Origin of the sequence: Priestia aryabhattai B8W22, from assembly GCF_000956595.1 — a bacterium.
Classification (GTDB): Bacteria; Bacillota; Bacilli; order Bacillales; family Bacillaceae_H; genus Priestia; species Priestia aryabhattai.
On sequence record NZ_JYOO01000001.1, the window covers coordinates 173,014 to 288,356 of the forward strand.

118 protein-coding genes, 1 tRNA gene, 3 pseudogenes and 2 riboswitches (2 of these 124 only partly in view) are annotated in these 115,343 nt (G+C 34.6%); of the genes and pseudogenes, 48 read left to right on the top strand and 74 right to left on the bottom strand.

Annotation, left to right across the window (positions count from 1 at the left end; all coding sequences use genetic code 11):
* From N178_RS00725 to N178_RS00740, 4 genes are all read left to right on the top strand, one after another.
* Nucleotides 1-917, top strand: the 3' portion of a protein-coding gene (locus N178_RS00725) for a citrate/2-methylcitrate synthase (RefSeq protein WP_045289640.1). It extends 193 nt beyond the left edge of the window; the window shows 917 of its 1,110 coding nt (coding positions 194-1,110); its start codon lies beyond the left edge, outside the window; it ends in the stop codon at nucleotides 915-917.
* Between the two features lie 114 nt (nucleotides 918-1,031).
* Complete coding sequence (locus tag N178_RS00730; RefSeq protein ID WP_045289642.1) at nucleotides 1,032-1,433, top strand: PaaI family thioesterase; 402 nt, start codon at nucleotides 1,032-1,034, stop codon at nucleotides 1,431-1,433.
* An 84-nt stretch (nucleotides 1,434-1,517) separates the two neighbouring features.
* Nucleotides 1,518-2,684, top strand: coding sequence for an MFS transporter (locus N178_RS00735; protein ID WP_045289643.1), 1,167 nt, complete (start codon nucleotides 1,518-1,520; stop codon nucleotides 2,682-2,684).
* A gap of 24 nt (nucleotides 2,685-2,708) precedes the next feature.
* Entirely contained in the window at nucleotides 2,709-4,016 is a 1,308-nt protein-coding gene (locus tag N178_RS00740) for a CitMHS family transporter (RefSeq protein WP_045289645.1), read from the top strand.
* 202 nt (nucleotides 4,017-4,218) lie between these two features.
* Here the strand turns inward: N178_RS00740 and N178_RS00745 are convergent, their stop codons facing one another.
* Together N178_RS00745 and N178_RS00750 are read right to left on the bottom strand one after the other, a co-directional pair.
* Nucleotides 4,219-4,653: a YfmQ family protein gene (locus N178_RS00745; RefSeq protein WP_045289647.1), complete on the bottom strand. Its 435-nt coding sequence runs from the start codon at nucleotides 4,651-4,653 to the stop codon at nucleotides 4,219-4,221.
* A 300-nt stretch (nucleotides 4,654-4,953) separates the two neighbouring features.
* Nucleotides 4,954-5,910, bottom strand: coding sequence for a carbon-nitrogen hydrolase family protein (locus N178_RS00750; RefSeq protein WP_045289650.1), 957 nt, complete (start codon nucleotides 5,908-5,910; stop codon nucleotides 4,954-4,956).
* Between the two features lie 159 nt (nucleotides 5,911-6,069).
* Between N178_RS00750 and N178_RS00755 the strand changes: the two genes are divergently transcribed.
* A complete protein-coding gene (locus tag N178_RS00755; protein WP_237758359.1) occupies nucleotides 6,070-7,443 on the top strand; it encodes an aminotransferase-like domain-containing protein in 1,374 nt (457 codons plus the stop codon).
* Between the two features lie 274 nt (nucleotides 7,444-7,717).
* On the opposite strand, the gene N178_RS00760 is transcribed toward N178_RS00755, so the two are convergent.
* Together N178_RS00760 and nhaC are read right to left on the bottom strand one after the other, a co-directional pair.
* On the bottom strand, nucleotides 7,718-7,879 hold the full coding sequence (locus N178_RS00760; RefSeq protein WP_237758360.1) for an IDEAL domain-containing protein: 162 nt from the start codon (nucleotides 7,877-7,879) through the stop codon (nucleotides 7,718-7,720).
* Nucleotides 7,880-8,422: 543 nt separating this feature from the next.
* Nucleotides 8,423-9,829: a Na+/H+ antiporter NhaC gene (nhaC, locus tag N178_RS00765; protein ID WP_045289653.1), complete on the bottom strand. Its 1,407-nt coding sequence runs from the start codon at nucleotides 9,827-9,829 to the stop codon at nucleotides 8,423-8,425.
* Nucleotides 9,830-10,767: 938 nt separating this feature from the next.
* Here nhaC and N178_RS00770 point away from each other — a divergent pair.
* Both N178_RS00770 and N178_RS00775 read left to right on the top strand, forming a co-directional pair.
* Nucleotides 10,768-11,214: a MarR family transcriptional regulator gene (locus N178_RS00770; protein ID WP_045289654.1), complete on the top strand. Its 447-nt coding sequence runs from the start codon at nucleotides 10,768-10,770 to the stop codon at nucleotides 11,212-11,214.
* Between the two features lie 100 nt (nucleotides 11,215-11,314).
* Nucleotides 11,315-12,514, top strand: a complete 1,200-nt coding sequence (locus N178_RS00775; RefSeq protein WP_045289656.1) for a tetracycline resistance MFS efflux pump — start codon at nucleotides 11,315-11,317, stop codon at nucleotides 12,512-12,514.
* A 294-nt stretch (nucleotides 12,515-12,808) separates the two neighbouring features.
* Here N178_RS00775 and N178_RS00780 read toward each other — a convergent pair whose 3' ends face one another.
* From N178_RS00780 to N178_RS00800, 6 genes and pseudogenes are all read right to left on the bottom strand, one after another.
* A complete protein-coding gene (locus N178_RS00780) occupies nucleotides 12,809-13,432 on the bottom strand; it encodes a LysE family translocator (RefSeq protein WP_045289659.1) in 624 nt (207 codons plus the stop codon).
* Nucleotides 13,433-13,807: 375 nt separating this feature from the next.
* Nucleotides 13,808-15,162: pseudogene (locus N178_RS00785) on the bottom strand (TrkH family potassium uptake protein).
* A gap of 447 nt (nucleotides 15,163-15,609) precedes the next feature.
* On the bottom strand, nucleotides 15,610-15,735 hold the full coding sequence (locus N178_RS27725; protein ID WP_255219823.1) for a hypothetical protein: 126 nt from the start codon (nucleotides 15,733-15,735) through the stop codon (nucleotides 15,610-15,612).
* A 34-nt stretch (nucleotides 15,736-15,769) separates the two neighbouring features.
* Nucleotides 15,770-16,042, bottom strand: a complete 273-nt coding sequence (locus tag N178_RS00790; RefSeq protein ID WP_045289662.1) for a GlsB/YeaQ/YmgE family stress response membrane protein — start codon at nucleotides 16,040-16,042, stop codon at nucleotides 15,770-15,772.
* 388 nt (nucleotides 16,043-16,430) lie between these two features.
* The gene (locus N178_RS00795; protein ID WP_045289664.1) at nucleotides 16,431-16,910 is read right to left on the bottom strand and encodes a site-2 protease family protein; all 480 of its coding nucleotides are present in this window, start codon (nucleotides 16,908-16,910) and stop codon (nucleotides 16,431-16,433) included.
* Between the two features lie 328 nt (nucleotides 16,911-17,238).
* Nucleotides 17,239-17,814 (bottom strand): MEDS domain-containing protein, encoded by a 576-nt coding sequence (locus tag N178_RS00800; protein WP_080890118.1) that lies wholly within the window; start codon nucleotides 17,812-17,814, stop codon nucleotides 17,239-17,241.
* 572 nt (nucleotides 17,815-18,386) lie between these two features.
* On the opposite strand from N178_RS00800, the gene N178_RS00805 reads away from it, so the two are divergent.
* A tRNA-Gln gene (locus tag N178_RS00805) sits at nucleotides 18,387-18,461 on the top strand.
* 10 nt (nucleotides 18,462-18,471) lie between these two features.
* Here N178_RS00805 and N178_RS00810 read toward each other — a convergent pair.
* From N178_RS00810 to N178_RS00820, 3 genes are all read right to left on the bottom strand, one after another.
* Nucleotides 18,472-18,765: a hypothetical protein gene (locus N178_RS00810; RefSeq protein WP_152640824.1), complete on the bottom strand. Its 294-nt coding sequence runs from the start codon at nucleotides 18,763-18,765 to the stop codon at nucleotides 18,472-18,474.
* Between the two features lie 1,072 nt (nucleotides 18,766-19,837).
* Nucleotides 19,838-20,824 carry a DUF3231 family protein gene (locus N178_RS00815; protein WP_237758361.1) on the bottom strand — a complete coding sequence of 329 codons (987 nt, stop codon included), beginning with the start codon at nucleotides 20,822-20,824 and terminating at the stop codon, nucleotides 19,838-19,840.
* A gap of 167 nt (nucleotides 20,825-20,991) precedes the next feature.
* Entirely contained in the window at nucleotides 20,992-21,993 is a 1,002-nt protein-coding gene (locus tag N178_RS00820) for a DUF3231 family protein (protein ID WP_045289671.1), read from the bottom strand.
* Between the two features lie 418 nt (nucleotides 21,994-22,411).
* On the opposite strand from N178_RS00820, the gene N178_RS00825 reads away from it, so the two are divergent.
* The 3 genes from N178_RS00825 to N178_RS00835 all read left to right on the top strand — a co-directional run bounded on the left by N178_RS00825 (nucleotide 22,412) and on the right by N178_RS00835 (nucleotide 25,312).
* On the top strand, nucleotides 22,412-23,524 hold the full coding sequence (locus N178_RS00825; protein WP_045289673.1) for a GerAB/ArcD/ProY family transporter: 1,113 nt from the start codon (nucleotides 22,412-22,414) through the stop codon (nucleotides 23,522-23,524).
* Between the two features lie 143 nt (nucleotides 23,525-23,667).
* Entirely contained in the window at nucleotides 23,668-23,850 is a 183-nt protein-coding gene (locus tag N178_RS00830) for a hypothetical protein (RefSeq protein ID WP_237758370.1), read from the top strand.
* A 168-nt stretch (nucleotides 23,851-24,018) separates the two neighbouring features.
* A riboswitch (ZMP/ZTP riboswitch) is annotated at nucleotides 24,019-24,097 on the top strand.
* A gap of 48 nt (nucleotides 24,098-24,145) precedes the next feature.
* Nucleotides 24,146-25,312 carry a phosphoribosylaminoimidazolecarboxamide formyltransferase gene (locus N178_RS00835; RefSeq protein WP_045289678.1) on the top strand — a complete coding sequence of 389 codons (1,167 nt, stop codon included), beginning with the start codon at nucleotides 24,146-24,148 and terminating at the stop codon, nucleotides 25,310-25,312.
* A gap of 130 nt (nucleotides 25,313-25,442) precedes the next feature.
* On the opposite strand, the gene N178_RS00840 is transcribed toward N178_RS00835, so the two are convergent.
* The gene (locus tag N178_RS00840; RefSeq protein WP_045289679.1) at nucleotides 25,443-26,021 is read right to left on the bottom strand and encodes a cysteine hydrolase family protein; all 579 of its coding nucleotides are present in this window, start codon (nucleotides 26,019-26,021) and stop codon (nucleotides 25,443-25,445) included.
* Between the two features lie 248 nt (nucleotides 26,022-26,269).
* Between N178_RS00840 and N178_RS00845 the strand changes: the two genes are divergently transcribed.
* Nucleotides 26,270-26,806, top strand: coding sequence for a cysteine hydrolase family protein (locus N178_RS00845; RefSeq protein WP_045289680.1), 537 nt, complete (start codon nucleotides 26,270-26,272; stop codon nucleotides 26,804-26,806).
* 144 nt (nucleotides 26,807-26,950) lie between these two features.
* A complete protein-coding gene (locus N178_RS00850) occupies nucleotides 26,951-27,208 on the top strand; it encodes a hypothetical protein (protein ID WP_045289682.1) in 258 nt (85 codons plus the stop codon).
* 488 nt (nucleotides 27,209-27,696) lie between these two features.
* On the opposite strand, the gene N178_RS00855 is transcribed toward N178_RS00850, so the two are convergent.
* From N178_RS00855 to N178_RS00885, 7 genes are all read right to left on the bottom strand, one after another.
* Nucleotides 27,697-28,257, bottom strand: coding sequence for a maltose acetyltransferase domain-containing protein (locus N178_RS00855; RefSeq protein ID WP_045289684.1), 561 nt, complete (start codon nucleotides 28,255-28,257; stop codon nucleotides 27,697-27,699).
* Between the two features lie 76 nt (nucleotides 28,258-28,333).
* Nucleotides 28,334-29,323, bottom strand: coding sequence for a carbohydrate kinase family protein (locus tag N178_RS00860; RefSeq protein ID WP_045289686.1), 990 nt, complete (start codon nucleotides 29,321-29,323; stop codon nucleotides 28,334-28,336).
* Between the two features lie 53 nt (nucleotides 29,324-29,376).
* Complete coding sequence (locus tag N178_RS00865) at nucleotides 29,377-30,837, bottom strand: glycoside hydrolase family 32 protein (protein WP_045289906.1); 1,461 nt, start codon at nucleotides 30,835-30,837, stop codon at nucleotides 29,377-29,379.
* 21 nt (nucleotides 30,838-30,858) lie between these two features.
* Nucleotides 30,859-32,100, bottom strand: a complete 1,242-nt coding sequence (locus N178_RS00870; RefSeq protein ID WP_045289688.1) for an MFS transporter — start codon at nucleotides 32,098-32,100, stop codon at nucleotides 30,859-30,861.
* A gap of 180 nt (nucleotides 32,101-32,280) precedes the next feature.
* Nucleotides 32,281-33,129, bottom strand: coding sequence for a carbohydrate ABC transporter permease (locus N178_RS00875; RefSeq protein WP_045289690.1), 849 nt, complete (start codon nucleotides 33,127-33,129; stop codon nucleotides 32,281-32,283).
* A complete protein-coding gene (locus N178_RS00880; RefSeq protein WP_045289692.1) occupies nucleotides 33,129-34,073 on the bottom strand; it encodes a carbohydrate ABC transporter permease in 945 nt (314 codons plus the stop codon). Before N178_RS00880 ends, N178_RS00875 begins: the two co-directional genes overlap by 1 nt.
* 21 nt (nucleotides 34,074-34,094) lie before the next feature.
* The gene (locus N178_RS00885; protein WP_045289694.1) at nucleotides 34,095-35,396 is read right to left on the bottom strand and encodes an ABC transporter substrate-binding protein; all 1,302 of its coding nucleotides are present in this window, start codon (nucleotides 35,394-35,396) and stop codon (nucleotides 34,095-34,097) included.
* A gap of 555 nt (nucleotides 35,397-35,951) precedes the next feature.
* Here N178_RS00885 and N178_RS00890 point away from each other — a divergent pair.
* The 3 genes from N178_RS00890 (at nucleotide 35,952) to N178_RS00895 (ending at nucleotide 38,538) form a co-directional block, all read left to right on the top strand.
* Nucleotides 35,952-36,926: a LacI family DNA-binding transcriptional regulator gene (locus N178_RS00890; RefSeq protein ID WP_045289696.1), complete on the top strand. Its 975-nt coding sequence runs from the start codon at nucleotides 35,952-35,954 to the stop codon at nucleotides 36,924-36,926.
* Between the two features lie 637 nt (nucleotides 36,927-37,563).
* Nucleotides 37,564-37,704 (top strand): hypothetical protein, encoded by a 141-nt coding sequence (locus N178_RS26845; protein ID WP_169746646.1) that lies wholly within the window; start codon nucleotides 37,564-37,566, stop codon nucleotides 37,702-37,704.
* Between the two features lie 423 nt (nucleotides 37,705-38,127).
* On the top strand, nucleotides 38,128-38,538 hold the full coding sequence (locus tag N178_RS00895) for a hypothetical protein (RefSeq protein ID WP_045289698.1): 411 nt from the start codon (nucleotides 38,128-38,130) through the stop codon (nucleotides 38,536-38,538).
* A gap of 43 nt (nucleotides 38,539-38,581) precedes the next feature.
* Here the strand turns inward: N178_RS00895 and N178_RS26510 are convergent, their stop codons facing one another.
* The 3 genes from N178_RS26510 to recA form a co-directional block, all read right to left on the bottom strand.
* Nucleotides 38,582-38,767 carry a hypothetical protein gene (locus N178_RS26510; RefSeq protein WP_045289700.1) on the bottom strand — a complete coding sequence of 62 codons (186 nt, stop codon included), beginning with the start codon at nucleotides 38,765-38,767 and terminating at the stop codon, nucleotides 38,582-38,584.
* A complete protein-coding gene (locus N178_RS25625) occupies nucleotides 38,733-38,858 on the bottom strand; it encodes a DUF3885 domain-containing protein (RefSeq protein ID WP_375156286.1) in 126 nt (41 codons plus the stop codon). The genes N178_RS26510 and N178_RS25625 overlap by 35 nt, the downstream gene beginning before the upstream one ends.
* Before the next feature lie 212 nt (nucleotides 38,859-39,070).
* On the bottom strand, nucleotides 39,071-40,105 hold the full coding sequence (recA, locus tag N178_RS00905; RefSeq protein WP_045289702.1) for a recombinase RecA: 1,035 nt from the start codon (nucleotides 40,103-40,105) through the stop codon (nucleotides 39,071-39,073).
* A gap of 490 nt (nucleotides 40,106-40,595) precedes the next feature.
* Here recA and N178_RS00910 point away from each other — a divergent pair, with 490 nt between their 5' ends.
* Nucleotides 40,596-40,946 carry an ASCH domain-containing protein gene (locus tag N178_RS00910; protein ID WP_045289705.1) on the top strand — a complete coding sequence of 117 codons (351 nt, stop codon included), beginning with the start codon at nucleotides 40,596-40,598 and terminating at the stop codon, nucleotides 40,944-40,946.
* Between the two features lie 18 nt (nucleotides 40,947-40,964).
* A complete protein-coding gene (locus N178_RS00915; protein WP_045289908.1) occupies nucleotides 40,965-41,399 on the top strand; it encodes a DUF2269 family protein in 435 nt (144 codons plus the stop codon).
* A 326-nt stretch (nucleotides 41,400-41,725) separates the two neighbouring features.
* Here the strand turns inward: N178_RS00915 and dhaK are convergent, their stop codons facing one another.
* Complete coding sequence (dhaK, locus tag N178_RS25630) at nucleotides 41,726-43,489, bottom strand: dihydroxyacetone kinase subunit DhaK (RefSeq protein WP_045289707.1); 1,764 nt, start codon at nucleotides 43,487-43,489, stop codon at nucleotides 41,726-41,728.
* A 1-nt stretch (nucleotide 43,490) separates the two neighbouring features.
* Nucleotides 43,491-44,624 (bottom strand): glycerol dehydrogenase, encoded by a 1,134-nt coding sequence (locus N178_RS00925; protein WP_045289710.1) that lies wholly within the window; start codon nucleotides 44,622-44,624, stop codon nucleotides 43,491-43,493.
* 312 nt (nucleotides 44,625-44,936) lie between these two features.
* Between N178_RS00925 and N178_RS00930 the strand changes: the two genes are divergently transcribed.
* Nucleotides 44,937-45,980 (top strand): PocR ligand-binding domain-containing protein, encoded by a 1,044-nt coding sequence (locus N178_RS00930; RefSeq protein ID WP_152640825.1) that lies wholly within the window; start codon nucleotides 44,937-44,939, stop codon nucleotides 45,978-45,980.
* A 138-nt stretch (nucleotides 45,981-46,118) separates the two neighbouring features.
* Here N178_RS00930 and N178_RS00935 read toward each other — a convergent pair whose 3' ends face one another.
* Together N178_RS00935 and N178_RS00940 are read right to left on the bottom strand one after the other, a co-directional pair.
* Nucleotides 46,119-46,925 (bottom strand): carbon-nitrogen family hydrolase, encoded by an 807-nt coding sequence (locus N178_RS00935; RefSeq protein WP_045289712.1) that lies wholly within the window; start codon nucleotides 46,923-46,925, stop codon nucleotides 46,119-46,121.
* 11 nt (nucleotides 46,926-46,936) lie between these two features.
* Nucleotides 46,937-47,596 (bottom strand): MBL fold metallo-hydrolase, encoded by a 660-nt coding sequence (locus N178_RS00940; protein WP_045289714.1) that lies wholly within the window; start codon nucleotides 47,594-47,596, stop codon nucleotides 46,937-46,939.
* Nucleotides 47,597-47,698: 102 nt separating this feature from the next.
* Between N178_RS00940 and N178_RS00945 the strand changes: the two genes are divergently transcribed.
* A complete protein-coding gene (locus tag N178_RS00945) occupies nucleotides 47,699-48,076 on the top strand; it encodes a winged helix-turn-helix transcriptional regulator (RefSeq protein WP_045289717.1) in 378 nt (125 codons plus the stop codon).
* Between the two features lie 166 nt (nucleotides 48,077-48,242).
* On the opposite strand, the gene N178_RS00950 is transcribed toward N178_RS00945, so the two are convergent.
* Complete coding sequence (locus N178_RS00950; RefSeq protein WP_152640826.1) at nucleotides 48,243-48,644, bottom strand: hypothetical protein; 402 nt, start codon at nucleotides 48,642-48,644, stop codon at nucleotides 48,243-48,245.
* A gap of 333 nt (nucleotides 48,645-48,977) precedes the next feature.
* Here N178_RS00950 and N178_RS00955 point away from each other — a divergent pair, with 333 nt between their 5' ends.
* Both N178_RS00955 and N178_RS00960 read left to right on the top strand, forming a co-directional pair.
* A complete protein-coding gene (locus tag N178_RS00955) occupies nucleotides 48,978-49,907 on the top strand; it encodes a DMT family transporter (protein WP_045289720.1) in 930 nt (309 codons plus the stop codon).
* 50 nt (nucleotides 49,908-49,957) lie between these two features.
* Nucleotides 49,958-50,518: a cysteine dioxygenase gene (locus N178_RS00960; RefSeq protein WP_045289722.1), complete on the top strand. Its 561-nt coding sequence runs from the start codon at nucleotides 49,958-49,960 to the stop codon at nucleotides 50,516-50,518.
* A gap of 198 nt (nucleotides 50,519-50,716) precedes the next feature.
* Here N178_RS00960 and N178_RS00965 read toward each other — a convergent pair whose 3' ends face one another.
* Nucleotides 50,717-51,151, bottom strand: a complete 435-nt coding sequence (locus N178_RS00965) for an ArsI/CadI family heavy metal resistance metalloenzyme (RefSeq protein WP_045289724.1) — start codon at nucleotides 51,149-51,151, stop codon at nucleotides 50,717-50,719.
* Between the two features lie 50 nt (nucleotides 51,152-51,201).
* Nucleotides 51,202-51,531 carry an ArsR/SmtB family transcription factor gene (locus N178_RS00970; RefSeq protein ID WP_045289726.1) on the bottom strand — a complete coding sequence of 110 codons (330 nt, stop codon included), beginning with the start codon at nucleotides 51,529-51,531 and terminating at the stop codon, nucleotides 51,202-51,204.
* A 404-nt stretch (nucleotides 51,532-51,935) separates the two neighbouring features.
* Between N178_RS00970 and N178_RS00980 the strand changes: the two genes are divergently transcribed.
* From N178_RS00980 to arsC, 3 genes are read left to right on the top strand one after another with little or no spacing between them, the layout of a single operon-like run.
* Entirely contained in the window at nucleotides 51,936-52,283 is a 348-nt protein-coding gene (locus N178_RS00980; RefSeq protein ID WP_014460639.1) for an ArsR/SmtB family transcription factor, read from the top strand.
* Nucleotides 52,284-52,301: 18 nt separating this feature from the next.
* On the top strand, nucleotides 52,302-53,600 hold the full coding sequence (locus tag N178_RS00985; protein ID WP_045289730.1) for an arsenical efflux pump membrane protein ArsB: 1,299 nt from the start codon (nucleotides 52,302-52,304) through the stop codon (nucleotides 53,598-53,600).
* A 24-nt stretch (nucleotides 53,601-53,624) separates the two neighbouring features.
* Nucleotides 53,625-54,047, top strand: coding sequence for an arsenate reductase (thioredoxin) (gene arsC / locus N178_RS00990; RefSeq protein ID WP_045289732.1), 423 nt, complete (start codon nucleotides 53,625-53,627; stop codon nucleotides 54,045-54,047).
* A gap of 173 nt (nucleotides 54,048-54,220) precedes the next feature.
* Here arsC and N178_RS00995 read toward each other — a convergent pair whose 3' ends face one another.
* Nucleotides 54,221-55,543, bottom strand: a complete 1,323-nt coding sequence (locus tag N178_RS00995; protein ID WP_045289734.1) for a DUF1565 domain-containing protein — start codon at nucleotides 55,541-55,543, stop codon at nucleotides 54,221-54,223.
* Between the two features lie 175 nt (nucleotides 55,544-55,718).
* On the opposite strand from N178_RS00995, the gene speG reads away from it, so the two are divergent.
* A complete protein-coding gene (gene speG, locus N178_RS01000; protein WP_013056444.1) occupies nucleotides 55,719-56,243 on the top strand; it encodes a spermidine N1-acetyltransferase in 525 nt (174 codons plus the stop codon).
* Between the two features lie 267 nt (nucleotides 56,244-56,510).
* Here the strand turns inward: speG and N178_RS01005 are convergent.
* The 6 genes and pseudogenes from N178_RS01005 to N178_RS01030 form a co-directional block, all read right to left on the bottom strand.
* Nucleotides 56,511-56,770: pseudogene (locus tag N178_RS01005) on the bottom strand (MBL fold metallo-hydrolase); the annotation flags it as partial.
* 194 nt (nucleotides 56,771-56,964) lie between these two features.
* Nucleotides 56,965-57,438, bottom strand: a complete 474-nt coding sequence (locus tag N178_RS01010; RefSeq protein WP_045289752.1) for a hypothetical protein — start codon at nucleotides 57,436-57,438, stop codon at nucleotides 56,965-56,967.
* A gap of 271 nt (nucleotides 57,439-57,709) precedes the next feature.
* Entirely contained in the window at nucleotides 57,710-58,474 is a 765-nt protein-coding gene (locus tag N178_RS01015) for a class I SAM-dependent methyltransferase (RefSeq protein WP_045289754.1), read from the bottom strand.
* Nucleotides 58,475-58,701: 227 nt separating this feature from the next.
* Nucleotides 58,702-59,520 (bottom strand): mechanosensitive ion channel family protein, encoded by an 819-nt coding sequence (locus tag N178_RS01020; RefSeq protein WP_045289756.1) that lies wholly within the window; start codon nucleotides 59,518-59,520, stop codon nucleotides 58,702-58,704.
* A gap of 232 nt (nucleotides 59,521-59,752) precedes the next feature.
* A complete protein-coding gene (locus N178_RS01025; protein ID WP_045289758.1) occupies nucleotides 59,753-60,781 on the bottom strand; it encodes a serine hydrolase domain-containing protein in 1,029 nt (342 codons plus the stop codon).
* 89 nt (nucleotides 60,782-60,870) lie between these two features.
* Complete coding sequence (locus N178_RS01030) at nucleotides 60,871-61,440, bottom strand: MarR family winged helix-turn-helix transcriptional regulator (protein ID WP_045289761.1); 570 nt, start codon at nucleotides 61,438-61,440, stop codon at nucleotides 60,871-60,873.
* Nucleotides 61,441-61,700: 260 nt separating this feature from the next.
* Here N178_RS01030 and lgt point away from each other — a divergent pair, with 260 nt between their 5' ends.
* The 3 genes from lgt (at nucleotide 61,701) to N178_RS01045 (ending at nucleotide 65,275) form a co-directional block, all read left to right on the top strand.
* Nucleotides 61,701-62,516 carry a prolipoprotein diacylglyceryl transferase gene (gene lgt, locus N178_RS01035; protein WP_045289762.1) on the top strand — a complete coding sequence of 272 codons (816 nt, stop codon included), beginning with the start codon at nucleotides 61,701-61,703 and terminating at the stop codon, nucleotides 62,514-62,516.
* A gap of 279 nt (nucleotides 62,517-62,795) precedes the next feature.
* On the top strand, nucleotides 62,796-63,842 hold the full coding sequence (locus N178_RS01040; RefSeq protein ID WP_080890122.1) for a YeiH family protein: 1,047 nt from the start codon (nucleotides 62,796-62,798) through the stop codon (nucleotides 63,840-63,842).
* Between the two features lie 473 nt (nucleotides 63,843-64,315).
* Complete coding sequence (locus tag N178_RS01045) at nucleotides 64,316-65,275, top strand: aldolase catalytic domain-containing protein (RefSeq protein ID WP_045289766.1); 960 nt, start codon at nucleotides 64,316-64,318, stop codon at nucleotides 65,273-65,275.
* Between the two features lie 145 nt (nucleotides 65,276-65,420).
* Here N178_RS01045 and N178_RS01050 read toward each other — a convergent pair whose 3' ends face one another.
* The 14 genes from N178_RS01050 to nikA form a co-directional block, all read right to left on the bottom strand.
* On the bottom strand, nucleotides 65,421-65,756 hold the full coding sequence (locus tag N178_RS01050) for a L,D-transpeptidase (RefSeq protein ID WP_045289767.1): 336 nt from the start codon (nucleotides 65,754-65,756) through the stop codon (nucleotides 65,421-65,423).
* Between the two features lie 119 nt (nucleotides 65,757-65,875).
* Nucleotides 65,876-67,138, bottom strand: coding sequence for a glycoside hydrolase family 18 protein (locus tag N178_RS01055; RefSeq protein ID WP_045289769.1), 1,263 nt, complete (start codon nucleotides 67,136-67,138; stop codon nucleotides 65,876-65,878).
* Nucleotides 67,139-67,653: 515 nt separating this feature from the next.
* Nucleotides 67,654-68,982 (bottom strand): MFS transporter, encoded by a 1,329-nt coding sequence (locus N178_RS01060; RefSeq protein WP_152640827.1) that lies wholly within the window; start codon nucleotides 68,980-68,982, stop codon nucleotides 67,654-67,656.
* Nucleotides 68,983-69,094: 112 nt separating this feature from the next.
* Nucleotides 69,095-70,483: an aminotransferase-like domain-containing protein gene (locus N178_RS01065; protein WP_045289773.1), complete on the bottom strand. Its 1,389-nt coding sequence runs from the start codon at nucleotides 70,481-70,483 to the stop codon at nucleotides 69,095-69,097.
* Between the two features lie 510 nt (nucleotides 70,484-70,993).
* A complete protein-coding gene (locus tag N178_RS01070; protein ID WP_045289775.1) occupies nucleotides 70,994-71,425 on the bottom strand; it encodes an ATP-binding protein in 432 nt (143 codons plus the stop codon).
* Between the two features lie 117 nt (nucleotides 71,426-71,542).
* On the bottom strand, nucleotides 71,543-72,232 hold the full coding sequence (locus N178_RS01075) for a Na-translocating system protein MpsC family protein (RefSeq protein WP_045289777.1): 690 nt from the start codon (nucleotides 72,230-72,232) through the stop codon (nucleotides 71,543-71,545).
* Between the two features lie 139 nt (nucleotides 72,233-72,371).
* The gene (locus N178_RS01080) at nucleotides 72,372-72,587 is read right to left on the bottom strand and encodes a hypothetical protein (RefSeq protein WP_045289779.1); all 216 of its coding nucleotides are present in this window, start codon (nucleotides 72,585-72,587) and stop codon (nucleotides 72,372-72,374) included.
* Nucleotides 72,588-72,764: 177 nt separating this feature from the next.
* Nucleotides 72,765-73,460, bottom strand: a complete 696-nt coding sequence (locus N178_RS01085) for a Na-translocating system protein MpsC family protein (protein WP_043981826.1) — start codon at nucleotides 73,458-73,460, stop codon at nucleotides 72,765-72,767.
* A 598-nt stretch (nucleotides 73,461-74,058) separates the two neighbouring features.
* Nucleotides 74,059-75,375 (bottom strand): MATE family efflux transporter, encoded by a 1,317-nt coding sequence (locus tag N178_RS01090; RefSeq protein WP_045289780.1) that lies wholly within the window; start codon nucleotides 75,373-75,375, stop codon nucleotides 74,059-74,061.
* A 101-nt stretch (nucleotides 75,376-75,476) separates the two neighbouring features.
* Nucleotides 75,477-76,298 (bottom strand): nickel import ATP-binding protein NikE, encoded by an 822-nt coding sequence (nikE, locus tag N178_RS01095; RefSeq protein ID WP_045289781.1) that lies wholly within the window; start codon nucleotides 76,296-76,298, stop codon nucleotides 75,477-75,479.
* 32 nt (nucleotides 76,299-76,330) lie between these two features.
* Nucleotides 76,331-77,158 carry a nickel import ATP-binding protein NikD gene (nikD, locus tag N178_RS01100; RefSeq protein WP_045289784.1) on the bottom strand — a complete coding sequence of 276 codons (828 nt, stop codon included), beginning with the start codon at nucleotides 77,156-77,158 and terminating at the stop codon, nucleotides 76,331-76,333.
* 16 nt (nucleotides 77,159-77,174) lie between these two features.
* Nucleotides 77,175-78,008, bottom strand: a complete 834-nt coding sequence (nikC, locus tag N178_RS01105; protein ID WP_045289786.1) for a nickel ABC transporter permease subunit NikC — start codon at nucleotides 78,006-78,008, stop codon at nucleotides 77,175-77,177.
* Nucleotides 78,005-78,949, bottom strand: a complete 945-nt coding sequence (nikB, locus tag N178_RS01110; protein ID WP_045289788.1) for a nickel ABC transporter permease subunit NikB — start codon at nucleotides 78,947-78,949, stop codon at nucleotides 78,005-78,007. Before nikB ends, nikC begins: the two co-directional genes overlap by 4 nt.
* 16 nt (nucleotides 78,950-78,965) lie before the next feature.
* Nucleotides 78,966-80,588, bottom strand: coding sequence for a nickel ABC transporter substrate-binding protein (nikA, locus tag N178_RS01115; RefSeq protein WP_045289790.1), 1,623 nt, complete (start codon nucleotides 80,586-80,588; stop codon nucleotides 78,966-78,968).
* A gap of 255 nt (nucleotides 80,589-80,843) precedes the next feature.
* Here nikA and N178_RS01120 point away from each other — a divergent pair.
* The 3 genes and pseudogenes from N178_RS01120 to N178_RS01125 form a co-directional block, all read left to right on the top strand.
* Nucleotides 80,844-81,053 (top strand): annotated as a pseudogene (locus N178_RS01120) (NADP-specific glutamate dehydrogenase); the annotation flags it as partial.
* An 85-nt stretch (nucleotides 81,054-81,138) separates the two neighbouring features.
* Nucleotides 81,139-81,375, top strand: a complete 237-nt coding sequence (locus tag N178_RS25635; protein WP_272946306.1) for a YesK family protein — start codon at nucleotides 81,139-81,141, stop codon at nucleotides 81,373-81,375.
* Nucleotides 81,376-81,762: 387 nt separating this feature from the next.
* Nucleotides 81,763-82,413: a DUF421 domain-containing protein gene (locus N178_RS01125; protein ID WP_045289795.1), complete on the top strand. Its 651-nt coding sequence runs from the start codon at nucleotides 81,763-81,765 to the stop codon at nucleotides 82,411-82,413.
* 191 nt (nucleotides 82,414-82,604) lie between these two features.
* Here N178_RS01125 and N178_RS01130 read toward each other — a convergent pair whose 3' ends face one another.
* Nucleotides 82,605-83,030 carry a CBS domain-containing protein gene (locus tag N178_RS01130; RefSeq protein ID WP_045289796.1) on the bottom strand — a complete coding sequence of 142 codons (426 nt, stop codon included), beginning with the start codon at nucleotides 83,028-83,030 and terminating at the stop codon, nucleotides 82,605-82,607.
* A 278-nt stretch (nucleotides 83,031-83,308) separates the two neighbouring features.
* On the opposite strand from N178_RS01130, the gene N178_RS01135 reads away from it, so the two are divergent.
* Nucleotides 83,309-84,154, top strand: coding sequence for a DMT family transporter (locus tag N178_RS01135; protein WP_045289798.1), 846 nt, complete (start codon nucleotides 83,309-83,311; stop codon nucleotides 84,152-84,154).
* A gap of 257 nt (nucleotides 84,155-84,411) precedes the next feature.
* Here N178_RS01135 and dapA read toward each other — a convergent pair whose 3' ends face one another.
* The 3 genes from dapA to N178_RS01150 form a co-directional block, all read right to left on the bottom strand.
* Complete coding sequence (gene dapA / locus N178_RS01140; protein WP_045289800.1) at nucleotides 84,412-85,299, bottom strand: 4-hydroxy-tetrahydrodipicolinate synthase; 888 nt, start codon at nucleotides 85,297-85,299, stop codon at nucleotides 84,412-84,414.
* 127 nt (nucleotides 85,300-85,426) lie between these two features.
* Nucleotides 85,427-85,605, bottom strand: a riboswitch (Lysine riboswitch).
* Between the two features lie 258 nt (nucleotides 85,606-85,863).
* Nucleotides 85,864-86,121, bottom strand: coding sequence for a hypothetical protein (locus N178_RS01145; RefSeq protein ID WP_028410040.1), 258 nt, complete (start codon nucleotides 86,119-86,121; stop codon nucleotides 85,864-85,866).
* 61 nt (nucleotides 86,122-86,182) lie between these two features.
* Complete coding sequence (locus N178_RS01150; RefSeq protein WP_045289804.1) at nucleotides 86,183-86,470, bottom strand: hypothetical protein; 288 nt, start codon at nucleotides 86,468-86,470, stop codon at nucleotides 86,183-86,185.
* A gap of 413 nt (nucleotides 86,471-86,883) precedes the next feature.
* On the opposite strand from N178_RS01150, the gene N178_RS01155 reads away from it, so the two are divergent.
* Nucleotides 86,884-87,063 carry an H-type small acid-soluble spore protein gene (locus N178_RS01155; protein ID WP_013056420.1) on the top strand — a complete coding sequence of 60 codons (180 nt, stop codon included), beginning with the start codon at nucleotides 86,884-86,886 and terminating at the stop codon, nucleotides 87,061-87,063.
* Nucleotides 87,064-87,179: 116 nt separating this feature from the next.
* Nucleotides 87,180-87,350: a hypothetical protein gene (locus N178_RS26850; protein WP_169746647.1), complete on the top strand. Its 171-nt coding sequence runs from the start codon at nucleotides 87,180-87,182 to the stop codon at nucleotides 87,348-87,350.
* Nucleotides 87,351-87,597: 247 nt separating this feature from the next.
* Here N178_RS26850 and N178_RS01160 read toward each other — a convergent pair whose 3' ends face one another.
* Nucleotides 87,598-87,915, bottom strand: a complete 318-nt coding sequence (locus N178_RS01160; RefSeq protein ID WP_028410038.1) for a DUF3243 domain-containing protein — start codon at nucleotides 87,913-87,915, stop codon at nucleotides 87,598-87,600.
* A 250-nt stretch (nucleotides 87,916-88,165) separates the two neighbouring features.
* Here N178_RS01160 and N178_RS01165 point away from each other — a divergent pair, with 250 nt between their 5' ends.
* Nucleotides 88,166-88,570, top strand: coding sequence for a hypothetical protein (locus N178_RS01165; RefSeq protein ID WP_045289806.1), 405 nt, complete (start codon nucleotides 88,166-88,168; stop codon nucleotides 88,568-88,570).
* Between the two features lie 223 nt (nucleotides 88,571-88,793).
* On the opposite strand, the gene N178_RS01170 is transcribed toward N178_RS01165, so the two are convergent.
* Complete coding sequence (locus tag N178_RS01170) at nucleotides 88,794-89,168, bottom strand: cupredoxin domain-containing protein (RefSeq protein ID WP_045289808.1); 375 nt, start codon at nucleotides 89,166-89,168, stop codon at nucleotides 88,794-88,796.
* A gap of 293 nt (nucleotides 89,169-89,461) precedes the next feature.
* Here N178_RS01170 and N178_RS01175 point away from each other — a divergent pair, with 293 nt between their 5' ends.
* Both N178_RS01175 and N178_RS01180 read left to right on the top strand, forming a co-directional pair.
* Nucleotides 89,462-90,892, top strand: coding sequence for a PQQ-dependent sugar dehydrogenase (locus N178_RS01175; RefSeq protein ID WP_045289809.1), 1,431 nt, complete (start codon nucleotides 89,462-89,464; stop codon nucleotides 90,890-90,892).
* A gap of 331 nt (nucleotides 90,893-91,223) precedes the next feature.
* Nucleotides 91,224-91,787: a hypothetical protein gene (locus N178_RS01180; RefSeq protein ID WP_045289811.1), complete on the top strand. Its 564-nt coding sequence runs from the start codon at nucleotides 91,224-91,226 to the stop codon at nucleotides 91,785-91,787.
* Nucleotides 91,788-91,852: 65 nt separating this feature from the next.
* Here the strand turns inward: N178_RS01180 and N178_RS01185 are convergent, their stop codons facing one another.
* Entirely contained in the window at nucleotides 91,853-93,400 is a 1,548-nt protein-coding gene (locus N178_RS01185) for an acetolactate synthase large subunit (protein WP_237758363.1), read from the bottom strand.
* Nucleotides 93,401-93,755: 355 nt separating this feature from the next.
* Between N178_RS01185 and N178_RS01190 the strand changes: the two genes are divergently transcribed.
* Nucleotides 93,756-94,400 carry a hypothetical protein gene (locus N178_RS01190; protein ID WP_045289813.1) on the top strand — a complete coding sequence of 215 codons (645 nt, stop codon included), beginning with the start codon at nucleotides 93,756-93,758 and terminating at the stop codon, nucleotides 94,398-94,400.
* 744 nt (nucleotides 94,401-95,144) lie between these two features.
* Complete coding sequence (locus N178_RS01195) at nucleotides 95,145-95,345, top strand: cold-shock protein (RefSeq protein WP_013056409.1); 201 nt, start codon at nucleotides 95,145-95,147, stop codon at nucleotides 95,343-95,345.
* Nucleotides 95,346-95,570: 225 nt separating this feature from the next.
* On the opposite strand, the gene cshA is transcribed toward N178_RS01195, so the two are convergent.
* Complete coding sequence (gene cshA / locus N178_RS01200; RefSeq protein ID WP_045289815.1) at nucleotides 95,571-96,971, bottom strand: degradosome RNA helicase CshA; 1,401 nt, start codon at nucleotides 96,969-96,971, stop codon at nucleotides 95,571-95,573.
* A 284-nt stretch (nucleotides 96,972-97,255) separates the two neighbouring features.
* On the opposite strand from cshA, the gene N178_RS01205 reads away from it, so the two are divergent.
* Nucleotides 97,256-97,459 carry a cold-shock protein gene (locus tag N178_RS01205; RefSeq protein WP_045289817.1) on the top strand — a complete coding sequence of 68 codons (204 nt, stop codon included), beginning with the start codon at nucleotides 97,256-97,258 and terminating at the stop codon, nucleotides 97,457-97,459.
* Between the two features lie 280 nt (nucleotides 97,460-97,739).
* Here N178_RS01205 and N178_RS01210 read toward each other — a convergent pair whose 3' ends face one another.
* The 3 genes from N178_RS01210 to N178_RS01230 form a co-directional block, all read right to left on the bottom strand.
* Nucleotides 97,740-97,943 carry a cold-shock protein gene (locus tag N178_RS01210; RefSeq protein WP_013056405.1) on the bottom strand — a complete coding sequence of 68 codons (204 nt, stop codon included), beginning with the start codon at nucleotides 97,941-97,943 and terminating at the stop codon, nucleotides 97,740-97,742.
* Nucleotides 97,944-98,695: 752 nt separating this feature from the next.
* Nucleotides 98,696-99,298 (bottom strand): hypothetical protein, encoded by a 603-nt coding sequence (locus N178_RS01220; RefSeq protein ID WP_375156333.1) that lies wholly within the window; start codon nucleotides 99,296-99,298, stop codon nucleotides 98,696-98,698.
* A gap of 1,006 nt (nucleotides 99,299-100,304) precedes the next feature.
* A complete protein-coding gene (locus N178_RS01230) occupies nucleotides 100,305-101,054 on the bottom strand; it encodes an SAM-dependent methyltransferase (RefSeq protein WP_045289824.1) in 750 nt (249 codons plus the stop codon).
* A 593-nt stretch (nucleotides 101,055-101,647) separates the two neighbouring features.
* Between N178_RS01230 and N178_RS26525 the strand changes: the two genes are divergently transcribed.
* Complete coding sequence (locus N178_RS26525; RefSeq protein WP_014460666.1) at nucleotides 101,648-101,794, top strand: BH0509 family protein; 147 nt, start codon at nucleotides 101,648-101,650, stop codon at nucleotides 101,792-101,794.
* 81 nt (nucleotides 101,795-101,875) lie between these two features.
* Here the strand turns inward: N178_RS26525 and N178_RS01235 are convergent, their stop codons facing one another.
* From N178_RS01235 to N178_RS01260, 6 genes are all read right to left on the bottom strand, one after another.
* A complete protein-coding gene (locus tag N178_RS01235) occupies nucleotides 101,876-102,394 on the bottom strand; it encodes a hypothetical protein (RefSeq protein WP_045289826.1) in 519 nt (172 codons plus the stop codon).
* Nucleotides 102,395-102,456: 62 nt separating this feature from the next.
* On the bottom strand, nucleotides 102,457-103,038 hold the full coding sequence (locus N178_RS01240) for a hypothetical protein (RefSeq protein WP_045289829.1): 582 nt from the start codon (nucleotides 103,036-103,038) through the stop codon (nucleotides 102,457-102,459).
* Nucleotides 102,995-103,594, bottom strand: coding sequence for a hypothetical protein (locus N178_RS01245; protein ID WP_045289831.1), 600 nt, complete (start codon nucleotides 103,592-103,594; stop codon nucleotides 102,995-102,997). Before N178_RS01245 ends, N178_RS01240 begins: the two co-directional genes overlap by 44 nt.
* A gap of 60 nt (nucleotides 103,595-103,654) precedes the next feature.
* Nucleotides 103,655-104,140: a hypothetical protein gene (locus tag N178_RS01250; protein WP_045289833.1), complete on the bottom strand. Its 486-nt coding sequence runs from the start codon at nucleotides 104,138-104,140 to the stop codon at nucleotides 103,655-103,657.
* 81 nt (nucleotides 104,141-104,221) lie between these two features.
* Nucleotides 104,222-104,698: a hypothetical protein gene (locus N178_RS01255; protein WP_080890124.1), complete on the bottom strand. Its 477-nt coding sequence runs from the start codon at nucleotides 104,696-104,698 to the stop codon at nucleotides 104,222-104,224.
* Between the two features lie 168 nt (nucleotides 104,699-104,866).
* The gene (locus tag N178_RS01260; RefSeq protein ID WP_045289837.1) at nucleotides 104,867-105,754 is read right to left on the bottom strand and encodes a LysR family transcriptional regulator; all 888 of its coding nucleotides are present in this window, start codon (nucleotides 105,752-105,754) and stop codon (nucleotides 104,867-104,869) included.
* 184 nt (nucleotides 105,755-105,938) lie between these two features.
* Here N178_RS01260 and N178_RS01265 point away from each other — a divergent pair, with 184 nt between their 5' ends.
* The 3 genes from N178_RS01265 (at nucleotide 105,939) to N178_RS01275 (ending at nucleotide 107,257) form a co-directional block, all read left to right on the top strand.
* Nucleotides 105,939-106,277 (top strand): DMT family transporter, encoded by a 339-nt coding sequence (locus N178_RS01265; protein ID WP_045289839.1) that lies wholly within the window; start codon nucleotides 105,939-105,941, stop codon nucleotides 106,275-106,277.
* Nucleotides 106,277-106,588, top strand: a complete 312-nt coding sequence (locus N178_RS01270) for a DMT family transporter (protein WP_045289840.1) — start codon at nucleotides 106,277-106,279, stop codon at nucleotides 106,586-106,588. Before N178_RS01265 ends, N178_RS01270 begins: the two co-directional genes overlap by 1 nt.
* A 171-nt stretch (nucleotides 106,589-106,759) precedes the next feature.
* A complete protein-coding gene (locus N178_RS01275; RefSeq protein WP_045289841.1) occupies nucleotides 106,760-107,257 on the top strand; it encodes a DinB family protein in 498 nt (165 codons plus the stop codon).
* 380 nt (nucleotides 107,258-107,637) lie between these two features.
* Here the strand turns inward: N178_RS01275 and N178_RS25640 are convergent, their stop codons facing one another.
* A complete protein-coding gene (locus N178_RS25640; RefSeq protein ID WP_080890125.1) occupies nucleotides 107,638-107,844 on the bottom strand; it encodes a DUF1272 domain-containing protein in 207 nt (68 codons plus the stop codon).
* 144 nt (nucleotides 107,845-107,988) lie between these two features.
* Here N178_RS25640 and N178_RS01280 point away from each other — a divergent pair, with 144 nt between their 5' ends.
* On the top strand, nucleotides 107,989-108,411 hold the full coding sequence (locus N178_RS01280; RefSeq protein WP_045289842.1) for an Lrp/AsnC family transcriptional regulator: 423 nt from the start codon (nucleotides 107,989-107,991) through the stop codon (nucleotides 108,409-108,411).
* 314 nt (nucleotides 108,412-108,725) lie between these two features.
* Complete coding sequence (locus tag N178_RS01285) at nucleotides 108,726-108,938, top strand: hypothetical protein (protein ID WP_045289843.1); 213 nt, start codon at nucleotides 108,726-108,728, stop codon at nucleotides 108,936-108,938.
* 300 nt (nucleotides 108,939-109,238) lie between these two features.
* Here N178_RS01285 and N178_RS01290 read toward each other — a convergent pair whose 3' ends face one another.
* The 4 genes from N178_RS01290 to N178_RS01310 all read right to left on the bottom strand — a co-directional run bounded on the left by N178_RS01290 (nucleotide 109,239) and on the right by N178_RS01310 (nucleotide 113,483).
* Nucleotides 109,239-110,000 (bottom strand): PAS domain S-box protein, encoded by a 762-nt coding sequence (locus N178_RS01290; RefSeq protein WP_045289845.1) that lies wholly within the window; start codon nucleotides 109,998-110,000, stop codon nucleotides 109,239-109,241.
* Between the two features lie 726 nt (nucleotides 110,001-110,726).
* Nucleotides 110,727-111,053: a YflT domain-containing protein gene (locus N178_RS01295; protein ID WP_045289847.1), complete on the bottom strand. Its 327-nt coding sequence runs from the start codon at nucleotides 111,051-111,053 to the stop codon at nucleotides 110,727-110,729.
* Nucleotides 111,054-111,794: 741 nt separating this feature from the next.
* The gene (locus tag N178_RS01305) at nucleotides 111,795-112,568 is read right to left on the bottom strand and encodes a TerC family protein (protein WP_045289849.1); all 774 of its coding nucleotides are present in this window, start codon (nucleotides 112,566-112,568) and stop codon (nucleotides 111,795-111,797) included.
* Nucleotides 112,569-112,859: 291 nt separating this feature from the next.
* Nucleotides 112,860-113,483: a TetR/AcrR family transcriptional regulator gene (locus N178_RS01310; RefSeq protein ID WP_045289851.1), complete on the bottom strand. Its 624-nt coding sequence runs from the start codon at nucleotides 113,481-113,483 to the stop codon at nucleotides 112,860-112,862.
* Nucleotides 113,484-113,619: 136 nt separating this feature from the next.
* Between N178_RS01310 and N178_RS01315 the strand changes: the two genes are divergently transcribed.
* Nucleotides 113,620-115,343: the 5' portion of an MMPL family transporter gene (locus N178_RS01315; protein WP_045289853.1), read on the top strand. 499 nt of this gene lie beyond the right edge of the window; only the first 1,724 of its 2,223 coding nucleotides appear in the window; it begins with the start codon at nucleotides 113,620-113,622; its stop codon lies off the right edge, out of view.

The following is a 115,343-nucleotide window of genomic DNA, read 5'->3' on the forward strand; positions in this document are numbered from 1 at the left end:
TAGTACAATATGGAACGTTACCTGAACCAATTACTAATTTATTAAGGTCTTTACCACACGATGTCCACCCTATGGATAAGCTTAGAACAATAGTATCTGCACTATCCCTATTTGATACTTTTACAAGAGATATGTCTAGAGAAGCAAATTATGATAAAGCTTTAAAAATACAATCAAAAATTTCTACAATTGTAGCAGCTATTCAAAGAATTAGTGAGGGAGAAAAAATACTTTTTCCTAAATCAGAATATACCTTTTCACAAAATTTTTTGTATATGTTAAAAGGTAAAGAGCCTCACCAAATAGCTGTAGAATCCTTAGATAAGGCTTTAATTTTGCATGCTGATCATGAATTAAATGCATCTACCTTTTCTGCAAGAGTTACAGTAGCTACTCTTGCAGATATTTATGCAGGAGTTGTGTCAGCTATTGGAACTTTAAGTGGCCCCCTTCACGGTGGAGCTAACGAGGCAGTAATGAGAATGCTTGAAGAAATAAACGATATTGAGAATGTTGAAACATACATCTCTGAGGCACTATTTACTAATAAGAAGATAATGGGCTTTGGGCATCGTGTCTATAAAACAGGGGATCCTCGAGCAAAACATCTCAAAGTAATGGCAAAAGAATTGACTGAATTGATGGGTCAAAGGAATCTTTATGATATATCAACTAGAATAGAAGATATTATAAAAAGCGAAAAAGGCTTATTACCTAATGTGGATTTTTATTCGGCTTCCGTATACCACAGCTTGGACATTCCAAAATATTTATTCACACCTATTTTTGCAATAAGCCGTACTTCAGGATGGATAGCCCATATCTTAGAACAATATGATAACAATCGTTTAATTCGTCCGCGTGCTAGTTATGTTGGATTACTGAAAACAGAATATACTCCTATAAATCAAAGATAATAACCCTCAAGAGATTTGCTCTTCTAATGAAACGGCAAATCCCTTGAGAAAATTGTTAAATTACCTTATTAGTACAAGATTCAATAATTTATTTTCAAAGTGAGTTGATTAATAATGGAACACAATAACAGAATGAATCCTTTTCGAAGATATCTAGGACTAAAAGATTTTAAATCAAGAGATGGTGTTTTTGAAGTAAGAATTGAGATATTTCCTGACCTTTTAAACTTTAGTGGTAACGTACATGGAGGCGTAATTGCTTCTCTTGTTGATATGTCCATTGGAAATGCTGTACATCCAGTTCTAAATGAAAACCAATACTCTACAACAGTAGAACTAAAAATCAACTACCTAAAACCATTAAATGGGAAAACAATTACAGCTAAGTCTTGTTTATTACATAAAGGAAAAACGTTACTAGTAGGTAAAGCAGATATTTTAAACGAGCATGATCAGTTAGTCGCTACCGGTACTGCTACTTTTATGATCTTAAATAAAGTAAACAAGACGCTATAAAAATTATTATGTATAAAAAGAATGTTTGAGTTTGCTATAAAAATATTTTTTCTCACTCTTTTTATATAAAGAGGAAGTGAATATATGCTTCTATATATCCTCGTTGCTTTATTTCTTATTTATCAAACCAGCGTTCGGGGAAATACCATTCTGGTAACTTTGTATGCAATAGATTTAAACGCAAGTGCATTTTATTTAAGTATGATTGTCGCTACAACCTCTCTATTTCCAATGTTATTTGCAGCGTATGCAGGGAGAATTTCTGATCGTATAGGGTTTCGTTTTCCTTTGACAGGTGGGATGATAGGGACTTGTATAGCTCTTTTGCTTCCTTATCTCTTTCCAGGTCAATTATTTATTTTAATCATTTCTCAATCTTTATTTGGCTTATGCCAAATCTTCACTATTGTTACGATGCAAAACTTAATAGGCGCTTTAAGTACTGCAGAAAACCGTTCGTTTTATTTTTCTACTCATAGTCTTGGTGTTGCAATTTCTAATTTTTTAGGCCCTTTAATAACGGGAGTTTCTATTGATCACCTTCATTTTAATCAAACATACTTACTTCTAGCTGTTATATCTATTATTCCAAGCCTTTTCTTTGTTTCCAAAAGGATTAAAATACCTAGCCCTATTATGTATCAGGAGAGACAGCAAAGTAATTTTATAAAATTGTTGGTTGCCCCTTCATTAAGAAAGACATTTATAACAAGTGGAGTTATTTTAACTGGTGTAGGAATCTATGAATTTTACTTTCCTATATATGCAAAAAGCATCAATCTTTCAGCTTCTATGATTGGTACTATCATTAGCTGTAATGCCATTGCTTATATTCTTTCAAGGTTATTAATGAACCCTTTATTAACAAAATTTAAGGGAGAAGTAATACTTGGAGGATGCCTTTCTGTATCAGCCATTGCTTTCTTTTTAATTCCTTTGTTTGATAGTCCGTTTTTACTCATTGTCATCTCATTTGTAATGGGGTTAGGGTTAGGATGTTGTCAACCTTTGTCTATAGTAATGGCGTATAGTCATTCTCCTGAGGGACGTACTGGTGAAGTTTTAGGAATTCGACTTACCATAAATAAATCAGTGCAGTTTTTAGTCCCAATTATATTTGGCTCCGTTGGATCTTTACTTGGTTTTTTCCCTGTATTTTGGTCAAATGCAGTTCTTTTCTTATTTAGTGGATATTCACTTTTTGAGAAAAAAAGTAAACCGTCTAATTCAAAGTATTTTTGGAATCGCTAACAAATTATAAGGAGGACTCGATTTATGCTATCTTTACTAGGGTTTGCAATGATTACAACGTTTATGTATCTAATTATGTCAAAAAAACTTACGCCAATGGTAGCCTTTATGCTCATTCCCATCATATTTGGAATAATAGGTGGTTTTGCTAAAGGTATAGGTCCTATGATGTTAGATGGAGTAAAAGATGTAGCCCCTACATCTATCATGATCCTATTTGCCATTCTATATTTTGGACTTATGATTGATACAGGATTGTTTGACCCTCTTATCGCCTTCATTTTGAAGGTAGTAAAAGGGGACCCGTTGAAAATAGTTGTAGGCACAGCCGTACTATCTATGATGGTTGCATTAGATGGAGATGGAACAACGACTTATATGATAACAGCCTCTGCGTTGCTTCCCTTATATAAAAAACTAAAAATGAATCCTCTAATACTTGCGGGTATTGCCATGTTATCAATGGGTGTAATGAATATGACTCCTTGGGGTGGAGCTTCAGCGATGGCCATGAGTTCCTTAGGACTCACCTCTTCCGAATTATTTTTTCCGTTAATTCCTGTAATGGGAATTGGACTACTATGGGTACTATTTGTCTCTTTTATCTTTGGGAGAAGAGAACGCAAACGTTTAGGAGTTATAGATTTTCAGGATACCTTTAAAGAGCTAGCAAGTGCTTCTGAAATAGTCCAAAGCACAGAACTACCAGAATACCGAAGACCTAAGCTATTATGGTTCAATTTTGTTTTAACGTTAGTTCTTTTAGTTTGCTTAATTATGGACTTTATTCCTTTAATGATTTTATTTATGGTTGCTTTCGCCATAGCATTATTGGTTAATTATCCTAATATAAAAGACCAACAAAAACGAATCTCTTCGCATGCAGCTAATGCTGTAGCTGTAGTTTCTATTATTATTGCAGCCGGTATCTTCATAGGAATCATGTCAGGAACACATATGATTGATGCAATGGCCAAAACGCTAGTAGCGATTATTCCAGATGTACTAGGGCCCTATCTACCTGTCATAGTGGCACTTTTAAGTGCTCCACTAACTTTTGTTATGTCCAATAATGCCTTTTATTTTGGTGTACTTCCTATTATTGCCCAAGCTGCGGAAGCCTATGGAATCAGCGCTGCTGAAATAGGACGTGCTTCTATTTTAGGACAACCTGTACATATAATAAGTCCTTTAATAGCTGCAGCACACTTATTAATGCGTATGGTAGAGATAGAATTTATTGATTTGCAACGCTTTCTAATGAAGTGGGCTTTTGGAACAACGGTAGTTATGATAATTGCATCCCTGATTCTAGGTGTTATTTCTATTTAATCCTTCGTTATAGAGGAGAAAATCTAGCATTTGTTTTCTCAACAGAAGTGGGCTTTTTAAACTAGGAGGTTAGACATTTTTCTTCTCAATTAATAAATTCTTGAACGTTAGAGATCACAAGGTTATAAAAATCCTTGCGTTATTTAATTTTAAAAGAGAATAAAAATAAACAGTTAGAAATTCCTAACTGTTTATTTTACTTTTAATTTATATGATGAGTGTTTGAAAGGGTATCTGACAACACCGTGTAAGCTTGTACTTTCTTTTTATATTGTTTTATTACATCTACATAATCTTTATAAATATATACAGACAGCTTGAAATCGTGTTTTCCTATCTTAGAATGAATAATGTAAGGAATTTCATCTGTTTCGGGGGTTAGAAAATAATGCTCGTTTCCTGAATGCACATAATACTTCTCTAAAAAAGTAGCCTGATTAAAAGCAGAAATAAATTTTTGTTTTTCTTCACCCTCTAATATTTCCCCATTTTTTTCAATCTTCGTATGAGCAGCATCCAATTTAGAATGTAGCTCGAATTTTCCTAGAAACCATTTAACCACTGGGGTTGGCATTGTTGTTATTAATAATTTTAAAGCACTAACCACGATTATTCCCAGTATTACGATCCAAGTCATTTTCTATCATCTCCACGTTGCGTTATGATTCTTTACCATATAGTATTGTCCATTTAAATTAGATTTTTAAAATCTAATTCCTAAAGAAAGAATCAAAATTTATAAGCCTTACTTTTATGATAAATAATATAAAAGAAAAAGAACCATCCAATTATGAGTTAATTTCCCCATCCAATTTTCATACACATTATAAGCTTGTAATTTAGCATTATAATTAGAAAAAAATCAAAGAACAGACTGCCGAAATCCTGTTCTTTGATTTAATATTAAACGTTTAAATAGTATTACTTTGAAGTATTGTTAGTTATTCCACTTTACGTTTTCTTTCTTCTCCTCGTTTACTACAAGTTGAAATACATCAGGTCTGGAGTAGTGTCCTACTACATCAAAATCAAACTGACTGTAGGCAATCTCACGTAAATCAAGATCTGTAAGTAACAATTCCTCTTTCCCGAAAACTGGCTCCTTGATATACTCACCTAAAGGACCAACAATAGCGCTTCCCCCTGGACACATTTCATCAGGAGAAGAGGCTAGATCGTCATAGCATGCCAAATCAGTGGGATACATATCTTTATTTACATATTGATTACAAGATAAAACAAAACATCTTCCTTCTACTGCAATATGACGAATTGTTGATTGCCATACATCTCGAGAATCTGCTGTAGGAGCAATATAAATCTGAACTCCTTTTGCATACATCGCTGCCCTTGCTAGTGGCATGTAATTCTCCCAACAAATTAATGCTCCTATCTTTCCATAAGGTGTATCAAAAACAGGAAGTGTACTTCCATCTCCCTCTCCCCAGATTAATCTTTCTGAACCTGTAGGTTTTAATTTACGATGTTTGCCAAGTAATGTTCCATCTGGTCCAAAGAATAGTACTGAACAATAGAGAGTCCCACCACTAAATTCGTTATCTCTTTCAATTATACCAATGACGAGATAAACACCGGCTTTACGTGCCGCCTCTCCTAATTTATCTGTAGTTTCGCTAGGAACTGGAACCGAATTTTCCCAATAGCGAAGCCAATCTTTTCTTCCTTCTGCAGAACGACTTCCAACTGTAGCTCCAAATGCTAGTCCCCTTGGATAAGCTGGGATAAAAGCTTCAGGAAATACCACGATATTAGCGCCCTTTTCTCCTGCTTCTAGAGTTAATGAAATAGCTTTTTCTGTACTTGCTTCTCGATCCATAATAACTGAAGCAGCTTGAATAACAGCTACTCGCACATTATGTTGGTGTGTAGTCATGATAAATCCTCCTCTTTCTAATAAATCCATTTAATATAAATCTTAAATATGATGATAAATAAAAAGAGGTTTTTTGTATGCATCCAATTGGATATATATTGACTAATCCAATTTAAAAAAATATAATCTGAATTAATTATTAACATGAGGTGAATAAAAATGGAGTGGAAAGTAGATCGTCAATCAAATAAGCCTTTGTATCAACAAGTCTTTGATTTCATTGAACAAAAGATTTCTTATGGTGAATTTCCACCAGGAACCTTGTTACCGTCGGAACGTAAATTAGCTGAACAATTAAATGTTAATCGCATGACCATTGTGCATGTCTATGATAAATTGAATGCAGTTGGTTTAGTGGAAAGAAAACGTGGGAGTGGTACACGTGTCAGCACCCATAAATGGGGGGTTTTATCTAAAAGATCTACAAACTGGAGAAGATATGTAGAAGGAAGTACATTTTTACCTACATATCCCTTAATTAAACGTATCCGTGAAGCAGCAAAACAGCTAGAAAATGGATTTGATTTAGCAAGTGGTGAATTATCGTCTGATTTATTCCCCTCTCAATTACTGCAATCTTCTCTAGTTGATGAATCCTTTCCCAATGATTTAAGTTATGAGCATCCACAAGGGCACTTGGGCCTACGTGAGACATTATCTGCTTATGTTAAGACTAATTACAATATCAAGACTACTAGTTCTTCTATTCTTATCACATCAGGTGCTCAACAGGCTTTGTATCTCATTACCCAATGTTTACTAAGTCCTGGTGACGCTGTTGCTATCGAATCTCCTTCTTACTGTTATTCACTTCCATTATTTCAATCAGCTGGGCTACGTATATTTGGCTTACCTGTTGGTTCTAATGGAATTAATCCTCAGGATATAGAAGATTTATATCATAAACATCAAATTCGTATGGTTTTTCTAAATCCAACATATCAGAATCCAACTGGAACTGTACTCATTAACACGCGTCGAAAAGAAGTAATAGAGATTGCGGAAAGATTAGGAATTCCAATTGTAGAAGATGATCCGTTTGGTTTGCTCTCCTTCAAAGAAGAAAAACATTCTCCCATTAAATCTTTCGATCACAATGGTAATGTATTATATATTGGTTCTCTTTCTAAAGTGGTTGCTTCTAGTCTGCGAATCGGTTGGCTAATTGGTCCACAATCGGTTATTAGTCGCTTAGCAGATGCCCGTCAACAAATGGATTTTGGACTAAGTATCTTCCCTCAGTTAATAGCAAATAAATTTTTACAATCAGCTGATTATACAACTCACCGTAAGGCTCTCACCCACGAATTACTGGATAGAAGAAATGCAATGATTTCTGCGTTACATGAAATCTTGGGTGAGAAAGTTAACTTTATTGCTCCGAATGGCGGACTTCATATTTGGTGCAAAATAAATCGGAAAATTAGCGATGAAAAGCTTGTAGGGGAAGGCATAAAAAATATATTTTATTTATGCCTGGAAGTGTATATGGCTTTCCAGATGGATATGTCCGTTTTACGTATGCTCGATTAGAGAAAGAACATATAAAGGATGCTGTATTACAATTCGCTGATATTTTATCTCGTATATGATTTTTAACTTAAATAAGTCCTAAAAATGCAAAAAAAGCATTCAAATTCACAACTGCTTTCCTTGTAATAAGTCTTAGTTAAATATTTAAAAGTGATCATGTAGCTTAATTCTTTATAAGAAAAAACCTTTACTAAAAAACAGTAAAGGTTTTTTTATGAGTTTCTTCTAATATAAAAATATCTCCTTGATCAAGCTATGGATTTAAGTTTCTCTGTTAAACGTAAAAATCTTTATTCTTTAAGGATTGATCAATTTCCTCAAGAATCTTACTTCTTTTGAAGTCATTCATCACCCGATCCAAAAACTGTTCAGCCAACATTTCATCATGTAAATTTGAATCCACTCGGTCCATTTCATTAAGTGCATTATTTTCCATAAAACGTCAACCCCTTTATCTTTTCTCTTTTGCAAACAGTATTCTCTTTTGCACTCTTTTTATGCAAGGTTGATAGATGAAGTGAAACATAGATTAACATGTAATATGCGTGGTTACTACCCTATATTCCTTTTAGATATTTTTCATATGTCTTCAATTAGATAAAAAAATATAACTACCTAATTAATACCAAATTGATTAAAAAAAAGGTGTACAAAAGTTCGTCTGTTCTTCAAAAAACGACATGTGCGTTAAAACTAAAAGGTAAACTTGTTATGATGCTCTATAAAATCACTATAAATTAATTTTTCACATAACGACAAAAAAGACACCCTCTATTGAGTGTCTTCTAAATATAAATTTATTGTTTCAGAAGTGAAATCCCATATAAATAAAAAATTATATATTTAATTTTAGATAAATCTTTATGGAATTCTCTGAACAGCTTACGTATTAATTCCATCTACAATTTAAAGAGCCTTTGATGGGCTATTGCGCTAGCTCATGAAGCTAACGCCTCAAGGGAATAAAACCTCTAGGTTTCTAAGAGATTTTCTTAGCATCAGAACTATTACCTTTAATATACCAAATAAATTTCCCTGTATAGCCATAAATAATAGCAAGTGCGATGGAAACAAAGCTTAACCACATGAATGGAACGTAGGAGAAGGTAGAGATACCTAAAATTCCCGCCATAAAAATTCCATTATCAGACCAGGGAATCATCCCAGATGTTAATGTCCCACCCACTTCAGAATTTCGAGCCAATACTCTTCGGTCAATGTGTAATTTATCATAGCTTTCTGCCATAATTTTAGGAGTTAAAATTAATGAAACGTACATAGCACAACCAAATACATTTGCTAAAAAAGCAACGATTAAAGTAGATAAGGTCACGTTCCCTGCTGATGTTAGGCGATGTTGAAACTTAGAAACAATTACTTTTAATACTCCTAAATGCTCCAACAATCCTCCAAATCCTAACCCAAAAATAATTACGACCACTGACCCCAGCATTCCTTCGATTCCTCCCCGGTTTAGGAGAGTATCTATGAAGTCGATCCCAGTATTAATTGAGAAACCTTCATAAGCAGTACCAAGAGCATCAGCAATATTCATGCCTTGGAACACAAAAGCCCAAATCACTCCAAGGAAGGCCCCCATAACAATCGTAGGCATAGAGGGTTTTTTTAATGCAAGCATAAGAATTACAAATACGGCAGGTATCAGCATCCAAACATGAATATCAAAGGTTTTAAGTAATGAAGTCTTTAGAAACTCTACTTTTTCTAAGTCTGTATTTTTACCTCCATACATAAACCCTGTGACAGTAAAAAGAATAGCCGTGATAACGTATGCAGGAATATCTAAATATAACATGGCACGTACGTGTGCAATAACATCCACTTTAGACATTGATGCTGCAAGCACCGTACTGTCAGATAGTGGAGATAACTTATCTCCAAAATATGCACCGGAAAGAACAGCACCAGCTACAAGTGGAAGAGGAATACCAAGTCCCTCTCCGATTGCTATCATAGCAATTCCAGCAGTTCCAACAGTTCCCCATGATGTGCCTGTAGCTAAAGAGGTAAGTGAGCAAATAACGAGTGTGGCTAATAAAAAAATACTTGGATGGATAAACTCTAACCCATAATAAATAAGTGTTGGTACAACTCCTCCTGCAATCCAAGTTCCAATAAGAGCACCGACCGAAACGAGAATCAATATAGCTTCAAGACCATTCGAGATGCCACTGGTAATAGCTCCTTGTAATTCTTGGTATCGGTGTCCCAAACGTAATCCAAGTAAAATGACAAGGAACCATGAAATAAACAACGCCAGCTGTATAGGTAAGTCAAAAGTTACAGTAAAAGAAAAGACAATGCCTAAAAATAATCCCAATGTGCAAATAATCTCTAACATAGATGGTAATCGTACATTTTTCATAGTAGTTCCCCCTTAAATAAAGCGTTTTCATAATTTTGCTGTAAAAAATATACTTATTTCTTTAGCTTTCTTCCCCTAACCTTCTTGGAATCCAGTTTTTTGTCTAACATGCATACCAATTTAGAAAGGCTCACTTCTCTTGTTCATGCTTCTCGAATGTGTAATGATAGCCTGATGTATTTTTTCTTCCTTCCTCCATGCATGCCTTATCCTTTGTTCAAACATGAGGTAGTGTAGACATGTGTGTATTTTGGGAAATACTTAATTGTTTCATCGCGTTTATTCTTTAAAATAAAATGATACCGTTTTCAAAAGATGTTAATTAAAATCTCTCTACATATATTCTCTAGAAATTTAAAGAATTCAGGCTCTATTTCAAGATGCAACTTCATTATATTGTATCTCTTTCTTTTGTAGAGAGGAAATACATTGAATATAATCAAAGAAAAATAGAAAATTATACTTCTAAGTTTTATGTACTCCTTTCGCGTACTTAAGTTATATTATATTTATAACACGAAGATAAATCAAGTAATTTATTATTCATTTCGCGTACAATGCATTTGATTTTGATATAGAGTTAATTTATACAAACAGGAAATAAGCCGAAAAATTTATCCAAAAAATAATTGATAATATTGATTAGGATATGTATATATTCAAACAAAAGTAAAGGTAACAAATCTAAAGAATTATAATTCTTAAATCTGTTCTTCTCACCTTCCAAAAAATCCAATATGTTAAGTAGATCGTAAAGTATTTTATAAAAATAATTGATTTAAGTATTTACTCTAACTGACGATAAATACATAGTTTCACTTCTCATTAATAATAATATTCGTTACGTATTCTCAATGAATACTATAGTGCTTGGGCATGTTTTGTTGTGAAAGAAACAAAAAATCGTTATACTGTATACAAATTAGGGAGGAGTTATTATGGATAAAAGACAGCAGTTAATGAGTGAACTTATGGATTTATGTAATGAGATAATCTGGCGTAATAAACCGGAAGTAGAATTGGCTTTAAAGGACTATAAGTTGAGTGAAATAGAATTAATCGAAAATATTGCTCTAATCCCAAATGCAAATGTAACAAAGCTTGCAGCTGCGAGCTACATGACTCGAGGTGCTATAAGCAAGATTACCAAGAAGCTAATAGCTAAAAATATGATTGAGAGTTATCAAAGTGTTGAAAATAAAAAGGAAATATATTTTCGACTAACAACCCATGGACAAAAAATAAATGATATCCATAAAGAATTACACCAATCTTTTCTTAAACGCGATGCAGAAGTATTCAGGCACATGACCGATGAAGAATTTGACACTATTTTTCGTTTCATTGGTCGATATAGACATCATCTGAAAAATATCACTGAGTAAGTGGTGTTTTTTTATATTGTTTTATTGTTGACGAGGAAATAATAAAGGAGTAAACTTATATTTGTTTCCTAGGAAACAATAAACTTAAAGGAGAACGATCATGGATACTTCAATAAATAAACATGCCCTAACGTTTGGGTTTATCACTGTCTTCTTAACGGGTCTTGGATTGACTATAGTTAGCCCTGTTTTACCTTTTTTAGTAAAGACTTATACTAGTAGGCTTAGCAGTCAGGCTACTGCAGTGACATTGCTTACCTCTATATATGCTCTTTCTGTCTTCTTGGCTGCACCAGTCTTAGGTGCGTTAAGCGACAGATATGGTCGGCGTCCAATATTAATTGTTAGTCTAATCGGCTCTGCCCTTGGTTATTTTATTTTTGGACTTGGAGGTGCACTTTGGATTCTCTTCCTTGGTCGTCTCATTGAAGGTTTGACAGGTGGCGAAATTTCAGCCATTTTTGCTTACTTTGCAGATATCACACCTTCAAATGAACGCACTAAGTACTTTGGTTGGATTAGTGCTGTTGTTGGGGTTGGCACTGCTCTGGGCCCTATCATTGGAGGTGTACTTGCAACTTTCGGAAACAGTGTTCCTATGTATGCTGGCACGGTTATTACATTGCTTAATGCCATATATGGCTATTTTTTTATGCCTGAGAGTCTTGAGAAGTCCAGACGCTCTTCCTGTATCTCTGTTAGACATCTTAATCCATTTATACAATTATCAAAGGTTTTTTCCTTTAAATCTGTTAAATGGCTGCTAATTGCTGGGTTTCTAACTTGGATTCCTAATGGATCATTACAAGCTATCTTTTCTCAGTTTTCAATAGATACATTTGCATGGCAGCCTATATTTATTGGTCTGACATTTTCTATAATAGGTGTACTGGACATCTTTTCCCAAGCAATTATTATGCGACGACTACTCAAATCTTTGACGGATAAAAAAATTGCTCTATTAGGCATGATAAGTCAAATTATTGGTTTTATCCTTATTGCGATTTCAGCTCTTACAGCCTTTTATCTAGTCTTTATTGTTGGGATGATTTTCTTCGGACTTGGTGATTCAATCTTTGGGCCATCATTTAATGGGATGCTTTCAAAATCTGTTCGTGACAGCGAACAAGGTCATATATTAGGAGGAGCTCAAAGTATTCAATCTCTATCCCGATTTATTGGACCAATTATTGGTGGACAGTTGTATTCTATAGTTAGTCATACTACTCCAGCCATTATGGGTGTGGTATTGATTGGTGTATCTGCTCTCTTCTTGTCAAAGCAGCATCAATATATTTAATAAAAACCAACTTTCAAAAATGACGCCAATCAGTTTACATTGAGAAAAAGCCCACTTTTCATTGAGAATTTTTGGGTAAAATAAAAATATGATTTAAAAAAATTGTTTTTTACAACAACTTTTTTAAATCATATTAATTACCTTATTGCACCATTTTAAAAACCATTATATGTTACTTTTTTAGTAGAATGCGTTATGTATTTTTAGTTACCATAAAACACATTCATTATGGCAACTAAAGGTGTATAGAGCACACACTTTATATACCCTATTAATAGTTGAAATTACAACTACCTAAGTATGAGCTTTCTCTAGAGCGAGTTTTATACCAAATCCTATTAATATAGTCCCTGTTATTCCCTCTATAACCTTTTGTATCTTAGGCTTCTTCATAAAAGCACTAATCTGGTTAAGTAAATAGATATAAAATAAATACCACATGACAGTTAATACAATATAAGTTATTCCCAGTATAAGAAACGGCATAAAAGTATGGCTTCCAGGATTCACAAACTGTGGTAGGAAGGTTAAGAAAAAAACAGCTATTTTTGGATTTAGTAGATTGGTGAGGAAACCTTGTTTAAAAGAAGACCTATTTTTATACTTATTTTCGACAACTGTTTTAGCTGTTTCTTGATTTCTCAATGTCCATAATGACTTGATACCTAAATAAATTAAGTACACTGCACCAATATATTTGAAGATAGAAAATAACAGAGCTGATTTCGCAACAATCGCCGAAAGCCCTACAATAGCAGTTAATGTATGAATAGATAATGCGCAACAAATCCCAATCATTGTTTTAAAACCTCCCCGTTTCCCAACAGTAAGAGTATTTTTTGTCATGACAACAGTATCTGAACCAGGTAAAATAATTAGAAATATACATGTAATCACGAACAAATAAAAGTTTTCCATCTTATTATCGCCCCTCGATTAAAATAGTTCTGTATCTACAATTCTTATATTGTATTATAGGTTAATCATTTTATTAATTGAAGATAAACACTATAATATTTCTTATTTGCTTTTTTCAACTAATGGACTCTTTTTTATGAATTCAAAGAAACATTATGTTAACTAAAGATGTATATCTTATACAGTTTAAAAACAGAAAAAACACCTCCAAGTTATTATTAGGTACTAAATACCCGTTTTTTAACTTAAAGGTGTTTTTTAGTAACATTGTTTACATGCTTCTCTAATTCTTCTAATCGTTTTTTAGTATTTAACATGGAAGAAGATATTCATGATTGGATTACTTGCGCCTATAAGAGTGAATATGTTGGTTTTTTAACCAATTAGAATCTTTTCTTCTGCATACCGAATTTTAGATTGTTTATTTGAACGAATCGCAAGCACAAAACCAATGGTAAGAGGTCCTACCCTGCCAATAAACATCATAATAGTAATGAGAATACGTCCGACAGGACTTAAGTCGCCTGTAAAGTTAGCACTTAATCCAACTGTTCCAGAAGCAGAAAATGTTTCAAATAAAAGTGTAGACATATCTACACCTTTTTCTGTGATTGTGAGTAGAAAGAAAATAATAGAAACAAAAATAATCCCAGAAGTAGCAATAGAAAAAGCTCTATAAACAAGCGATTTCGGAATTCGGCGTCGAAAAACATTAATCTCTTCTTTATTTGTCAGTACTGTCCATAAAGCAAACAATATTAAGACAAACGTAGTTATTTTAATTCCACCGCCTGTTGAACCTGGGGCTGCTCCAATAAACATAAGACCCATCATATACACTTTTGAAGGTAATGTGAGCGCCCCGATATCCAAAGTATTAAAACCAGCAGTACGAGGAACTACACCTTGAAAGTAAGATGCCCACCATTTATCACTCATGCTTAATTCACCCAAAGTATGAGGGTTATGATATTCCAAGGCAAAAATAATGAGGGTGCTCACCACATTTAGTGCAAGGGTCGAAATTAATACAATTTTAGTGTGAAGAGAAAACTTCCTTATGTTTCGTTTCTGAAAAATATCTGCAATGACAAAAAAGCCAGTTCCTCCTATTATGAAAAGTAACGAAATCATAATATTTACGGTTGGATCTCCTACCCACTTACTTAAATTATCTGGTTCCAAACCAAACCCTGCATTGTTAAAAGCAGATATAGAATGAAATATTCCATAATAGATAGCCTTTCCCCAGCTCATTTCTTGAGCCCAACGGATAGCTAGGATAAGGGCTCCAATGCCTTCCACAGCCAATGTAATTAGTACAACACGTCGGACTAATGCAATAACGCCTTGTAGCGAAAAAGCATTTAGAGATTCCTTAAGTATTAACCTTTGTTGCAATCCAATTTTTTTACCAGTACAATAAACATGAGTATACCGATAGTCATGAATCCCCAGCCACCAACTTGGATGAGCACAAGCAGAATGAGCTGTCCAAATAAAGTAAATGTAGTACCAGTATCCACCACAGCTAGTCCTGTTACACATACAGCAGAAGTGGCTTCAAAGAGAGCATCAATAAAGCTTAAATGATGCCTATCACTTGTAGCAGCAGGGATCATTAATAAACCGGTTCCCACCAATATTAATCCTAAAAACCCTAAGAACAAGATACTTGCAGGTTCGAGATGCTTCACTTTATGTTTTTTACGTGGTTTAGAAATTAGCATATTACATTTCCCTTCAGAATGTTTTGAGTAAAAGTTTATTATATAATATACCCATTTACTTCAAAAGATGGTCATTACTTTTATTGCCCTTATAGTTTCCGAGAAAGCCGTTTATGTTAACTAAGCATATCATAGTCATCTAAAAAAACAGAAAAACCTATCTTTTCTCAGTCAAAAGAGGTAGGTTTTTTCTGTTGCAGAATTTAGTTGTATGAGTCAATGTTTGGGACATCTTGTGTAGTTTGCTCCAGGTAGAAAAAATTCATGTAGGAAAAACAAAAAATTAGCGCTTTCTTATATTTACTATCTTAGCAACCTTATCTAAATATTTTCCATAATAATAAGCGACCCTATATACCGTAAACAAAGTTACCAAGGTCGCTTATACTATATTTTGATTTATTATTTTTTTGTCTGTTTCTTTATAATGAAATATCTGTAATCTCATTAATCTTCTGACAGAATTTCGCTATCATTATTAATTTGATCGAACAAATAAGTAAGATAAGAATCTAGTTCAAATTGATTACCTTCAACAAAATCATATAGCATAGAATTATTTTCTTCTCTCATTTTTAGTCACTCCAATTTTAAGTTTTTTCAATCTTTATACATGATGACCATGATTCTTTTTTTGACCCATTTTTCTTAAAAGCAAGCTTACAATTAATACTAAAATGATTGATCCAATAATTGCTGGAATGATTGCAAAACCGCCAATGACTGGTCCCCAACTTCCCAAGATAAGGCCGCCTAACCAAGAACCAATAAAGCCAGCGATAATATTACCAATAATACCTCCAGGAACGTCGCGTCCTGTAATTAAACCGGCGAGCCACCCAATAATTCCACCTACAATTAGCATCCATAGAATCTCCATTACTATTTTCCTCCTTTTAAATTGTTTAGTTAACTTTACCCCTCACTAAAACTCATTAATCTTGTTATTTTTTTCCTGATTGGAGCTTTTCTCGTATATAAAAGGACACCCTCTCATTTCTCGACTGTTTCATGAAAAAGATAAACGATTAGGACAGCTCTCAGCATACAAAAAACCAGCACCTCCTATATAACCATCTACGCCTTACCTGCTGCAGTAAGAGCTCCTTGTTATTTTTTGAGTGGACAGGCAAGCTTACTGCAGTAGCTACATCAAAGTATCTAAAGAATTACGACTTGATTACTAATCAATATCTATTTTAGTACCGTTGCCGCGTTAATACACATTGTGGACGTACAGTTTTAATTAGCCATTTTTCTTTCCTTTGTTAATCCGGATTACATGTTATCTTTCCATATCTCAATGCATCATAGATAGCTCGCCCATCACTTAAACTCGTTTCTGAATATTCAAAGGGTAAGAGCGAGAAAACAATATAATAAATAGAGAAATAAACAAATTGGTAAGAAAAGAGGTTCTTTGAGAAAACACCCAACATAATTAAACCATACACAAGAAGGATAGACGCTAAATTAGCTATGGTACCTCCAGCATAAACACAAGCATGAGTAAACCGGTTATCATACTTTAATTTTTCGTAAATACAAAAAGAGTGCAAAAAATAAATAGATTTTATTTTAATTTTCTTCCACCTAAAAATCGTTCTCCCTTGTCCAATGGTAAAATCGACCTTTCCTCCTAAAACAATAGCCATAAGTGAGTGCCCCAGTTGGTGAATAACAGACACAATTGGAATGACAATCAAAAAAGAAAATAATAATTTTGGCATATCACTCCATCCAAACATACCTGTCTCCCTTTCCTCTTAAAATAATCTTACATTTGATATTCCACATTTTCGCCTATCAAAACCGGTAATTTTATGAGGGCTGTATAAGAGAATGATACTTTTCTATGCTTTGTATTTATGATTTCCATTAGGTTAACTAAATAATTAAACCGGACTTTCTTTACAATAAAAAGAGCTACCTCGAAATAGAAAAACTAACCAGAAGAGACATAAGAAAACGAGGAAAGAGCTTATGGTGGTAAATAAACTGAATGGATGAAAAGGACCCATTGATTTCTTTAAAAATAAAAAACGCTTAGTATGATTGCCTAAGCGTTTTTTATCTTTATTCCAAATCAGTTAATGGCCGGTATTGTTTAGAAGTAATTAAATCACCTTCAATGAGAACATAAGGATGTGTTTTCATCAGAATAGTTTTGAGATACTCTGGCATCCTCTCTCCTTTGTATGCACAAATTAATGGGAATGAGAGTTTATTCACCGCACTATCCACTATTTTTTCAAAATCTTCGATTAGATGTAAAGGATCTTCCATTGTGCTCCATTCTACATGTGCCCATGATCTGAAAGAAATTCTATTTTCTAAGTAGGGCTGAACGCTCTTATTAAAATAATTAAGAATGGCAGGAGGATGATAACTACCGCTTGAATAATAGAAATCAAAGTTGTTTATACGATGTATCATTTTCATTTGATCTGTGGTCAATAGTATTTTCAAATGGTCATGAATAAAAGGATAAAAACGGTCATTTTCAATAAGAAGAATGCAATCTCCAGCAAAAATCCCCTCTTGGATATAACTTACAACTTGTCGTATATAATTTTCTTGCTGGTCGTAGGAATACAGTATATGAATACTCTTTTTTTCTGCAAACAACTGATTCATTTTACTTTTCAACACATAATCCCTTCTTTCTTCTCGCTCTCTCATTATACTGGGATTATGTAAACAAAATATAGCGGTAATTTATTGAATTTTCAAAAAAGAGAAAACCGCATACAGAAGGTGCGCTTTTTATATACTTCTCTAAGCTCTGTCTCAAAGAGAAACCTTGTTAAATCAACGATGTATAAAAAGATGTATAAAGTAAAAAATCCTTCTTCCTGCGAACCCTTTTCTATCAAGGGTTAGTTAGAAGTTAACGGAAATACTTCATATCGGTAATCCCATAGTTCTAAAAAGTCTCCAATCATGTCAAGAAATGAAGAAAAGATAGCTATATTTTGTCTATTGCTTATGTAAAAATGAATGGGAAATATAAAGTTAATGCTAAATAGTTCAAGATTGTATCTTGTGAAATTCAGTATAATTTTTTTATTTTGAATGAAAATAGCTCATAGAGTAGATAATATTTATTGTGATTTAATGCTTTGAATCTTTTAGTTCATTATATTGAGGGAGTAGCCAAGTTGTTCATCAGGCTCAAGACCCAAAGGCCACAGGTTCAACTCCTGTTCCACAACCATTTTTATTGGGCTATCGCCAAGCGGTAAGGCAACGGATTTTGATTCCGTCATGCGTTGGTTCGAATCCAGCTAGCCCAGCCATCCGTCTATATTAATTAATCATATAGATTCTCCATATGTTCTTCTTTTTACTATCTATAAAATTACTCCATCTTTCTCCTTGGCAAATATAATCACTAAACGTAGCATTCTTCATTACAATATGACCTCCACATTCATCTGCCAATTGTTTAGCAGACTCTTTATCAACGGGAAATGCTAACGATTCATCATTAGTAAATTCGTAACTGGATACATCTTTCTTTTTTACGTTCTTATACGAATGACATACGTAATATAATTTACCTAACTTTATAAAATAGTATGGATACTCTCTGTTAGGCAATTTACCTCCCTCCATTTCTGCATCCTTCAATTGCTTTATAAGTCACTATTATTATCTTACTTGAACTTAAAAAGGTAAAATCCTTCTACGTCAAAGGTTTTCCTTTTTCATGTGTGCTGGAAAGTTCTATTATGGTAACTAAGGTTGTAAATCATATGCAGCATTCTTACCAGCCAAATTTATAAATATTTTAGCTAATTCAACCGGTTTTTCCCAATGCGCGTTATGTCCGGCGGAAATTCCAATGTATTCCCATTTTCTTATTTAGCTCTATTCGCAAATTTATTGATGGGCTCCAGAACAGGATGACTACTTTTTTGGGTGCAATTAATAAATACACGCGGAATTTGTCTCAGTTCTGCTTTATTCATTAATTTAATCTTTTGTTCAAATGCTTTAAAAGGATGATCTGTGTTATAGATAGATCCACTATGAGGTTTTGGAAGTCTGAATCCATCTCCTTTTGAATGAACAATCTCTTTCTTTTATTTTATGAATGATTCTGAATATAGATCATTAATTGATCGATTATCTTCAAGTATTAGAGCGTCAAAGAAGATGAGTTTGGAAATCCTATTCAGTAGTTGATCTGCAGCACCAATAATAAACCTACCACCGTAGCTGTGCTCTGCTAAGTAAATGTTGTTTAAATCCTCAAAGAGTATGATGTTTACTACGTCAGTAATATGGGTTTCTAAGTTAATATCAGGTGTTAAAAGATGATTTCGATCGCCTAATCCAGTTAAAGTTAATGAAAAAACTACATGTCCTTGTTTTATCAGTTCTTTTTCAACTTCTCTCCATGCTCAGGCTCCACCAAAAGCTCCATCACAAAGGACGAAAGTAGCCATATATTCACCTCACCTATTATTTCTTATAGCTACCTTATGTATTCATTTTAAAATAATGATAACCTGTTTAGTTCGATAAGAATTGGGGCCTATAATATACAGGTTAAAAACAGAAAAAAGCTACTGTCCCCAACAGTAGCTTTTTCTGTTCTTGTAAGGAGACTGGAGAATTACCATGATGATGCTTCTCGTCCCGACTACCGTTGACAATTGTGTACTCCCTACTTTGAAGATAAATCTTCTCTATCCGCAGCTTCGGGTGGTGTTTCCATCCATTCATTTTCTATCATGATATCGGCTGCATCATTAACAAATCCTGATATATCCTTTAAAAAATCTGCATACATTAGCGCTAAATCGCGTCTTCCGTTTACTGCTACTGAATTTCCGAAATTTCTTACTCTCATTGAAAACATATCCATTTTATGAAATACCATTAATTTATCGGAAAAAGGAGAAGATGTTGAAGTTGTCACTAAATGATCAATTAGTCCTGGGGAAGGCAAGTTATCATCGTGAAGTTTTTTTATATAACCTTCAATCGCTTTATAAGTAAGTTCTTCTCCTTTTATAAATAAATTTCGAATCTTTTTCGTTTTTGTAACTTGACTAAATGCCATTACTAAGGCTTTACTTGCCACGTTCGTCTCTAAATTATCGTATAAATGAGCAATTTCTAATGCATGTAAAGGTCGCACATCTCCAATAAAACCTTTTAAATAATTTTTGTGTGCTATCTTTACTTTTTTGGGTGTCGGAATAATAGGTGATTTAACAATAACTCCTTTATTTATGGAAATATCTTTGATATGTTCCTCCAATTTTATAGTTGATTCCATACAATGAAGGGAAAATTCCCTTATATCTTCTCTATACATTAATGGTATTCCTACACTATAAAGGCTAAGTCCCACTTTAGTTACATATCTTAAATAATGTACATAAAACTCGTCTTCAAATAATTTTGGAGCATCAAGATTAACATCTTCTTTTGTAAAGCCATGTGGAATAGGAATGTTCTCTTTTACGAAAGTATCTTTTATAGTACTCTGAAATTCTTTGCTCAAGTTTAATGCATTTTCCAATAACTTCTTTATATCTTGGTCTTCAACATGTCGGAGAAAATAACTTAGAATACATGTAGCCATGCTATTACCCATATATGTAGCCCAAAGTTTACCCATTTCCGCAGAATTTAATTTTTCCATATAAAATCTCCTAAATCGATTTTTTCTTAGATTTACCATTAAAAGAATATCTATTCTTCTATTCCCTAAACTATAGTTTTTTCAGAAAAAACCATTTAAATAAATCTCAACCTGTGCATTGGTAAAGTAAGATGCTCGATTAACGTCCTGATGTCTTTTTCTAAACTTTAATTATGAGGTAATTCCTTTCGATCATTTGCTTGAGGGGGTTTCTCTATCCATCCTCTTTCAATCATAATGTTTCCCCAACTTGTAGTAAGTTTTAAATCCCTTAGAATAGATGCTTCACAATGTGTTATTACATCTACCCTCATACTTACAGCCATAGCATTGGAGTAATATACCATTGCTAAATTAAACATAAAACCGGCATGAAATAACATTAATTTATCTGAGAAAGGAGCTATTTTCGAATTTGTAACTTGGGTGTCTAATAACCCTGGAGAATGAAGGTTGTCTTCATGTAATATCGAAGAAAAGATACCAATATGTTTGTTGCACAAATTTAAAGCATCACCCATAAATTTATATGCTTTTTTATCCTTAGTTACTTGCTGAAAACCAAGAATAATCCCCTTTGCTGCAATACTCTTTCTCAAATTAAAATATATATTTGAAGCCTCCATCGTATTTAAAGGCCTCTTCTTCCCTAATATGTCCATTGCATATCCTAAGTCCGTAATGATTTCACTATTTTGTGGCGTAGAATAATAAGGGTCTCTTTCATAAATTCCTTTAGATAAGAGAATATCAATTGATTTATTATAAACGTCCATTGCATCAATATTACATTGATAGTAATGGTTCCGTATATCTTTTCGAACTGAACCACTAAACGACATACCATGTCCTGATAATCCATGAATTGTCATATCATGTATGTACTGCAGCCAAAAGGAATCCGTAAATAAAGAAGGAGCTTGCAGGTTTACATCTTTATCTGTAAAGCCATTTGGTAGAGGAAAATCCTCGTTGTTTAAAATCTTCGTTAACACTTTAAGATGCTTTTCAGATAATCCTAAACAAAATTCAAAAAGGGAACGAATTTCGGAGTCTTTAACGGTTGCTAATACGTATTTGCTAATGCAAATCGCCATTGTTTCCCGAATATATTGTACCCACAGGCTTGTAATTTCTGAGGAAGTTAATCTACTGTCGTTTCTGCTCAAATTTGTTACCTCCAATAGGATATAAATGCTACAAATATATTATCCCGATATATTACATTTATGCATTATGGTAACAAATCGCATTCATAGTAAAGACCACACACTATTAAATCTCCCCCATAGATAGACATAAAAATCTAATGAATATCTAAAAAGCTGCACAATCCATAATAGAGACTCTTATGAAATTCCCTGTTGCTGAACAAGGGGGTTTTTCTGGTTGGTTCCTTTAAGAGTGTTTATGTTAACTAACGTTGTATATAGTATGCACTTCTCAACCCTTAAAAGTATTAAAAATAGAAAGTAGGATAGGATGAATAAATAGAATAAATAGGCTAAATGTATTTTAGCAGCACTCACTTAATAAACATATACATACTCATCCATGTAATCGATAAAGAGGAGGATACCTTAAACAATGGAGAAAGCCAAAGTTAGTGTTATTCAATTATTTGCCATGATGTTTATTTTCAACCTAGGAACCTCATTAATCGTAGCTTATGGAATAAACGCACAAAAAGATGCTTGGCTTGCTATCCTTTTAGGGATGTGCATGGGGATGGTTTTATTTTTCACCTATTACTCTTTATTCCGTCAATATCCAACTCTCCCTCTTACTGGATACGCAAGGAAGATATTTGGTAAATATTTAGGGTGGATTATTGGTTTGTTATACGTCCTAATTTTTTTGTATATGTCTGCTAGAAATGCACGTGACTTTGGCGATTTACTAGTCTCATCAACATTGACAGAGACCCCATTATTAGCTGTCAATTTATCACTGGTTCTTGTAATATGTTATGTTCTTTATTTAGGTATTGAAGTGTTAGGAAGAACAGCAGAAGTATTTATTGTTGTCTTGCTGTTCTTGGGGATAGCAGGAAACTTCTTTATTTTTATTTCAGGGAATGTTGATTTTCATAAGTTGCAGCCCTTTCTTGAAAATGGATGGAAACTACCTTTAAAGGTGGCTTTTCGAGACGTTTTCTTTTTTCCTTTTGGTGAAATGATTGCCTTTACAATGTTGCTCCCTCATTTAAACAGACCTAAATTAGTGAAAAGAGTATGGCTATCTGCCATCGTTTCAAGTGGTCTGATCTTAAGTTGGACAGCAAGCTTAAATATTGCCGTTCTTAGTGTTGATGTAACAAAAAGATCCGTCTTTCCGACGTTAGTAACCATTGGAAAGGTGAACCTTTTAGATTTTATAGAAAGACTCGATGCGGTTGTTGTGTTTACGATGTTGCTGACAGTGTTTTTTAAAGTCTCTATCTTTTTGTATGGGGCTGTCATCGGAATAGTGGATTTATTCAAGTTAAACAATCGTCAACAAATTCTTTTACCAACCGGGGGAATTGTCATCTTTTTATCCATGACCATGGCCTCCAGTTTTCCAGAACATTTAGAAGAAGGTCATGACGTTTTGCACTATTATTTCATTGGTTTTCATCTGCTTATACCCTTGTTAATGTTTTTAGTTTCCATGGTTCGTAATGGTTTCAGGAAAAAAATAGATCGAAACCAAATGTAATATAATAACGACTATGCTATATTTCAAAGCCATTGAATTTAAACAAATGCCAAGGGCTTTTTTGATTACCGAGAAGAAATATTATGGTAACTAGAAACAAAGGTATATGTTATTATATTCCAGGAGGCGAGAGAATTTTGAATATGGGCTTAGGAGTTATATTAATATTCGTTGCAATTATCTTTATTTTATGGGGGATATTCTCACGTAAGCAAAAGAATAGAATTGTAAGTAGTACATTATTGGCAGTAGGAACAGTTGCCTTATTTACAAGCATTCTATTGTTAACTGGAATATACGATCCATATGCTAACCATATTAAATAAAAACCAAATAGGCAGAAGCTTTTTATTTTAAAAAGGCTTCTGCCTATTTGATTTCCGATAAGCTCTGTTATATAAATTAGATTTGTATATGATATATAATAAAAAAAGTAAAATTTGGATAAAGGTATTGTTAAAATTAATTTTATTATGTAAAATTTTATTATAAAACAGACTATGTGTTACTGGCGTAAACATGGAGGACCATGAGGAAGCACATAGATAACGGCCGTACGCCTGGGCAAAGTATTTGAACATGAGTTCAAATACTTTTTTTATTTAGAAAGGAGATTTTTAAGTGAAAGAAATTGGTTTACGATATGGGATGAATCCAAATCAAAGTAAAGCTAAAGTTCAGAATGCTAAGAACACTCCTATTAAAATCTTAAATGGAGAAGCGAGTTATATTAACTTTCTAGATGCATTAAACGCTTTTCAACTGGTTCGGGAGCTTCGACAGGCTACTGATCAACCTGCAGCAGCTTCTTTTAAACATGTAAGTCCAGCAGGTGCAGCTGTGTACTCTCCACTAAATGAGACACTTACTGAATCCTATTTTGTTGAAGACCTAGAGCTGTCTCCTTTAGCCATTGCTTATGCAAGAGCGCGTGGGACAGATAGGATGTCTTCATTTGGAGATTGTGCTGCTTTTAGTGATGAAGTGGATATAACTGTAGCTAATCTCCTCAAAACAGAGGTTTCTGATATGATTGTTGCACCAAGCTACACTCAAGAAGCACTAGAGATTTTGAAACAGAAAAAGAAAGGAAAATATCTAATTTTAGAGATTGATCTAAATTATGTGCCTGATCTAATTGAAAAAAGAACGGTATTTGGCATTACTCTAGAACAACAAAGAAATGATGTACAGATTGGGAAAGAAATTTTTAATCATATTGTTACGACTCAATGTGATATCCCTGATCATGCAAAGAGGGATCTTCTTGTTGCTCTTATTACATTGAAATATACACAATCAAACTCTATTTGTTTTGCTTTAGATGGCCAAACGATTGGAATTGGTGCTGGACAACAGTCCCGTATTCATTGTACAAGGTTGGCAGCTGAAAAAGCTGATAACTGGTGGTTAAGACAACATCCAAGAGCTCTTAATATGAAGTTCAAAGAAGGTATTTCTCGTGTAGAAGTGAATAATGCAATTGATGGATGGCTGAATGATGATATTACTGAAGTAGAAAATGAACAATGGAAAAGGTGTTTTGAAGAGGTACCAGTTAGGCTAAGTAAGAGTGAAAAACAAGAATGGCTAAAAAGATTAAAAGACGTTTCTTATGCATCCGATGCTTTTTTACCGTTCCGTGATAATATCGATCGTGCAGCTCAAAGTGGCGTTAAGTATGTGGTTCAAACAGGAAATTCTTTACGAGATGAACAAGTTACACAGGCAGCAAATGAATATGGAATGATTATGGCGCATTCAGGCATACGTGTATTCCATCATTGAGCTATGAATTAAATATAATTAGCCCAAAAGAGCCAAGACCTTATAAGGGAACTGGCTCTTTTATGACCTTTCCAAAAATTTGTGTTTCGTTAACTAACTCTGTATATTGTATATAGTTAAAACAAAAGTATTAAGCCTTTATTTCTTCGGCTAAAGTTTGGATTAATTCTTTTGTGGTTAAAACCGTAGCAAACTCATTGTCTAAAGTAGCTAGTGACACATTATGTATTTGTTCAGCTGAATAATACGTATTGTCTGCCCCTTTTATTGCAAATGCAGCTGTTGCATCTGATACTAAGTACGTTTCAAATCCTAAATTACCACTCATTCGAGTAGTAGTTGAGACACAGTGTGGAGTTGTTAACCCTACTATTACAACCTTTTCTATTTGGTTTTCTTTTAAATATTTTTCGAGTCCAGTTCCTATAAATGCACTATTTACTTTCTTTTTAAAGATCGGTTCATTTTCAGCTGGGAATACAACATCTTTAAAATCTGAGCTTGGTTTACTAGAATGAAAAATCGAATGGTCGTTATCAGATAAGTGCTGAATATGTATAATTGGGTATTTCTTTTCTCTCCATGTCTTTAAAAGAACTTGAATATTGTCTTCAGCATTAAGGTTATTTCTTATCCCCCACTTTTCATCTTCAAAAGCCCTTTGAACATCGATAATAATTAAAGCCGTATTGCTGAAACCTTTTCTCATATGTAATTCTCCTCTACTCTTTTCTACATATTTTAACATTTATGTTAGATTGGTGAATTAAAAATAAGAATTTTATTTAAGTATATAAACTTCTTAGAATCATTATTATATGGGCTATTGGTGCGTACTATATGCACTTCGAAGAAGGATAGATTTCGTAAGTTCAAGCTATATAATATAGGATTTTAATTTGATATAATATTATTTTGAATTTTTTACCACAAAAATCAATAGGGGGATACAATCAAATGAGTAAAAAAACAGCTTTGTTGCTTATAGATGTTCAAAACATCATGTTTTCTTATGAAGGTGGATCTTTATGGAATGAACAGCAAGTGCTTCAAAATATTACTTCTCTAAGGGAAAAAGCGCATCAATCTAATGTACCAATTATCTATATCCAGCATACAGACCCTAGTTCGGATAGTATGCTTAGTGAAGGAAAAGTCACATGGGAAATCCATCAGGATGTTCGCCCCCTACCAACAGACACAGTTATTCAAAAATCTTCTTGGGACGCATTTTATCAAACAACTTTATATAAAAAACTTCAGGAACTTGAAATCGGAAAATTAGTCATTGCAGGTATGCAAACTGAGTTTTGTTTGGATACTACTTGTAGAAGAGCATATAGCTTAGGTTATAAAGAGAATATCTTAGTAAAAGATGCCCATAGCACATTTGATACGGCTGTGCTTTCAGCTTCTAAAATAGTAGAACATCATAATAATATGCTAGGTGGCAGATTCGTTACACTAAAACAAGTAAACGAAATTATATTTTAAGCTAATAAATAACTTATCACAGGAAAAAAACAGCCATTTAAAGGCTGTTTTTTGTTCTTGGAACTGTGATTATGGTAACTAGATTTGTAGATTATAAATATGAGATAATACAGTAGATTTTATAGATAAAGGGGATAAATTCAGATGACAAAAGCGATAAACCTTTGGTCATTCGTTTTCTCATTGCTAAGTGTCTGTCTGACTTTCATTACTTTTGCTCATCCATCATTATTAAGATTAAATTTTTATGTAGCAATTGTTGTATTTTTAGTTGGTATTATAGGTTTCTTTGGAGTGCATAATTTCAAATCAGCTGTGAGAAGTGTTTTAACCACTATACTTAGTGCCGTATTAATTGTACTTACTGGATGGATTATCTTTGTTGAAAATCTTTTCTCATAATTAGTATTTGACTTAGAAATATAAAGAATAGAAAAAAAGACATTTAAGATAAAAGGCTCTTAAAGGCTTCTTTGTGCCGATGAGCCGTTTTATGTTAACTACAAACGTATACTTTTCGGACAAGATATTTAAATCTATTATAGAGTGTTAAAGTAATTATTATCGTTAACAAAATAAAAAGCCACCCAGTATTTGCAGGACAGGTGGCTTTTTACTATTAAAATGCATGTGCAGAAACATAATAACATGTTTTCTCCATATATACTATTAGCAATTAATTTATCATTTAATGGTGAAAAAAAGATGAAAATTAGCCATATTAAAAGGGCATATCATAAGATATGTCCCTAAATAATGACCCAAATGATTATAATCTCTAATTTTCCCCATCCATATATCCAATTTAATCACCAATTAACTAATAAGTTAGAAATTCAAATTTCATTTAGAGTACTGTTTCTAAAATTTAGTGAAATATCCATATATCCTTAATTTCCAATTTTTTTAATGATTTTTGCGGGATTACCACCCACCACTACATTGTTGGGTACGTCTTTAGTCACTACTGAGCCAGATGCAATAACCACATTGTCTCCTATCGACACTCCTGGATTTATCACTGAACTCCCGCCAATCCATACGTTATCTCCAACAATAATTGGTTTTGCATATTCCTTTCCTGAATTCCGTTCATTTGGGTCAATTGGATGAGTTGCTGTATAGATATGTACACCGGGACCAAGTAAACAATTATCTCCAAATCTCACTTCACAAATATCTAGGATGACACAATCAAAGTTTGCAAAAAAGTTTTCGCCAACAAATATGTTATAGCCATAGTCAACTCTAATATTTGGTTCAACATATACGTTTTCCCCAGTAGAACCGAATAAACCTTTTAATAATTTAATACGCTTATTATCTTCACTCTCTAAAGTTTCATTATATATTCTAACCTGCCTTCTAGCATGTTCTCGATCCTTTCTTAATTGCGCGTCTGCAGGATTATACATTTCTCCGTCTAACATCTTTTCTTTTTCAGTCCTCATTATTTAAACCCTTTCTTCTAACCCTTTCTTATATCGTGAATTTCATACTAATTCCTAATTATAAATACATATTTTCTTATGCTAATCTGCCTCTTCGAGTAGCAATAAAATTCATTATATGTTGTTTTCCAGGTGCTGCGTGAATCGCTCCTTTTACTGAGGCAGTAAGTGCCCCACTTGCATTAGCAAAGGTAAGCAATTGTTGATGGTGTTCACTCACTTTTTGACATAGATTTTCGCTCGATATATCAATTGAAAGCAATTGATATAAAAAACCACCTATAAATGCATCACCTGCACCGGTTGTATCTGAAACAGTTACTTTAAATCCTTTATCCTCAAATTGGTCTCCATTTTTCAAATAAATAATAGCCCCATCTTTTCCTTTTGTATAAACTACTAATTTTACATTGCCAACAAAAAGAGAGTTAATAGCTTCTCTTTCTCCTTCAATATTGGTTATAAAAAATAATTCTTCATCCGATACTTTCACAATATCTGCTAAAGGTAAAAAGTCTAGAATTGTTCGACGACAGCTTTCTTTTTCAGGCCACAAGGGAAGACGAACATTGGGATCAAAACTGACAATCCCCCCTATTTTTTGAAAACCATCTATTACTTTGATATGAGTTTGTTTCATTGGACTTTCAACTAAATCTACAGAACAAAAATGAAGAAGGTCTCCCTTATTAAACCACTCTACTTTCACCTCGTTTGGTAAAAGTAATAAGTCAGCTGAATTCTTTCTATAAAAACTGAAATCTCTGTCTCCCAATTTGTCTACAGATACAAATGCCAAACCGGTCTCTCCTTCATCGCATCGAATAATATATGAAGTATCTACCCCATTTCCTTTAAGCACATCTACTAAATAATCACCAAAGCTATCATTAGCTATTTTCGTTAGCATAACAGAATTTCCCCCGTATTTTGCAATCGCAATTGCAACATTCATAGGAGCTCCCCCAGCCACACGTTCAAAACTAGTAACTTCTTTTAAAGACTTTTCTCTTTGAACAGGAATAAAATCAATTAATGTTTCACCAATACAAAAAACTCTTTTCAACATCTTCACCCCAAAACAATGAACAAGCGTTTGTACACTTGTTCATTCATAGTTTATTTCCAGATATCTTTTAACTTCCAATATGTTAATTCCTTAATCTTTACATCTTCAACATCTGCAAATACTTCAATGCCTAATCTATCTTCAGTTGGATAAATACGACTTGTCATAGTTGCTTGTCCTTCATTTGCAAATACTTCAATAGAGGATCGATCAAGGAATATGCGTAAGGAAAGCTCTTGATTTGCCCTAAGAATGGTGTTTCTTACACCATCTTCAACTTTACCAGACTCAGAACAATCGAGTTTTAGTGTTTGTTTGTCCAAGTGATACGTTAATACAGTCTCTTCCTGGTTAATTCCACGAATTCTTATTCCAAGCGACTGAGCGTTACAATTAGTTAAGTCAAACACAGCTTTTATTTCAAGTAAATCCTCGTTCGTTTCTACTAAATAACTATTAGAAATCACATTAGTAAGTATATTATGTTCAACCTCGCGCAATAAGTTTAATTCTTCCACAGGATTCATTAGAACTTTATCATTCTTTCCTAAGGTCACTTCACGTGGTAATGTAAGTGCTCCACACCATCCATCTTCTTTTGTTGGCATATCTGACTCCCACATATCCATCCAACCAATAGCAATTCGACGTCCTTTTTCATCTAATAACGTTTGAACTGCATAAAAGTCATGTCCATTATCTAACTCATTAAATGATCCGTGTATAAACTCGTTTGTTTCGTAATTATAATCTCCAATTAAATATCCCGTCTGGAATAGATTGTTGTATAAATCCCCATCTCTCTTAATACCTTGTGGAGAGATCATGAGAACGTATTTTCCATCTAATTCAAAGAAATCTGGACATTCCCACATGAATCCGAGTTTTTCGTTTCCTTGTGCCAATACACCTATATATGACCACTTACGTAAATCTGGAGAACGGTATAAAATTACTCTGCCTACATTGTCCTTGGTCGAATTCCCTACTACCATATACCAACTATCTTTGTGTTTCCATACTTTAGGGTCACGAAAATGATGAATACTATCCGTAGGTGGTTCAGGAATTACTGGATTTTCTGCAATCTTATGAAATGTGACACCATCCGTACTAACAGCAATATTTTGATTTTGATAAAAAATATCTTTTTCCTTATCAATATAATTGTGTCCGGTATAGATTAATGTCAATTCCCCATTATTATCTACAGCGCTTCCCGAGAAACACCCTTCACTATCACAAGCACCACCAGGAGCTAAAGCAATAGGCAAGTGTTCCCAATGAACAAGATCTTTACTTTTTACATGCCCCCAGTGCATCGGACCCCAGTTTTCATTGTAAGGGTGATGTTGATAAAATACATGATATTCTCCTTTATACTGTACCAAACCATTTGGATCATTAATCCAGTTGGCAGGTGCCATAATATGATAACCTAATCGATAACGGTTATTTACTCCTTCTTTTGCAGTATCCAATGCATCTTGCGCTTGTTGAAGTTTGTTTATTGTGAACATTCTAACATCTCCTTATATAACTTGTTTTATGTCCGTTATATTTCCTTCTAACCCTTTGCTTTTATTAGAACCTAATAAAGTGAACATTGAAATAATCGTAAAACAAAGGACCATTGTTCCGAGAATAAGATAAGTATGACGGAAGCCTATCATGTCGTATAATTTACCTGCAAGAGGAGATAACAAAGATGCACCTATTTGAGAGGCAGCTTGAAATCCAACTAAATACAAAACGGAAGATAGTCGTGTATCAAAGTTAGCTGCAAAATATTTAAAAATAGCAATCAACATAATGGGTAATTCTAATGCATGTATTAATTTCATTGAAGAAATACCGACGGGCCCTACTACAAGCCCCGAACCAATAATACGAAGTGCCATTAGAAGACCGGCTAATAGTAGTCCATTTTTGGCTCCAATTTTATTTACAATAAAAGGTGCAATAAACATCATTCCAGCCTCTAAAAATACTTGAAAAGAACTTAAATATCCAAACACCTGATTCCCTGTGGCTTCAGTGGCGAATAAAGATGTGTAGTAAATTGGAAATTGCTGATCGTACACACTATATACACACGTTACTCCAATCACATACATCATCAAAAACCAAAACTTTTTTAAAAGAAAAAGTTGTCCAACATCCTTTAATTTAACGGATTCAGCTTTTTCCAACTCAAAGTTTGTAACTTCTATTTTTACTGATAAAATAATTGCAACTAAGATAATTGCTGAAATAGATGCCACCCAAAAGTTGATATTTGGATTAATATTAAATAGCTGACCTGCAAAAAAAGTGGCTGACGCCCAACCTAACGAACCCCACATTCTAGACTTTCCGTATTCGAAATTGTATTTGCGACTAACTTTTTCAACATAGGTTTCAATGGCGCCAATACCTGCAGAAATACCAATACCTAAATAAATAGCTCCCACAGCTGCTCCCAAAATCGCATTATATTTTAATAGTGGTCCATATATATAAATATAAAATGGTCCTACAAATACAAGCAGTAAACTAATAAAAGATAATATATTTTTCTTTAGACCTATCTTGTCGGAGATATAACCATATACAGGCTGTATACACAATGCGAAGATAGCGTTTACAGAGAAAATCAAACCTGTGGCTGATCCACTTAAATTTAATTCTTGCTTTAACCAAATAGGAAATAAAGAGGCGCTAGAAGACCAAGTAAAAAAGAAAAAGAAAAAATAAGCACTTAACTTCCAATAGAGAACTTTTGAACTTTTCATGCTTGTTGCTCCTTTAACTAGATATAAAGAATCTTTGAAACAAAAACTGAAAGCACTTTCAAATTCATTTTATGTCAACCGGTTTCACAAGTCAATGCTTTTTATGTCAACCGGTTGACATTTGTTTTTTAAATTCCCTATACACACGTATTGTTTTCACAACAATAACCTGTTTTTTTCTTATTTAATACCTGTTCCCGAACCACCAATCCCTTCTAAAATATAACGCTGGGCCACTATATAGATAAGAATTAAGGGAATGGTGGATATTGTTAAAACAGCCATAACTTGATTTGCGTAAACCGGCTCCGTACTATTGATAGCTGTAATTGCTACTTGAATGGGAAATTTTGATTTGTCTGTTAAAACCATTAAAGGCCAGATATAATCATTCCAACTTCCGATAAAGGCTAAAGTTCCAACTGTAGCAACAGCCGGTTTAGACATTGGTAGCATAATTCTCAGGAATATTTGCCAAGTATTTGCTCCATCCAATTTGGCTGACTCAATAATTTCTGCTGGAATAGCCATAAAAAAGTTTCGGAATAGATAGATATTGAATGCCCCTGCTAAAGCAGGCAGAATTACAGCAAGACGAGTGTCTACTAATCCCAGTTTGTGAACTATAGTAAATTGTGAGATTAAGATTGTTTCCAGTGGTACGATTAGAAGAGCCAATAAAAGACCAAACAGAACTCTTTTTCCATTAAAATTCAATTTAGCAAACGCATAACCTGCCATCCCATTGATAATGACAGCACCTGCTGCTACACATAAACCGTAAAACAAGCTGTTTATTATATAACCAAGTAAATGAAAACGTGACAGAACTTGTTTATAGGATATAAACCAATCTGACGGATGAAAGGAAGGTAGGAAAGCCTTGATACTGTTCATATTATTATAAACTTCTGCTTCGGGTTTCATTGAGGATGCGATCATCCAAAACAATGGGAATATAAATAATACCGCCAGCAAAACTAAACAAATGTATTCTAGGATTGTTAAAGGCCCGAATTTTCGTCTCATTAGTCATCTTCCTCCTTTACTAATTTCCGTTGCGCTAACGTAACTAGCCCAATAATTGTTCCAAATAGAAGGGCAATGGAACTAGCATATCCAACCATTCGATCCGTAAAGCCAGTTTGATAAATGTAATATACAACCGTCATCGTGGAGTTTACTGGCCCCCCTTGTGTCATAACCATTGGTTGGACTAATAGTTTAAACGCACCAATTAATGTCGTAATAAATATAAAAATAGAGGTTGGCTTTAATAATGGTAACGTAATATAAATAAATCGTTGCCATTTATTCATTCCATCTAATTGTGCAGCTTCGTAGACGTCTCCAGGTATATTTTGCAAACCTGCTAGAAAAATTAACATTTGAAAGCCAGCTCCCTGCCATGCTGAAACAAAAACAATTGTAAACATAGCCTGTTTAGGGCTTGTTAAGAACGGTTGAGCTGAAACGCCAAAATAAGTGAGTACATTGTTGATAATTCCTTCATTTGGATTTAACAAGTAAAGCCAAAGAACTGAGATAACAACGAGCGACATTACCACAGGACTAAAGTAAGCTACTTTAAAAAATGTGTTAGCTTTACGTTGTTTGTTTAACAGGAGGGCCAGCCCAAGAGCTGCCCCTATCTGTAAAGGAATTACCCAAACGACAAATTTCAGTGTATTCACCAGGCTTTTCAAGAAAATAGGATCCTTAAATAAATTGATAAAGTTATCTAATCCTACGAATTTGCGCGTATCGGGTGTTAAAAGATAATAATCCGTAAATGCATAGTAGACAGACATAATAGCTGGGATAATAAGAAACAGCAACAAAAGTAATAATGCTGGTCCTAAAAATGTATAAGCTACTACATTTTCTTTCCATTTAATTTTATTTTTGATCTTTTTTTCAGTTCTCGGGAATGTGTAAACGGTCTTATCTCCTTTTAATCCGGTTTTAATCATAATGCCTCCCTCTAGCTGCTTTTATCGATTAGCCTTATCGATAGCTGCTTGCATTTCTGTAGCACGTGTATCTAAGACTTTTTTTATGTTTTTATTTTGATCATAGAAACTGATATCATCAATTGTTTGTTGGAAAGCACGTGTTACTTGTGGATATGCTGGTGTTACTGGTCGTGCGTGTCCTGATTCCTTTAATTGCTTCATAAACACATTCATTTGATTGGAAAATTCTTTTGTAAGTACTTTTTCGGACGAGTAACGAACTGGTAGTGCTGCAATTGTACGACTTAATTCTAAATTCGAATCTTTATTTGTCATCCAATCTACTAGTTTAGCAGACCATTCTTTATTTTCGGATTTCTGTGTCATTGCAAACTGCCAACTTCCTGAAGGTGAAACCAGTTTCTTTGTCTTTGGTGATACTGGATAAGGCATAACACCATAATCAACCTTTTGAAAATTTGTCTTCATATCCGTTACTGTCCATACACCACTAAACTTCATTGGGTATTTTTCTGTTTCAAAAGCTTGTTTGACCGGAGTACGGGTTGTATAACCTTCTTTTAACATCTTTTGAATAAAAGTCATAGCTTCAATACTAGGCTTTTTATTAAACACACCTTCTGCTTTAGTACCGTCTTTCGAGAGAATTTCTCCACCTGCAGACCATACAAATGGCGTTAGTGCATACGTTAACATTTCATCTTTTGATTGTAATTGCATATCAATAGCTGGTTTATTATATTTTTCTTTTAACGTTTTACATAGGGCCATGAACTGATCCCATGTCCAAGGGTTTTCAACTGTCGGTAACGTATTTAAATCAACGCCTGCCTCTTGTAGCATTTTTTTATTGTAGTAAATTCCCACGGACGATTCACTCGCACCAATCGCATACAATTTGTCTTTGTATGTTCCTTGTTGCTTGATACTTGGTAGTAAATCATCTTGATCTTTCACGTAATCATCTAGTGGAGCAATGATGCCAGATTTTGCATAAGCAGCTGTATTTGGACCATCCAACGTAATAACATCGGGTAATGTATCAGTTGTCAACGCTGCGTTTACTTTATCCTCATACCCGCCGCCGTTCCCACTTCGTGGAATAAATTCGATTTTAGCTTTAACATTTTTAGATGCATACTTCTTGTTAAAAGCATCTACTCGTTTTTTATACACCTTACCTTCTTCACTATCGTCTGATACGTGTACCCACATTGTAATCATTTGTTTACCGTCACTACTTACGCTTTTACCCTTACTACAACCTGCTACAGCAAAAATTAGTAATAAAGATATACCTAATAAAAACCATTTCTTCATACGTTCCAGTCCCCCTTATTTCTCCTTATTCACAACAAATATATAAAAGCGCTTTCAAGAAGTATTCTATGTCAACCGTTTACACATGTCAACGGGTTGACATGTTTTTTTTGAAATATCAAACTTTTCTTTCCTATCCTTAAAACGAAGGTATAATATATTAGAATATATGTATTATCAATATTTCACTCATAATAAAAGTTAAAGTTTGTTCGATATTAGGTAATAGTAATTACTCCCTACTTCTTGCACATGTTAGAGATATTTTCTACAATAAGTCCGTACCCAGTAAATTTTAATTAATTAAAACATTCCTCACAATAAAGTATTTCAAAATACAGAAATTTTATTAATCAAGAAATTATAAAGCTGTCAAAGGAGGAATCAATTTTAATTGTTATAGAGTATTTATCTAATGTTTAATAAGCTATTTCCCTAACCTAAATAAAAAAATTATTATGCAACTAAAAAATATAAAGGCTTACTTAAATAGTAAAGAAAAAAATCCTAATATAATATTTAAAAGTGGTATTTAGTAGGATAGGAGGAAATAGAATGAAACCTAATATTCATGACGTAGCAAAAGTTGCAGGAGTTTCATCAACAACCGTTTCACGTGTCTTAAATAATCGAGGTTACATAAGTGAAAAAACAAAGGATAAAGTTTATAAAGCGATGGAGGAAATTAATTATTTTCCAAACGATTTAGCACGTTCCTTATTTCATAAAAAAACAAATTTAATAGGGTTAATTATACCCAATTCAAGTAATCCGTTTTTCGGTGAGCTAGCCTTTCATATTGAAAGCATTTGTACTTCACTAGGTTATAAATTGTTGCTTTGTAATAGTTTAAACCGTATGGATAAAGAGGAAAAATACTTAGAAATGCTTATACGAAACCAGGTAGATGGGGTCATTGTTGTAACATACAACCGAGGAGTCCTAGATTATCACAAACAAAATTTACCTATCGTAGCAATTGATCATTATTTGTCTGAAAAGATTCCTGTTGTAGGGTCCGATAATTATGACGGAGGAAAAAAAGCCACAGAATTGTTAATAAAGAAACAGTGTGAAAATATTATTCATATTAATGGGCCACTTGATCTGGAAACACCAGCAAACTTAAGGAGAAAAGCGTATGAGGATATCATGAAGGAATACGGAAAATTACCAATTACATACGAAGTCTCCCCTCAAAAGAGCCGTGAGGAGGTAATTGCTAAGCTTTTTGATGAACATCCAGAAGTAGACGGTATTTTTGCAAGTGATGATCTAATTGCGGCTGCTGTCATCACAGAAGCTAGAAAAAGAGGAAAAGATATACCCACTCAATTAAAAGTGATTGGTTACGATGGAACGGAAACAGTAAAGGCTATACTACCAGAATTAACGACTATACAACAACCTATTGATTCTATTGCAAAGGTAGCAATAGACATTTTATCTAAAGAGATCGAGGGAGAGTTCAATAATATAGAACTTGAAACATATCTGCCTGTTAAGCTTTTAGAAGGTAGAACTACTTAAATAAATTCCTAACGTTTACAAAGGGAAAATTTTTTCTTAAAAGATTTAGAAGTAGTTTATTCTTAATTTAAAATGATTAAAATAACTACTTTTCTTCAAAGATTTTAAGGTTGGTTATCTCAGAAAAGTTGAGAAATCAAGGATGCACAAAAAGTTTCATACACCAGCAAAAGAATCCTTAGAGGCCTTACTCCTCCAAAGATTCTTTTACTTGATTGGTTCCTTTAATACGCTTTATGGTAACTAAGAATGTATCTTATATACAGCCCAAAATAGAAAACCCTTCTGCTCCTGTACAGTAGGGTTCCCCTTGTTTAGAATAGGAAATTTGGTGCGAGGCCTCACGGCGTCTTATGTAGTTTACACATCATATTTGTTATTATTCGTACTAGACGAGGTAAATATAATGAAATAATAGACAGAATATTCAATTAACCACTTCATTTTGTAATCGTTTTCAATTATAATAAAATTAGGTTGGATAGCAAGCGTGCTGTCATCGTACGTGGCGTAGGCGGGGCCAGTACAGGATGTCACTATTTTGTCCTATAAAATACGTTGTTAATTTGTGTGTATAAGAGATTGCTAGTTAGGCAATAATGAAAAATAAGAGCACGAAACAAAGGAGGTTAAGATATTGGGCGAACATAAACAGGTTTTCTCTACATTTATTAAGGAAGATGGATTTGACTTACATTCATATCTTACTTATCTATTTATCAATGAATGTAAAGAAAGTACAGTAAATCAGTTAGAAGAAGAACATGTAAATCAATAAATTTTAAAAGCTGAAAGGATTACCAATAATGAATGAAAAAAAACGTAGGTGACTTGATCTTTCTGAATGTAAGGAAAAAGTTACCTATTCATGTTTCTTCTAAACATCTACTTTGGTCAAAAAACTAATACCTCCCTTCTCACCATCTACTATCTTATCTTTCATTCCTCTTTAGCAGAATTATTAAAAAGATAACAACCAAACATAAAGTTTATAAAAACTTATGTTTGATAAGATTCCAATGCAGCACTAAGCTGAGATGAGTTCTCTTTCGTTTTATGTCTTTCACTTCTTGTCGGTAGTTGATTAGTATCCATTTACTTCTTTCTCCTTCCTTATCGTTACATTTTATTAAAAGGTTGGCATGATTTCAGTCGCGAATAAAAAATTTGTATAATAAGGGTGTATGAAAGAGGGCATTAAATGAATAAAGATATAGAAGAAATTGTTGTGAAATCCTTTTTTGCGAAAAGAATTCAAGAAAGAGTCATATTTGAACTTTTTTCTCCTGAAAAACGGGATAAAGCATTACATCGCCTTAACCACGATTATAAAAGAAATCTATGTGAACAACATATGATTGAAATTCCGACGCCTAATTCATGTGCTAGTGAATTAGCTAATCTACTAAAAAAACATGGTGCAGGGAAGCAGTGCTATGCCCTTTCTTTTAATGAAGATATCGATGGAAAAGAACTACCTTTACTTACTGCTTTAGAGCATGCAGTAGGCTATGGCTTTCCTTCTCTTATTGTATGTATTCCAAACAAACTTGCCTATTTTGAAGCTGAACAAGTTTACGGTCCTCCACCCCGATACATTTTAAAGCGATAAAAAAAGCCCCCTTCTAAAGGGCTTTTATACGCGCTGCATTTATCTATTTATTTTTATTAGCGGCTTTTTCCCAATCCCAATATGACTGATATAGTTCATCATGTAAAAACTCTTCTTCCTCTTCCTGCCTTTCTATCAACTTCAAACCAGACCAAATATCATTACCCTTTTCTAAGGCAGGATCACTTACTCCATCAAGTAAATAAAAGGTCAATTTCCTCTCGGTCATAATCTAAAATCCAACGATTATATTCTTCATAAAGAAAACGTATAGATTCTTTATTGGAGGCCAAGACATCACATCCACGATCATCATACAAAAAGTAAATTTAAAAAGCTACCTCAGCAAGCAAGGTAGCTTTTTAGTAGGATTCACAATTATATTTTAAAGGACTGGCCTATCCATAAAAGGTATATGATTAAGAGGTCTTTAATTCTTAATAATTGTCTAGGAAGTGGAATAATTTTTAACTTTTTATGCTTCCAATGAAACGAATAGACTTGAAGCTACCGGGAAAGGCATTTTATGCTTTTATTGGCTTTCGTTTTCGCTATCGTTATCAATATCATTATCGTTGTCAGTATTACCATATTTAAAATCAATAATGTTTTTTCTAATTTCTTCTCTAATTTCAGGGTTTTCTTTTAAGAAAACCTTAGCGTTTTCTCGTCCCTGCCCTAAACGTTCCCCATTATAAGAAAACCAAGATCCAGACTTTTGAACAATATCTACTTCAGAACCAATATCTAAGATTTCTCCTTCTCTTGAGATACCTTCTCCATACATAATATCTACTTCAGCAATGCGAAAAGGAGGTGCCATCTTATTTTTGACTACTTTAATTCTTGTTTTGTTACCAACTATGTCATTTCCCAGTTTAAGTTGTTCAGCGCGGCGAACCTCAAGGCGAACGGAAGAATAGAATTTTAGCGCTCTTCCACCTGGCGTTGTTTCAGGATTTCCAAACATAACGCCTACCTTCTCCCGGATTTGGTTGATGAAGATAGCAATGGTTTTAGACTTATTAATTGCTCCAGATAGTTTACGAAGTGCTTGAGACATCAAACGAGCTTGTAGACCTACATGAGAATCTCCCATTTCGCCCTCAATTTCTTTTTGAGGAACTAATGCTGCTACTGAGTCAACAACAATAATATCTACAGCACCACTTCTAACTAATGCTTCAGCAATTTCAAGTGCCTGTTCACCAGTATCTGGTTGAGATAAAAGTAACTCATCAATATCTACACCTAGTTTTCTTGCGTAAACTGGATCAAGTGCGTGTTCAGCATCAATAAAGGCAGCTCGACCTCCATTTTTTTGTACTTCTGCAATTGCGTGTAAGGAAACTGTTGTTTTACCCGAGCTTTCGGGTCCGTACACTTCCATGATTCTTCCTTTGGGATAACCATTAATTCCAAGAGCTATATCTAAAGCTAATGAGCCTGAGCTAGATGCCTCAACTTTTGCATGTGTGCCTTCTCCCATTTTAATAATTGATCCCGTACCGAATTGTTTTTCAATTTGTTTTAGAGCCATATCTAGTGCTGCTTGTTTATCATTCATAATTTAAAACCTCCGATTGTTATTACGTTTACAATAAACGATAAGGTATTTCGATAAATAATAAGAGTTGGCTCAAATGTTTTTGCTCCGTGCGAGAAAATTTTGTGTTTAACTGTCTTGGTTTATTCTGTTGTTCCTTTATTTATCTCTAAACCCTTAATATCGAACAAATGTTCCTGTTGTTTAATCATACAATAACCGCATCTAGTTGTAAAGGAGAAAGTTTTCTACAAACTAGCTAAAGAAATATCTTTTTTTTGTAAAAAGTAAGTTTATACCTTTAATCTATAAAATAACCCTTATTATACGCTCAAAAAATAATTCATCTTCTTGTATACATTATGTCATGTACTTAGACTATCGAATAAGAAAAGAGATAAATTACAATAAATTTATTAGAGAAACTTTCAACCTAATAAATTCAAATGAAATTCATTATTAAAAATGTGATACATTAAATAAGAGACAAGAAATGAAAGGAGTTTTTTTAATGAGTAATCATGAAGCACAAAATGAATTGCCACCAAAAACATGTACAATCGATCGACTTGTAACAATGCCGGATGATGTAGATAAAGTAATCAAGGGCAGCAAAACAGCAACTCGCCGAAATGGAAGATATGCTGATGTAGGAGAGATAATGGTCTTAAAAGATAAAAAGTTTGTAGTGGAACGAGTTTATTCTCAATCACTAGGTGAATTAACAGATGAAAATGCTCGCCAGGAAGGCTATGCTACAATAGAGGAATATAAACAATCTATTTTGTCTTATCATCCTGGGATGCCTTGGCTTCCGCAAATGAGGGTATGGGTGCATGAGTTCAGATTATTTAACGATTGATAGGTAAAAGAAATGGATTTGTTGTACCGTATATTAGTATATATTCATGTTTCTAGTGTCATTTTATCGATTGGGCCTTTCTTTATTCTCTTACCAATTGTTAAAAAACTACATAGTTCAAGAGAACAAGAAATGAATGCCTATTTGATCACATTTCAATCTGTTGTTAGGCTCGCAAAACATATGGGCCATGTTCTTGTTATAACTGGGATACTCCTCGTTATGTGTGGCCCATGGACGTGGACTACGCCGTGGATTATAATGACACTGATTTTACTTTCTTGCTCTTTGTTCTTTCTGGCCCGTGCTTTTTCACCAACACTTCGAAAGTACAAGGAGGAAGGGCAAAATAAAAAAGAACTGGCAACTAAACTAGAGCGATCTATTTGGATTTATATCATTCTATTAATGACTATGCTTTGGTTTATGGTAGGTAAGCCAACTTTTTGGTGACATCCATCCATTTGTCATCACTAAGAGTAAATAGTCAAACTGATTATTTTCATCAAGTACTTTACGTTTTACTTAACATAACTCGTAATTCCGGAAGACATGCGAAAAACGAGCCCTTGATTATCAAGGGCTCGTCCACTTTTTGTTTTTCTTTTTTATCCGTGAAATACTATTGGTTATTGTACATTTTTACTACATCTAACTTAAACTGGGTTGTAAAAGCTTGTTATTAGTACCCCATAAAAAATCCCCACCAAATATAGTGTAACCTTCACTCTCAAGGAGTAATTTCTTTATACTATATTTAGAGGAGATAATACCAAATTTTACTTACTTTCTCGCATTACTTGAGCTACTTCAGTAAAAATTACGCCTAAGCCATGTGCACCTGCGTCCGGATAACCAAGACTTCTCTCTCCAACCGTACCAGCACGCCCCATACGTGCGACAATTTGTTCGGTTGATTTTGCACCTTCAACAGCAGCTTCTGCTGCTTTGACAAGAGCATGTTTCAAGCTTTCCCCTTCAGCAGCACTTGATGTTAACGTATCTGCATAAGGTACTAAGGCATCGATTAAAGTTTTATCTCCCACAACAGCTCCACGTCCAAAAGAACGTTCTCCTGTTGCTTGAATGCCTTTTACAGCTGCTTGGATCATTTCAGCAAATTCTGTTAAAGTCAGTTCGGTTTTAGATTCGGTGTTCTTTCCAGCCGCACGAAATGCTGATCCCCAAATAGGCCCTGATGCCCCGCCACAATGCTCCATGATAACGATGGAACACGCCTCTAAGAAGTTGCCAATATTATTTGATTTATTTTCTAGAATTTCATGCCATTCAGCTTTCAACTGCTTGAATCCTTTAGCAACACTCATACCAAAGTCTCCGTCACCAGCATGGGAATCTAGTTCACAGAACGGAATTTCATTTCTAATGATACATTCACTCATTTGGTCAACCATAAAAATAATATTATTCAACGTCAATCGATTTTCCGTTATTACGGAATGTTCTTTGTTGGTTTGCACCTCATAAGACACTTTCGGGGCCTCCGCGGTACCGATGATTTCATCATAAGTGACAGCTGGTACCTCACCTTTGATTTTTAGCGCAGGAGTATCACACTCTTCAGATAGAAGACTCTTTAAGTTTTCATCTAATTTCATAATTGAAATAGAAGCACCGGCCATATCAATGGCTGTCATATAGTTTCCGACAAACGTTCTTGCAATCGTTACTTTTCTACGTGACAGTTCACGAATGACAGAATGATTTAATAAATACAGTTCTTGAAGAGGTGTGCTTCCAAATCCATTAATTAGGACAGCCACTTCTCCTTTTCCATCTTCTATCCCTATTTCTTTTAATAATGCCGTTACCATGCGCTCTGCAAGTTCGTCTGCTGAAATAATTTTTTCACGACGGATACCAGGTTCTCCATGAATGCCAACGCCAAATTCCATCTCATCTTCTGCAATCTCAAAAGTAGGAGTTCCTTTAGCAGGAACTGTACAAGAAGTTAGTCCAATACCAATGCTTTTAACATTCGCAATAGCGCTTTCTGCTGCCTCTTTCACTTTTGGTAGATCATATCCGCGTTCTGCTGCAGCACCTGCTATTTTATGGACAAGAACAGTACCAGCCACTCCACGTCTTCCAACTGTATATAAACTGTCCTGTACAGCAATATCATCATCTACTTTTACATAATCTACTTGAATTCCATCTTCTTCTGCTAGATAAGCAGCATTCTTGAAATTCATCATGTCACCACTGTAGTTCTTAATCACGAGTAAAGTTCCCTTATCGCTAGCTGTTTCTTTAATGGCTTGATAAATCTGTATTTGAGAAGGTGAGGCAAATACATCACCACAAACTGCTGCATCTAACATACCCTTCCCAACATATCCAGCGTGAGCAGGTTCATGTCCACTACCGCCCCCACTAATTATGCTTACTTTATTTTTATTAATTTGCTCTTTTTTAATGATTTTATATTTTTCAATTAAATTCAGTTCCGGATGTGCTAGAACCATCCCTTTACACATCTCAAGTACGACATCTTCTGGTTTATTAATAATTTTTTTCATCTTATATTAACCTCTTCTTATAATCATTTCCAATTTGATCTGCTGCAAGGATAGCTGCAGCTACTGACTCTGGAGTAACAGGGAATGGCATAGAATAAATAGATTCCTCTGGAATACAAGCTTTGTTAGCTACCTCCATTAACTCTTCTTGTGTAATTTGTTCTACTCCAATATCAGCAAGACAAACTGGGAGTCCTACTGCTAAACAGAAATCTAACACTTCTTCTATTTCCTCAGTTGGCGCATTTTCCAATACCAATTGTGCTAATGTACCAAAAGCTACTTTTTCACCATGGAAGTAGTGGTGCGCACTTTCTAAAAGAGTAAGCCCATCATGAATCGCATGTGCTCCAGCTAATCCACCACTTTCGAATCCTAATCCTGATAATAAGATATTGGCTTCAATAATGTTTTCTAAGGCTGGAGTAACAACATTATGATCGCTTGCAGCTTTTGCTTTAACCCCGTCCTCTAATAGAGTGTTGTAGCAATGTTCCGCTAAAGCTAACGCTGCATTTGTACCTTTTGCTGGTGCACATAAGTCCTCACGTACTCCACAAGGTAATCCAGCATTTACATTAGAAAAAGAACGTGCTGTTGCTCTTGCTTCAAAATAAGTGGATAACGCATCCCCCATACCAGATACTAAGAATCTAGTAGGTGCATTAGCAATGACTGTTGTATCAATTAATACGACACTTGGGCTTTGCTTAAAGTATGCGTAATCATCAAAAGCACCCTCTGGTGTATAGATAACTGCGGAGTGACTTGTAGGTGCATCCGTAGCAGCGATTGTTGGGACGATAATTAATCCCTCTCCCTCTGCTACACATTTTGCTGTATCAATTGCCTTCCCACCACCTAAACCAATTGTACAATCACAGTTGTTTTCTTTTGCTATTTCCTGCAATCTAGAAATTTCTGGTCTTGAACATTCGCCATTGAATCCGCCTTCAAAAAATGTAATACCATATTTTTCTGCTGTTGCATCTAATTTGTCTTTTACACGTTTAATATCTTCAGGATGTGCTATTAAAAGTGCAGACGTACCAAATGTTTTCACGAAATAACCTAGATTTAAAATCTCATTCTCACCTTGAATGTATTTTGAAGGACTAATAAATGCTTTTCTCATAAATAAAACCTCCCAATTAACTTTGTAATCCCTTACAATCGGAATTTTACTATTTTTTGTGTAAGATTACATTAGTCTTAAATGACGAGTTTTTACAACCTTTTATCGTATTTTTTTGCTCTCTTTATTTAATATGGTATTATTATGACATCATTTCAGGTAAAAATACTACTAGGTTCACGTTGAAAAGAGGTTACCTTTATCGCTGAACACTCTTTTATTTTACGAACTAAGGAATAAAATAAAAGTATTCTCAAATAGGTAATCTAAACTACCACACGGGAAGTAGAAGCAAGGGAGATAAAAACATCATTGAAAACTACTTACATGAATTTAGATAAAATACTAGATTTAAAGAAATGGCGAAATCTTCAAGATTCGCTTGCGCTTGTTACAAAATTAGCGATTGTCACGGTTAACTATAAAGGAGTGCCAATTTCTCAACACAGTGGTGTACGTCCATTTTGTGAGACTATGCGTAAAAATCCTAATACAGCAAAACTTTGTGAAAAGTGCGATGCGCGGGGAGGATTAGAGGCAGTTAGAACCAATGCTCCTTATATCTATTTATGCCACTGGAATATTGTCGATATTGCCATTCCCATTATAATTGATGATAAATATGTAGGCGCCATCATGGCGGGAGAAGTGAAAATTGAGGATGGTGACAAACATCCTCAATTGGAACAAATGCTTACTGTTCCATCGAAGGGATTTGAACAGAAGTTAAATAATAATGAGGAAATACAGTGTCTATATGATTCTATTCCTACTCTATCCTATACAGAAATTAACGAGGCTGCTCAAATGTTATATAGGCTTTGTAACTACATTGTAGAGGAAGCTATGAATAAAAACTTAATTTTAGAAGTATATGAAAAGATGGCTCCCGTAAAAGAAGACCTTTCTACTGAAGATATTTCTTACGGTTATTCTCTAGATAATATTCAAAATATAAAAAAGGAATTAGCCAACACAGTTACTAATGCTTACGTAACAACGTCTATTAATGATCACTTAGTTTGTAAAAACAAAGTATTACAGCCAGCCTTTGACTACATTTATAAACATAAAAGAGAAAAAATATCTCAGAAAAAGATGGCTGATTTATGTCACATTAGCACAGGTTATTTCAGCCGTATATTTACCAAAGAAACGGGTATGAATTTTTCTGTTTTTATTTCGCTCAAAAAAATAGAGTGGTCCAAGCAATTATTAGAAAAAACGGATTTGTCTATTGCACAGATTAGCGATGAATTAGGTTTTAATGATCCTGGATATTACATCAAGACATTTAAAAAATATGAAAATATAACTCCTAACGTCTATCGGAAATATTATCAAGAAAAGATGTAGAGTTTTCAGTGCTGATGTAAGAAACATATAACTTTTCCATACTGATACTAGTATTTTAAAAAAGGCGCTTTTCAGTATGGAAAAGCAATGAGGCACAGTCATGTGCCGGCCTTTACGCTATAAATAATATATAAATCTCTATTCCGCATGCTTATAAACATTCGGTCTCAAGTTTTTAAATATTGGGATGCTTTTTTGTTGTTCTTTAACTTTCTGTAAATGGATCTCCGCTGTTATGATTTCTTCTTGGTCTCTCCCCTCTTTTACAATGTTTCCATTTGGATCAATGATCATTGAATGTCCCGCATATGTGTTGCCAGCATGATTTTTATGATTCACCTTCCCCACGCTGTTACATGCAATAACGTATACACCATTTTCTATAGCTCTTGCTTTCAATAGTGTTTTCCAATGGTCTATATTTTTGGTAGTCCATTGTGCAACGTAGAATATAATTTTTGCACCTTGAGACGCTGGATAGCGTGTGATTTCTGGAAAACGTAAGTCGTAACATATAATTTGACTAGCTTTAATACCGTTAACCGCAAATACTTCTGGAACTTCATCTCCACCGGTTAAATAATGGTGTTCATCTAACATCGGCACGAGATGTATCTTATCTTTTTGATAGAGGAGTTCACCCGTTTTTGATACAGCAAAAGCTGTATTATAAATGTTGTCATTTCTTTTATTTGAAACTGAACCTGCAATAATATTCACTTGATGTTTAATTGCTAAACTTTGAATAAAAGGAAAAGCTCTCTTTAAATCGATATCTGCTTTTTCTGCTACATTTTTTAAATCATAACCCGTATTCCACATTTCAGGTATTACAACAATCTCAGTATCTATATCCAGCTTTTCTTCAAATAAGCACTCAATACGGTTTTCGTTTTGCTTAATTTCTCCTTCTATAATCTCCATTTGAAATAATTGTATTTTCATTTTTCTCCCTCTTATTCATATATAAATTTATAAATAGAATATAAATTATTATTGTATTTGACATCTTCACCATGTGAAGATGAAATTATAGACGGCTTAATTTCGTCTATAATTCGTCCACTATTAATGTTTTCAGTGATATCAACTGTGAACTTTCGAATCGGTGGATGTAAAGATTGAGCATTAGAAAAGAATAAGTCTCCAGTTAGCAGCACATTGTCACTTTTATGGTGGTATATCACATGTCCGGGCGTATGACCAGGTGTTAAATATACATCTAAAGGTAACGTTTTAATAATGTTATCACTTAAACTTTCAACTTGATGTTCCACGCCTGTTGTTTCTTTTTCTATCTTGTTTGGATAAGGCTTCTCACCATTGATAAACGGAATTTCAATTTCGTGGGCGTAAATAGGAATATTTAAATGGTTTTTTAAATACCTGGCACCATTAATGTGATCTAAATGGCCATGTGTCAGTAAGATACTGTTAGGGATACCTAAAGATTTTGCTGCATTCAACTGTGCATACGCATAGTCTTCCATTCCGGTATCAATGAGATAAACATCCTCACCATCCACTACGTACCATGTACTAATCTTAACTGGAATACCGACGACAGTTTCATAAGTGAGCCTATAAATATGCTCAGAGATTTGGACGAATTCCAATTCATACACCTTCTTTTGATTTATTTGATATCATAAGTGTAGTCAGAAAAAATAGGAGTAACAAGAAGGCACAAATTTGTTACTACCCATTGAGGTGAGAGAATGTCAGACTTTAAAAGTGATCAATACGGTCCTTGTACGTTAACTGTAAAGCAAGCCTGTCCAATTGAGTTAGCGATGCATATTATGGGTGGTAAATGGAAAGGCATTATTTTATCTTTATTATCAAAATCACCTATGTACTATAATGCAATGCGCCGTGAAATACCGGGCATTACTCAGCGCATTCTTACACTCCAGCTTCGCGATATGGAAAAAGACGGATTAATAGAAAGAGAAGAAACAAGCGATAACCCTAAAAGAGTTTTATATTATTTAACAGAGCTTGGAGAAAGTTTTATCCCAATACTTAAATCTTTAGAGAAATGGGGCAATGCTTATATAAGTCAGCAGGAAGAAGGAATAAAAGAGTCCCAATAATTAAGGAGAGTTCCTCTCTTTATTCCTTTAATATTTAACATACAATCAAACCTATCGTTCATACAAGCATCCATTTCTATTTACCATAATCAAGTTTAGGCATAGGAATAAGTTTTAACTATAAGCAAGAAAATATATATTAAATGACTATTATAACAAATGAGCGTTAGAGGTCTCTGTTTAAGTCGTTCAAAAAATCTGTCCCCGCAGCGTTGGGGATTTTACTTTTTACCCATTGTGCATGTTGTAATTTATTAGAAAGAGAAAGAAACGCTTCTCTATTGTGTGCATCGAGCAATTCGTTTATTTTGAAGTTCAAATAATTAATCTTTAGGTCCAAATCTGAAATAGAGCAAATACTTCCCTTAATATGTAATTCGTGAATATCATCTACATAGATAAAGAACTGAAATTCGTTATTAATATCGATTAAACAATGCCAACCTAAGCAATCGACGTACTTGCGGTGATTTGTAATTGTCCAAACGTCTCCTTGACGAAAGTTAATCATATGCTGGTGCTGCTGTTCTGGACAGCAGCATCCTACTTCATGACAAAATGGTTCCATTATGACAAAAGTTTTATGACTTACAATTAATACATATAAATAGAGAATACTGTGCACCTTTTAAAAGTCTGAAAGTTCCTTATGAAAGTTGGCATGATTACTTTTGGTAACGGACTCTTTAGGATTTAGCCTATACATGACTATAAACTTCCAAATTTAGTTTTCTATAAATGACAACTATAGTTACTTTAATTAAGAGATAGTGATAACGATACAAATACTAAAGTTTCTACTAATTTTTTTAGAATGGCATGATTTTTTTCATTTTCCTCTAGAAAAGGCATATGTTAGTTAATAGAAGCTACCTTAATTGTTGAAAGGAAAATTGTGCCTATGATTGCGTCAAAGGTTAAATTTACTGCCTCGTTATATGCAATAATGTCTATTAGTTTTTGGGGAATTTCCTTTGTCTCTACCAAAGCTGTTTTAGATAAACTGGATCCATACACACTCCTTGTTCTTCGTTTTGGAATTGGGGCACTTTTTTTATTGGTATTATTAGTGCTAAAGCGATATCCATTAAACATTCCACTTAAGTATATTCCTCATTTAATTGTGTTAGGTATCCTTGGAGTATTCATTCATCAAGTTATTCAGGCAACAGCACTTCTCACAATAAATGCTTCTGCAGCAGGGTGGATTATTTCGTTTTCTCCTGTATTTACGGTCATTCTCTCCGTATTTTTTTTGCATGAAAAGATGACTTTAATAAAAGCATCAGGGATTATTGTAGCTATTATTGGCGTTCTGCTGGTGACCACTTCTAGCAATCAGCATTCACTTCAGCTTCCGGTTAATATCGGTTACCTGTTAATGATTTTAAGTACATTAAACTGGGCAATCTATTCTGTCCTATTAAAAAAGCTGAATATCCAACTTCCCTCTCTTGTTGTTACGTTTTATATGTGTTTAATAGGGTTTACTCTAACAACTCCTTTTCTCGTAAGAAATAAAGGATGGGAGATCATTCCTTTTTTAACGAGCGTGGAGTGGGCTCATTTACTATTTCTCGGTGTATTCGTTTCAGGTGTTGCCTATTGGTACTGGGCAAAGGCATTAGAAGTTTTAGAGGCGTCCCAGGTATCTGTGTTTCTTTATTTAGAACCCGTAGCGACATTGATAACAGCTGTTTTACTGTTACGGGAAAAGATTATTCCCGTCAGCATATTAGGAGGATTCATAATTATAGTGGGAGTGATTGTAGCCAATGGAAGACTACTAACTTTTTTAAGGTACTTGCCGTGGAGAAACAAACATTTGTAACCATATGAAAAACACAAAATTCGCTCTGCTCATAAGGAGGTAATGCTTGTATGAGCTTAATTAAACAGGTAAAGCATATTTTAGATAAGTTGGACTCCCCCACTAAATTGGAACTGAGAGAGGCTCTTTTGGCTTTAGATATAAACTTTAATGATTTAAAACCACTATTGCAGTCGGCAAAAGACAAGCCATACTATAGAAAGCTTCTCTACCAAAATGACGAAGTAGAATTACTTGTTATGAATTGGTCAGCAATAGAGTGTGCTCCTCACGATCACGGTTATTCGCATGGATGGATTCAAGTAGTAAATGGTACAACTATAAATACGGTTTACGAAGTTAAAGAAAACCAAATGCCAGAAGAGCTGTTTTCTCAGCATCAGGGAAAAGGTAAGCTTTTTTTTGCTCCCAAGAAAGGTGTGCACAAGATGAAGAGTGCTGAAGGCGCGGGTCTAGTTACTCTTCATCTCTACTCTCCCCCAATCAAGGAGATGATGGTTTATGATTTCAAAACATGCGCTGCTTGCATTGTATCCGATGATTGTGGAGCATGGTGGCCAGATCATCTTCGTCAAAAGGTAAAACAGATTCAATTAAAGAAGAAAGAATGATGTTTGTTGACCCTTGGAATATTTCTCATACAGAAACAAAATAACTGTTTAGTCGAGTTAAAGGACGTGCCTCACGAGATTTTCTTGCTTACAGTTAGCTTTCTTAGCAAGAAAACTCCACTAAACATAATCGATTTTATGTTAAACAAAAAAGACAGAAAGAGTCTACTTCTTCCTGTCTTTTTTGTCATTTAAGCATCAGCAACATGAGTTGCTTGCAGGTGACTTTTCATTCACCTCAACGCTATCCTCAGTCTTATGAACCTCACTATCAGATTTCGTATAAAAAAACTCCCACTCGTTCCCGTCAGGATCTGTTACCCAGAATTTATCTTGTACAGCGTAGCAGCAGGTCGTATCTATTTCTTCACGAGCAAAGAACCCCTCTTTTTCTAGTCGTGATTTATGAGAATGAATCTCCTCAGGAGTTTCTACTTGGAAGCCGAAATGATTCACTTGATTACCTTTTACATCGTCACGTACGCTCAAGGTGAAATTTAATCCCGGTTCATCTAACAGGAATTTAGCATAATCTATTTTCGTTTTCACAGGTTGAACGCCAAATACCTTTTGATAAAACTTAATGGACGCCTCTAGATTTGTTACATTAATTCCTACATGAACATATTTCATTTACACTTCCTCCTTCGCATGATAAACAATCTTATTTTGAATGTAGTAAATTACGAGCATGAGCCGCTTTTACTTGTATCTTTTCTAAACAAGCAGCAAAGTTCTTCTGATAAGAGGTGGTTCACCTCTTTATCATTTAAATCATAATAACTCCATGTCCCTTTTGTTTCTTTTGTGATGAGGTTTGCTTCTAATAAAATCTTTAAATGGTAGGAAAGTTTAGATTGAGACATCCCAAAGAATTCAGTTAGATCACATACGCATGTCTGTCCTCGCTGGCAGAGCTCATACATAATTTCTAATCTCTTTTGATCAGCAAGAGCTTTAAATTTTTGTTCGTACTGTTTAAATGGGTGCTTTCCTTCCTTGACTGTTTCCATTGTCATTCTCCTTCATCAATTTTTTTTGATTTAAAGTTCGAAGCTCTCGGCAGCTTTTTTAAAGTTACTGTATGTAGTTTCCCCTCTTAACGTAGGATCTTGATGAAAAAAACGCTGAAAGATTAGACTTTGTGCTTCCTTATAGTTCATCCCTTGAGTGTTCATAACTAAATGAAAATAGGTTCGAAAGTACGTAACTGATAAGTTTCCAGAGTTGTTGACTCTCACTGCTTTCACCCTCACTTTTATAAATCAATTTTTTTTGATGTATTCATCATATCTGGAAAATTTAGATAAATCAAGACATTAATCAATTTTTTTTGTTTAATAGTAGTGTATATTTTTGTTGAATATATAATAAAATACTTATATAATTATATTTGGAAATAAGGAGGTGAGTTGGATTGGATGTAAAAGTACAAATAGAAATGGAGAAAGCAGCACAGATACTGAAGCTGCTTGGCGATAAGACAAGATTATCTATGATGAAACTGCTCCAAAATAACGAGTGCTGTGTTTGTGAGCTAGTTGAAATTTATAAAGCAAGTCAACCGGCTATTAGCCAACACTTGCGTAAATTAAGAGATATCGAACTTGTAAAGGAAAGACGACAAGGACATTGGATTTTCTATTCATTAAATAAAGAAAACGGCTATTATCAGTTTGTCCTGAATATACTTGAATCTTTACCAAGCGAAGATGGACGATTAAAAGAACTAGAAAAGCAAGGATTACGCATTAGTTGTTGCTAATAGTAGGAGGTTTGTAAAGTGGTATCAGTTATAGTAGCCTCCTTCATCTTCTTATTGACATTGATTTTTGTCATTTGGCAGCCAAAGAACTTGTCTATTGGTTGGTCAGCGTGTGGAGGCGCAGTAATAGCTCTTTTAGCAGGTGTGGTTGATTTCCATGACGTGCTAGATGTAACTCAAATTGTATGGAACGCAACGTTAACGTTTATTGCAGTTATTATTATTTCTTTAATTTTAGATGAAATTGGATTTTTTGAGTGGGCAGCGTTACATATGGCACGAGCTGCAGGAGGTAATGGCGTTCGCATGTTTGTATATGTATCCCTCCTAGGAGCTGTAGTAGCCGCATTATTCGCTAATGATGGGGCAGCCTTAATTCTAACACCTATCGTACTTGCTATGGTGCGAGCACTTAAATTTGAAGATAAAATGGTCTTTCCTTTTATTATCGCCAGTGGATTCATTGCGGATACAACATCATTACCTCTTGTGGTAAGTAACTTGGTCAATATTGTATCAGCGGATTTCTTTGGAATTCGCTTTTCTGAATTTGCCTCACGCATGATTGTGCCAGATTTATTTTCACTTTTGGCAAGTATTGCTGTCTTGTATTTGTATTTTCGCAAAAGCATCCCTAAGAAATACAATCTAGCTGATTTACAGAAACCGGTTGAGGCCATCAAAGATGAGAAAATGTTTCGTTTATCAGGAATTGTTTTATTCATTTTAGTTCTTGGTTACTTTATTGGTGAGTTTTTCGATATTCCCGTTTCTATTATTGCAGGAATTATCGCCATTTTATTCTTAGGAATAGCAAGAAAAAGCCCAGCTGTTCACACGAAAAAAGTGTTAGCAGGAGCTCCATGGGCAATTGTTTTCTTTTCCATTGGTATGTATGTTGTTGTGTATGGATTACGCAATGTGGGGCTAACTGAAGTACTAGCAAGCCTTATTCAAACAACCGCTGATCAAGGATTGTTTGCAGCAACCATTGGCATGGGATTTATTGCAGCCATTCTTTCATCGATTATGAACAACATGCCAACCGTGATGATTGATGCTTTGGCCATTGATGCAACTTCTGCAACAGGTACGATTAAAGAAGCTCTGATTTATGCAAATGTCATTGGTTCGGATCTAGGACCAAAGATTACACCTATTGGCTCTCTAGCGACGCTCTTATGGCTTCATGTTCTCTCGACAAAAGGAGTTAAGATTTCTTGGGGAACTTATTTTAAAACAGGTATTATCTTAACCATCCCAACATTGTTTATTACACTTGTTGGTTTATATATTTGGTTATCAATTATTTCTTAACACATCATAAAGGAGATTTTACACATGTCTAAAAAAACACTTTATTTCTTATGTACAGGTAACTCTTGCCGTAGCCAAATGGCTGAAGGATGGGCAAAAAAATATCTAAATAACGATGAATGGGATGTACGCAGTGCAGGATTAGAAGCTCATGGATTAAATCCTAACGCTGTAAAAGCAATGAAAGAAGCTGGTGTTGATATTTCAAACCAAACATCTGATATTATTGATCCTGAAATTTTAAATAATGCGGATTTAGTGGTTACATTATGTGGCCATGCAGCTGATCATTGCCCCGTAACGCCTCCTCATGTGAAGCGTGAACACTGGGGATTTGATGATCCTGCAAAAGCAGAAGGAACAGACGAAGAGAAATGGACGTTCTTTCAACGCGTCCGTGATGAAATTGGTGAGCGTATTCAGCGTTTTGCCGAAACAGGTAAATAATTAATCCAGAAGCAGTCTATTTGTGTAGACTGCTTTATTTCTTCCTAACAAGTAATTATTTATATTAAAATAAAAAGTATAACTAGCAGATAGTGCAGTAAATAATTTTCCAGCCTCAAACAGAATCCCAGTAAGCAACTCCCTAAAGGATATCCTCTGAAAAGAAACTGTCGTTAAAAAAGCCTAGGAGATATGATGGTAGAACTTTGTATTTCTTGCCCCTTCCATATCCATCGGTTCGCTGTATCTCTACCTTTATTTAGATATATATTATTATTAAGCTGATTATATTTATTTGAGTAATGAAGATTGGCCAGAAGCAAATTAGATTTTATTGAAACCATAATATTATTGTTGATAGTGTTATGAGTTGCATGATATTGCATCAGTAATTGACCGCCATCCATGTTCATCGTATCATTTCCATATAAAATATTATGTTCAATAAGAGTATTTATCGTTCCTCCACGTTTTTTATCATAGCCTCCAATTGAAATTCCTGTAAAACGATTTTTATAAATCATATTCCGTATGACTTGAACATTTCTAGTTTGTTTACCATGGTGTTCACTTGCGATTTCTATTCCTAGATCGTTATGACTTGAAACGTTATTCTCAATAACAACATCTTTTCCTCCGTCTACGTAGATTCCGCCAGCGGAGTATTCATGTTTGTAAGCAGGGTTTGAATAACTGCTGACATTGTAAATATGGTTTTCACTAATAAGTCCTTCACGGGCTTGGTCATATTTCTCAATAGGAGCTACTTTTTCAAAGCCAATTACGTCAATCCCAATATTATCAACGTTTCGAATTATATTAGCATTGACCATAAAATCTTTAACATTCCCATTTAGAGTCAACGCTTCACTAAAACCTAAGGTTAGGTTTTCAAGTAGGTTTTCCGATATTTCAATGTTTTCTAATGAACGCGGCGCTTTAGATCCATAAAAAGCTACTCCATGAGCGTTTCCATTTTTATGTGCAGTCTTAATATCGAAAATATGATTATTAATGATTCGAAGGTTCTTTCCACTTCCCTCTACTAAAATACCACATGGTGTATTTTGTTCCTTAGAAGTAGAAAAATGACCTATATTCAAACCTTGAATCGTTATGTAGCTCTTATTTTTTATGCTAACTAGCCCTCCATCTATAGAACGGCTTTTTATTTTTTCTCCACTAATAAGGGGCTTTTCACTTTTATAGTTCCTGAAAATAATAGGCTCTTGTTTAGTACCTGAACGGCTAATAATTAATTGTTCGTAATAAATACCACCTCTGATGTAAACCGTAGTTCCGGGCTGAGCTGCTTCACTTGCCTTTCTTAATGTTCTAAAAGGTTTGCTTTTAGTACCTAGGTTTTTGTCATCCCCTGTAGGAGAAACATAAATTTCATGATGTATTATAGGAGCTGCTGAAGGTTGATTAGCTGCCTCAACCCTTTGGTTTATACAGCATAGTAAAAGAAGAAGAATACCAACTGCTTTTTTCATAAGATCCTCCTTAAAGTTAATGAATTTCACTTGCGAGATTTTTAAATTATACTATGGTTCTTTTAATAAGGATGTAAATAATCGCACTATGTCTTATTATTTTTTAAAACTACAGCAATTTTTACATTTAAAACGGAAAGTGCTAAAGTAATGCTAGAATGTGGAGGTTTGAGAAATGAATAAGGAACTTAAGTTACGTCCTTTGGAAAGAGAAGACTTAAAATTTGTCCATGAACTCAATAATGATGCAAATATTATGTCTTATTGGTTTGAAGAGCCTTATGAAGCTTTTGTAGAGCTACAGGATTTATATGATAAACATATTCACGATCAAGGTGAGCGTCGTTTCATACTTGAAAAAGACGGGGATATGCTTGGGTTAGTGGAATTAGTCGAAATTGATTATATTCATCGTAGAGCAGAGTTTCAAATTATTATTGACCCTACATATCAAGGTCATGGTTACGCCATGGTTGCCACAAACCTAGCAATGAATTATGCCTTTTCGGTATTAAATATGCATAAACTTTACTTAATTGTAGACAAGGAAAATGAAAAAGCCATTCATATCTATAAGAAGGTTGGTTTTTCTATTGAAGGCGAGTTAAAGGATGAATTTTTTGTTGATGGAAGCTATCATAACGCTATAAGAATGTGTATGTTTCAAAAAGAATATTTACAAACCAAAAATAAAAACTAAGGTTGAATTAGTATAAGCTTCCTGCTCATTAAAAAAGAAGAAAGAATGAGAATGGGCTTCTGTTAATACAAAGAGAAAAACTCCTGTTCAGACGCAACAGGAGTTTTTCTCTTTGTAAGCTGTATATGATATACAAATTTCTATTCTGCATGCTTATAAACATCCGGTCTCAGACTTCTAAATATTAGGATGTATTTTTGTTGCTCTGTCACTTTCTGTATATGGATTTCCGCTGTTATAATCAATCTCTTCTTGATCTCCTCCCTCTTATTCATATATAAGTTTATAAATAGGATATAAACCACAGTTATATTTGACATCTTGGCCATGTGATGAAGAAATTTATCTATAATTCGTCCACTATTAATGTTTTCATTCATATCAACTGTGAACTTTCGAATCGGTGGATGTAAAGATTCAGCCTTCGAAAAGAATAAGTCTCCAGTCAGCAGCACATTGTCATCTTTATGGTGGTATATCACATGTCCTGGTGTATGACCGGGTGTTAAATATACATCTAAAGGTAGCGTTTTAATGACGGCTTGTTTTTTATAATCTAGGAAATTAATTAAGTGGTGTCCATGAAACTATACTAATTTCACCTCTTCTTTAATTAAAACGAAAGCTTATTAAATGAGAAGAGCCTTTACCATGACGGTAAAGGCTCTTCATACGCTCTTCCCTGAAGGGAATCTTGTGTTATCTTCATCTCTATTTTTAATTAAGGTCTATGAAAATTGACTGTTTTCTCGTCCTCTCCTGTGCGTTCAAACCAACCTCTGAAGGCCCAGTTATCATAACCTCCATCACCTTCATTAATAAATGTTCCTTCTTCAAATATCCAGACTCCATACGTAATGCCATCATAATCTACGGTATCAAAATACTGAACACCTTGTAATTGATCTGAATTATAACTTTGACTCAAATTCATGACCATTACATTATATTGTTGACCCGATTCAAAAAACGCTTTTTCCATTGCTCCCTTGACGAACCCACTTCGATTGTCGGCTGTTTTAGCCGCATCTGCAATCGCTTGTCCCATGGCTACGGGATCAACTGTTACGTCTCCTCCAACTTCTGCAGCTTCTGCGGAGCCTGCAGAACCTCCTAAATTCGGTAGAGCTAATGGCGTCGCTAACACAGCTAAACCTACGGCAGAAGCTACAACAGCTTGTTTCGCTCTTCTCATTTGATCTCCTCCTATTTTTAGGTGATTCTTAGAATATTTACCCTTTTTTTCCACGTTAAAACAAAAAATACTGTAATTAAAAATAGGAGGTAGACCATTTCATTCTTTTGAAGCATCCGTTCAACCAAACATAGGCTTATAAGTTTCTTTCTAAAAGCTCTCCCACTTTTTCTACCATTTCTCTCGGTGAACATGGCATCTCATTTTTGAGCCATTATTCTACTATGATGCCATATTGGAAAAAATTGAGGTAGCTCATTCGATATGATAACTAATATTTAATAGATTTAGTAGCAATATAACAAGGCATATATTCAGTGATTTTCCCCTTGTGATGATGATCTTCATAAAGATCTTGTAAGGTGAATCCAGCTTTTAGTTGTCCGCCAATTTGAGTTTCTAATGAATGGCTAAACTGTACACCGCCATTTTTTATAAGTTCTTCACCATTTTCTACGGTGTTTTTCGTTCCATCATAAGGTAATTTATTAACCACTTGTAATGCTTCCTCATCTTCTCCAAATAAATAAAGAGCAGGATTTGCAAAGCCAGATAGCAGAACGCCACCTTTTTTTAGAACTCTAAAACATTCTTGCCAGACGTGTTCAACATCTTGAATATAGCAGTTTGATACAGGGTTAAAAATCATATCGAACGTCTCATCTTCAAAGGGAAATGTCTTACTCATATCCCCTTTAACTAAATCAATAGAATAACCTTCTCTAGTGGACACCATTTTTTCTAATTCTAATTGCTTATCAGAGTAGTCAAAAACCGTAACTTGCGCATGTTGGGCTGCAAAGACTGGGCACTGCTGTCCTCCTCCGCTAGCAAGTCCCAATATTTTCGCTTTTTCAAATGGAATAAACCAGTTATGTGGAACAGGCTTACAAGGTGTTAAGTAGATATTAAAATTACCTTGAATTGCATCTACAAAATCTTGATGATTAATAGCTAATGACCATTCTCCTCCAGCTGAAGCCCATTCATCCCACATTTTGGAGTTAATTTTTGTATAATTAGATTTTTGCGCCATAGTTAATCCCCCTTTACCTTTTTACGTTCTTTGTTTAATTTTACCATGTCACTAGAAGAATAATTTAGATGTACTAATTAATTTGTTCTGTTTCAGATAATTAATCTTTACTGGAGAAGTACTTAATAGATATTTTTAAAAATAAAAAACACCCTTTTGAAAAATCACAAGGGTGTTTGTATCTTAAATATAAAAGCTTGTATATAAACAAGGTACGAGTTTTATTTTTAATGGCTTGTCTCGAAGCTTTCAGCCATCATTAGGTCATTTTTGTAGGCAGCCATTGCGAGTTCATATCGCACCTTTTGGCTCGCTTCAACAAAATCAGCTTCCTTCACAAGGCCTGATAATGAATATTGATGACCTTTAAAACCTACGTTCAGTTCAGTAATTTGATTGAATTGAAAACTTTCTATAGGAATTCCATTCACATCTTTCAGCAAATATTGGCCATATTTCTCGTTACATGTTTGTGCTACCTGCTCCATTACTTTGAAAGCATCGTCCGGGTTTTGTCTATAGTTGAGAATAAGACTTTCATTTACCCGGCGTCTTCCTCGGGTTCCGTTCTGAAGTTCTGTAATGTTGCTATATGAGACGGTATAGAGGTAGCCGTCATACTGGCGAATCTTTAAGTAGCGCATCGTAATTTCTTCTATTTTCCCTTGACGATTTCCGTTGAGAATAACATAATCTCCGTGGTGGATCTGGCGTTCAAACAAGTAAGTCAGTCCCATTATATAATCACGGATGATATGCTGAAGGATTATTGCCAAGGCACTGGCCAACACTACCGAACTAGTGAGAATCTTTCCGAAGTCAAAGAAATGGCTAAGCACATAAATAAAGAAAAAAGTCAGCCCCAATACTCTTGTGACCTGATTAGAAAAGTGCATGAGCGTCTCTTCTCGTTTTTCATCTAAAAAGCTCGTTTTATCAAAGAAAAGCTTAATGAATTTGCGAATAAAATAAACGATAAGTACAATCAGCAGCCCTACCGTTAAAACCTTTACGGGAAACTGCTGAAAAAATTCAGTAAAAGCCAACTTACCCACTCCTTATTTCTAACACTATACCAAAAGAATGTACGGAAAGACAAAAATCTTCTGTTCCTTACAAACCTTAATGATAATAGCATGGTTTCATCAAAAAAAGAAGCGGTATCTACGCTTCTTGAAGATTTGTTATATTCGGCGATAGCCTTTCAAATTGTCTTCTAGTTAAGGAGGCGTCTCAATAACTTTATCGATTAATTCTCATCACTTTTGTAGACCCTTCTTATATCTCTTTTGACTTTTGCAGGCTTTCTAATAAAGCCATCCCTATATGTTCATCATTATTTCTGCCTAGTCTATAATTAGCCAAAACGACGGAAGCAACTTTCTTTTCTTTATCAATCCCTAAAAATGAGCTGAAGCATCCGGTTCCACCGCCGTGTAATATCACATTATTGTTTTTCTTTAAAAGCAACCACCCAAGCCCCATATCAAACTTCTTTGTTCCATTACCGTGTTTTTTATGACAAAAAGACAGATATGGTTTATCTTCGTCCATATTTATCTTTGCGTATTTAAGTAAATCGTCAGCGGTTGAGGATACTGCCCCTGCAGGTGATATAAAGTTTTCTTTGTCCCACTGCCAGTTGCCGCAATCATTATTTTTGCGGTCATAGCCATGTAGATTATTGTTTGAAGCGCCTAAACAAGTATTCTTTAGTCCAAGCTCATTATGAAAAAAGTCATTCATAGTATCCCAATATCCCCTGCCCGATACCGTTCCCAACACGTATCCAATAAGTGAGATGCCGAAATTGGAATATTTCCATGAATAATCTACTTCTTTCAATTTATTACTTTCGATTAGCATCTTCATTTTGTTAAAATCCATATGCAACGGATTATCTTTGTTCAAATCACTTCCGCCAAAAATCAAACCTAAAATTATTTTAAAATATTCCCGTTTATTTAAAGGTAAGCTTCCTGAATATCCAGAAGAGTGAGTAGCGAGGCGGAGCAATGTAGGATAATAAGTGTCTTCCTTAAGTTCTTTTATGTATTTTTGTATAGAATCGTTTAGTGTCAACTTGTTTTCAGATATGTATTTTGATAGCAGTGATATAGTGAAAGTCTTGGTAATAGAACCAATTTCATAATGATATTTTTTGGATGAGTCAATTTCACCGCTTTCATTATAAATTTTGATAACACATTGGCTGTCCGTTAAGTAGCCAACGGTTAATTTCAAATGCTTTTTTCCTTTGCAGGTCTTGTTAATTAATCGTACTGTTTCATCGCTGATTTCGAACATAATGAGTGCTCTCCCTCACCCTTCATTTAAAAATTGTTAAAAGAATTGATCGATATGCTTTAAGATAAATGAGCCTATCAGATTTATTTTTATATGTTCTTTTTTATATTATTAATTGCTTGAACTCTGCGACTTTCAAGCTCCCTTATCACTCTCAACTGTAATTCATTGTGATCTTCATCCATTTTTATGTTGCCTTCTTCTTCAAATCCGTCATGTTCTTCCCCATCAAAGCTATAAAGTTTCTTTAAAAGCTTCCACATTATTTCCAGCTCTTCGGTTGAAAACTTGTTAAAAAGTTCTTCTAAAAAGAAGATTCCTTTTTCTGAAACAACAAGCAGTGCCTCTTTTCCCGCTGTTGTAATTTTTACGTTAACTGCACGCTTGTCTTTACTGCTAGGAACCACGTCAATATACCCCTTCTTTTCCATAATGGTAATTAACTGTTTGACGCTTTGTTTTGTAGTTCCTAATTTTCTGGAAATATTATTTAACGTTGTTTCATCTTCAGGTAAATGAGCAATTGCCACCATCGCCATATGCTGTCTTGATGTTAAGAGCTCAAGAGATTGATCTCCTTTCACCTGGACTTTATTTGCCAGAGAAAATAAAGTAGCGTAAGTTTGCTGCATTAAAAAAAGCTCTTTATAAATATTCATATTCACACTCCATTTTAGACAGTATGTTGTCTAAAACAAGAATAGTGTATTTTGGTAATTAAGTCAATGTACTGTCTATTTTAATTTTGACAATTCTAAGGAGACTATTCTGTTACACTAAAGTAGGCAAAGAAGTAGTGGACGTTCGTAAGCAAAAGTTGCCCTTTCTTTATTTAATTAGATATACTAAAAAGGCTCTCTAATTTAATATTACTCTAAAAAAATGTAAGAAAACCGATATGAAGTAAAGGAGAAAAAACATGAACCAGCACACACAACCTTTAAACCCTATCGCCTTCCACCTTGGTCCACTTGAGGTTCATTGGTATGGAATTATTATAGGGATAGGAGCTTTCTTAGGCTTCTTGTTAGCCTCGAAAGAAGGAAAGAAACGAGGTATCTCTTCAGAAACCATCTCTGATTTACTTCTGCTAGCACTACCCATTGCTATCGTTACTGCTCGAATTTACTACGTACTTTTTGAATGGAGTTATTATAAAGACCACCCAGGCGAAATTATCGCAATTTGGCATGGAGGCATAGCTATTCACGGTGGAATTATTGGATCTGTATTAACAGCTATATGGTTTTGCAGAAAAAAGAATCTTTCTTTTTGGAAAATGGCTGATGTTTTAGCTCCTAGCTTATTATTAGGCCAAGCTATTGGCCGGTGGGGAAACTTTATGAATCAAGAAGCACATGGCGGACCTGTTACACGTCAGTTTTTAGAAACTTTACATTTACCTGATTTTATTGTTAATCAAATGTATATCGATGGAACTTATTATCATCCTACATTCCTTTATGAATCACTCTGGAACCTCATAGGTGTTCTTGTCTTGATCGTACTAAGAAAATCTTTGTTAAAAAGAGGCGAAGTCTTTCTTACTTACCTACTATGGTATTCGATAGGACGATTTTTTATAGAGGGATTGCGTACGGATAGCTTAATGCTAACTTCTCATATCAGAATAGCTCAATTAGTGTCTTTCCTTTGTGTATTAGGCAGTTTGATATTGCTATGGTATAGACGCAAAAAAGGTTTAGCAACTAGCAAGGCTGCCTCTCTCTCATAAGAATATACATTTTCATTTCGTCTGTAAAATTAGTAGTCTATGGACGATGCTTTAAATATAAAAGCGGGTATTAAAGAATAAAAACCAATAAAAGCAGCAGCTTGATCTTCAGAGTCATTGAAAATCAAATTGCTGCTTTGTTGTGTCTATTATTAATATTTTTAATTATAATTATGATTTATCTATATTTTACTAATAATAAACTGTCTTTTATAGTTAAAGTACATATTTCTTGTGTGAAACTTTGCTTGATAAAAATCTATATTGGGGATGAAAGGTATGATAAATATAAATAAAGCTCACAAACAAAATCTATTCTCGCGAATAAATGTCCAGACGTCACCGAATGTTTTTTTGTGGGCTGGAGGAATTGCTTTTACTTTTCTTTTTGCTTTACTTGCTTATGGATTAGCGAAAGTCCCGGGATTCGATCATATTGGTCCACTAGCCTGTTCAATTATAATAGCAGTCATTTATCGTCAAATTTGGGGGTACCCTGAAAAAATAAGATGTGGAATTGAGTTTTCTTCTAAAAAGGTGTTGCGCTATGCGATTGTTTTATATGGACTAAAGCTTAATATTGATGTTGTTATTCATCACGGGTTAGGATTGTTGCTTCGCGATGTGGGAACGGCTGTATTTGCGATTGTTTTAACGGTTTTTCTAGCCAAATGGATGAAGGCTGATAGCGGTTTATCCCTTCTTTTAGGGATAGGAACAGGAATATGCGGTGCTGCAGCTATTGCAGCTGTTTCTCCAATTGTAAAAGCAAAAGAAGAAGATACAGCTATCGGAGCTGGTGTTATTGCTTTAGTGGGAACCCTATTTGCCATTGGGTATACCATTTTAAGACCTTATATACATTTAACGAATATTCAATATGGAATTTGGTCAGGCGTGGGCCTCCATGAAATTGCGCATGTAGCTCTAGCTGCAGCACCGGCTGGACGCGATGCCCTGGCTATTGGCCTGTTGGCTAAGTTAGGCAGAGTGCTCTTACTTGTACCATTAAGCTTTATCTTAATGTACTGGATGAAGCGAACAGGAAAAATTGAAAAGGATACGAAGATTGAATTCCCATGGTTTTTAATAGGCTTTATAATCATGAGTATTTTTGGGAGTTATGTCGTTGGTAAGCACCTTATAATACCTAAAACGATCATGAATAATATTTCAACTCTAACTACCTTTCTTTTAACAATGGCTATGGTCGGATTAGGGTTAAATGTAAGTATAAGGGTTCTTCGAACAAAAGCATTAAAGCCTTTGATTGCGATGTTTATTACCTCTATACTCTTATCATTCCTTACATTTTGGACGATGTAAAGACAAGTAAGTTAGAATGATTAAGCAACAGCTAATACTTCCTATACAACTGTTAATGCGGAAAAAGTCTCTTATTTCTCATGTTTTAAATCTCTTCCTAAATTTATCGATTAATTATAGAGCACTCTAAACCTATAACCTAGGTACTAATGGCAGTTCCCTCCTTAATAAACAGTTTCACTTAAAAAACAACCTTTTTTGCAGTAGGTAGTGATGTAATAAAGGTTGTGTTTGTATATACTAGGGTTTATACTGCTGAACTTGGTGTTGTTTTAAGAGCATCAACCGGATAAAAAGCCGAAGCATCTCCTACCCATAAAATACAGTAAAGCAGAGACACATGTAGAAAATACATTGACGCCTTTGAATCAGTCATGGTATAAACACAGTAGGAGAATTTAGCGCTTAAAAGCATAAAAGTGATAAAGGTTAAAATAATACATAAATAGACTACATAGGAGGAAATCACTATCATGGAACATAATAGCAAAATTATAGACTGTACCATTCGTGACGGAGGTTTAATTAATAATTGGGATTTTAGCGTTGAATTTGTGCAAGACTTATATAACGGCCTAAGCACAGCCGGCGTTGAATATATGGAGATTGGTTATAAAAATTCACCTAAGCTTCTTCAAGCAACTGAGCCCAATCCATGGAGATTTCTTGACGATAACTTTCTCAAAGAAATTATCCCTGAGAAAAAGTTCACGAAGCTATCTGCTTTAGTAGATATTGGGCGTGTAGATCCAAATGACATCCTGCCGCGTGAACAAAGTATGTTAGATATGATTCGAGTGGCATGCTATATTCGCGAAGTAGATAAAGGATTAGAGCTTATAAAAATGTTTCACGATTTAGGCTATGAGACTTCACTTAACATCATGGCACTATCTAGCGTACCGGAAAATCAGCTTATTGAAGCATTTGAAATGGTAAAGAAAAGCCCCGTAGATGTTGTATATATTGTTGACTCCTTTGGAAGCCTAGACCCTGCGGATATTGAGCATCAAGTGAAAAAGTTCCAAGCCATGATTCCTAGCAAACAGCTTGGGATCCATACGCATAACAACATGCAGCTAGCTTTTGCCAATACATTAACTGCGATGCGTAATGGCGTTACATTCCTTGATTCATCTGTTTATGGTATGGGCCGTGCAGCTGGTAACTGTAACACAGAGCTGCTTGTTAGCTACATACCAAAACCAAGCTATGAGATGAAGCCGATTCTTGGAGTAATTGAAAAGCATATGCTTGAAATGCGTCAAAAGTGGGAGTGGGGGTATATCATTCCTTACATGATTTCTGGTGTGCTGAATGAACATCCACGTGTTGCTATGGCTTACCGGGATAGCGAAGATCGTGACAAATTCGTAGATTTTTATGACAAAGTAACGTCTCCAGAAGTTACTACGTCTCCAGCATCAAAATAAGTTAAAATGCTAAAAGTACCTCTGTTAATCGGGGTACTTTTTTGTATTACATAAAAACCCACGATTGTATAGCATCTACTCAAACTTTGATAACCTCGACCTCGACAATTAGCTGAATATAAACAGTCGTACTCTTCTTAACCTATTATTTATGTATATACACCGGTGTTCCAATAGGAACTGCAGAGGAAAGTTCTAAAATATCTTCATTGTCCATTCTTACACATCCATGTGACATATCTCTGCCAATAGAAGCTGGATCATTAGTCCCGTGTATTCCATATGTGGGTTTTGACAGTCCCATCCATAAGGGGCCAAATACAGCTGGAGGGGTAGTATCTTTATTAATGATTTTAAATTTTCCAGTTGGAGTTGGAGTGATCATTTTCCCTACAGCAATAGGATATGCCTTTACTAATTTAGCTCCATCATATAGTTTTAATTGATGCTGCTTTATTGAGACATCTATCCTTTTTGCCATGGCAGTACCTCCAACTTCTTATAAGTTACTATAAATAGAATTTTTTTATTGTTAATAACGTATATCGAATAACTATTAACTGAAAAATATTTAAATTGATTCATAAAAATTAGTGCTATTTATACCGTTCTAATAGTGAAAAATTTCTTTAAAAGCCAAGGCCCTGGCGTAAATCCAAGTGTTAATTGCCAAGCTCCTATTGCTTGCAAACCAAATTTACGAACTAACACCATTTTTTCACTCATGCTTCTTACATCTTCAAACCATACTTCATGCATCTGTCCCTCTTGATCTCTATACTGAAAAAATGGGGATTTATACTCCTTAGAATATTGGACGGGCGACTGATATCTCATCGCTGTTTTAATCGCATTTTGATTGGATATAGCAGATGCTACTGTGCCAGGCTTGTAAGGAATTGACCAGTTATATCCATACAAAGGGACTCCAATGATGAGTTTTCTTCGCGGAACACTTTTTATCGCAAATTCTATTGTTCTTTTTACTTCAGTAATAGGTGCAACAGGACCTGGTTCGCTGCCTGCATGATGCCAATCATATGCCATAATGAACATATAGTTAACAACGGCACCTATTCCCCCGTAATCATACCCTTTTAACCAAGGAATATCTTCGCTTGTCTTGGCTGGAACCGCTATGGTCAGTACGTACCCTGCAGGTTTTAAACGTTCACTCAGCTGACGTAAAAATCCCGTAAAAAGATCTCTATCTTCGGTTTTCACACGTTCAAAATCAATATTCACCCCGCCGTATCCTTTTCTAGATACTAAATAAAAGATATTATCGACAAGGTTTTTTCGTGCCTGAGGATTATTTAAAACTTGATGGGCAAGATCAGAACTAAATCCTTCAGAAGTTAGATTAGTAATCGTAACTAACGGTGTAACTCGGTTTTTCCAAGTCGTTTCAATCGCTACTAAATCGTTTAAATCATTCATAATATCTCCATTGCTGCCAAAATGATATTCAAAGATAGAGATGGACGAGGAATAAGTTGCAAAATCAGTAATTAAATCGCGATCTAATTCTGGATTTCGAACGGCATAATACTCCAGTGTACCTGCAATATAGTCTGATATATTAGGAATTTTTATTTTCATTCCCACCTGCAAATAATGATAATGGGCTGAAGGATTAGCCCTTTTTAATTGTTCTAGAGATACATAAGCTTTTTTAGCAATACTCCTCATCGTGTCACCCGGTTGAACTGTGTACACATAAGAAGCTATAAGTAAGGCTTGACCTGGAACAATATTTGTTTCTTCTAACCCATTTACTCTCCTAAGCTGCGCAATGGGGTAATCATATCTGCTGCTTATTGAAGACAGGGTATCACCCGGTTGAACTATATGAACAAACATGTTTTTTCCTCCTATGTACTCTTTATCGAATTATGTTTTATTTCGTGACAAGTTTAAAGAAGCCATTCAATAAATGTATATGAGGATTGTTTGTTTATATAACTGAGTTAAGCGAGGGGGACCCTCTTTCTCCCCCCCTCTATTGCTCCTCTAGTACGGGTAGAAATGTTCCAGAGATTATATCAAAATCTATGTATTATAAATGTATGTTTTTGGTGTACTTGAAAAAGAACGATTGTTTGTCAGGTAGGATTACAAAAAATAAAACTATTTTAAACAATATAGACACCCCGGCGATTAATATTAATCTTTATGAATAATTGAAATCAAAAAACCTTCTACTCTGGTAAGTAGAAGGTTTTTCGTGTGATCGAAATGTTAGCGTATCGTCTGTAAGAAAAGTAACAAATTTATGGATTGCCAATAAGTTTATGCTTAAAATGAAAGTGGGAGAATCCAAGTGAATTTGAGTGACATCATTTATTTGAGAGCTAGGCTTCCATACCACAGATAAATTAAAGTCCTTGACCTACTTTAACTTTATTTTCCCCTGTACCTCTATAAGCCCATACGATAACCGGAATTAATACTAAAGATAGAATTCCTCCACTTAATGATAAAACGCCATAACTTGATTGAGCTACAACCATTCCTGATAAAGCCCCTCCTGAAGCTCCCGCTAAAGCAATTAAAACGTCTATAGTACCTTGTGTTTTCGCACGAGTTGATGGTTCTGTAGCATCCACTATTTGAGCTGTACCGCTAATTAACCCTAAGTTCCACCCTAATCCAAGTAACGATAGAGCAACCACTAGAAGAACCATTGAATCACTTGATGCCATAGCTGCTACCAGCCCAGCTAAAAGAAGGGTAATTCCTGAAGCAATTGTCATCGCCGTTCGTCCAATTTTATCAATTAAGACCCCTGTAAATAATGAAGGCAGATACATAGAACCAATATGAAATCCAATTACAACCCCTACTTCAGTTAGCCCGTGGCCATGATGCCTCATGTGTACAGGTGTCATGGTCATTATAGCAACCATTACAATTTGAGTAAGGACCATAACTGTGGCCCCAACAGCCACTCCTTTTTTGTTCGTTGATTGCTCAGTATTCTTTAAATTTTTTTGAGTGTTACGTTCGTGTTTATTCGCTTCTATTGCTCTGGCAATCAGTAACGGATCTGGACGCAGCATAATATAAAATACAAGACCAGCTACTATATATGCAGCTGCTGCTAGAATAAAAGGTCCTGCAAGTGCTGGGACACCAATAGAAAGTGCAAAATCCCCCATCACATCAACTAAATTCGGGCCTGCAACGGCTCCAAATGTGGTGAAAACCATGGCCATACTAACAGCGGTCCCTCGTTGTTTTACTTTGGCTAAATCTGTTCCTGCATAACGCGCTTGTAGATTAGTAGCTGTTCCTGCTCCATAAACGAGGAGCGAAAGAAACAGAAGAAAGATACTATTAAGAATGGCAGAAAAAATAACCCCAATCGCTCCAACACCCCCTAGGATAAAACCTGTCGTAAGTCCTGCGCGACGCCCTTTTTTTTGAGAAAGCTTTCCTACTAACCAAGCAGCTCCTGCAGATCCTAAAGTAAATAGAGCCGTCGGTACCCCTGCATAGGCATCTGTACCAAGCATTTGTTGTGCAATAAGTGCACCGACAGTGACTCCTGCTGCCAATCCCGCACCGCCAAAGATTTGAGAAACACTTACCACAAATAAGGTGCGTTTATATAAAGCTTTTTGTTTCTCTGGTGAATTAACATATTCTTGTAAACAAGTTGATTGGTTGTCTAGAGCTTTTACATGATCCTCGTTTACCATCATAACCTTCCTTTCAGAAAACTCATTCTATTTTTAAAAATTTTCTCACTAGATTTGGATTATCATAACACGCATAAAAAAGCCATACAATATTATAATTGTATGGCAAACAATATTATAAATAGTCGTTAAGTAAACGTTTAAGGATAATCAATCCTCGCTCAAGCTCTCCAATCGTTTTCGGTGCACAAACAGCGATCCTTACAGCTCTATCTGGACAACTGTTTCCCACTACAAAGCGTTCTGCTGCATACACTTGTACGCCTTGATGCGCAGCTAATGTTTCAAATTTAGCACCTGTAATCTTTTCTGGTAATAGTAACCAACGAAATATACCAGTTTCCATACCTAAACAGGTGTAATTTTCTAAATATTGATTTGCAATTCGATTTCTGAGAATAGCTTGTTCACGATGATTCTCTACTAAGGATTCAAATTGATTTGACACAATAATACGTGCTGTTAGCTCTGCTAATAATGGTGAAACTGATATATTTAAATTATAAAGAGCCTTTGAAATAGGCTCTTTATATCGACTAGGTGCTGCTACATATGCTAGTCGTAACCCTGGTGCTATTGATTTTGATAAACTTGCAATATAGATGACTTGTTCTGGTGCATATGATGCTACTGCTGGCATTGGTCGCTCATGATGGAGATGATACGTTGCATCTTCAATAATAAATTGGTTATATTTTTTTGCAATCACGGCAAGCCTTTCTCGGTTTTCAACGGACATACAGCAAGCAGTTGGATTATGATAGTCGGGTATCAAGTAAATGCCTTTAATATTGTCATTTTTACATGCATATTCAAAAGCAGTTGGACTCATTTCATAATTCTTTGATTTTATCGGTACTAATTGTACACTAAGCATAGCTGCAACCGTTTTTAAACCTGGATAAGTGTGATGATCAACACCAATGCGATCTCCAGGCTGACAAAGACTCGCTAGTATTGCAGCAATTGCATTTTGTCCTCCATTTGCAAATAAAATGTGATCAACTGTTGTTTTGAACCCACCTCTTCTCATCAGCTTTACAGCTGCATCTTTTTGCCAAAGACTTTCACCTGGCCTCCCGTAACTAAACCACTTTTCGTAATCAGTCTCTTGTAGCATATCTTTTAGCTGAAGGAGAAGCGGTTCGTACGAATCATTGTCTGGCAGTGTCGCGCCCATTTCAATTAAGTGGCTAGGCTTGGTATCTTCCAGTAAATACGCATTCGATAACGCATCATACGATACGAATGTACCGCTTCCAACAGTGGCACTTAATAAACCCTTTAGCTCGCACACTTTAAATGCTTTTGAAATCGTACTCAAATTTAAATCTAAATAATCGGCTAGCTCTCTCTGTGGAGGAAGTTTTGTTCCAGGTAATAAAACTCCCTTGATAATATCCTCTTCCAATTGGCCTGCAATAGCTTGGTAAATAGGCTTTCTTGTTTTATCAACAGATGGTTTCCAGCTCATCGGATAATTTTCAAACGAATTAATTGGCATAGTATCCATCCTTTTTTCACACAATTATATACTTGTACTGTTTATATCACAATTATCATTATTAATAATTTTCGAGAATCTATGGTTTTTGAGACTTGATTATGATCAATTATTTTAACGATTAAATACAATTACTCATAATTTTCTACACCTTTTTCTCATGTTTCTAAGCCTCTTGTGATTACTGCGGAGAAAAATTTTTGTCCTACTGCTAGGAGTTAATAGAGGAGAAGCACATGCTGGAGGTACCAACTCAAGCATGTGAAATATCTTAACCGTATCCTAGACCTAAAGCAGGATCATCAGGGGATGATATTTTTAGAAGCTATCTCCTATTCAATAAAGGAGCCTTTTGTAAAGAGGAAGTCATTTCTTTCTTAAACTTTTTAAAATTTTTTGACTCTAAGAGGGCTTAAAAAAAATCTATTTTTCAGTCTAACTACTGATGAATTTATACAAATCTTTACCTACTGTTGTAAATAAACGTTTCCATTTTAGCTTGTGTTTCTTTTATTTATTTCTTTTTTTCCATTTTATAACCTCGATGTTAACGCCATGGTCTTCTTGAGATGATATGGTGAATTCGTCCATTAATTTTTTTACCCCTGATAAACCAACGCCTAACCCTCCTGACGTTGTATAGCCACTTTCCATCGCTTTTTGAATATTTTTAATGCCTGGTCCTTTATCTATAGCAATTATTTTTAGTCCTATTTCAAGTTGATTCTCTATTATTTCCATTATAATTTTTCCCGTAGTGGCATATTTATATATATTTCTGGACAATTCTGAAATAGTCGTAATAATTCGGGCTTGATCGAGTGTGCTGAAGCCTAAGCAATTAGAGAACATTCGCCCTTTTTGACGGGCTTCTACTATATCCACTTCAGTGTGTATGTCAATAGTCAAAGGTTCCTTTTCTTTATCCGATTGAAATAGCATCATTATCACCACTTTCTTTATTTTAATAGTAGTAAAAAAATAATAGGCCAAAAAGAAAGGTTAGATAACCTTTCTTTTTGGCCTACATCTAGTTCAGTGCCTAGCTTATCAGTGCCGTTATAAAGTTGGATTTAAAATCAGAAGAATTGTACTTTTATCTTTATGAAAATCCCATGCGACCAGTATATCTGTTACCTTTGAATCTAAAATCACTTCTAATGATTGACTATGCTCACGGAGTAGCCTTTTTTCGAGATTTCTTTTAGCCAATGTAAGGTTTTCTTCAAACCCTAATTGGACTAATTCTTTCTCTACATTTACCATAATACCTTCCCTGATTATAAGGAGTGTTCTCTGATCTAATAAATAAGAAGAAACACCTTGAGGGAGTTTTTCTGCTTTTTGAGTCACTTCCTCAATTTCTTTATGCAGCAATTTTTGATTTTTATAGGAATGATTGGCTATGTTTTCTTTATTAGAATGAATCATGGTAAACATGCCAGACTGTAGCTCTAAATTCCAATCATAATAAAATTCTTCAATATCTAAATGTATATTTAATTGTATATATCCTTTTATCTCGTCAATTAAAGTCTCCATTAACAAATCACGTGTTTTTTGAACATAGATAACTTGTCCCTTGTCTAACAAAGCCTTTTCTAAAGGTAATAAAAAGGCTTTAAAATAAACGGTTATAAAAGGAGGAGAAATGACGGTGAATACACCTCCAGGACCTCTTCCAAAATTTTCACGAAGTAACCTTCCCATATAACTACTTAATTCTTTTTCCAGTTTCGTTTTATCCATAGATGGTGCACCTAGTTTCTGGTTTCATAAGGTATACTATTCGTGATGTTTTATGAAAAATCCTTCTTCATCATAAGATCATTTTTAGCGATAAGAATTCCCTTTTTACAAGGTGTAAACGAGGCATACTAGTATATCTTTAATAGATTGGTTTCTGTTTACCTTTGTATTTCCTGTGTTTAAAGATTCTTTTTTTATTTAAAATTCCGATTTTACTTCCATAGATAATGGTACTTAAAAGTAGTATATCCTTGCTAATTTCTTCTTTGTAAAGTTCATTGTCATATTTTTTGTAATCCTGCAACAATCGACGAAGCTCTTTTATAAACAATACAATCTCATGATTATCAGCCATTCCGACCAAATCCTTTCTGTTGGTACATCCTGTTTTTAGGTGCTATTTTAGAGAATTATTCCGTTACAAAAGGACTTCCTCTTTTTAGACAACAAAAATAAGCCGAAAAAGAAAAGGTATGAGCTTTTCTTCCTCGGCTTATGTTTGGCACAATGTGTCCAATTCATTACTGCCTCATTACTTTTTTGGTTTTAAAATAAGCGTAATAATACTATTATCCTTTTCAAAATCCCAATCTACAAAAATATCAAGAATGTCGGCATTTAATATCTCATCATAGTCATCGTTTTGTCGTAAGATTCCTTTTTCCAAAGGGCGTTTAGAGATGCGTAAGGTGTCATCAAAACCCAACGAAATTAGCTGTTTTTCAATAGCCACCAGTATTCCTTCTCTTACGATGACCAATGTACGATCACTTAATTTATATGAAGAGATTTTTTCAGGCCCTTTTTGTGCAATCTCACTCATCTTTATAATCCGATCATGAATTGCTTGTTTTCCTGGATAAGGGTCGCCCTCAGTCAAATCGGCTTTCAAATCGTCTAGACAAACTCCCACAAAAATTCCGGAGTGATGATCTAAATTCCAATCATAATATAAGTGCTGGATGTCAAGGTCTGTAATCCCTTTAATTTGCCCAGTTATTTGAGGTTCAAGAGTCTTTACCAAAAGCTCTCTTGTAGTCATCACTTGAAGTTCTTCATTCTGATTTAACAGTACTTGTTCCATCGGCGATACAAAGCCACTGACATAAATAACAACATAAGGTTCATAAATCGTAACATGAACAGCCTCGGGGCCTTTTCCAAAGTTATCTCGTAACAATTTGCCCAAGTTATTCGCCAATTTTGTTTGCTGAGCCTTAATATCCATATTTCTTCATCCTTTATTAAGAAAGAAGCATCGTATCTTCTTTCCATCATTTTATTGTATCATTACGAACGAATTTTTTAAATACACAGAATAAATAAAAAATAATTTGTTACCTTATGTTTAACCGAATTATAAACGTTCAAAACCTCTTCTTTCTATTGTTTGGGACGCATTTTGAATGTCACCGGAAAATACGAATCCTTTAGATTCGTATTGCTGTTTTTAATAAAGAAATTTATTATACGATGATGAATGGAATTTTTTTATTCAGTCGGGACAGATAACGAATTTTTTAATTTCTTAGTAGAAATCTATATATTTTTAGAGCGAGGACAATTGTTTGTAAAAGAGAATTAAGCTTTGGAAACGTGCAAAAAAGCCAAAGCTTTCTTAAAAAAGCGCTTGGCTGCTTACTTATTTCTTGCTTTACTTAAATAAAAACCTACTAATCATTTAACAGACCTTTATTAAGAAAGCCGTCCTCCCTGGCTGCTTTCTTAATGACCCTATCTATTTAAGAGAGTAGCAGCACCGTTAGTATATCCGCTTTTGAAGGATTCCCTCACGAATGAACCGGAGCTATTTTGTTATAATTTTTTCAGCCTTCTCCCTTTAGCTGTAACAATTTTTTATTTAATTGAGGAGTGTACATAACTAGGAACCCTGATCGCCCGATAGTATAGATGATGAAAGCCAGCCATAGGCCATGATTATGCCAGATAGGAGTTGCTGTAATCTGTATAATGATATAGACAATCATCGCGTAAATCATAGAATTTCGAACGGGAGCAATTTCAGTTGCTCCTGTAAAAACCCCATAAAGGACAAGGCCAAAACAAGCAACAAAGGGATAGATGATAAGCCATACTCCATACGTAAGTGAAAGTTCAATCACATCAGGCAAATTTGTAAATAGCCCAATAACCTGCTCTTGAAAAAGTGCATATAAACTGGCTATAGTAACTGCTGTTATTACCGACCACTGTCTAGATAAAGTAAGTATTTTTTTATATAGCTCTTTATCATTTGAACCTACTGCTTTACCAACAAGAATACTGGAAGCATTAGCAAATCCATCAAAGAAATAAGCCATTATGTAGTGGATTTGAAATAATACAGCATTTGCAGCTAGAAACTCTGTGCCAAACGAAGCACCTTTTGCTGTGAACATATTAATAACGACCAGTAAACAAATAGTACGAATAAACAAATCCTTGTTAACATTAAACATCCTCTTCATAGAATTTGTATCCATAAGTACCTGAATTGATGGCATTTTCCATTTAAACGGAGATGCTTTCAAAATGATGAATACTCCTAATATGAAGGCTGTAACTTCAGCAATCAAGGTTGCTGTAGCGACTCCTTGTACATCAAAAGAAAAAACATGGACAAAAAGAATAGCTAAAAACATATTCAAAACATTTGTAAGTATCTGCAAACATAGAGATTCTTTAATCTTAGCCATTCCCATTAACCAACCAAGAATCACATAGTTCATCAGTGTAAAAGGTGCTCCCCATATTCTAATCCTAAAATATTCTACTGCAAACCTACTTACATCAGCATCAGGAGAAATTACTAAGAGAGCCGCATGTTCAATCGGCCATTGCAAAAGAATAAAAAGCAGCCCTACTATTACAGCTAATAAAAATGGCCGGGATAAAGCAAGTACTCCCTGATCTGGATCACTGGCCCCATTTGCTTGTGCGGCAAAGGCGGATGTACTAACTCTTAAAAAGCCAAATACCCAATATAACGTATTAAAAATAAGAGTTCCTACCGCAACTCCTCCAATATAAGCTGGAGCTGGAAGTTGCCCTACAACAGCAGTATCAACCGCACCTAATAAAGGCGTAGTCATCGTTGAAATTGTCAGGGGAATCGCCAAAGTAAGATACGTACGATGATTCATCCAACCGGCCTCCTTCTATCATTTTGAGTTAAACACAAAAGCAATAGCCTCGATTACGTGGATGAAATCGAGGCCTTTAAATACATGGGTATACCTTTAAATTAGATATGATTATTCCTTGCTCTAATTGAACGAAAACGCGGATGCTCTGCAAGTATAGAACTTCTCATCTCTTTTACCACAGCATTGTTTGAAGTAAAGAACTGATTTTTCGAATTATAGTATTCGATTAATTCTCCTTTTTCTAATACACCTAATGTATCGCTAATCATATGAGCAGCTTTGATATCATGTGTAATAAAAAAATACGACAGACCAAAGTCTTCTTTTAACTCCTTTAATAGTTCTAAAATGAGAGTTTGCGTAACCATGTCTAGACTGCTTACAGATTCGTCTAAGACAATGAGCTTTGGCTTAAGAGAGACTGCCCTTGCAATATTGATCCTTTGCAGCTGACCGCCGCTAAATTGATGCGGATATTTTTTTAAGTCTTTTTCATCAAGCCCTACTCTTTCTAATAACTCAATCACGGTTCGTTTTTGTTCAGCCAATGTTAATTTTTCATAGTTTTCTAACGGTTCTGCAATAATACGTTCAGCCGTCATTCGGGGATTAACTGCTGAGTACGAATCTTGAAAAACAACTTGAAGATCACGCCGAATTTTTTGGCGAGTATATTTATCTACAGTATAGATGTCATGTCCTTGAAAAAGAACCTGTCCATGCTGTGGCTTTTCCAAGCCGAGAATTACTTTTCCTAAAGTACTTTTACCGGCTCCACTCGTACCAAGCATTCCTAAGCATGTCCCTTCTTCAATAGAGAAGGAGATATCAGAAAGTACTTTCTTAGAACGATTTTGCCATTTGAAAAACGTTCGGTTTCCGTAGCTATGAGTGACTTCATTTACTTGTAATAAACTCACTTGTTCACCTCTTATAAAATGCTTTTTACATATCAAATTAAGTTGATCACAGGTTCTTCTAAATATAATGCTGGTCTTGCATTTAGCAGTTTCTTTGTATACTCATGCGTTGGTGAATCAAATAGCTGAAATACACCTGCTTTTTCTACTATTTTCCCATATTGCATAACGGCTACTTCATCTGCCATTTCAGAGATAACTCCTAGGTCGTGAGAGATTAATAAAATTGCTGAACCATATTCAGAACGAATTTTATCTAAATGATGTAGTACATTCTTCTGATTGTTTACATCTAACGCGGTTGTCGGTTCATCTGCAATAATAATAGCTGGATGCAGGCTTGCGGCAATAGCAATCATTAATCGTTGAAGCATACCCCCACTCAGTTGGAAAGGATAGTATTTCAAAAGCTTGTCAGGGTCAGGTAAATTCACTTGTTTCATTGACTCAACGGCAAGCTCTTTTGCCTGTTTTTTATTCCAATGCGTATGAGAGCGAATAGTCTCAATAAATTGGTGTCCAATAGTAAAAACTGGCGTAAAAGCATTCATCGGGTTTTGCATAATAAAGGCTATATCCTTTCCACGAATCTTACGCATTTCTTTCTCAGCTAAACCATTTAATTCTTGGCCTTTTAGCGTTATGCTCCCTTCAATTGTTGTTTCCTTACGATTGAGGAGCTGGAGAATGGACATGCTTGTAACGGTTTTACCACAACCGCTTTCACCAATAAGACCAAGAATTTCCCCAGGCTTCAGTTCAAAATTTATATCTTGAACAAGAGTTGCAACACCATTTTTTGTTTTTATTTGAACACGTAAATCTCTAACTTGTAACACTTTTGCCTCTTCTGTTCCCAACTTTCTTCATTCCTTTTCAAAATCGACGTTTGACACCGTAACGTTCTGATAACGCTTCGCCTAATAGATTGAATGTAACAATAACAAGCATAATAGACAAACCTGGATAAAGCATCAGTTCTGGATTCGTCCGAATATATGATTTTCCTTCGTGAATCATTGCTCCCCATTCAGGTGTAGGAGACTGGACGCCCAATCCCAGAAAAGACATAGCAGATATATCCATGATAGCCCATCCCATTTCCAACGTACCCATTACAACAAGCGGGGGTAACACATTGGGAATAATATGATTTTTAATGATCTTCCATTGAGAAGAACCGCTGATCTTCGCAGCGGAGATAAAGTTCTGCTCTTTCAAACTAAGGACCATTCCTCGGAACATTCTCGCGTAATAAACCCATTGTACAAGCATCAGCGCTAAGATTACTTGTGACAGTCCAGGACCAAATATACCAACCAATCCTAGTACAAGAATAAGGCTTGGAAAAGCCATAACACCATCGCAAAATCTCATTAAAACATGATCAATCCAACCGCCTTTATAACCTGAAAAAGTTCCAATAATTAAACCAATTGCTAATGATGAAATGAAAATAAGTATAGCAAAACCTAATGAGATGCGTGCTCCATATAAAATACGTGACAAGTTACATCTTCCCAAATGATCGGTTCCTAATGGGAAATTCCAGCTTGAAGGCTGCAATTTATAAGCTAAATTGACGGCAATGGGATCATTTGGTGTAATCCAAGGGGCCAAAATGGCGATGATAAAAAGAATACCTAATATCGTTGAACATATGGGAATTACTTTTTGACTTTTAAATATCGTACGTATACTTGTTATCATCGATGCTGTCCTTCTTTCCTGGAAATACGCGGGTCTATATACATTTGAACTATATCTACAATTAAGTTACTCAAAATAAATAAACTAGCCGCTATTAGTACGTAGCATTGTATAACAGGTATATCACGATTAAAAATAGCTTCAATGAAATAACGCCCAAATCCAGGCCAAGAAAAAACCGCTTCAACGATAATCGTGCCCGTAAGCAATTTTCCAAGATTCATTCCAAGCCCAGTTATCATTGGGGAAATAGCAATTCTCAGCACATGTTTTATCATAATTGTTTTTTCTTTAAGTCCTCTAGTTCGAGCAAATAGAACATATGGTTGCTGCAAGTTTTCAAGAACACTCGCACGTAATAATCTTGTATACATTGCTATTAAAGGAAGAGCTAGCGTAATGGAAGGCAGTACAAGATGCTGCCATGTCCCAATTCCCTCAACTGGAAAAAGGTTAAGCTTAACAGAAAAGAAAAAAACCAATATATAGCCCAGCCAAAAAGTTGGAATAGATGCACCAAAAAAGGAAAGTAAACGACTAAAATGATCAATAGCGCTACCCTTCTTTACTCCCGCCAGAAATCCAAGAGGCACGCTGACGAACACGGCTATTAATATACTCGCTATAGCTAGTTGGACGGTCGCTGGTATTCGATATATAACTTCATCCCAAACTGGCTTATTCGAAACATAAGATATGCCAAAATCAAGTTGGCATATCTTCATAATAGAGTTTGCATATTGAATAAAGAATGGTTGGTCTAAACCAAACTCATGTCTTTTTTGAGCTAAAATCTCATCAGTCGGTTGGATATGTGCTGCGGTTAAATAAGCTTCAGCTGGATCCACCGATGAAAGGTGAACCATTCCAGTTGTGAGAAGTGCGGCCAAAAGAAAAACTGGAATGATGGACATAATTCGCTTCAGTATATAATTGCCCATGAAAACCTCCTGCTAGTTACTGTTTGATGCTAATTCCTGTGAATGGATTCTCGTCACGATTAGCAGGGAAATTAAAATTCGTTACATTCTTTTGATAAATGGCTGTTTTCTTCATATATGAAATAGGAATAATAGCTCCTTGGTCTTGTATTGACTTTAAAATAGACGAATAGAGCTGTTGGCGCTCTTTTTCATCTGTTGTTTGAGGAACCTTCGCCATTTGTTTAATTAATTCATCTTTATTTGGGTATGCTGAAATAGCTTCATTAAACCCATACCCTTTTGATGAAACAATGTTTAAAAATGTATGAGGATCATAAGGTGCACCAAAATTACTATAGAAATTAATATCAAATTTATTATCTTTAAATCTTTGAACTTGGTCTGGTAGTTCAACTCCCTCAATGTTTAATTTCACCCCAATTGCCGCCCATTCAGATTGAAGAGTTTCGGCCATTGCTTTTTGAATGGATTCTGCTGAATCATACATTAGGTCAATTTCAAGTAACTTTCCATCCTTTTCACGAACTGTTTTTCCTTTAGGGAGTTTCCATCCTGCTTTGTCTAATAGTGCCTTTGCTTTTTCTACATTATACTTTACCAACTTCACATCAATATCTTTCGTGTAAGGTAAATTTGTAGGTAAGATATGGTCTGCTTTTTCTTCTAAACCTGAAGTCACTCCTTTAACCAACGCTTCTTTGTTAAAACCATAATGCAGGGCTTTCCTTACACGTTCATCTGAAAGCTGTTCTGTTTTTGTATTCATAACAAGCTGTCTTGTGGCAATTGGTTCAGAAACCCTAGTTTCATATTTCCCAGTAGACTTTAATTGCTTAAACGTGTCTAGACTGACAACTCCTTCTCCATAAATCATGTCCAAATCACCTTTTTCAAATGCGAGTACTCTCGTTTCCGCATCTGGAATAACTTTCACTTTGATTTTTTCTACTTTTGGAATCTCTCCCCAATAATTTTCATTTCGTTTATAAATAGCATATTCGTCTGCTTTATACTTTTCTAAAATCCATGGACCTGTACCTATCGGTTTAACGATACCTTTTGAAGTATCACCATCTTTAGGAAAGCCAGCTTCCCCCAAAAAACGAACTGGTCGAACCACAGCTAGCTCTTGAATTGTTGGGTAATATGGTTCAGTCAATGTTAATCTAAAAGTATTTTTATCCACTACTTCTGTCTGAGCTATTTTTGTAATGAAACCCAACCAACTATGTAATTCTTCATTATTCAAAATAGTGTCAAAATTCTTTTTAACAATTTCTGCATTAAAATCTGTTCCATCGGAAAATTTTACACCTTCACGCAAATGAAACGTGTATACTTTACCATCTTCAGAAATTTCCCATGACTTAGCTAGATTTGGTTTTATCTTACCGCCGGCTTGATAGCTTACTAATGGTTCATACACCATAGATTGAGCAAATAATTGTGAAGGGTTGTAGACATGTGGATTCATTTCTCCTACATCTCTCGGCCAAGCAATCGTAAGCATATTATCATGACTGCCTTTCGATGTTGATTCCCCATTATTATTTGAACAACCAACTAATAATGTTGACAAAATTAAAATAAACACAAATGTTAACTTAATTTTCAGACTAATTTTCCCCTTAGACATAACGGTGTCTCCTCCTACTTGATGTTGATAATCGTTTTCAATTGTAAGCAGGATTTGTATTCTTGTCAATGTAATATTGAAAACTTTATTTTCAATATTGTTATCTATCTGTGAAAGTAACTTTTCCGGACGTAATGCTTGCCCTTTTTAAAGAAAAACCCCTTGAGATTTAAGAAAAAATCAAAAGACTTGAGTATTTAAAAATTGTTATACAAACCAAAGTAATGTAATTACTTTTCTCTGCTAATCACGTGATCAGCATTAGAAATGGCTCAAAATAGCACTAGGCTTTCTTGGACTTTTGAAGAAGTCGATAGCAAATTACATGCGATTATGAAAAGCATATACCAAAATAGCAAGAAAGCTGCTCAAGAATACAACGCTCCTGGTAATCTTGTCGTAGGTGCAAACATTGCCGGATTTATAAAAGTTGCTGATGCTATGATTGAGCAAGGTGTTATTTGATACTTCATTGGGAGAATATACTAGTATGGATATCTTGAATTTAAAGGCTGTTAATAATGGGTGACTTACAGATATTGCTGGTTTAATTGCACTTTCATATGCACTCAGCAGAAAAAAACCTACTATTAAATATATAACACCTCTAATTGTAGGAGTGGTTAGTGTTGGCCTTGTTATCGTAAGTTTCCTTATCGGAGGCTGGATTGGTATGAGAGTAGGAACAATTAGCTTTACTGCTTTTATCTCATCACTTATCTCCCTACTAATTATATCTATAGCTGAATCTGTGAAAAGAAAATTCAGTAAAAACATTCACCACTAAAGTATATATAGCACATACAAAGTCAGTTTATATAATGCGGATGATATGAGAGTATAAATATGACTGCGGTATTAAACAGCTAAATGTATAAATACTAATACCTTGAGCAAACTATTCAAGATGCCTAAACGGCATCTTTTTTAATGCATATGATATACAAAACAAAGTTAACATAATGAAGATTCTCCCCAGTTAATTGTTTATATAATGCTTCTGTTAAAAATCTAGTGCCATGAATAACACTTTAAACACTTTGTACGTTATTCATTTAATTTTCACCATAAAGCAATACAAGTTCTTAGAGAATCAGCTGAGTTTATAAATCTATATATTACATTCATCCCTGTTCCAAGAGAGAAAAAGATTCTAATGAAAGGAGAGCGTAAAGTGGAAATCATCGAAGTAAGCTGGCGTACAATATTATTATATGTTGTTATTATTATTATTTTTCGTTTTATCGGCCAACGAGGCATAAATCAGCTAAATGTCATTGACCTTGTTGTTGTGCTTATGATAAGTGAACTTGGAGTTGTTGCAATTGAGGATACGGGAGGTTCTTTACTTTATCAGCTTGTACCTATTTTTATATTAACAGTTATCCAAATAGCTCTTACATATATCCAATTAAAAAGTCAAAAGTTACGCAGAGTACTAGATGGGCAACCTATTATTGTAATAAGGCAAGGAAAGATTGATGAAAAGCAAATGAGGAAATCACGTTATAATTTGGACGACTTGCTTTTACAACTGCGGGATAAAAATATAGGAGATATCCGTGAGGTGGATTATGCGATATTAGAGCCTTCGGGTACATTATCTGTATTTAAAAAATCAGAAAGCAAAGATAAATCAGGATCTGTATTTTTACTTCCCCTTGTTATTGATGGAATCATTCAAGAAAAGCATTTAAATCTAATAAATAAAAATTCTTATTGGCTTTTCAACGAATTGAAACAAAGAGGATACAAAGACGTAAAACGTATTTTATATTGTAGTTTTTTAAACGGGCAACTTTTTGTGGATATAAAAAATGAATGATAAAAAAAATTCAGGACGAAAATGGGTTTAAACTTGGCTAATTCTATAGAAAGCCCTAAACTGCTGGAGCTATTGAAAACAAGATCTTTAAAAGCTGTAATAGCCATTCGTGTTGTTATGTATAAACTAAGAGCAAGCTAATTTTCATTGGCTTGCTCTTATCTATATGATGAAGTACAAAAAAACCTTTTTTATTTATTAAGCTCAGCAGGAGCTGAAATATTCTCAAGAACTTTTCCTGTTTCTTTATTTGAAGTATTACTTACCGCTAAATCTCCCAAAGAAACCATTCCAATAAGTTTTCCATTTTCTACAATAGGAAGTCTGCGTATTTGATGCTGAGACATGATGTCTGCAGCCTGCTCTACAGACATGTATTTTGTACCGGTAATGACATCAGTGGTGATCATTTCAGATATTTGTGTATTCGCATTAAAATTATTAGCTAATCCCTTGACGACTAAATCACGATCCGTTATTAGGCCTATTAGCTTATCATTTTCACAAATTGGAATAACTCCTACATCTACATTCTTCATCATATTAGCTACCTCACCACATGAACTTTTAAGGTTACCTGTCTCAATATTAGAAGTCATCACTTCTGTTATATTCATAGCAACTCCTCCTTTATTTAATCATTGTCTTACTTCACTTGATTCCCGCACCTCATCTTCTAAAACGTCCATTTGAGTTTTAGGATACAAAGCTTTAGGTTTTAATAAAAGAGCACAACCCGTTGGTTCGTAATAAATTTATACTTCTCCTCTTCTCATCTTTATACTTTTACAAAAGAGTTATTCGAAGTTATTTTTCATTAAATTGAAATATTAAAACTATTATATAAATTGTATAATTTAGTAGTATAAAAACTACTAGGAAGGGATTACACACTATGTTATGGTTTATATCTGCTTTAGGGACAGCTGTATGCTTCGGAGTAAACAATACTTTATTTAAATGGGGTGCTCTTCAACATTTATCTAAAGTGTGTATTCAACTTTTCTTTTATTGGATTTCTTTTTTTATCCTCTTATTATTTACTCTTATTAAAGGAAGTTTTGAATTTCACATTTTACCTATTTTAACGGGGGCACTAATCGGTATCTTAAATGCCAATGGCAATATCCAAATGTCGAAAGCCTTTGAGAAAGGACCTGCGAGTATTACATCTACCATTATTGCGATGAATACAGTCATTGTTGTTATAGCTACATCCTTATTATTTCCTGAATCCATTCCTTTAACAAATTGGATTGGTATCGTCATTATTATATTGGCAGCTTGTATTATTCAGTATCAACCAAACAAAACGGCACACATAGAGTATAAATTATGGATTTTGAGCTGCTGTTTAGCTCTTCTATCTATCGGCACAGTTGGTGTTATTATGAAATTCAGCACGTATCAGCACTTTAGCATGGGTGAAATGCTTGTTTCAATGTATGGCGGAGGAGCTGTCTATTTAAGTTTATTAGCTCGGAAAGAACTTAAAAAAATAACTGCACATAAAATTGAAATAAAGATAGGTATACTAGTTGGTATATTAAGTACGATTGGTTACAGCTGTTATTTATTCGCCCTAAAGGAAGGTCCATCCAGTGTGGTTTATCCAATCATTAGTTTAAATTGTATTGTTGTTTTAATTGGGAGCTTAATTATCTTTAAAGAAAGACTTAAAAAATATCAATTAATAGGAATTATTCTTACTCTATGCGGAATCGTGTTGACTAAGATATAAGTTTTTGCACTAATACCGACAGAAGAACGAACACATAGTGAAATAGGTCTCCTTCTGTATGGCAACTGAAGATGTATATAGTATACATAGAAAAAACAGAAAAACTCCCCCAATGCGTTAAGGGAGTTTTTCTATTTTTAGGAGTTAGCTAAATGATGATTCATCCATCTTGAGCTTTTGGCAAAATCTTGCCTTAATGCCTCGATTGAATCGGTCGTTTTAGCTATGCTCTCTCTTCTAATCTATTTTTATTTATTTCAACAGGTAACGTTAATGCCGCTAGCTTGCAGAACTTCTTCTAGCGCACTTTGCTCTTTATTGCTTAAAGGAACCATTGGCAAACGAACACCGCCAACTTGTATTCCATTTAGATTTAATGCAGCTTTTACTGGTGAAGGACTTGGCGCAATAAATAATGCTCTCATAATGGGAAGCAGATTGCGATGTGTAGCAGCAGCTTTTTGGACATCGCCATTTTTGAAGGCATTAATCATTTGTTGCATATCATTGCCAATGATGTGGGAAGCAACTGAAATAACTCCTGCCCCGCCAATTGCTAATACTGGTATTGTTAACCCATCATCGCCGCTGTATAGTGTAAAGTCGCTAGGTGTTTTGCTAATAATCTCTGCCATGGCATCCAAGTTGCCACTTGCTTCCTTAATTGATACAACATTAGGAATCTCTGATAGACGAACAATTGTTTCAACAGAAATGTTAACTACGCTTCGCCCTGGGATATTGTAAAGCATAACTGGTAAAGAGGTTGACTGGGCAATCGTTTTAAAGTGCTGGTACAAGCCTTCCTGAGACGGCTTATTATAGTAGGGAGCAACGAGCATAATACCATCGACTCCTGTTTCCTCTGCAAGTTTCGTTAAGCTAATCGAAGCTTGCGTGTTGTTTGAGCCAGTTCCGGCGATGACGTGGACTCTTCCCGCAGCAGCTTCTACAACACATTTGAATAATTCAATTTTTTCTTCTGTGGTTAATGTTGGAGACTCTCCAGTTGTACCAGCTACAACTAAGCCATCTGTGCCATTTGTAATTAAATGCTCAACTAACGTTTTCGTCGCGTTAAAATCAATTTCGCCATTCTGATCAAACGGGGTAACCATTGCTGTTAATACTTGGCCAAAATTCATAACTACACACCCTTTATAAAATTTTTAAAATTAGAGGGGTTAGGGCCATTCATAAGAAACGCAAAAAAGCAGCAACGAGGGATTCGTTGCTGCAGTAGAAACAATATTTATCAAAAATAGTTTCCGTGCGTAAGATAGCCCTCCATACAGTTTCCCATATGACAGTTCTGTATTTATTCAACAGCAGAACCAGCTTCAAGAACATGAGATTCTTTCGGCTTCGGCAAATACCCCTTTCCACAATTGTCATTGGATCTCATTCTCCTCAAATTGTATACTTATGATCTTTGCGCCTCTATCCTCACTTCAAAAAATATTGAAATAAGAAAATATTTAATTGCATTTAATATAACAGTAAATTTCCTTTCACGCAAGAATCATTTAAGTATAATTTTATGGACACCATGTAATTAAGTCCTTACACTTATTTTTTAGAGAATGCCTCCGGATTATTGACTCAAACCCACAATCTCAGTATCACTCATATTACTATTCCACCTTTCTTTTTGCTATTCACCACATGTTTTAACTTACATATTATGCACACCATAAAAAGCCACCCGCTTAGAGTGACTTAGCATTAGGTTTATTCTTTACTTCATCAGGTACGTAATCTAAAAGTACGGATATTATTGTATTAAAATGCCATGGAGTAAGATTGTTGCCAGCACTTTCTTTTAACTCAGTTCTTAGCTTTTCACCCCATATAGGATATTTATTGTTGCTTTTTGCTTCCTCTAACATATAATCGACTACATTTAGTACTTTATAATATTCATTTTCTTTTGCGCTAATATAATAATCCTTTTGTTTATAGTTCATATCTCCAATCCCCTTTTGGTTATTTATGAACAATACATTTTTTCATAAAATAGCATCAAATTTAGACTATATCTCTTATTTCCTTATAACATCTACATTGATTTAAATAGTTTATAATATCTTGGTTATTTACTTCTTTGATATTATCTCCAAAAAGTTCAACAGCACTTTCTAAACGTTCCCTTTTATTATCAATCGTTAGTACATATCGAAGTGCATCAACTACTGGTGCATTATGGTATGTACGACGAACGAAATATTCTTCGATTGCCTTATTTAAGTATTCTGATTCAGCCTTTCTAAATTTAGGTTCTGACCTTTGAAGGTTCTTTACCTCCATCTCTATCATAAATCCCTCATCCTCTCCGATTTAATTCACTATTTTATTCCCCTGCTAGAAGTAAAATAAAACTTAGTTTGTATACAAATTAATGTATTTTCTACAAAAAAAAAAAAAAAAAAAACCTGTAAAGACAGGTGTTTTTTGTAAACTTAACATGTTAAAGGAGAAACGATTCGTCAGCAAAAGGAGAAATCTGATTAGGTACAGTATGTGCTCATTTTTCGTATTTATACGTATTCGAATTAAAGAATAAAATGAGGTTAAGCAAACCCATTGATGTTCGATTTTTGTAAGGTTAAAGGATAGATTAATTTTTGACGAAGTGAGTTATAGAATGTAGTCAAGTTATTGTTGAGGAAATATAGCTTTATCTTTTAATTGATGTATCACAGGGACATACTAAAAAATGAGGTGATAACATGGAAATAAATCGAGCTAAACAAATTCTTTCTTCCCCCAAGGAAATTGATGTTCATTACCACGGAGTTCCTATTTGGATTAAAAGTGTAGATGAAACATCAAGTATGGCTACCGTTCATGCGAGAGGAACACATGATGAAGACCGTATGGTTCCAGTCCTTGATTTAGAAGAAAAATAAAAAGTCGGAAAGAAAGAATGTAGTTTTTTACATTCTTTTCTTCCATCTCCAAATAGAACCCAATAACTGATACCATATTTCTGTAAGCTTTATTTATAAGAAAAAAGAGGTGCAGCATGAAAGAGAAAAAAGAACCACAACTCAGAAGTGGCGAGCTAGAAAATGCGCAACTAAAAGGCTATTACGGAATGGATCCTGAAACTAGCCTTCAATCTGTTAATTTTGCTACGACAGAGAACCCATATTTAAATGAGCATTACCAAGAAGATTCTAAAAAAAATGAATAAAAAGACAAGGAAATAACCAACCTTTATTTCTTTTCTGTAGTTATGCATTTTTATTAAGTTGACAATAGAAGGGTTTGCAGATAACATATTTCGATTTCGGCTTATTCTTACTTTTGCAACGATATTACCTGACACTTAACCATTATAAAGAGCCACTTGTTTTACGCAAGTGGCTCTTTGCTATGTTGATTGAATACACTTGATCCCTAATAAATAATGGCAAAAAGCAATCTATAATTGATGTAGATTATTCTTTGACTAATTTAACAAGCATATGAGCAAGATGATGTTGTTCTTCCTCGTTTCCAACTTTCCATAACTCATGTAACAAGTATTGCTCTTCATTTTGTGGCTCCTCATGGGTTGCGAGATAGTCAGCTATTTTTTTAGCTGCTAGAGCTAATTGATTATCATTTAACCCTAGTTTCTCACCTTTTGTGACTTTATCTCCTAAGTAACTTTTAAATTCGTTAAAACTAGAAAGGATGTTGTCTTTCTTCTCTTGACTCATTTCATTTAGTTTATCCTCTACTTTATTTTCAACGGTTTTAGTATTATTGTTCATTTTTCATTCTCCTTCCAATTAAGTATCAATGTTCTTATATGGTAAATCCCCCATTTACAGGTATATAAACATTTCGTAGCCTACTCATTAAGCAGAATAATAGTGAAACTTGAATAAAACTCGATTATTTGTAATAGAGTTTAGTGAAAAACCTTTTTGATAACAGGATGTATTTCTTAGGATGTTAACAAACTAGGTTAGTTTTACAAAATTTAATCGGTTATTTAGATGAGGAACGGAGTGAATACAAATGAGTTTAGCTACTTACATAGGTTCAAACGTAGAATTACCTATTAATAAGGAATTAGATGATTTAGTTACTATTGGGAGCTGCTTTTCAGATGAAAGAAATCGATTGAACGTAAAGAAACATCAATTTACTACCCTTTATGTTTATGAAGTTGCAAGCGACTGGGGAATTGAAATTACGGAGTATATGAATAAGAGCAGGCGTAAAGAATCAAAAGAGAAACTGATTGCACTATGCAAATTGATGGACCGCTATCTTAAGTCAGGAGACTTTTTTGAGTTGTATAGTTGTTGGATAGGGGAAGAAGCTGAAGAACAAGAGAGGAAATTAACGTTAAACATCCATTACTTTGACATTGATGATATTGACATGCCGGAAAAAACATTAGTTAGAATTGAAAAGTGAGTTCGCCCTATTATTATGGTGAATTTTCCCTTACATGGTATACATAAAAAAGAAAAACTCCCCTAATGCCTTAAGAGAGTTTTTCTTTTTAGTTAAATATTAAGGGTGTAATTGCTTGTTACTTACATATCATTTAATATTTTTGTAGATATTTATTATAACCTATCAAATGATTTAGGGAAAGCAAAAAATGAAAGCGATTACTTTTAATTGGCCCTGCTTGTTATTTGACTATCACTTTCCCTACCATTCCACTATTAAAATGATACCTACATATCAGTTCATATGTACCGGGATTTTGTGGTTTCACGGTAATGGTTTTTTCTTTTCCAGGCTGGACTTCAGCGTCAATACCGAGTTTTTCTACTGTGAAGGTATGCTCTTTCTGACCTTCATTTTTCAATATCAATGTTATCGTCTTTCCACTCGGGATAGTGATGGTTTCTGGATTGAAGTAATCATCGTTCAACTGAACCTCCATGGCTTGCTGTCTTACCACGTCGGATTCGGCCAAAGCGCCGAGTGACCCTGAAGTTATCACACCGATAACCATCGCAAACAAAACAACCCATCCCGTTAACCAGTTTTTCATAGACATTTGCATTCACTCCTTTCACAAGTCATATTCTTTTCCAATTCATAAAATAATATCACTATTTTTTGTGAATTAATTATTATTTTTCCTTAATTTCAATTTTGGGAAGTCACAAATAGTTATGAACGTTGGGAGAATCTTGAGTGCTGAGAGAAGAAAATAGCAGGCTTAACCAGCACTTCTCGATTACGTCTCTCAATCAAATTACCGCACTTTACAAAATAGTATTGATACTAATGGAACAGTTCCAATCATATTCTTATAAGAGAAAACATTAAAAAGGAGTGTTAAGTTAGTTGATAAAAGCTAAGGTTAGCTTACGGCCTATTGTTAGTAAGATAAATTTACCTACCGTTTTGAAAACAGCTATACTTCCGGGTGACTCATTTGAAAGCTTATTTATTGCAACCCAAGTAGGAGAGATCTTTTATATAAGGGATGAAGCTATACAGACTTTTTTAGATATTCGCTCAAAAATCATAAAATTGGGTACTTCTGAACCAGGTGTTTCTCGCGGTGGATATGATGAACGAGGGTTGCTAGGGCTAGCGTTTCATCCAGAATTTTATTATAACGGTCTGTTTTATCTTCATTACTCCGTAGCTGGAACACAAGGACCAGGTGCACTTTCCGAACATTTTAAGCCTAACCCGTGTGATTCTAAAACTTCAAAACTAAAGTGGATAAATAGAGAAACTAAATATGATCATATTGATACAGTGGAAGAATGGATTTTCCAACCAAATGGTCAACCTCAAAAAAGACGGACGTTACTTAACTTAAGAAGACCATTTTTTAATCATAATGGTGTTAACAGCTTAAACTTTTCACCTGAAACTGGAAAACTTATCTTAACAATCGGAGATGGCGGATCAGGATATGACCCCTTTAATTTAAGTCAGGATGATATGGAGATTTACGGAAAAATAATTGAAATTGATGTAAGTAAGAATACATTCATCCATAATCCACCCGCAGTCACACGCTTTAATGAACTCCCTTCACCTATTCAAGAAACCCTTACGCTCATTGCCAAAGGAGTTCGCAATATAACGGGCATTTCATTTCAAAAATTTTATAGTCAGTACATCAAATATGTGGGAAACGTGGGACAAGACGTAGTAGAGTCTATTTTTTCATTTGTTCATTATAAGCCAATACCTGTTCCTCAACTTGTTCAAGCTTCATTAATGAGAGCTAAACCCAACCAAGAAGGATTTATTAACCTTGGATGGCGGGGATGGGAAGGAGATTTTCCAACTTCATTTATAAAAAGGTGTTCTGAAAATCCGGCCTTGGATGAGAAAATAATTGCTTATTACAATGAAGCAGTAAAAACTTCAGCGAGACGTCTTCAGCCTTTAACTAGTTATTTTCACAAAGATCCCCGCCCTAATAAATTTGGAGGGACCTCCCTTACAGGAGTTCAGCCATATATGGGAAACAAAATCCCTAGCTTAACAGGAAGCGTTATGTTTACGGATATTGCCCAGATTAAAGAATCTCAATCCCCAGTTAGAGGAGTTTTAGCTTATACCAAGGCAGGTACAGATTGTAAGCTAAATGATTTTAATATTGTGGAAATTGATTATAATTTTGGTTCTCAATCAGCTTACTACGTTAGTTTGGGAACGAACCTGGATCAAACCAGGCTTTATTTAGGAGTTTATGGCTCTATGAAAGTGTCTGACTTTAATCAAGGTACTGTTTTTGAAATTGTTCCATGATTTACACTTATAAAATTCGACTAAACATTAATTTCCCGCCAAAAATTATAGCTTAATTTTTTCACCAGCTATTTTATAGGAATGAGCAAATGAACTTTCTAGAAAATAAAAAAGCCTTTAATCAATAAAGCCCATAAAAGATTCATTTTATGGGCTACAGTACCATACCTTTAGAAAGTACGACCTATCTCTATAAAAATAAATGCGACTTATTAGTCCTCCCTCTTAATTTCTTTATATATTACACGTAAGAGTTAATATATCGGGCAGTGGTCTAAATTAATCTTTACCCCCCCTTATAATGTAAATACAGTTAACCGAGGTGTAATTCATGTACTTTTTAAAGTCTCTTTCAAATGAAGTAAAATCTGCGCAGCTTCTTTTTAATAGATTATCTAAAACTAAGCAGCTTGTATCAGGCGCTCTTTTCGCCAACTTAGCAGCCCTTTTTCAATCAGCAGGAGGTTTCTTACCAGGAATAGGAATGTTCATTAGTCCATTATCTACTGCACCCATTCTTTTTTGTTTTGTACTTTCGCTCCCTCTAGGGTTTATTACCTATATACTAACAAACCTGCTTCTTCTGATTATCCAGCCAAGTGAACTTATTATTTTTCCTTTTACAACAGGAATATTGGGAATAGGCATAGGAGCTGCTTTTTACTTTTTTAAAAAGCGATTGTACATTATTATAAGTGGTGCTACCCTATTAACTGTTGGGATTATGACCTTATTGTGCGTTTTCAAATTCCCAGTGCTAGGTCCCGTGATTTCCAATAATTTTTCTGTTTGTACTACTGGTTTAATTTTTGTATTTACTTTCCTTTACAGTTGGATTTGGGTTGAGCTCAGCTTAGCTTATTTAAAAAAATTAAAAACATTTATTTTCTTTTAAAATAATGAAGAAATCGCAATTAGTTTTTTAGAAGAACGTCAATTAGGACAATCTCATCTGAATTTTTAAGGCTTTTTCATTATATTTTCAAATTCAACTAAACTATTTGCCCGTTCTCCTTTAATTCCAAAGCTAGTTGCCAATTGAACAAAATCTGGGTTTGTAAAAGTTACTCCATAGCTCTTACCAAACTTTTTGTTCATCATTTCCTGCTCTATTTTTAATGTAGAGTCGTTTAAAACAATAATGATGAATGAAAGCCCTAAGCGCTTTGCCGTCTCTATTTCTGCAAAATTCATTAAAGCTCCTCCATCTCCAGTAATACAAATAACTGGATCATTAGGGCAGGCCAGTTTAGCTCCAATTGAACCTGGTAAAGCAATACCCATGGAAGCTAAACCATTTGATATAATGAACTTGTTAGCGTTTTTGGGTTGATAAGTTCGGGCTATAGATACTTTATGAGCTCCTACATCTGAAATCACAATTGTTTCCTCTGAAGAGAGCTTGTCAATACTGTGCAAGATATTCTCAATTGTCAAAGGTAGTAAATTAGTATCTATCTCTTTCTTTTCAATATGATAGGATTGCTTAATTTGTTTCTGAAGATTGCCAGAGGGTATCCACGGTTTAGAAGGGATATCCAGCTGATTGAATACGCGTAAAGTTTGCTTTATATCTCCAACCAATTCGACTTCTACAGGATAATATTCATCTATTTCTGCCGGTAAAGTATCTATATGTAAAATTGGTGTTTTTTCCGTATTCCATTCTTTGGGTAACTTCTCGACAAAATCAAACCCCATTACAATAAGTAGGTCAGCTTCCTTTAAGCCTGGGAGCACTTCATCTTTTTCATTAAATCCAAACGTAAAGAAATTTTTGGGATGATCTTTAGATAATACACCTTTAGCCATATAACTATGGGTAACCGGTGATTGAAGGCGTTCAATAAATTGGTGAAGCTCATCCACGGCTTCCTGTCTAACAACGCCGTTACCGATAATAACAAAAGGTCTCTCATACTGCTTAATAAGAGTATTAGCAGCCTGAATTGACTCCATTATAGGTATACTTACGGGCATAGATGTAGGTGAAATAGGTTTAATGGGAACGATTTGAGTTGCTAAGTCTTCTGGCAATTCTACTACTACGGGTCCTGGCTTTTCCATTTGTGCAACTTTAAATGCTTTTCGAATAATCTCAGAAAGCGTTTGTGAATCTTTTATTTGAACACGCCACTTCGTTGCCGGTTCTACCATTTTAATAATGTCCATATATTGATGTGATTCTTTATGTTGTCTCCCCAAAGCAGCCTGTCCCGTTAATGCTACAACAGGAGAGTGGTCTAGCTTTGCACTAGATATTCCCGTCAATAAATTAGTAGCTCCAGGGCCTAATGTTGACAAACATACCCCTACCTTGTTTGTTAACCTTCCGTATACATCTGCCATGAAAGCAGCTCCTTGCTCATGCCGCACATTCACGAATTGAATCTGTTTAGACTTGGATAAAGAATCAATAAAATCCAATGTCTCTTTACCGGGTATTCCGAAAATATATTCAACTCCCTCATTTTCTAAACATTGAACAAGTGTGTCTGTCACTTTCATATTGTTCGACCTCTCTTTAGATAGTATTCTGACAAGCTTATGTGAAAGAAATAGCTCATTAATTCTTATCTTGTCTTTTCTAGTTTTAACTAACCGAAATCGTAAATATATGGAATGAAATCATACTCACTAACTATTGTTTCTAGTGTAACCATTAGGTTCTTATGTTAAATACATTTTTTAGATAATGTATAAATAACTGGATGAGTCAACCTTTCATCCGTGTAAGCTGATTGGGAGCGTGACAATACTCTATCAAGAATTATTATTAGAAAGTAACATTTTAAGGAATGTAAAAAATCCCATATACAAATAATAAGACGAATACTCATATAAATTGGAAGGAGCAGTTTTTATGAAAAGATTATTATGGATGGGGTTTATTATGTTATTTTCGCTAAACATGCTGGTTGAACCAAGTAGTGCTCGTGCTGAAGCACAAGAATATCGTGTTAGTCAATCTCAGGTAACGTTTGAAAATGAATTCAGAAGACTTTGGATGGATCATGTATTATGGACAAGTAATTATATTACAAGTGCAACAACAGCAGGATCAGAAGACCAAAAACAGGTGTTGGCAAGGCTATTAAAAAATCAGGAAGATATCGGGAATGCTGTGAAGCCGATATACGGAGAGAAAGCTGGGAACAAACTTACAGCTTTGCTTAAAGAACATATTGTGATTGCTGGCAAAATTGTAGATGCGGCTAAAACGGGAAAGAAAGCCTTGGTGAATCAATTAAACAAAGAATGGTATCGAAATGCTGATGACATAGCAGCGTTCCTTAGCCAGGCTAACCCTTATTTGAAAAATGAAGATTTGAAAAAATTACTGTATATGCATCTAAAATTAGTGACAAATGATTTATCTGCAAGCTTAGAAAAAGATTGGGAAGCAAGAATCGTTGCAATTGATGAAGGAGTCTCACATATCATCTTAATGGCAGATACTATATCTGCGGGAGTTGTGAAGCAGTTTCCAGAGAAATTCAATAAATAATCTCCAGTAGAACGCTTGAAATTATTTGAAATTTCTTCATGAAAAACTGTACCTGTAAGAACTCTTTTGATTGATGCCTCCAGAAAACCTTATGTTCACTAAAAAGGTACATGTAGATATTCTCCATAACTCGTCATACCAAAAAAAGGTTTATTAAATTTAAACACTGGGTATTATCAAATCAAGACGATGTGTTAAGAGTACCGCCCGTGCATAGGGTGTGTCCTTCTCTGTTCTATAAAAAATGGCGCCTCCAACGGCGTCATTTTTTATTTGTAAACAAGTTTAGGGATGCTCGTGCGAAGGTTGTATTTATATGAAAAAGGTACATAGATTTTTATCTAATAGAATCTATTTTTACACCACTATTTTTTAAAAATTTTGAGTGAACTTCCCTTTCTTTTGGATAGACGGGTCTCATAATGCTCTCTCATCTAATTTAGGTTCATATTTATAAATACAATGCCTATAACGATTGCATGGGCATTGGCTAATTTTTCACTTCTATCATTTCCGTGTGTAAAAGATCACTTATAAATATTTTGAAGTTTTTGCACGAGAACCTCATGATGATGTAGATCGTCATACCCCAATCACCTTTTTTAATGAAGTGAGTAATGATAAAGAAAGTTGGAAAGATCACATTAATTTAAGTTTAAGATGTCTCTATTGGGATAATATAATAAATAAGCTAGATTTAATGATAATCTGGTTTATTTTCTATATTTTAGGAGGCAACAAAAAATGGAACACGGTAAAGTGAAATGGTTTAATGCTGACAAAGGTTTTGGATTTATCGAGCGTGAAGGTGGAGAAGATGTATTTGTTCACTTCTCAGCTATTCAAGGTGAAGGCTTTAAATCCTTGGATGAAGGTCAAGAAGTGACTTTTGATATCGAACAGGGGCAACGCGGACCACAAGCGACAAACGTAAATAAAGCATAAAAAACCATAAGAAAAAACAGACTCTATTTTCAGAGTCTGTTTTTTCTTAAAAAGATTTTTATATCAAAACTTATTCATCAATAATTATAGTTCATGTTTTTTACATAATGACTTTTTAAGATTGTCACTGATTCACTCGATACTCTTATATTTACTATTTCCCCATTACTAAATAATTTCTCACTCATAGCCCTTATCCTTTCTCGCATCAAAAGTAATCAGGGATTATTTTCTATACGTTTTTTTGCGGCCTGCTGTTTCTTTTCTACCCCTATTTCTCTTACGTTCTGTTTTTGCCTTTTTATTACGAAGCGGTGCCACTTCAGTTAATTGGACAGGGGTCATATTTGATTCTTTTGTTAAGAGCTTTAAAGTGGCTGACAGTAAAGAAACAGAATCCACTTCTTCTAATAACTTTTCCGCCATTGGCTTATATTCCACAAACTCCCCTTTGTCAATAGCGGTCAAAACCTGGTGAATGATTGCTTCCTGATGCCCTGCCATTACCTCACTAGAAGTAGGAGGTGACTTTCTAGACATTTTGGTTTTGGTGACATCTTCGATCACTTTTAAGTGATTACGTTCTCTTGGAGTTATGAATGTAACTGCCAATCCCTTAGTACCTGCCCGTCCTGTTCGGCCAATACGATGAACATAGCTTTCAGGGTCCTGAGGAATATCAAAATTGTAGACATGGCTAACACCTGTAATATCAAGCCCTCTTGCTGCAACGTCGGTTGCAACCATAATCTCAATCGTATGATTCTTGAATTGACGAATCACATCGGCACGTTTGGATTGTGTAAGATCTCCATGAATGCCTTCTGCTGCATACCCACGCTTTTTTAGCCCTTCAGCAAGTTCATCCACACGTTTTTTTGTGCGTCCAAACACAATAGCAAGGTCTGGCGATTGAAGGTCTACGAGATTACAAAGAACATCAAATTTTCGATTCTCTGGAATTTCCATATACTGCTGCTCAATGTTCTTTACCGTTAGCTCCTTCGCTTTTACTTTTACGAGTTCAGGAGCGTTCATAAATTTCTGAGCTAGACTTTGTACTTGCTTCGACATGGTTGCTGAAAATAGTAAGGTTTGATGGGGAGAAGAGATGCCACCAAGAATCGTTTGGATATCTTCAATAAAGCCCATATTTAACATTTCATCTGCTTCATCCAGAACAGCTGTACGAATATGATTTAAACGAATGGTTCTTCTTTTCATATGGTCCTTAAGGCGTCCTGGGGTTGCCGAAATAATATGCGGTCTGTTTTTAAGAGCTTTGATCTGACGATTAATATCCTGCCCTCCATAAATGGGTAGCGTTTTAACTCCTTTTACCTGCCCAATTCGATTTAGCTCCTCAGCTACTTGAATAGCCAGTTCACGTGTCGGTGCTAAAACTATTCCCTGAATCCCTTCTTCACCAAGCTCAACCCGCTCTATAAGGGGGATGCCAAAAGCTGTTGTCTTTCCAGTACCGGTTTGAGCTTGTCCAATTAAATCTTTACCCGTTATAGCTATCGGAATAGCTTCAGCCTGAATCGGCGTAGCCTCTTCAAAACCCAAGTTATGAACGGCCTTTTCAATATCCTTGCTTAAATTAAAATCAGAAAATTTTTTCATTTTTTCGTGCTCCTTCTCTTACTTAAATTCAGAAATGAGAAAAGTACTCTTTAACCAGAGCTGTTATTTATTCATTTCTGCGCATTGGAAATCAGTCTTATTATTCACGAACATCTTATTTTAGCGTATTTATACAAAGCGACTTCATGCCTTATTTTATCCGCGCTTTCGTGTATTTATAAATTTTTATAGGATGTATAAAGTGTGGTTTAATTTAGAAAGATATGGTTCTTACCATTTCTTTTTTAAAAGGTATACTATTTAGGAGGAGGGATGATGTAGTTATGTATTATAACCATAGGAAGAAAAATCAAGAGCCCTTACCTAAAGAACGAATAGAGATTTGGGAATGTGAATCAGAAGAATGTAATGGTTGGATGAGAAAAAATTTCTCTTATCAAAATCATCAAAAGTGTCCTTTGTGTGGCTATAAAATGAAATCAGGAGAACGGCTTTTAGAGGCGTCTTCTAATCCCCATCAAAAATAATTTATGACCGTCTTTTGTATAAATCTATAAAAAACTTACGGCACTTCTTTAACTGAAAGTAAACTTCTTAACCAACATGTCATATTTACTTTGTATTTCTAGTGTATGGTATAACTAGTCCATACCTTGTACCCTTCGTTTTACCCAGAAACCAGACTTAAAACTCTGGTTTTTCTATTATAACGAGATTTTAAAATATAATATAATATGTTTTTTGCTAGCTAGTGAAATCAAAAGTAAAAAAAAGACTCCTAGGTGGAGTCTTTTTTACTCATTTTAATTATGCTACTTTATGAACGTTAGCAGCTTGTGCTCCACGTTGGCCTTGCTCGATGTCAAACGTTACTTTTTGACCTTCTTCTAATGATTTAAAGCCTTCGCCTTGAATAGAGCTGAAATGTACGAATACATCGTCTCCGCCTTCAATTTCGATAAAACCGAAACCTTTGTCTGCATTAAACCATTTTACTGTACCTTGTTCCATAATATTGCCTCCTGGTGTGGAATACTCCACACTTGTATTACTACCCTTGTCCAACCATACTATCTTAAGATGAAAATTTCTATGGAAGAGATTTCTCTTCTCTCAATTCTACACCGAACAAAAATAATTAACCTAAGCGTAACACACAGAACCGAAGATAGCAAATATAGGAAAGCAGAGAAAACTTCAAAATCGAAAAATATGTATCAAAAAAAGACCTAATTTGAAGTTTACTAGCAGCACATAAATTCAATGGACTTTCACCATTTTTGCACCTCTGTAGATTACATACAAAATAATAAGCGTATCAAGAAACCTGCTGTTTTTGTGTATATAAATTTTTTCATAAAATTGATATCTTGGGCATAATACAGGATAGATACGTGGTAGAGGGGGGATTGTTTGAGACTGAAGGATGGAAACTTTTATACAGATAGTAGAACCAATAAGGTATATAGATTAAATGAAGATGACAAGGGAAGCTGGTACCTGAGTACGCGTGATGATGAAGACCATCATCAAATGTCAAGAACTTCGGGGCGTAATATGATGAAATTGCTAAAGAGTTTTTATAACAAAGTGAACGACAGTTGAAATTTATCACTCTGCAAAACAGCATAAAAAATATAAAGCTAGCTTAACACAGCTAGCTTTATTTTTAGTTTATAGAGCTAGTTATCATAATGGTGTCTTTAGGAAATAAGCAATAATAATAACAAAAAATCTTTAGCCCAGCCCTTGGCAATCACCTATTATTTAATTTCGATTGCAGAAGCCTTGTTGTCCCAATCCGACGCCATATTAGCAGTTTTACCATACCAATCGGAGTGTCTAAAGGAAACTCCTTTCCCGTACCCTTGAGATGAAGTGTGCTCCCACAGCGTCGTGGAATAGCTTGAAGAAGGTGATGCCGTACTTAAGGATGAAATTCTGTCATTCCAGCTCGAGGGCAAATTTTTAAACCCGTCTCTCCAATAAATATACTGTCCACCTTTATTTTTAGACTCATAGAAATCGGTACAACAGGAACCACTGCCCATCATATTAACTTTGTTTTGAAGTTTCTGTTTATCTTTTTCAATAAATGCGTTCAAAGCTTCCCTGCTCGTAAATCCATATGCCAACCAATCACCATTTTTATTCTGTTTAGGTAGAACCATGGTTACTTTTATGTCCGTGTCGGAAATGTTATTCGCTTTAGCCTGGAGATTCACATCTTTTCCATCCACAGTTAAATAGTGATACGACTTAATCGTATACTCTTTTTCAGCATACGCCGCGCCCGTAGAAACTGGTATAAATCCCATCACAGCAAAAAGACAACATAGTGCGGAAAGACAAAGTTTTACTCGCAAATTCTTCACTCCCGTATTATTTTAATTTAGGTACTTTAGTAAGAAAAATTAGAGTAATATTAACAGCCCCTGCGTAAAACCTTGATGAAACAGCCAATACCGGCTTGTAAACCAATGGATGAATCCACTTTTATTACTTATGTTAGTACTTTTTCTGTTTTTACAATGGGGCGTTTATACTCAGCTTTCCTAATCCCTCCTAACTTTAATATGCTATATACAGAAAAAACCAAATGCATATTTCTGTATGATAAATATAATGAATATTCGAAGTATAATGAAATGCCAATACTACCAAATTTCAAGTTAATAAAATTTATTGGTTTTTTTACATAAATTTCAATTTAATAATGAGATAAATATTATTTGTTAAATTTTATAATGATTTTTATTCGAAATAGAATAGTTTAGATCTTTATTTATGTAATATGAAGGCAATCTTCTTTATTTTTTATAATAAAGAAGGCTCAAAATAATCAATAAAATAACCAGACCAAAAGAACTGAATTTTTATTCAGTTTTCTTTTTAATAAGTAAATTCAATACGTTTATATAGGTAAATAACAGGGTTAGTTATTACTCCCTTTATAGAAAAACAACCTCTTTGTCGCCATTAAATATAAATGATAAAGCTTTTTATATTTCTCAGATGCTTTAACATTTACTTAAATTACTTTATTTACAAATGATAAATATTTTATCTTGCCAGCATATTAATCTATAAAACTGGACAGACTAATAGCATATTCCCCCTATTCCAATAAACTTGAAAATCCTTTGCCCATATCGGCAAAGGATTCTTTTTGTATATATAAATATTCCTTAAGGTGCAAATCCTTGAAACCTAACAGTAAGATATATACCAATAGAAAAAGAAGCCAAGTCAACGAAGAGATCAAAATGCTTCCTATATAAAAACCAGAACCTGTAAGATCATTCTTCTTTTTTATCCTCACCTCTTGCTCAAATTTCTTGTTCAATAATGGAAGTAATCTCATGTTAAAATTTATTGATTTTGAAACAGATAAAGTCCAAATCCTAAAGTATCTCTGCCCCATGTAAGATAAGTACGTTTCCATGATCTAATTTCATTTAACATACTATGATAATCAGGGTCGTTCGGGTTTTCATAACAATATTTTTCCATAGACATAGCATATAGTCCTTCATATTCGTCCCAATCATCATCACTTGCAACAACTGACCAAATCGGCACGAGCCCCATACGTTCTCCGATAAAAACATTCTCATGGTGTTTTTTTAATTCTGACTCATCCGCTCCACCAAGTGCATCTAAATATTCCTGACTAGGTTTCTTTTTCCAGTACCCTTCTCCTACTAGAATAAAGCCGCCCTTTTTGACGTTTCTTTTAAGAGCTTGTAACGTTAATTCTAGGCTCCCCAAAGCATGAGCAGAACCCACACAAATTCCTACATTAAAATGATTGACGTATTCACTTATCACTTGTTTGGCATCTTGTACAATGTACGTAATTTTTTCTTCAGGAATTCTTTTTTGGGCCTGTTGCTTTGCCCCTAAAATAGAACCTTCATATGACTCTACGGCTGTTGCTTCAATGCCATACTTTTCAACTAAACGTATTAACAATTCACACTTCCCAGCCCCGATATCTAACACTTTTGCATGAGGTTCTAACTGAAGAAAATCAATAATTCTATTGATTTTAATTTCACTTATCGGGTTACTAAATAAATGTTCTCTGTGGGCAATTGATGAGTATTTATTTCTGTCCATTGATTGAACTCCCCTTTGTCCTTTTTAGGTACTTATTTTTCTCATTAAGTTATTTAGGATAGAAACATTCATAGTCCCAGCCCCTTTCAGAATAAATATTTATATTTACATGTAACAATAATTAATAAGTTCTTCCATGCTTCATTTTATCGCTGCTAATAATTAATTCCTTAAAAATTAATGAAACCCTTCCCCACTGTGCCATAGTTAAATAGTCAAAATGGACAAAATATAGCTAGTTAACATAAACACTCCTATGGAAATCAAACACAAAAAAGAACCCTTGCAGCAGTAGGGTCCAGCTAAATAAACATAGTTGTTCATATGTGTAAGTTTTTTATAAAAAAATAAGGTGTATAGATATAAAAATTTTATGTTTTAATAAATACTGGGCAAACTCCGTCGGTGTGAATAGTGGTGATAAATACCGGCTATGTAGCTTAAATACCATTTCTATATTGTTTTTTGAAAAATCATCTATAATTGATATTGTTTTAATCTCATATTGAGATATATAATAAAAATAAGAAAAAAGAAAACGCTTTCTATATTTAAATACATTGTTACTTTTCAAACTATAAGGAGGATTTAAAATGAGCCAAGTGGAAAGAAATTCTAAAGTACAGAAATTAGTTGAGTATAAAAAATTCAATGAAGAAGAAGTTTTAAAAATGACAGATCCGCAGGTTGAATATTATCACTGGCTCTATTTTGATGATTCCGCTTATGATTATATGTAACTCAACTATAAAATAAGAAAAAAGTACAAAAACGTTTATTATCAACGGGTTTGTGCTTTTTTCGTTTCTTTAATTATAAGATTACTCGTTTTCAATACCATTTCCTGTGACAACAAAGTGAGAGCTGTCTTCCTTTCGGTTGAAAAGTCTCCAGAACTTACTATATTCATCGTCTTCTGACGTATCCGGAAACACCTCTAATAAATAACCTTGAGATAAAAAGCTTTTTAGCCCTCCTACTTCGTCTGATTCAAATCTTTCTACAATCGTATGTTGGTTTATATCTTCTATAATCGATTTAATTCTTTCATCGAATCGATTATTTCCTTGGACATCCCATTCAAAGTGCTCATTTTCATTCTCCAAGTCTGTTCTTGGAGAATAGAAATCCCGTGAGCCTACTATAATTTTATTACCTTTGGCAATACGCCAAGAACATTGAATATGTAAAGCGTATTCAGCTACCTCTTCCGTTTTCCTCCTTCTGGTTACTAAAATCTTTTCTCCAAATCCAAGCCAAAATAAATTTGAGGCTCTCCCTATGTATCTTAGATTTAAGCCCACTAATTTATCTACTTTTGATTTAATTGCTTCTCTCATACTTTTCTCCTTTTATTTGCAGTTAAAGCTTTCTAGGTAAGTAGCTAAATAAATAGGATGTATTAATCTATTTTGTTTATGGCATTAAGGTTATAGCGGTCTATTTCTTTTTTATTTTTAATGACTACTAAAACACCTTTTAAAGCATTTTCCTTAATCATCTTTATTTTTTCTTTACTAGGAGCCACTGGCAGCCCTCTGGAATTAGTGGTGAATCCTAAGTCATAACTTACATTTATTTTACCAGTTCTATTTCTATTAAAATCCCCATATCCTGATCCTCTTCCTAATCCATCAAGACCTTTCTCGTCATCAAAAATATTAACCCCTATAGCATCCTTAGAGGCCTTTATTAGCTCTTTATCGGGTAAAATTTTAAAATCTAAATCGTCTTTATCAAAATCAATAAGGGTTTTATCACTATAGTGCTTAATTTTCATATCGTAGTAAAGAGCAAGAGGCACAATTTCTTTCTCTTTTCCATTCTCTTCTATTATTGTAGATCCTACCAAACCTTTGTCATTAACTACTTTTACTTTAACATTAGTAATTTTAAAAGGTTTTTTCTGATTATCTTGCTGATATTCTTTTGACACTTTTTTATTTTTGCAACTTCTGGTTAAAAGTTTCAGCGACAAATTCATATTCTACATCGTCTTTATGAATAAAAAATGTAGTACACCCGTCAATATCAATACATTTATTAGACTGAGCACATACTACATCTACCTCAACCAGATTAAAATGAACAGCATGAGCATCCTCACTATCTAGCCCCATTGTTAAACAATTAATACTATCGCCAAAAGACTTAAAAATAAGCTTTTTCCCTTCCAAGTTCTCTTTACTAACGCCAAATTTCTCATTATTCAATATCCCTTGCAACGATGACGCTTTGGGAAGGCATTGGATATGATGAACGCCTTTGTAGCACCTTAAAGTAAATAAAAAAGGGTGTGCTTCATCTGCCATAATCTCAACGCCATATTTAAACGAAAAAGTTTTATAAACCATTTCATAAAATAAAGGGATGACAATATCATCCCATGATTCATAAGCATGAGCATGTATGCGTATTAGATGGGGATATAAGCTGGTAATGGCACGCTGAAAATTTAATAAAACTTCCGTATCAGTAAGTTCAGATAAAGAATTATCGATTTCATGATTCTTTATCTTTCGTAGCCTATTATCAATCATCAGCTTTTCCCTCCTACTTCTAGTTAGTTAATCCTCCGATAGTACATGTACGTCATGAAGCTATTTATTATTATACTTGTCTAGGTCTTTCCATTTTGTAAACTTGGTTCTAAGATTTCTAGATATTTCTTCGTCCTTGCTTAGAAGTAAAATTAAAGATGAGTCCCAAAAAACTAATTCTATAATTGCTTTAGGGTGCTGAAGTGTTGGTGTTTCAATCCAAAAATCCGGATTACCATCAGCATAAGGCCCTTCTTTAAATCTATCTAAATTTATAGTTTCTTGCTTATCAAAGGCAGAAAAAACTCCCCATATAAAATATATGTCCTCTTTATTAGCAAGCTTCGTGAGTTTTTCACCTGTAATCCAATATGTATTGCCGCTCGTTCCATTGTTGTAAATTCTGTAGTCAGTAAAGTAATCAAGATACTTATCTGGAAAAGATCCATCTAAATCAGTCAACAGCCAATTGTACTTTTCATGAAGGTTATTAAAAGAACTCAGTATTTCCTTTAAGTCATAAAAGCTCTCTAAGATCGTATTCATGCATTTTCCTCCATATTCTATTTTAACAATTCCCTTAGTAATTTCTCTGTATACAACATGTAAGAATAGTTAACATAACGCTCATTCAAACTCCTCAGGACACCAAACAGCTATGTCATCACCCGGAGCTGCAACTAAAAGCCAATCACTTCCTGCAAAAGGGTCTCCTAATTGCCAGCATTCATAGTCAGGATCATGACCGTTCACAAATAATACTCTCCCCGATTCTAGAGAAATGATAAGATGAGGCGATACGGCATCCAGCTGAACGTCTACTACTTTTTGTCTCCTGATATCCCAAATATGCTTAAAATATTGCTCTTCTGTATGCAAAGGCACTTCATCCTCTGATGATGGGTATGTATCGCGGGCTTCAGGATATACAGTCCAAGTTGTTTCGATATTCAATACAAAATCACTATCATCTTTTTTATTATAGTTAGTAAAATACAATAGAGTTACAGAGCTATTAAGCCCAAATTTCAAGCCATCTATTTGACTGCTAATAAGTAAGTGCTTCAGTACTCGTTCCGCGAATTTTTTGTCCTCTATCTTCACTGTAGCTGCTCCTTTACACATGTTTTAGATGTATACCATATAAAAAGTTAAGCAGCGTAATCCTCTTTAGATATTAAAAAACTCACTTTTACTGCTCAAATTAACACTTGGTATATTCATACTAAACATAGGCTAAATAAAAAAGCTCTTTATGAAAAAACAGTCTGTTTATTTCTGATTTTTCCCTTCTCTTACCTCGCTGATTGTCTTTATAAATTCACGTTCAGTTACTCCTAGATAGGAGTCGGAACGACGAACATATACAATCCTAAGGTCTCTGTAAGGCTCAGGTATTGAAAAGAGCTGTACTAATCCTTCCCTCTCATATCTTTCCGCTAATGACCGAGCTATAAGTGTCACACCAAGGCCAGAAACTACTGTCCCCATAATCGTTTCGAGTGTAGCAAATTCCATAATTTTCGGCGATACGATTTGCTCTTCTTTTAACCACTGCTGTAGCCTTTCTCTATATTGGCAGCCTTCATTAAATAAGATAAATGGTAAGTGTAGTAACTCTCTAGCAGACTGAATCTGTTTCTTACCGTTCTCATTTGCGCTGCATACAAGTACAATTTCTTCATCAAAAGCCGGAATTTGATCAAGCGTTGACACATTTACTGGTTCTGCTACAAATGCCCCGTCTAGCTGAAACTTAAGAACTTTCTCTATTAATTGTGTACTTACTCCTGATACTAGAGAAATATCCACATTTTTGTGCTTATTATGATAGGAAGAAATGATTTCAGGAAACCCTACTACCGTTTCAACTAATCCAATACATAATGATCCGACAAGGTTATGCTCATCTTGAAATGCTTTCTGTATTTCATCCATCAGCCGCATCATTTGTTCTCCGTACGTTAAAAGTTTTCGGCCTTCTACATTTAATGTCATTCCACGTCTGTGACGATGAAACAACGGGTGTCCAATTTTCCGTTCAAGAGATCGAATACGTGCTGTTACATTTGGTTGGACATAACCTAGCTTATCAGCAGCAAGACTTACACTGCCGTATTCTGCTACAGCCATAAATATGCGTATATCTTCTACTTCCATAAACATTCTCCTTTCCACTTACATTCATTTAGGTATTAATAATAGTGATATCTACAATCATTTATCATTATTTTACAAGATATCAGGCTCTAGATAAAATAATGACATCCGAGTGCTACTGCAATTATTTAGTAGCAATTACGTAAAGTTCTTAAAATGAGGCTACTGAAAGGAGGAAATCCAATTGTTTTATTTATTATTGTCTCTTGCCATTATCTTAGAGGTAATTGCAGTATTTTTTCTTAATCTTACGAATGGATTCACAAACTTTGTTCCGACTGTTTTTGCCATACTGTTTTATTGTTCTTCGATTGCTGCTTATATGCTCCTTAACGCCAAAGGTGAAGTAGGAGTAGCAAGTGCGTTATATGCTGGAGGAGCAACCGTACTTGTGGTTGTCACAGGTATTGTTTTTTTTGATGAAACTATTTCTTTATCTAAAATCTTAGGAGTTTCTCTTATTATAATCGGTGTAGTTTCTCTTAACATTAAAGGAAGCTCTAAAGAAAGGATGACGGCGTAATGGGATACATATTCTTAACGATTGGTTTAGTTTTGGGCATTGCAGGACAAATGTGTGTAAAACTATCTAAAGGCTTTAGACAAACTTTTCCCACAATAGGTGCATTCTTATTGTTCATTGCTTGTATTTATTTCATTTCTCTAACAACACACTATTTCGAAATGGGTATTGTTTTTGCTATATGGGCAGGGCTAACGATTGCTAGTACAACACTGTTAGGCATTTATATATTTAAAGAATCAAAAAACAAAAGAAAGATTATCTCCGTTACTCTTATTATTACAGGGGTTATTATACTAAAGGCTTTTTGACACACAAAGATGTTTAAGCGAAGATCTCGTATTCTTATATTGGGCATTTACTATTCAACTAGTATTTAGTAAGGGTTTTCATATTTCCAAAATCGCGGAAGTACATATATTAAACTGATTTGTGTTAGACTGTTAAAAGCGTATGACTTTGAAGAAGAAAGGCTGAAAAACATGACACAAACAAATACAGCATTTCGTGATGCACTTATCAAATCACTCAGAGGTGAAAGAGGTCATCTTCCAACAATTAATGCAATAACCGATATTAGTATAGAACTTGCTTCACATAAACAAAAGGAATTACCTTACTCTATTTATCAATTAGTGAAGCATATGAGCTATTGGCAAGACTTTTTACTTGCTCTTGCTAAAGGAGAAAACCCTGAGAGACCGAAAAGTGTAAGTGAAAGCTGGCCCGAACATCCAGCTCCATCTGATGAGGAAGAATGGAAAAAGACGATCCAGCATTTTTGTGATGGAATTGACGAAGCTTGTCACTTGGCTGATACATTAGCAATCGAAGAACCTCTGGATGCTTGGCCAAGTGAAACCCCAGGGGGATTACTGCGTAATATTGCTTCTCACAACAGCTATCATCTAGGTGAAATTGTCATTATGAGAAGATTAAACGGAGCATGGCCACCGCCAACGGGAGGCTTTCCTGCTTAATAAAAAACGATTGAGACACAATGGTTGGCAGAAATAAAGCCCTAAGAAGCATCGATTAAACACTTTTAGGGCTTTATTTTAGTTTACCTTTTGTTTTATCTATAAATCAACCGATTACTGAATTCGATTTTCAGTACTCTAAAAATCTTTGTCGTCGTGTAATTGTTACCTATAAGAACAATGTATGGGACGAAACAAGTCTTTTTCTGCATTTCTGACAATTGAAAAGTGTCCAACACTGCAATGACCATGTAGACTTACTTTCACTATGATGCTTTATAATTTATTTCGTACTTAAATCCGTTGCGGTTCGCTGTTGAATGCCCCCCATTGATCGTAGCTATTTTGACTGCACTATCTATACAGTATTGTATCCAGATTTATGATAAGCTCAGTGAGCAACTTAACGAATGTTCTTTGCCCCTTGGTCTTTTAACTAGTTCTCCTTCACAGTTAGGACAAATATACATCGCACTTTCACTACATTTATCACAGAATGTACATTCATGAGTACAGATATAAGCAACAGAGCTATTATGGAGTTTCTTATTGCACTTTTCGCATGTATTTCTCATTTCTAAAGCCATTAAATCCCTCCTTTTGATATAATTAAATTGTATTGTATAAATTTCTATTTTCACATGTTTATTTTATTGTATTACTAATGAATAGCTTTAATATTGACGAAAAATTCATTATTTTAATTTATAATTTAAAGCGGGGTATGTTTTATGGATGAAATTGATCAAAATATATTACTATATTTACAAGAGAATGCTCGTTTGTCTTTTACACAGTTGGGCAAGCTGGTTGGTTTATCTACCCCTGCTGTTAATGAAAGAGTAAAAAAACTTGAAGAAAAAAACATAATAGATGGATATAGAGCAATAATTAACCCTGAAAATTTCAACAAACCTGTAACAGCCTTTATTTTATATAGCAATACAAAATGTAAGCAATTCGTAGAATACTGTAAAGAACACCCTGAAGTTATCGAATGTCATCGTTTGGCAGGCCAATACAACTATCTAGTAAAAGTTTTAACTAATTCCGTTCAATCTCTTGAAACATTTATTGATGCATCTATGGCTTTTGGAGAGCCCTCTACATTAATTAAGCTTTCCTCACCAGTTGTCTATAAAGCAATAAAATAGACTAATAATCTATCTCCATTATTCTTTTTTCATTTTGGTTACTTTCTGTCTTTCATTTCTTACTTAGGATAAATTTTAAATGACTAATAAATGTTAATAAACCATAGATATATTACGTAATTCTCCCGCCTTTTTAACTGACCAGCTAGCAGGACTAGAAGTGCATAGAATTTATAATTGCAGTTACCATACTGTCTATTCTCGACAGGTATTTTTCTATACGAGCATATGTTACAATAGAGAAAGGATATAAAATTTAAATTATATGGTCTCTTTGTACCCTGAGTTTCCTTATAATGGAAAGAGGTACTTTTATGAATATACTTGAAATAAAAAAAACGCTTAATACTCTTGTTCAATATGAGGATAGCGCTATTACTCATACAATTCCTGAAGTACTGGAATTGTCGTATTGTAAAACATCTAAGATTTTTCAAATTACTACACTTACGGATCAAAAAACCTTACATTATAACGATTATGATATAGATAACGCTTCTGAAGCTTTATATAAGATCTTAAACTGAAGAACGCAATTCAATGATTCTTCTCTCTTTTATTTAACAAACATGCGACCGCACAATGTGTTATTTTAAATAAAAGAAACTCCCGGCATATGCCAGGAGTTTCTTTTGTTTTCTAATGTATATAAGGTACAAATCTAATTTTAAAAACTACTTAGAAATAGTTAAAACAGCATGCAACCGTAAAGATGCCGCCATTATTCCTTTGATTAGAAAATTCCGATAAAAAGTATAATTTAAAGATTTATATAATATGTATCTTTAAAAACGTAAAAATTGCTTTAGGTATTTTCATTTTATAGGTTATTTACTAAAAGTAATCCCCAAAAAATGAAGTGCATTTTTTACAGTAGCCATTGTCGGGGTAGAAGCTAAGTTAATACCTAGCTGTACAGCAGCGCGAGATAATTCTGGTCTTAATCCTGTTAAGATACATTGCACTCCAAGTAGTGACATAACGCTATTAATTTTAAAAAGATGCTCCGTTACAATTGAATCCAATGTATAAATACCTGAAAAATCTATAATTAAACAATTTATATTTTGCGTCTGCACTTTTACTGGAACGGCCATTAGAAGTTGGTTTGCTCTTTCCTCATCTATGGATCCTACTAAGGGAAGTACAGCGATCCCCTCTAAAAGAGGAACAAGGGTTGTAGACAGTTCATTTATTTGCTTTATTATTTCTTTTTGTCTTGTTTCACTCTCTTTTTTTACCGTAATATCTCTCACATAGGTTTGGATTACTTTTTTATCTCCCAGCAGCAAGGGATGACAATATAATTCAACATTAACAGTTGTCCCATCCATTCTAAATATGGTTTCCTCAATGAGCTCTGCTGGGCGCTCATAGGCAGATTGGATTCTTTTCCTTATTGCTGCTTTAGATGTTTCCTGAAATATATCTAAAGGACTTGCACCTATGATATCTTCCCTTTTTCCTCTAAAAAAATGTTCAGCTGCGTGGTTAACATATATAATCTTATGATTCGAATGAATAATGAGTGGATCTAACGCATATTCAATGACTTCCTGATAATCAATACCCGAAATGTTTTCATTCATAATTTTCACTCCTTAATATGAAGGTTAGACTACTATTTCAAATTTATCAAGGATTCAATTGCTTGTTTAAAATCTTAAAAAACGATAATAAAGTTTCCTTTGAATTTATAAATAAGAAATAATAAGAAAATAGAAGATTAAAAGGACGTCTGTCCTTTACAGAATACAAATAAAAACAGCCCTTGGAAATGATTTCAAGGGCCTTCTCTGCATTTATTTAAATCATACCTTCTCATAGGTTAAATCATAGTGTAAGGCTGTATCAGGAACTGTAGGATTAGGATGATTTACTTTCACTTCATACTGCAATTCTTTTTGATGACGAAATATATTAATTCTCCTTTTAGATCATTTACAAAGTTTTATCTTTTCCCCTTTACCATATTCTCATTTGAATGAATCGTTTGATCTCTATCTCTATTTCTTTTCCTTCTACTAAGAAAATAGATAATAAAACCTACTAAAACTAATAAAGTAATTAGAAGGATACTTGTAGGAAAGTATAACGTCCCTATGTGGATACCAAAAAATCGAATCATTATCCTTTCACCTCCATATGAGATTAGTAAACGACCTCTAGTAATATACTTTTAGTTCAGTATCTTTCCGATTCATAAAACATTCGTACCAAAGAACAAATATTATATATAAAGCAGCATGCTAGTAAGATTTACTAATACTTCTCGATTACTTAGTTTCTTCGAAAGTTATTACAAGGAAAAACCATTACACACCTTTTCTTGCAATGATTATTATACGTTCTTGTTTCATTTCCCCGACACATTGTTTAGCTTCTTCTAGGGTTAAACCTAACGAGGCCATTTTAGAATGAAGTTCATCTTCACGAGAAAATAACTTATTAACTGCAGATTCAAAAACTCCTTGTTCAGAAGCCCGATATTCTTTTGTATTTGTTGTATTTGTTAAATATTCCGAGCGCTCTTTATTATAAGTCAATAAATAAATTTCACTTTTACTAAACCCGTTAGCAAAAAACTCTTCAATAAACTTATTTGCCTGACCACTATTTTCTGCTACTTTAATTTCCTTCACTATTTTCTCCTCCTCTATCCCCATAGAATATGTCGTTCTACTAATAGGTGTATCCTTCAGCAGCCAATTAAAACCAATTTATTCGGATATGGGATAAAAGACTATAAGATATCGTCTAAATATTGTATAAAATGGGGTAAATTATCTACTGATAAGAGAATAAAATATAGACTTCTTTTCCTTTGTAGAAATATCAAAAAAACTTTTTATGTAATCTAAAAAAATTCCCTCTCTATTGTCAGAGGGGAAATTTTAGTTAACCTTTCGCTAAATCTAACGCTTTATCTACCTTTTCTAAATCGTCAGTTACTTGTTCTTCTATATCATAGGCATGATACATTTCATTATCAATCATATATTGGGCAATCTTTTCATGAAGCTCGATAGCTTTTACTCCTTTAAACCATTCTCTCTACTAAAAGGAAGAAGGCCAAATCGTTAATGATTTGGTCTTCCTTAAGGAACAAAAATAACAAATAAGATAACCAGATAGCTACAATTAAAAAGTACGTTAACCCTGCTTGAATTAACGTACTTAATAGCTACGCATGAATCAACCAAACTCATTTTTTCTATAGAACCTAAACATGCTTTTAAATGTTAAAAGTAAGGCTCCGTTTGGATGAAAAGAGTAAGGGTAATGGATAAATTTAGAGAGCGTATTTTCTATAAGGTAATAAAAAGTGATAATGTTTAGCAGAAGTCTAATTTACGGTTGCGTATGGCACACTTGATTACCTTTTAAACCGATGCCTTTTCTGATGACTTATTGCCCGGTGCAAACCAACCCAATAGCGCGATACCAACTAATACTCCATAGAAAATCAGGGTCCAAGTGGTGCTATGAGGAAAATGAGGATCTAACACACCAATATCTTTATGCGCAAGAGTAATAACAGCAAGTTTCACACCTACCCAAGCGACAATGGCATATGCTGTAGTTTCCAAGGCAGGTCGCTTTTCAAGGAGTTTTACAAACCAGGTCGCTGCAAACTTGATTAAGATAAGACCTGCAATCCCTCCAAGAACAACAACTGCAAACTGTCCTCCGTCCATACCACCGATTTCTCCAAACTGTGAATCCGGAAGCCCAAGAGCTATAGCGACCGCAGCTAAAATAGAATCAATGGCAAAAGCTAGGTCGGCTAACGCAATTTTCCCCACCGTCGGCCAGAACCCTTTTCCAGCAGACTCCTTTTCGTCATCATTATGAATATTCTCATTATGTTTCCCGAGCCGTGCCTTAATGATATGCTTCAATCCTAAATAAAGAAGGTAAGCTGCTCCTACGGCCTGTATCCACCAGACGTTAGCGATAAATGAAATGGCAAAAAGAGCTCCAAATCGAAAAATAAATGCCATAAGAATTCCATAATTAATCGCTCTTTTTTTCTGATCCTCGGGTAAATGTTTAGCTATAACTGCTAGTACAAGAGCATTATCAGCTGATAATAATCCTTCTAACCCGATTAGAATCAACAATGCCCATACGTATTCGAGCCAAATAGATTCCATCCATTTTTCTCCTTTCCAAAATGTAAGCTGTTATGCTAAAAGTTTTGTTTACAATAGAATAACCATATATTCTAAAGGCAACCCCAAAAGATAGGATTTTCATTATTTTAACACTAACCTTCTATCAATTACTGCTTGAAATACAAATAAAAACCAAATTATTAAATTTTTGCGTTTTTTATTATATAACTTCGCTTTTTCACATGATTAATGCAAAGAACGGCTAAAAAATACTGCTCAATATTTTTTAGCCGTTCTTTATTTCTTCTTTGTAATGTGCAATAAAAAAGGTCAGTTAGTAGGACCAATCCCTACCCAAAAAAGATCTACTAGAGCCTTAGCCGTTTTTTCAGGTCCTCCTAATTCAGCTATTAATTCTTTTTTATTCCGAATCATTGTGACCATAGAAAATGTATGCGCAAGCAAGCGAGGGCTTGTTACGACAATTTCACCGTTGTTTGCTGCTTGTTTGAATACGTTCTCCAATGCCTGATGTATGGCTTTCTCTGCTTCACGAATTTCATGAATATGATCTTCTGTAAGCGAAGAAGTCGCTTCTTGCAATAATGTTTCAAAATCAATATGCGGCCGCTTTAAATGATCCAATGTTACCTCATATAATCTGTGTTTTAGCCCATTGGAATTTTGTAATAATTTCTCTGTCTGTTTTGTAATACGTTGGAACATGCTTGATACCGAAACGGTAAATAAAGTGGCCTTATTTTTAAAGTAGTAGTAAACGCTAGCCTTAGTCACATCGCTAGCCTCAGCCACTTGCTCCATTGAGACTCTTTCATATCCATATGCCATAAATAAATGGGCAGCAGTCTTTAAAATTTGCTCTCTTGTTATATTATTTTCTGTTGTTATTTTGGGTCTGCCAGGCTTTTTTTTTGGTGTCTTATCAGTATTCATAAGAGGGCCTCCTTCTAGTTCAAGAAATTGCCACATTTAAACTAGTTGATTAATTAACCTTCTGGTATATATAATTATTGAAGGTTCTATATATATTGTAATAGAAACAAACAGATTTGGAAATGAGGGAGAATTAATGAAAGAATCACCTTTAGCAACATTCAGCCGATTCATGACTGGGAAAGTGAGTCGATGGGTTGTTATTGCCATATGGATTCTGGCAACTGCAGTTCTAACAATTGCTTGGCCTGCCGTGAATAAAACGGAAGTGAACAATGCACCCAACTTAAGTGAGAATTCACCTTCCGTAGAAGCTGAAAATCTCATAAAGAAAGAATTCCCTGACTCATCAGGGGTTCCTGCCCTGCTTACATGGCATAAAGATTCAGGTTTGAATACTGATGACTTAAAATCTATTCAGCAGGTGGCGGCAGATTTAGAAAAGAAACCATTAGAAGAACAAACTTCTACTCTGCCTTTGTATAAATTACCGTTAGCCGCTTTACAAAAAATGATTTCAAAGGACGGTACAACGCTTGTACAGCCTATTTTCTTTAAAGAAAACGTTGAGACGGATGTACTAGAAAAAAATCTAGATACGATTAAAAAACAAGTAAAAGAAAACGTTTCATACGATTCTTTTGCGACAGATATAGATGAAAAAGACAAATTAAGCACGCGCGTTACGGGTCCTGTAGGAATTCAAGTAGATGCAACGAGCTTATTTGAAGGAGCAGACGTTTCGTTACTAATTGCGACAGTTTTATTAGTCTTAATTTTACTTCTTGTTATTTATCGTTCCCCAATTTTAGCGATTATTCCTTTAATCGGCGTAGGTTTTGCCTATGGGGCGCTGAGTCCAATTCTCGGTATTTTAGCAGATAAAGGATGGATTACGGTTGACTCGCAGTCCATATCCATTATGACCGTTTTATTATTTGGAGCCGGAACAGACTATTGTTTATTTTTAATTTCCCATTATCGCGATGAGCTTCGTAAAGTAAAAGATAAGAGACAAGCACTTATCAACGCCTTTAAAGGTGCTTCAGGTGCTATAGCGATGAGTGGATTTACAGTTGTCATCTCTCTTTTAGCTTTAATCGTAGCAAAATACGGTGCTTACCACCGTTTTGCAATCCCGTTTAGCTTATCTATTCTTATTATGGGGCTAGCAAGTTTAACACTTATCCCTGCCCTGCTTTCGGTTATGGGACGAGGTTCTTTTTATCCTTTCGTTCCTCGTACTCCTGAAATGGAAGAAGAATTAGCGAAAAAGAAAGGAAAACCGGTGCGTGACCGAAGAGAGAAAAACCGTTTCGGGAATTGGATTGGTAATGTCGTTACGACTAAACCATGGACAATCATTGTAGCTTGTCTAGTCTTTTTTGGAGCTTTATCCATTTACTCTAGTCAAATCAAGTACACGTATGATTTATTGTCTTCTTTCCCTGAAGATATGCCTTCTCGTGAAGGATTTAAGATTATTTCTGATGCCTACTCTCCTGGCGAACTGGCACCAGCACAAGTAGTTATTGATACGGAAGGAAAATCAATAGATCTAGAAAAAGCATTAAAGAAAAATGATCTTATTAGTACCGTTTCTGCACCTCAAAGTGGTAAAAGTAATAAGAATTTAAAAGTATATGATGTCACGTTTAATATAAATCCATATAGTATAGAAGCAATGGAAGCTATTCCAGACTTGAAAGATGCAGCAGAAAAGGCACTATCGCAGTCAGGAGTTTCCAAAGTGGAATCCAAAGTATGGATTGGCGGTCAAACAGCGACGCAATATGATACGATGACGGTTAGTGATAAAGACAACAGTATCATTGTCCCGCTAATCATTATTTTTATATC

Bases quoted from the DNA above. Each gene is read 5' to 3' on its own strand.
- N178_RS01210 (WP_013056405.1), bottom strand. From the start codon at position 97,943: ATGGAACAAGGTACAGTAAAATGGTTTAATGCAGACAAAGGTTTCGGT.
- N178_RS00845 (WP_045289680.1), top strand. From the start codon at position 26,270: ATGAGTAAAAAAACAGCTTTGTTGCTTATAGATGTTCAAAACATCATG.
- N178_RS01230 (WP_045289824.1), bottom strand. From the start codon at position 101,054: ATGGACAGAAATAAATACTCATCAATTGCCCACAGAGAACATTTATTT.
- N178_RS00750 (WP_045289650.1), bottom strand. From the start codon at position 5,910: ATGACTACACACCAACATAATGTGCGAGTAGCTGTTATTCAAGCTGCT.
- N178_RS00880 (WP_045289692.1), bottom strand. From the start codon at position 34,073: ATGATTAAAACCGGATTAAAAGGAGATAAGACCGTTTACACATTCCCG.
- N178_RS01150 (WP_045289804.1), bottom strand. From the start codon at position 86,470: ATGATAGAGATGGAGGTAAAGAACCTTCAAAGGTCAGAACCTAAATTT.
- N178_RS00875 (WP_045289690.1), bottom strand. From the start codon at position 33,129: ATGAGACGAAAATTCGGGCCTTTAACAATCCTAGAATACATTTGTTTA.
- N178_RS01180 (WP_045289811.1), top strand. From the start codon at position 91,224: ATGTACTTTTTAAAGTCTCTTTCAAATGAAGTAAAATCTGCGCAGCTT.
- N178_RS01190 (WP_045289813.1), top strand. From the start codon at position 93,756: ATGAAAAGATTATTATGGATGGGGTTTATTATGTTATTTTCGCTAAAC.
- N178_RS00955 (WP_045289720.1), top strand. From the start codon at position 48,978: ATGATTGCGTCAAAGGTTAAATTTACTGCCTCGTTATATGCAATAATG.
- N178_RS26510 (WP_045289700.1), bottom strand. From the start codon at position 38,767: ATGACCGAGAGGAAATTGACCTTTTATTTACTTGATGGAGTAAGTGAT.
- N178_RS01310 (WP_045289851.1), bottom strand. From the start codon at position 113,483: ATGAATACTGATAAGACACCAAAAAAAAAGCCTGGCAGACCCAAAATA.
- N178_RS00730 (WP_045289642.1), top strand. From the start codon at position 1,032: ATGGAACACAATAACAGAATGAATCCTTTTCGAAGATATCTAGGACTA.
- dhaK (WP_045289707.1), bottom strand. From the start codon at position 43,489: ATGAAAAAAATTATTAATAAACCAGAAGATGTCGTACTTGAGATGTGT.
- recA (WP_045289702.1), bottom strand. From the start codon at position 40,105: ATGAATGATAAACAAGCAGCACTAGATATGGCTCTAAAACAAATTGAA.
- N178_RS00795 (WP_045289664.1), bottom strand. From the start codon at position 16,910: ATGTTTGGATGGAGTGATATGCCAAAATTATTATTTTCTTTTTTGATT.
- N178_RS01205 (WP_045289817.1), top strand. From the start codon at position 97,256: ATGTATTATAACCATAGGAAGAAAAATCAAGAGCCCTTACCTAAAGAA.
- N178_RS01085 (WP_043981826.1), bottom strand. From the start codon at position 73,460: ATGGATATTAAGGCTCAGCAAACAAAATTGGCGAATAACTTGGGCAAA.
- N178_RS01305 (WP_045289849.1), bottom strand. From the start codon at position 112,568: ATGGAATCTATTTGGCTCGAATACGTATGGGCATTGTTGATTCTAATC.
- N178_RS00840 (WP_045289679.1), bottom strand. From the start codon at position 26,021: ATGAGAAAAGGTTTCAGCAATACGGCTTTAATTATTATCGATGTTCAA.
- N178_RS27725 (WP_255219823.1), bottom strand. From the start codon at position 15,735: ATGAGAGAAGAAAATAATTCTATGCTATATGATTTTGTTGAAGGTAAT.
- N178_RS00945 (WP_045289717.1), top strand. From the start codon at position 47,699: ATGTCAGACTTTAAAAGTGATCAATACGGTCCTTGTACGTTAACTGTA.
- N178_RS01070 (WP_045289775.1), bottom strand. From the start codon at position 71,425: ATGCTATTTCAATCGGATAAAGAAAAGGAACCTTTGACTATTGACATA.
- N178_RS00935 (WP_045289712.1), bottom strand. From the start codon at position 46,925: ATGAAAATACAATTATTTCAAATGGAGATTATAGAAGGAGAAATTAAG.
- N178_RS01260 (WP_045289837.1), bottom strand. From the start codon at position 105,754: ATGGAAGTAGAAGATATACGCATATTTATGGCTGTAGCAGAATACGGC.
- N178_RS26525 (WP_014460666.1), top strand. From the start codon at position 101,648: ATGAGCCAAGTGGAAAGAAATTCTAAAGTACAGAAATTAGTTGAGTAT.
- N178_RS00770 (WP_045289654.1), top strand. From the start codon at position 10,768: ATGGATAAAAGACAGCAGTTAATGAGTGAACTTATGGATTTATGTAAT.
- N178_RS00815 (WP_237758361.1), bottom strand. From the start codon at position 20,824: ATGGAAAAATTAAATTCTGCGGAAATGGGTAAACTTTGGGCTACATAT.
- arsC (WP_045289732.1), top strand. From the start codon at position 53,625: ATGTCTAAAAAAACACTTTATTTCTTATGTACAGGTAACTCTTGCCGT.
- N178_RS26850 (WP_169746647.1), top strand. From the start codon at position 87,180: ATGAAAGAGAAAAAAGAACCACAACTCAGAAGTGGCGAGCTAGAAAAT.
- N178_RS00855 (WP_045289684.1), bottom strand. From the start codon at position 28,257: ATGAGGACTGAAAAAGAAAAGATGTTAGACGGAGAAATGTATAATCCT.
- N178_RS00965 (WP_045289724.1), bottom strand. From the start codon at position 51,151: ATGAAATATGTTCATGTAGGAATTAATGTAACAAATCTAGAGGCGTCC.
- N178_RS00885 (WP_045289694.1), bottom strand. From the start codon at position 35,396: ATGAAGAAATGGTTTTTATTAGGTATATCTTTATTACTAATTTTTGCT.
- N178_RS01040 (WP_080890122.1), top strand. From the start codon at position 62,796: ATGATAAATATAAATAAAGCTCACAAACAAAATCTATTCTCGCGAATA.
- N178_RS01010 (WP_045289752.1), bottom strand. From the start codon at position 57,438: ATGAGAAGAGCGAAACAAGCTGTTGTAGCTTCTGCCGTAGGTTTAGCT.
- cshA (WP_045289815.1), bottom strand. From the start codon at position 96,971: ATGAAAAAATTTTCTGATTTTAATTTAAGCAAGGATATTGAAAAGGCC.
- N178_RS01185 (WP_237758363.1), bottom strand. From the start codon at position 93,400: ATGAAAGTGACAGACACACTTGTTCAATGTTTAGAAAATGAGGGAGTT.
- N178_RS01290 (WP_045289845.1), bottom strand. From the start codon at position 110,000: ATGAATGAAAACATTTCGGGTATTGATTATCAGGAAGTCATTGAATAT.
- N178_RS01090 (WP_045289780.1), bottom strand. From the start codon at position 75,375: ATGAATCATCGTACGTATCTTACTTTGGCGATTCCCCTGACAATTTCA.
- N178_RS01160 (WP_028410038.1), bottom strand. From the start codon at position 87,915: ATGAACAATAATACTAAAACCGTTGAAAATAAAGTAGAGGATAAACTA.
- N178_RS01015 (WP_045289754.1), bottom strand. From the start codon at position 58,474: ATGGCGCAAAAATCTAATTATACAAAAATTAACTCCAAAATGTGGGAT.
- N178_RS01195 (WP_013056409.1), top strand. From the start codon at position 95,145: ATGGAACACGGTAAAGTGAAATGGTTTAATGCTGACAAAGGTTTTGGA.
- N178_RS01170 (WP_045289808.1), bottom strand. From the start codon at position 89,168: ATGTCTATGAAAAACTGGTTAACGGGATGGGTTGTTTTGTTTGCGATG.
- N178_RS00850 (WP_045289682.1), top strand. From the start codon at position 26,951: ATGACAAAAGCGATAAACCTTTGGTCATTCGTTTTCTCATTGCTAAGT.
- N178_RS01245 (WP_045289831.1), bottom strand. From the start codon at position 103,594: ATGATTGATAATAGGCTACGAAAGATAAAGAATCATGAAATCGATAAT.
- N178_RS00745 (WP_045289647.1), bottom strand. From the start codon at position 4,653: ATGACTTGGATCGTAATACTGGGAATAATCGTGGTTAGTGCTTTAAAA.
- N178_RS01240 (WP_045289829.1), bottom strand. From the start codon at position 103,038: ATGAATTTGTCGCTGAAACTTTTAACCAGAAGTTGCAAAAATAAAAAA.
- N178_RS01055 (WP_045289769.1), bottom strand. From the start codon at position 67,138: ATGTTTGTTCATATAGTTCAACCGGGTGATACCCTGTCTTCAATAAGC.
- N178_RS00870 (WP_045289688.1), bottom strand. From the start codon at position 32,100: ATGAAAAGTTCAAAAGTTCTCTATTGGAAGTTAAGTGCTTATTTTTTC.
- N178_RS00950 (WP_152640826.1), bottom strand. From the start codon at position 48,644: ATGGAACCATTTTGTCATGAAGTAGGATGCTGCTGTCCAGAACAGCAG.
- N178_RS01135 (WP_045289798.1), top strand. From the start codon at position 83,309: ATGTTATGGTTTATATCTGCTTTAGGGACAGCTGTATGCTTCGGAGTA.
- N178_RS00960 (WP_045289722.1), top strand. From the start codon at position 49,958: ATGAGCTTAATTAAACAGGTAAAGCATATTTTAGATAAGTTGGACTCC.
- N178_RS01165 (WP_045289806.1), top strand. From the start codon at position 88,166: ATGAGTTTAGCTACTTACATAGGTTCAAACGTAGAATTACCTATTAAT.
- N178_RS00995 (WP_045289734.1), bottom strand. From the start codon at position 55,543: ATGAAAAAAGCAGTTGGTATTCTTCTTCTTTTACTATGCTGTATAAAC.
- speG (WP_013056444.1), top strand. From the start codon at position 55,719: ATGAATAAGGAACTTAAGTTACGTCCTTTGGAAAGAGAAGACTTAAAA.
- N178_RS01155 (WP_013056420.1), top strand. From the start codon at position 86,884: ATGGAAATAAATCGAGCTAAACAAATTCTTTCTTCCCCCAAGGAAATT.
- N178_RS01080 (WP_045289779.1), bottom strand. From the start codon at position 72,587: ATGGCTGATAATCATGAGATTGTATTGTTTATAAAAGAGCTTCGTCGA.
- N178_RS01050 (WP_045289767.1), bottom strand. From the start codon at position 65,756: ATGGCAAAAAGGATAGATGTCTCAATAAAGCAGCATCAATTAAAACTA.
- nikA (WP_045289790.1), bottom strand. From the start codon at position 80,588: ATGTCTAAGGGGAAAATTAGTCTGAAAATTAAGTTAACATTTGTGTTT.
- N178_RS00740 (WP_045289645.1), top strand. From the start codon at position 2,709: ATGCTATCTTTACTAGGGTTTGCAATGATTACAACGTTTATGTATCTA.
- N178_RS01045 (WP_045289766.1), top strand. From the start codon at position 64,316: ATGGAACATAATAGCAAAATTATAGACTGTACCATTCGTGACGGAGGT.
- N178_RS01145 (WP_028410040.1), bottom strand. From the start codon at position 86,121: ATGAACTATAAACAAAAGGATTATTATATTAGCGCAAAAGAAAATGAA.
- N178_RS00780 (WP_045289659.1), bottom strand. From the start codon at position 13,432: ATGGAAAACTTTTATTTGTTCGTGATTACATGTATATTTCTAATTATT.
- lgt (WP_045289762.1), top strand. From the start codon at position 61,701: ATGAACCAGCACACACAACCTTTAAACCCTATCGCCTTCCACCTTGGT.
- N178_RS00910 (WP_045289705.1), top strand. From the start codon at position 40,596: ATGAGTAATCATGAAGCACAAAATGAATTGCCACCAAAAACATGTACA.
- N178_RS01270 (WP_045289840.1), top strand. From the start codon at position 106,277: ATGGGATACATATTCTTAACGATTGGTTTAGTTTTGGGCATTGCAGGA.
- N178_RS01235 (WP_045289826.1), bottom strand. From the start codon at position 102,394: ATGAGAGAAGCAATTAAATCAAAAGTAGATAAATTAGTGGGCTTAAAT.
- nikB (WP_045289788.1), bottom strand. From the start codon at position 78,949: ATGGGCAATTATATACTGAAGCGAATTATGTCCATCATTCCAGTTTTT.
- N178_RS01285 (WP_045289843.1), top strand. From the start codon at position 108,726: ATGAATATACTTGAAATAAAAAAAACGCTTAATACTCTTGTTCAATAT.
- nikC (WP_045289786.1), bottom strand. From the start codon at position 78,008: ATGATAACAAGTATACGTACGATATTTAAAAGTCAAAAAGTAATTCCC.
- N178_RS00755 (WP_237758359.1), top strand. From the start codon at position 6,070: ATGGAGTGGAAAGTAGATCGTCAATCAAATAAGCCTTTGTATCAACAA.
- N178_RS00825 (WP_045289673.1), top strand. From the start codon at position 22,412: ATGGAGAAAGCCAAAGTTAGTGTTATTCAATTATTTGCCATGATGTTT.
- N178_RS01275 (WP_045289841.1), top strand. From the start codon at position 106,760: ATGACACAAACAAATACAGCATTTCGTGATGCACTTATCAAATCACTC.
- N178_RS01060 (WP_152640827.1), bottom strand. From the start codon at position 68,982: ATGATGGTAAACGAGGATCATGTAAAAGCTCTAGACAACCAATCAACT.
- dapA (WP_045289800.1), bottom strand. From the start codon at position 85,299: ATGAATTTTGGCCAAGTATTAACAGCAATGGTTACCCCGTTTGATCAG.
- N178_RS00760 (WP_237758360.1), bottom strand. From the start codon at position 7,879: ATGGAAAATAATGCACTTAATGAAATGGACCGAGTGGATTCAAATTTA.
- N178_RS00890 (WP_045289696.1), top strand. From the start codon at position 35,952: ATGAAACCTAATATTCATGACGTAGCAAAAGTTGCAGGAGTTTCATCA.
- N178_RS00970 (WP_045289726.1), bottom strand. From the start codon at position 51,531: ATGGAAACAGTCAAGGAAGGAAAGCACCCATTTAAACAGTACGAACAA.
- N178_RS01250 (WP_045289833.1), bottom strand. From the start codon at position 104,140: ATGAATACGATCTTAGAGAGCTTTTATGACTTAAAGGAAATACTGAGT.
- N178_RS01025 (WP_045289758.1), bottom strand. From the start codon at position 60,781: ATGTTCGAAATCAGCGATGAAACAGTACGATTAATTAACAAGACCTGC.
- N178_RS01280 (WP_045289842.1), top strand. From the start codon at position 107,989: ATGGATGAAATTGATCAAAATATATTACTATATTTACAAGAGAATGCT.
- N178_RS25640 (WP_080890125.1), bottom strand. From the start codon at position 107,844: ATGGCTTTAGAAATGAGAAATACATGCGAAAAGTGCAATAAGAAACTC.
- N178_RS00775 (WP_045289656.1), top strand. From the start codon at position 11,315: ATGGATACTTCAATAAATAAACATGCCCTAACGTTTGGGTTTATCACT.
- N178_RS01065 (WP_045289773.1), bottom strand. From the start codon at position 70,483: ATGCCAATTAATTCGTTTGAAAATTATCCGATGAGCTGGAAACCATCT.
- N178_RS01130 (WP_045289796.1), bottom strand. From the start codon at position 83,030: ATGAATATAACAGAAGTGATGACTTCTAATATTGAGACAGGTAACCTT.
- N178_RS01030 (WP_045289761.1), bottom strand. From the start codon at position 61,440: ATGAATATTTATAAAGAGCTTTTTTTAATGCAGCAAACTTACGCTACT.
- N178_RS00735 (WP_045289643.1), top strand. From the start codon at position 1,518: ATGCTTCTATATATCCTCGTTGCTTTATTTCTTATTTATCAAACCAGC.
- N178_RS00790 (WP_045289662.1), bottom strand. From the start codon at position 16,042: ATGGAGATTCTATGGATGCTAATTGTAGGTGGAATTATTGGGTGGCTC.
- nhaC (WP_045289653.1), bottom strand. From the start codon at position 9,829: ATGAAAAATGTACGATTACCATCTATGTTAGAGATTATTTGCACATTG.
- N178_RS00895 (WP_045289698.1), top strand. From the start codon at position 38,128: ATGAATAAAGATATAGAAGAAATTGTTGTGAAATCCTTTTTTGCGAAA.
- N178_RS00830 (WP_237758370.1), top strand. From the start codon at position 23,668: ATGGGCTTAGGAGTTATATTAATATTCGTTGCAATTATCTTTATTTTA.
- N178_RS00925 (WP_045289710.1), bottom strand. From the start codon at position 44,624: ATGAGAAAAGCATTTATTAGTCCTTCAAAATACATTCAAGGTGAGAAT.
- N178_RS01075 (WP_045289777.1), bottom strand. From the start codon at position 72,232: ATGGATAAAACGAAACTGGAAAAAGAATTAAGTAGTTATATGGGAAGG.